86 protein-coding genes, 9 rRNA genes, 1 pseudogene and 3 riboswitches (1 of these 99 only partly in view) are annotated in these 115343 nt (G+C 45.8%); of the genes and pseudogenes, 85 read left to right on the forward strand and 11 right to left on the reverse strand.

The genetic code is table 11. The annotated features are described in order from the left end of the window. Positions 1-201 precede the first annotated feature (201 nt). Genes tsaE through tsaD form a run of 4 tightly spaced genes read left to right on the forward strand, consistent with a single transcriptional unit; the run spans position 202 to position 2838 of the window. Positions 202-654, forward strand: a complete 453-nt coding sequence (gene tsaE / locus FOF60_RS01350) for a tRNA (adenosine(37)-N6)-threonylcarbamoyltransferase complex ATPase subunit type 1 TsaE (RefSeq protein ID WP_192473103.1) — start codon at positions 202-204, stop codon at positions 652-654. Continuing rightward, entirely contained in the window at positions 655-1356 is a 702-nt protein-coding gene (tsaB, locus tag FOF60_RS01355; protein ID WP_192473104.1) for a tRNA (adenosine(37)-N6)-threonylcarbamoyltransferase complex dimerization subunit type 1 TsaB, read from the forward strand. It begins immediately after the preceding gene. A 13-nt stretch (positions 1357-1369) separates the two neighbouring features. Continuing rightward, the gene (rimI, locus tag FOF60_RS01360) at positions 1370-1819 is read left to right on the forward strand and encodes a ribosomal protein S18-alanine N-acetyltransferase (RefSeq protein ID WP_192473105.1); all 450 of its coding nucleotides are present in this window, start codon (positions 1370-1372) and stop codon (positions 1817-1819) included. Next, positions 1819-2838, forward strand: a complete 1020-nt coding sequence (gene tsaD, locus FOF60_RS01365; protein ID WP_192473106.1) for a tRNA (adenosine(37)-N6)-threonylcarbamoyltransferase complex transferase subunit TsaD — start codon at positions 1819-1821, stop codon at positions 2836-2838. The genes rimI and tsaD overlap by 1 nt, the downstream gene beginning before the upstream one ends. Positions 2839-3251: 413 nt before the next feature. Here tsaD and abc-f read toward each other — a convergent pair whose 3' ends face one another. Further along, positions 3252-5180 (reverse strand): ribosomal protection-like ABC-F family protein, encoded by a 1929-nt coding sequence (gene abc-f / locus FOF60_RS01370; protein WP_192473107.1) that lies wholly within the window; start codon positions 5178-5180, stop codon positions 3252-3254. A 180-nt stretch (positions 5181-5360) separates the two neighbouring features. On the opposite strand from abc-f, the gene moaC reads away from it, so the two are divergent. Further along, on the forward strand, positions 5361-5855 hold the full coding sequence (moaC, locus tag FOF60_RS01375) for a cyclic pyranopterin monophosphate synthase MoaC (protein ID WP_192473108.1): 495 nt from the start codon (positions 5361-5363) through the stop codon (positions 5853-5855). Between the two features lie 27 nt (positions 5856-5882). Further along, complete coding sequence (locus FOF60_RS01380; protein ID WP_192473109.1) at positions 5883-6548, forward strand: redox-sensing transcriptional repressor Rex; 666 nt, start codon at positions 5883-5885, stop codon at positions 6546-6548. Positions 6549-6574: 26 nt separating this feature from the next. Here FOF60_RS01380 and FOF60_RS01385 read toward each other — a convergent pair whose 3' ends face one another. Together FOF60_RS01385 and FOF60_RS01390 are read right to left on the reverse strand one after the other, a co-directional pair. Continuing rightward, positions 6575-6775, reverse strand: coding sequence for a YdiK family protein (locus FOF60_RS01385; RefSeq protein ID WP_192473110.1), 201 nt, complete (start codon positions 6773-6775; stop codon positions 6575-6577). Between the two features lie 3 nt (positions 6776-6778). Further along, complete coding sequence (locus FOF60_RS01390; RefSeq protein ID WP_192473111.1) at positions 6779-7510, reverse strand: CPBP family intramembrane glutamic endopeptidase; 732 nt, start codon at positions 7508-7510, stop codon at positions 6779-6781. Positions 7511-7893: 383 nt separating this feature from the next. Between FOF60_RS01390 and groES the strand changes: the two genes are divergently transcribed. The 20 genes and pseudogenes from groES (at position 7894) to FOF60_RS01490 (ending at position 28909) form a co-directional block, all read left to right on the forward strand. After that, positions 7894-8178 carry a co-chaperone GroES gene (groES, locus tag FOF60_RS01395; protein ID WP_192473112.1) on the forward strand — a complete coding sequence of 95 codons (285 nt, stop codon included), beginning with the start codon at positions 7894-7896 and terminating at the stop codon, positions 8176-8178. 57 nt (positions 8179-8235) lie between these two features. Beyond that, complete coding sequence (groL, locus tag FOF60_RS01400; RefSeq protein ID WP_192473113.1) at positions 8236-9864, forward strand: chaperonin GroEL; 1629 nt, start codon at positions 8236-8238, stop codon at positions 9862-9864. A 176-nt stretch (positions 9865-10040) separates the two neighbouring features. Further along, a pseudogene (locus FOF60_RS01405) lies at positions 10041-10685 on the forward strand (LytTR family DNA-binding domain-containing protein). A gap of 129 nt (positions 10686-10814) precedes the next feature. Then, positions 10815-12335: a succinyl-CoA:acetate CoA-transferase ScpC gene (locus FOF60_RS01410; protein ID WP_192473114.1), complete on the forward strand. Its 1521-nt coding sequence runs from the start codon at positions 10815-10817 to the stop codon at positions 12333-12335. Between the two features lie 772 nt (positions 12336-13107). After that, a complete protein-coding gene (locus FOF60_RS01415) occupies positions 13108-14442 on the forward strand; it encodes a VWA domain-containing protein (RefSeq protein ID WP_192473115.1) in 1335 nt (444 codons plus the stop codon). 21 nt (positions 14443-14463) lie between these two features. Then, the gene (locus FOF60_RS01420) at positions 14464-15207 is read left to right on the forward strand and encodes a hypothetical protein (protein ID WP_192473116.1); all 744 of its coding nucleotides are present in this window, start codon (positions 14464-14466) and stop codon (positions 15205-15207) included. Beyond that, positions 15204-16004 carry a Flp pilus assembly protein CpaB gene (locus FOF60_RS01425; RefSeq protein WP_192473117.1) on the forward strand — a complete coding sequence of 267 codons (801 nt, stop codon included), beginning with the start codon at positions 15204-15206 and terminating at the stop codon, positions 16002-16004. Before FOF60_RS01420 ends, FOF60_RS01425 begins: the two co-directional genes overlap by 4 nt. Positions 16005-16100: 96 nt before the next feature. Beyond that, entirely contained in the window at positions 16101-17228 is a 1128-nt protein-coding gene (locus tag FOF60_RS01430) for a CpaE/TadZ family protein (RefSeq protein ID WP_192473118.1), read from the forward strand. Positions 17229-17233: 5 nt separating this feature from the next. Then, positions 17234-18574: a TadA family conjugal transfer-associated ATPase gene (locus FOF60_RS01435; RefSeq protein WP_192473119.1), complete on the forward strand. Its 1341-nt coding sequence runs from the start codon at positions 17234-17236 to the stop codon at positions 18572-18574. Further along, entirely contained in the window at positions 18571-19503 is a 933-nt protein-coding gene (locus FOF60_RS01440) for a type II secretion system F family protein (protein ID WP_192473120.1), read from the forward strand. Before FOF60_RS01435 ends, FOF60_RS01440 begins: the two co-directional genes overlap by 4 nt. Positions 19504-19508: 5 nt before the next feature. Beyond that, positions 19509-20447 (forward strand): type II secretion system F family protein, encoded by a 939-nt coding sequence (locus FOF60_RS01445; protein WP_192473121.1) that lies wholly within the window; start codon positions 19509-19511, stop codon positions 20445-20447. 41 nt (positions 20448-20488) lie between these two features. Continuing rightward, complete coding sequence (locus FOF60_RS01450; protein ID WP_192473122.1) at positions 20489-20704, forward strand: hypothetical protein; 216 nt, start codon at positions 20489-20491, stop codon at positions 20702-20704. Between the two features lie 22 nt (positions 20705-20726). After that, entirely contained in the window at positions 20727-21113 is a 387-nt protein-coding gene (locus FOF60_RS01455) for a TadE/TadG family type IV pilus assembly protein (protein ID WP_192473123.1), read from the forward strand. After that, a complete protein-coding gene (locus FOF60_RS01460; RefSeq protein ID WP_192473124.1) occupies positions 21103-21840 on the forward strand; it encodes a pilus assembly protein TadG-related protein in 738 nt (245 codons plus the stop codon). Before FOF60_RS01455 ends, FOF60_RS01460 begins: the two co-directional genes overlap by 11 nt. Before the next feature lie 69 nt (positions 21841-21909). After that, complete coding sequence (locus FOF60_RS01465) at positions 21910-23487, forward strand: hypothetical protein (protein ID WP_192473125.1); 1578 nt, start codon at positions 21910-21912, stop codon at positions 23485-23487. 39 nt (positions 23488-23526) lie between these two features. Then, positions 23527-23814, forward strand: a complete 288-nt coding sequence (locus FOF60_RS01470) for a hypothetical protein (RefSeq protein WP_192473126.1) — start codon at positions 23527-23529, stop codon at positions 23812-23814. 309 nt (positions 23815-24123) lie between these two features. Continuing rightward, entirely contained in the window at positions 24124-25506 is a 1383-nt protein-coding gene (locus FOF60_RS01475) for a vWA domain-containing protein (protein ID WP_192473127.1), read from the forward strand. 95 nt (positions 25507-25601) lie between these two features. Then, on the forward strand, positions 25602-25970 hold the full coding sequence (locus tag FOF60_RS01480) for a hypothetical protein (protein WP_192473128.1): 369 nt from the start codon (positions 25602-25604) through the stop codon (positions 25968-25970). Positions 25971-26287: 317 nt separating this feature from the next. After that, the gene (locus FOF60_RS01485; RefSeq protein ID WP_192473129.1) at positions 26288-27991 is read left to right on the forward strand and encodes a transglutaminase-like domain-containing protein; all 1704 of its coding nucleotides are present in this window, start codon (positions 26288-26290) and stop codon (positions 27989-27991) included. Between the two features lie 213 nt (positions 27992-28204). Then, positions 28205-28909, forward strand: a complete 705-nt coding sequence (locus FOF60_RS01490) for a hypothetical protein (RefSeq protein WP_192473130.1) — start codon at positions 28205-28207, stop codon at positions 28907-28909. 348 nt (positions 28910-29257) lie between these two features. Here the strand turns inward: FOF60_RS01490 and FOF60_RS01495 are convergent, their stop codons facing one another. Beyond that, positions 29258-29782: an ECF transporter S component gene (locus tag FOF60_RS01495; RefSeq protein ID WP_192473131.1), complete on the reverse strand. Its 525-nt coding sequence runs from the start codon at positions 29780-29782 to the stop codon at positions 29258-29260. Positions 29783-29972: 190 nt separating this feature from the next. Here FOF60_RS01495 and FOF60_RS01500 point away from each other — a divergent pair, with 190 nt between their 5' ends. From FOF60_RS01500 to FOF60_RS01610, 23 genes are all read left to right on the forward strand, one after another. Then, a complete protein-coding gene (locus FOF60_RS01500) occupies positions 29973-31553 on the forward strand; it encodes a glycine betaine uptake BCCT transporter (RefSeq protein ID WP_319801559.1) in 1581 nt (526 codons plus the stop codon). A gap of 190 nt (positions 31554-31743) precedes the next feature. Next, positions 31744-32292 carry a sigma-70 family RNA polymerase sigma factor gene (locus tag FOF60_RS01505; RefSeq protein ID WP_192473132.1) on the forward strand — a complete coding sequence of 183 codons (549 nt, stop codon included), beginning with the start codon at positions 31744-31746 and terminating at the stop codon, positions 32290-32292. Continuing rightward, a complete protein-coding gene (locus FOF60_RS01510; protein ID WP_192473133.1) occupies positions 32285-33100 on the forward strand; it encodes a hypothetical protein in 816 nt (271 codons plus the stop codon). The genes FOF60_RS01505 and FOF60_RS01510 overlap by 8 nt, the downstream gene beginning before the upstream one ends. Positions 33101-33327: 227 nt before the next feature. Next, positions 33328-34323, forward strand: a complete 996-nt coding sequence (locus tag FOF60_RS01515) for an ABC transporter substrate-binding protein (RefSeq protein ID WP_192473134.1) — start codon at positions 33328-33330, stop codon at positions 34321-34323. A gap of 326 nt (positions 34324-34649) precedes the next feature. Then, the gene (locus tag FOF60_RS01520; protein ID WP_192473135.1) at positions 34650-36086 is read left to right on the forward strand and encodes a lipase family alpha/beta hydrolase; all 1437 of its coding nucleotides are present in this window, start codon (positions 34650-34652) and stop codon (positions 36084-36086) included. A 309-nt stretch (positions 36087-36395) separates the two neighbouring features. After that, a complete protein-coding gene (locus FOF60_RS01525; protein ID WP_192473136.1) occupies positions 36396-36770 on the forward strand; it encodes a hypothetical protein in 375 nt (124 codons plus the stop codon). 228 nt (positions 36771-36998) lie between these two features. After that, positions 36999-37940 (forward strand): AAA family ATPase, encoded by a 942-nt coding sequence (locus FOF60_RS01530; protein WP_192473144.1) that lies wholly within the window; start codon positions 36999-37001, stop codon positions 37938-37940. Position 37941: 1 nt separating this feature from the next. Further along, positions 37942-39159, forward strand: coding sequence for a DUF58 domain-containing protein (locus tag FOF60_RS01535; protein ID WP_192473137.1), 1218 nt, complete (start codon positions 37942-37944; stop codon positions 39157-39159). Continuing rightward, positions 39156-41372 (forward strand): transglutaminase TgpA family protein, encoded by a 2217-nt coding sequence (locus FOF60_RS01540; protein ID WP_192473138.1) that lies wholly within the window; start codon positions 39156-39158, stop codon positions 41370-41372. The genes FOF60_RS01535 and FOF60_RS01540 overlap by 4 nt, the downstream gene beginning before the upstream one ends. Before the next feature lie 31 nt (positions 41373-41403). Further along, positions 41404-41505: riboswitch (purine riboswitch) on the forward strand. A 185-nt stretch (positions 41506-41690) separates the two neighbouring features. Next, positions 41691-43238 (forward strand): glutamine-hydrolyzing GMP synthase, encoded by a 1548-nt coding sequence (gene guaA / locus FOF60_RS01545; protein ID WP_192473139.1) that lies wholly within the window; start codon positions 41691-41693, stop codon positions 43236-43238. A gap of 86 nt (positions 43239-43324) precedes the next feature. Then, positions 43325-43426, forward strand: a riboswitch (purine riboswitch). 128 nt (positions 43427-43554) lie between these two features. Then, a complete protein-coding gene (locus FOF60_RS01550) occupies positions 43555-44886 on the forward strand; it encodes an NCS2 family permease (RefSeq protein WP_192473140.1) in 1332 nt (443 codons plus the stop codon). A 135-nt stretch (positions 44887-45021) separates the two neighbouring features. Continuing rightward, complete coding sequence (gene glcT / locus FOF60_RS01555) at positions 45022-45864, forward strand: glucose PTS transporter transcription antiterminator GlcT (RefSeq protein ID WP_192473141.1); 843 nt, start codon at positions 45022-45024, stop codon at positions 45862-45864. Between the two features lie 180 nt (positions 45865-46044). Next, the gene (gene ptsG / locus FOF60_RS01560) at positions 46045-48120 is read left to right on the forward strand and encodes a glucose-specific PTS transporter subunit IIBC (protein WP_192473142.1); all 2076 of its coding nucleotides are present in this window, start codon (positions 46045-46047) and stop codon (positions 48118-48120) included. Positions 48121-48487: 367 nt separating this feature from the next. Continuing rightward, positions 48488-50037: ribosomal RNA gene (locus FOF60_RS01565) — 16S ribosomal RNA — on the forward strand. Between the two features lie 225 nt (positions 50038-50262). After that, a 23S ribosomal RNA gene (locus tag FOF60_RS01570) occupies positions 50263-53197 on the forward strand. Between the two features lie 75 nt (positions 53198-53272). Next, positions 53273-53388, forward strand: a 5S ribosomal RNA gene (rrf, locus tag FOF60_RS01575). Between the two features lie 315 nt (positions 53389-53703). After that, positions 53704-55253, forward strand: a 16S ribosomal RNA gene (locus tag FOF60_RS01580). 225 nt (positions 55254-55478) lie between these two features. Continuing rightward, positions 55479-58413: ribosomal RNA gene (locus tag FOF60_RS01585) — 23S ribosomal RNA — on the forward strand. 77 nt (positions 58414-58490) lie between these two features. Next, positions 58491-58606 (forward strand): 5S ribosomal RNA (rrf, locus tag FOF60_RS01590). A 315-nt stretch (positions 58607-58921) separates the two neighbouring features. Further along, positions 58922-60471 (forward strand): 16S ribosomal RNA (locus tag FOF60_RS01595). 225 nt (positions 60472-60696) lie between these two features. Next, positions 60697-63631: ribosomal RNA gene (locus tag FOF60_RS01600) — 23S ribosomal RNA — on the forward strand. Between the two features lie 77 nt (positions 63632-63708). Continuing rightward, positions 63709-63824 (forward strand): 5S ribosomal RNA (gene rrf / locus FOF60_RS01605). Together the 16S, 23S and 5S rRNA genes form the textbook arrangement of a ribosomal RNA operon. A 554-nt stretch (positions 63825-64378) precedes the next feature. Beyond that, positions 64379-66088: a methyl-accepting chemotaxis protein gene (locus tag FOF60_RS01610; RefSeq protein WP_192473831.1), complete on the forward strand. Its 1710-nt coding sequence runs from the start codon at positions 64379-64381 to the stop codon at positions 66086-66088. Between the two features lie 19 nt (positions 66089-66107). Here FOF60_RS01610 and FOF60_RS01615 read toward each other — a convergent pair whose 3' ends face one another. Further along, entirely contained in the window at positions 66108-66473 is a 366-nt protein-coding gene (locus FOF60_RS01615; protein ID WP_192473830.1) for an NIPSNAP family protein, read from the reverse strand. 642 nt (positions 66474-67115) lie between these two features. Here FOF60_RS01615 and FOF60_RS01620 point away from each other — a divergent pair. From FOF60_RS01620 to purD, 14 genes are all read left to right on the forward strand, one after another. Further along, positions 67116-67658 carry a DUF2179 domain-containing protein gene (locus FOF60_RS01620; RefSeq protein WP_102260923.1) on the forward strand — a complete coding sequence of 181 codons (543 nt, stop codon included), beginning with the start codon at positions 67116-67118 and terminating at the stop codon, positions 67656-67658. Beyond that, positions 67655-67861 carry an NETI motif-containing protein gene (locus FOF60_RS01625; RefSeq protein ID WP_192473561.1) on the forward strand — a complete coding sequence of 69 codons (207 nt, stop codon included), beginning with the start codon at positions 67655-67657 and terminating at the stop codon, positions 67859-67861. The genes FOF60_RS01620 and FOF60_RS01625 overlap by 4 nt, the downstream gene beginning before the upstream one ends. Before the next feature lie 112 nt (positions 67862-67973). Further along, positions 67974-68075, forward strand: a riboswitch (purine riboswitch). 135 nt (positions 68076-68210) lie between these two features. Further along, on the forward strand, positions 68211-68693 hold the full coding sequence (purE, locus tag FOF60_RS01630) for a 5-(carboxyamino)imidazole ribonucleotide mutase (protein ID WP_192473560.1): 483 nt from the start codon (positions 68211-68213) through the stop codon (positions 68691-68693). After that, positions 68680-69840 (forward strand): 5-(carboxyamino)imidazole ribonucleotide synthase, encoded by a 1161-nt coding sequence (gene purK / locus FOF60_RS01635; protein ID WP_192473559.1) that lies wholly within the window; start codon positions 68680-68682, stop codon positions 69838-69840. Before purE ends, purK begins: the two co-directional genes overlap by 14 nt. Then, complete coding sequence (purB, locus tag FOF60_RS01640) at positions 69837-71129, forward strand: adenylosuccinate lyase (RefSeq protein ID WP_192473558.1); 1293 nt, start codon at positions 69837-69839, stop codon at positions 71127-71129. Before purK ends, purB begins: the two co-directional genes overlap by 4 nt. A gap of 81 nt (positions 71130-71210) precedes the next feature. Next, a complete protein-coding gene (purC, locus tag FOF60_RS01645; protein ID WP_192473557.1) occupies positions 71211-71924 on the forward strand; it encodes a phosphoribosylaminoimidazolesuccinocarboxamide synthase in 714 nt (237 codons plus the stop codon). Beyond that, the gene (gene purS / locus FOF60_RS01650) at positions 71917-72171 is read left to right on the forward strand and encodes a phosphoribosylformylglycinamidine synthase subunit PurS (protein ID WP_192473556.1); all 255 of its coding nucleotides are present in this window, start codon (positions 71917-71919) and stop codon (positions 72169-72171) included. Before purC ends, purS begins: the two co-directional genes overlap by 8 nt. Beyond that, entirely contained in the window at positions 72168-72854 is a 687-nt protein-coding gene (gene purQ / locus FOF60_RS01655; RefSeq protein WP_192473555.1) for a phosphoribosylformylglycinamidine synthase subunit PurQ, read from the forward strand. The genes purS and purQ overlap by 4 nt, the downstream gene beginning before the upstream one ends. Next, on the forward strand, positions 72838-75054 hold the full coding sequence (purL, locus tag FOF60_RS01660) for a phosphoribosylformylglycinamidine synthase subunit PurL (RefSeq protein WP_192473554.1): 2217 nt from the start codon (positions 72838-72840) through the stop codon (positions 75052-75054). Before purQ ends, purL begins: the two co-directional genes overlap by 17 nt. After that, on the forward strand, positions 75039-76451 hold the full coding sequence (purF, locus tag FOF60_RS01665) for an amidophosphoribosyltransferase (protein WP_192473553.1): 1413 nt from the start codon (positions 75039-75041) through the stop codon (positions 76449-76451). The genes purL and purF overlap by 16 nt, the downstream gene beginning before the upstream one ends. Positions 76452-76508: 57 nt before the next feature. Continuing rightward, positions 76509-77552, forward strand: coding sequence for a phosphoribosylformylglycinamidine cyclo-ligase (purM, locus tag FOF60_RS01670; RefSeq protein ID WP_192473552.1), 1044 nt, complete (start codon positions 76509-76511; stop codon positions 77550-77552). After that, a complete protein-coding gene (gene purN, locus FOF60_RS01675; protein WP_264647627.1) occupies positions 77539-78150 on the forward strand; it encodes a phosphoribosylglycinamide formyltransferase in 612 nt (203 codons plus the stop codon). Before purM ends, purN begins: the two co-directional genes overlap by 14 nt. Next, positions 78129-79667, forward strand: coding sequence for a bifunctional phosphoribosylaminoimidazolecarboxamide formyltransferase/IMP cyclohydrolase (purH, locus tag FOF60_RS01680; protein WP_192473550.1), 1539 nt, complete (start codon positions 78129-78131; stop codon positions 79665-79667). The genes purN and purH overlap by 22 nt, the downstream gene beginning before the upstream one ends. A gap of 82 nt (positions 79668-79749) precedes the next feature. Further along, complete coding sequence (gene purD, locus FOF60_RS01685; RefSeq protein ID WP_192473549.1) at positions 79750-81012, forward strand: phosphoribosylamine--glycine ligase; 1263 nt, start codon at positions 79750-79752, stop codon at positions 81010-81012. Here purD and FOF60_RS24490 read toward each other — a convergent pair. Next, positions 80990-81103 carry an EYxxD motif small membrane protein gene (locus FOF60_RS24490; RefSeq protein ID WP_353056695.1) on the reverse strand — a complete coding sequence of 38 codons (114 nt, stop codon included), beginning with the start codon at positions 81101-81103 and terminating at the stop codon, positions 80990-80992. The genes purD and FOF60_RS24490 overlap by 23 nt on opposite strands. A 58-nt stretch (positions 81104-81161) precedes the next feature. Beyond that, entirely contained in the window at positions 81162-81434 is a 273-nt protein-coding gene (locus FOF60_RS01690) for a YgaP family membrane protein (RefSeq protein ID WP_192473548.1), read from the reverse strand. Positions 81435-81839: 405 nt separating this feature from the next. Here FOF60_RS01690 and FOF60_RS01695 point away from each other — a divergent pair, with 405 nt between their 5' ends. The 9 genes from FOF60_RS01695 (at position 81840) to FOF60_RS01735 (ending at position 94556) form a co-directional block, all read left to right on the forward strand. Next, complete coding sequence (locus tag FOF60_RS01695) at positions 81840-83579, forward strand: adenine deaminase C-terminal domain-containing protein (RefSeq protein WP_192473547.1); 1740 nt, start codon at positions 81840-81842, stop codon at positions 83577-83579. 64 nt (positions 83580-83643) lie between these two features. Further along, positions 83644-84681 carry a DUF3048 domain-containing protein gene (locus tag FOF60_RS01700; protein WP_192473546.1) on the forward strand — a complete coding sequence of 346 codons (1038 nt, stop codon included), beginning with the start codon at positions 83644-83646 and terminating at the stop codon, positions 84679-84681. A 28-nt stretch (positions 84682-84709) separates the two neighbouring features. Then, positions 84710-85024 carry a YerC/YecD family TrpR-related protein gene (locus FOF60_RS01705; RefSeq protein ID WP_023626236.1) on the forward strand — a complete coding sequence of 105 codons (315 nt, stop codon included), beginning with the start codon at positions 84710-84712 and terminating at the stop codon, positions 85022-85024. A 316-nt stretch (positions 85025-85340) separates the two neighbouring features. Continuing rightward, positions 85341-86378 (forward strand): DUF3231 family protein, encoded by a 1038-nt coding sequence (locus tag FOF60_RS01710; RefSeq protein ID WP_192473545.1) that lies wholly within the window; start codon positions 85341-85343, stop codon positions 86376-86378. Between the two features lie 230 nt (positions 86379-86608). Next, positions 86609-88036: a sodium:solute symporter family protein gene (locus tag FOF60_RS01715; RefSeq protein ID WP_192473544.1), complete on the forward strand. Its 1428-nt coding sequence runs from the start codon at positions 86609-86611 to the stop codon at positions 88034-88036. A gap of 114 nt (positions 88037-88150) precedes the next feature. After that, the gene (locus FOF60_RS01720) at positions 88151-88837 is read left to right on the forward strand and encodes a heptaprenylglyceryl phosphate synthase (RefSeq protein ID WP_192473543.1); all 687 of its coding nucleotides are present in this window, start codon (positions 88151-88153) and stop codon (positions 88835-88837) included. A 65-nt stretch (positions 88838-88902) separates the two neighbouring features. Continuing rightward, complete coding sequence (gene pcrA, locus FOF60_RS01725) at positions 88903-91155, forward strand: DNA helicase PcrA (protein WP_264647628.1); 2253 nt, start codon at positions 88903-88905, stop codon at positions 91153-91155. Positions 91156-91317: 162 nt separating this feature from the next. Then, positions 91318-93324, forward strand: coding sequence for an NAD-dependent DNA ligase LigA (gene ligA, locus FOF60_RS01730; protein WP_192473541.1), 2007 nt, complete (start codon positions 91318-91320; stop codon positions 93322-93324). A gap of 14 nt (positions 93325-93338) precedes the next feature. Then, entirely contained in the window at positions 93339-94556 is a 1218-nt protein-coding gene (locus FOF60_RS01735) for a CamS family sex pheromone protein (protein ID WP_192473540.1), read from the forward strand. A 32-nt stretch (positions 94557-94588) separates the two neighbouring features. On the opposite strand, the gene FOF60_RS01740 is transcribed toward FOF60_RS01735, so the two are convergent. Then, complete coding sequence (locus tag FOF60_RS01740) at positions 94589-95047, reverse strand: DinB family protein (protein ID WP_192473539.1); 459 nt, start codon at positions 95045-95047, stop codon at positions 94589-94591. 376 nt (positions 95048-95423) lie between these two features. Between FOF60_RS01740 and pruA the strand changes: the two genes are divergently transcribed. From pruA to FOF60_RS24360, 10 genes are all read left to right on the forward strand, one after another. Continuing rightward, the gene (gene pruA, locus FOF60_RS01745; RefSeq protein ID WP_192473538.1) at positions 95424-96971 is read left to right on the forward strand and encodes an L-glutamate gamma-semialdehyde dehydrogenase; all 1548 of its coding nucleotides are present in this window, start codon (positions 95424-95426) and stop codon (positions 96969-96971) included. Between the two features lie 837 nt (positions 96972-97808). Beyond that, positions 97809-99404 carry a malate synthase A gene (aceB, locus tag FOF60_RS01750; RefSeq protein WP_192473480.1) on the forward strand — a complete coding sequence of 532 codons (1596 nt, stop codon included), beginning with the start codon at positions 97809-97811 and terminating at the stop codon, positions 99402-99404. Positions 99405-99450: 46 nt separating this feature from the next. Next, positions 99451-100731 carry an isocitrate lyase gene (aceA, locus tag FOF60_RS01755; protein ID WP_192473481.1) on the forward strand — a complete coding sequence of 427 codons (1281 nt, stop codon included), beginning with the start codon at positions 99451-99453 and terminating at the stop codon, positions 100729-100731. Positions 100732-101210: 479 nt separating this feature from the next. Beyond that, positions 101211-101657 carry a YueI family protein gene (locus FOF60_RS01760; RefSeq protein ID WP_192473482.1) on the forward strand — a complete coding sequence of 149 codons (447 nt, stop codon included), beginning with the start codon at positions 101211-101213 and terminating at the stop codon, positions 101655-101657. Positions 101658-101818: 161 nt separating this feature from the next. Beyond that, positions 101819-103090 carry an MFS transporter gene (locus tag FOF60_RS01765; RefSeq protein ID WP_225650450.1) on the forward strand — a complete coding sequence of 424 codons (1272 nt, stop codon included), beginning with the start codon at positions 101819-101821 and terminating at the stop codon, positions 103088-103090. Continuing rightward, positions 103044-103682, forward strand: coding sequence for a TetR/AcrR family transcriptional regulator (locus FOF60_RS01770; RefSeq protein WP_192473483.1), 639 nt, complete (start codon positions 103044-103046; stop codon positions 103680-103682). Before FOF60_RS01765 ends, FOF60_RS01770 begins: the two co-directional genes overlap by 47 nt. Positions 103683-104206: 524 nt before the next feature. Next, positions 104207-104497: an Asp-tRNA(Asn)/Glu-tRNA(Gln) amidotransferase subunit GatC gene (gene gatC, locus FOF60_RS01775; RefSeq protein WP_192473484.1), complete on the forward strand. Its 291-nt coding sequence runs from the start codon at positions 104207-104209 to the stop codon at positions 104495-104497. 11 nt (positions 104498-104508) lie between these two features. Next, positions 104509-105966, forward strand: coding sequence for an Asp-tRNA(Asn)/Glu-tRNA(Gln) amidotransferase subunit GatA (gene gatA / locus FOF60_RS01780; RefSeq protein ID WP_192473485.1), 1458 nt, complete (start codon positions 104509-104511; stop codon positions 105964-105966). Between the two features lie 13 nt (positions 105967-105979). After that, complete coding sequence (gene gatB / locus FOF60_RS01785; RefSeq protein WP_192473502.1) at positions 105980-107407, forward strand: Asp-tRNA(Asn)/Glu-tRNA(Gln) amidotransferase subunit GatB; 1428 nt, start codon at positions 105980-105982, stop codon at positions 107405-107407. 1182 nt (positions 107408-108589) lie between these two features. After that, complete coding sequence (locus FOF60_RS24360) at positions 108590-108901, forward strand: hypothetical protein (RefSeq protein ID WP_192473503.1); 312 nt, start codon at positions 108590-108592, stop codon at positions 108899-108901. A gap of 118 nt (positions 108902-109019) precedes the next feature. Here the strand turns inward: FOF60_RS24360 and FOF60_RS01795 are convergent, their stop codons facing one another. The 3 genes from FOF60_RS01795 to plsY form a co-directional block, all read right to left on the reverse strand. Beyond that, positions 109020-109769 (reverse strand): hypothetical protein, encoded by a 750-nt coding sequence (locus FOF60_RS01795; protein WP_192473486.1) that lies wholly within the window; start codon positions 109767-109769, stop codon positions 109020-109022. Between the two features lie 117 nt (positions 109770-109886). Continuing rightward, positions 109887-111362 (reverse strand): sodium/proline symporter PutP, encoded by a 1476-nt coding sequence (gene putP / locus FOF60_RS01800; RefSeq protein WP_192473487.1) that lies wholly within the window; start codon positions 111360-111362, stop codon positions 109887-109889. A gap of 195 nt (positions 111363-111557) precedes the next feature. Further along, positions 111558-112178: a glycerol-3-phosphate 1-O-acyltransferase PlsY gene (gene plsY / locus FOF60_RS01805; RefSeq protein ID WP_192473488.1), complete on the reverse strand. Its 621-nt coding sequence runs from the start codon at positions 112176-112178 to the stop codon at positions 111558-111560. Positions 112179-112769: 591 nt separating this feature from the next. Between plsY and FOF60_RS01810 the strand changes: the two genes are divergently transcribed. The 3 genes from FOF60_RS01810 to FOF60_RS01820 form a co-directional block, all read left to right on the forward strand. Continuing rightward, positions 112770-113711, forward strand: a complete 942-nt coding sequence (locus tag FOF60_RS01810) for a diacylglycerol kinase (protein ID WP_192473489.1) — start codon at positions 112770-112772, stop codon at positions 113709-113711. A 261-nt stretch (positions 113712-113972) separates the two neighbouring features. Further along, entirely contained in the window at positions 113973-114524 is a 552-nt protein-coding gene (locus FOF60_RS01815) for a cysteine hydrolase family protein (protein ID WP_192473504.1), read from the forward strand. Positions 114525-114581: 57 nt separating this feature from the next. Further along, positions 114582-115343: the 5' portion of a nicotinate phosphoribosyltransferase gene (locus tag FOF60_RS01820; RefSeq protein ID WP_192473490.1), read on the forward strand. Its footprint extends 717 nt past the window's final position; 762 of the gene's 1479 nt are visible here — the first part of the coding sequence; its start codon is at positions 114582-114584; its stop codon lies beyond the right edge, outside the window.

Genomic DNA, 115343 nt, shown 5'->3' on the forward strand with positions numbered 1-115343 from the left:
GAAAAATTGCTGGTTTTTTTGCTCGTCCTTGATAAATCGTGTAAACTACATATAGAATCTTCATCCTTAGGAGGCTTCCTAAGGTTTTTTTATCTTTTAAAGGATGTTACTTAGATAAGTGTCTAGCCCCAACGCTAGTAGAGGCTGAACAAGGCGCTTGCGCTTTTTATAATAAAATTGACTGTTAGTTAGGTGATATATATGGCGACTTATCAATACATTTCAAAGCAGCCGGAAGACACAAAGGATTTTGCCAAGAGGCTGGCTGGTATTCTTCAAGCAGGAGATGTCATTGCCCTTGAAGGTGATTTAGGTGCAGGAAAGACGACTTTTACAAAAGGTCTTGCCGAAGGATTGGGAATCACCAGGAATGTGAACAGCCCGACGTTCACGATCATCAAGGAGTACCAGGGAAGGCTGCCGTTGTACCATATGGATGTCTACCGTGTTGAAGATGCGTTTGAAGATCTAGGTTTTGAAGAATACTTTGAAGGTAATGGTGTAACGGTTGTGGAATGGGCTCATTTGATCGAAGCCCAGCTGCCTGAGGAGCTATTGCTTCTTCAATTATATCTTGATGAAAACGGGGCTAGAAGAATCGTTGCTGAGCCAAAGGGCAGTCGGTATGAAGAATTGTGTAAGGAGATATTTTAAATGAAGGTATTATCGATTGATACGTCCAATTATGTTTTGGGTATTGGTTTGCTTGATGGCGAAACTGTTTTGGGCGAGTATATTTCCAATATAAAAAAGAATCATTCAGTAAGGGTTATGCCGGCAATCCAGACATTGATGGAAGAATGCAACATAAAGCCAGCAGATCTATCAAAGATTGTAGTCGCTGAAGGACCTGGATCGTACACGGGTGTTCGTATCGGCGTGACAATCGCGAAGACCATGGCCTGGACATTAAAGATCCCGTTATCTGGGGTTTCAAGCCTTCAGGTTGCTGCAGCATCAGCTGGACGCTATTTTAACGGTTATGTTTCTCCTTTCTTTGATGCAAGGAGAGGACAGATTTATACAGGTTTATATAAGTTTGAAGATCAAAAGCTGCAGATTGTAAAAAAGGATCAGCTTGTCATGTCAGCTGATTGGGTAAAAACATTGAATGAGTTGGACAGCAGGGTTTTGTTCACGAGTAATGATTTGAATCTCCATGAAGAGGTCATTAAGGAAGGGCTTGGTGACAAAGCTGTCTTGGCAGAGATTACGGAGTTGAACCCTAGACCGGCAGAGCTTGCATTATTGGGACGGGATAAAGAGGCTGTTGACCTTCATACATTTGTCCCTAATTATATCCGCCTGGCAGAAGCAGAGGCTAATTGGCTGAAAGCACAAGAGACTAAGAAATAAGTGGGAAGAGAAAATGAATAATACGATAACGTTCCGTAATATGACGGTTGATGATCTGGATGAAGTGATGGAGGTAGAGCTCAAATCCTTTACTGTTCCATGGAGTAAAGAAGCTTTTTTCAATGAGTTGACGAAGAACCAGTTTGCGCATTATCTAATAGTGGAAGTGGATCAAAGGGTAGTTGGTTACTGTGGAGTATGGATCATCATAGATGAAGCACATATCACAAATATTGCCTTACTTCCGGAATACAGGGGCATGAAGCTTGGAGAAGCTCTTATGGCAAAGGTGATGGAGCTGGCTCGTGAATTGGGCGCAATGAGGATGACTCTGGAAGTCAGGGTCAGTAATGAAAGGGCCCAGAATCTTTATGGCAAGTTCGGTTTTGAAGAAGGGGCTATAAGAAAACAATATTATACTGACAATATGGAAGACGCTATAGTAATGTGGGTGAATTTATAATGACAAAAGACCAATTAATAATGGGAATAGAGACAAGCTGTGATGAGACAGCAGTCGCGATTGTAAAAAATGGACGAGAAATCCTGGCTAATGTCGTTGCGTCGCAGATTGAGAGCCATAAGCGCTTCGGCGGTGTTGTACCTGAAATCGCATCCAGGCATCATGTTGAACAGGTGACGCTTGTGCTGGAGGAAGCGTTAACTCAGGCTAATGTGGATATTAAGGATTTGGATGCCATTGCGGTGACGGAAGGTCCTGGCCTGGTTGGCGCACTATTGATCGGAGTGAATGCTGCAAAAGCTTTGGCATTTGCGAATGGCATTCCTCTTGTTGGAGTCCATCATATCGCCGGCCATATCTATGCGAACCGGCTTGTGGCGGAGATGAACTTCCCGCTGCTTTCACTTGTCGTGTCGGGCGGACATACTGAGCTCATTTATATGAAGGAACACGGCCATTTCGAAGTGATTGGCGAGACTCGAGATGACGCAGCAGGCGAAGCCTATGACAAGGTTGCAAGGACATTGCACCTTCCATATCCGGGAGGCCCGCATATCGATCGGCTGGCTCATGAAGGAAAGGCAACAATCGATCTGCCTCGAGCATGGCTGGAGGAAGGTTCCTATGATTTCAGCTTCAGTGGATTGAAGTCAGCTGTGATCAACGTTGTGCATAATGCTCAGCAGCGTGGAGAGGAAATCGCACCCCAAGACCTTGCAGCCAGCTTCCAGGAGAGTGTGATTGATGTACTTGTTACAAAAACTCAAAAGGCTGTTAAGGAATACGGAGTAAAACAAGTACTGCTTGCTGGAGGAGTTGCAGCGAATAAAGGATTAAGAGAAAAACTATCCACAGAATTTACAGGTTCGGATGTGGAAATAGTCATTCCTCCATTGTCTTTATGCACAGACAATGCCGCAATGATTGCCGCTGCAGGAAGCGTTTTGTATGAAAAGGGACAGCGAGCCGATTTAACGTTGAATGGAAATCCAGGACTGGAGATAACTATCCACAACTAAAGTCTCAAGCGAAAAAATGTTGTCAGACTCTTCTGTGGATATGTTGATGTTTCTTAGGTGAAATTGTGTGCAATGTGGATAAAAACGGCTGTTTTTGTGGATAATGTGGAAAACTCTCTGGATAAGCTATAAATCAGTCTTTACTGTGTGAATAACTATGTGAACAAAAAGTCCCGGTTTTTAAATCGGGGCTTTTTTTCTGTGGAAAAGGTTAAAATCTGAAATTATACACTGGAAATTATATGTTTTTTTCCAGTTTGCGAATAAATAGAATGAATTTGCGAATAAATGCTCAGTTTTTGCTAATAAATATAGTTTTTTGCGAGCAATCAATAAATTTTTGCGAATAAAATGGACTTTGCACAACAGGAGAACAAAAAAACGGGCACAATTCATGCCCGTTTAGTCCATTCCTAAGCCAGCTCTGTCCACTCTTCCATCAGTTCATCGAGTTTCTCTTTTGCGGCTTCGATTTTGCTATTGATCTCTCCTGCTTTTTCGTGATCCTGGAAGACCTCGGGATCACAGAGCAACTCTTCGTATTCAGCTACTTCTAACTCCAGTTGTTCAATCTTCGCTTCTACTTCTTCCATGCGGCGTTTGCGCTGGCGTTCGAGTTTTTTCGCTTCTTTGTCTTGTTGATAGGAGGTTTTGTCTTGCTTAGAGTTATCCACAGCGTTTCCTGATGCTTTGGCGGCCTGTTCTGCCAATGCCTTCAATTCTTCCTGCTCAAGCTTTTTCTCGACGTAATAATCGTAATCGCCAAGGTATTCAGTTGAACCGGCACGGTCGAGCTCAAGCACCTTTGTCGCGATCCTGTTGATAAAATAGCGGTCATGTGAGACGAACAGGATGGTGCCTGGATAATCGATCAGGGCATTTTCGAGCACTTCCTTGCTGTCCAGGTCGAGGTGGTTTGTTGGCTCGTCCAGAATTAAGAAATTTGAATTCTGCAGCATCAGCTTGGCCAGTGCCAGACGGGCCTTTTCGCCACCGCTCAGGGTAGAGACGATTTTTAAGACATCGTCACCTGAGAAAAGAAAGTTCCCTAGTACCGTGCGGATTTCTTTTTCGGACTTCAGGGGGTATTCATCCCAAAGTTCGTTCAAGACCTTTTTATTCGAACTGAGTTCTGCCTGTTCCTGATCATAATAGCCAATCGAAACATTGGAACCGTATTGAATATTGCCAGTAATCGAAGGCAGTTTTTCAACGATTGTTTTTAATAAGGTTGATTTTCCGACACCATTTGGTCCAACCAGAGCAGTGCTGTCGCCGCGCGAAAGATTGAAGGAGATATTTTTAGATACGACTTCATTTTGATAGCCGACAGATAGTGTATTCACCTTCAGGACATCATTGCCGCTCTGCCGTTCGATTTGGAAGCTGAACGATGCCGACTTTTCATCACCCTTTGGCCTGTCCATCCGATCGATTTTTTCAAGCTGCTTCCTGCGGCTCTGGGCACGCTTAGTCGTTGATGCCCTGGCCAGGTTTCGCTGGATAAAGTCCTGCAGCTTGGAGATCTCATCCTGCTGCTTCTCATACAGCTTCAGGTCGCGTTCGTAATTCGCGGCTTTCTGCTCTAAATATGAACTGTAATTGCCAGGAAACTTCGACAGCTGATGGCGGGAGATTTCATATACTTGGTTCACGACCTTATCAAGGAAGTAACGGTCGTGGGAGACAATCAGGATGGCTCCGTTATAGCCCTGCAAATACTGCTCAAGCCAGGAAAGCGTATCAATATCCAGGTGGTTCGTCGGTTCATCCAGTATCAAAATATCCGGGCGGGTCAATAATAGCTTCGCCAATGCGAGTCTAGTTTTCTGTCCGCCGCTTAAAGTGGATATTTTTGTGGAATAATCAAAAGAATGGAAGTTCAGCCCGTGGAGGACGGAACGGATATCGGCTTCATATTGGTAGCCGCCTTTTTCCTTGAACTGGACCTGCAGCAAGTCATACTCTTTTAGGACTCTTTCATATTCTGTCTCGTTTGACAGGATGTCTGGATCCGACATTTTTTCCTCAAGTCTGCGCAAGTCTTTTTCCATGTTGTGCAGATGGTCAAAAACAGCCAGCATTTCATCCCAGATGCTTTTCTCGGACTCCAGACCGGTATTTTGGGCCAGATAGCCAATTGTTGTACCTTTTGGGCGGATGATTTCGCCGCCGTCATGTGATTCGTACCCGGCGATGATTTTTAGCAGGGTTGATTTTCCTGCCCCGTTCCGGCCGACAAGCGCTACTCGGTCATTGGTCTGTATTTCAAACTTTATATTCGATAAAATAAGATCAGCAGCAAAATATTTTGATAGCTGATTAACCTGTAATAAAATCATTATTTTTCACCTCTATTGCCTTAGAGATAGTGTAACCCATTAATATAGGCACGGCAATATGTGCGAACTGCGGTAGGTGGGACGGTATAAAAAAATTCCCTTTGTATTGTGAACATTGAAACAAAGTTCACACACAAGTTTGACAAAATAGTGTATCATTTGGTAGAAAGGAGCTTTTACATGGCAGAATTTACGCATTTTAACGAAGAGGGCAGAGCAAAGATGGTCGATGTGAGTGAAAAAGCGGAGACGGTTCGTACTGCAGTCGCCCATTCAAGCATAACCGTGAATGAAGATATATATGTGAGAATCACTGAAAATAAAATGAAAAAAGGGGATGTCCTTGCAGTGGCACAGGTAGCAGGCATCATGGCGGCGAAAAAAACGTCAGAAATCATCCCGATGTGCCACCCGATTCCATTAACAGGCATTGACCTTTCATTCGAATGGGAGCAAAATGGAAATGACTATATTTTAAATATCGCTGCATCTGTTAAAACAAAAGGGAATACGGGTGTAGAAATGGAAGCGTTAACAGCAGCTTCAGCTTGTGCGCTGACTGTTTATGATATGTGCAAGGCCGTTGATAAAGGCATGGTGATCGGCAAGACGTATCTTGTTGAAAAAACCGGCGGTAAAAACGGTGATTTCAAGAGAGAAGAAAAGTTGAGATAGAAATACGGACAGGGTGGAGGATGGAGAATGACGAATGATGCTATGAAGATTCCGCAGGCAACCGCAAAACGTTTGCCACTGTATTACCGGTTCTTATTGAACTTGCATTCTTCAGGTAAGCAAAGGGTGTCATCCGCGGAATTAAGTGAAGCGGTAAAAGTGGATTCAGCGACAATCCGGAGGGACTTTTCCTACTTTGGAGCTCTGGGTAAAAAGGGGTACGGCTACAATGTCAATTACCTGCTGACTTTTTTCCGAAAGACGCTTGACCAGGATGAACTGACGAAGGTAGCCTTGATTGGTGTCGGAAATCTGGGAACAGCATTTTTGAATTATAATTTTTCCAAGAACAATAATACGAAAATTGAGATCGCCTTTGATGTGGATCCAGGCAAGGTTGGCACGAAAATTGGTGACGTTGCAGTGTATCACATGGATGACCTTGACAAGGTTGTCGTCGAGGAAGGTATCCAGGTCGCAATCCTGACTGTTCCTTCAGCAGTAGCACAGTCGATAACAGACCGATTGGTGCAGGCGAATATCAAGGGAATCCTGAACTTTACACCAGCGAGACTGAATGTGCCGGCGTCCATCAGGATTCATCACATTGATTTGGCGGTTGAATTGCAGTCATTGATTTATTTCTTAAAGCATTATCCAACAGATACTGAAACAACAGAATCGGTAGAATAAAAAATAGCTCCTTCATGATGAAGGAGCTATTTTTTCTGTATATTCTTAAGTTTAAAATGGAACATGATCATCCTGATGCCGGACCCGAAGTCGAACGTGGCAAGGGCTACAAGCAGATAGCTAAAGAATCCCCAGCCTGTCTCATTTACATTCTGGATGGCGAAATAGGTGAATAAGCTGCCTAACAAGATGTAGACAACGCCTGAAAATAAAGGCGATTGCTTCATAACTTAAAATCCCCCAATAAAGCTTTGAATTTTCTCTGCTTCTTTTATCATTCTCTCAATGTCTTCCCTAAATACGGATTGAATCAGTACAACCATTGTATTCATTGTAACATGGGCAATGATTGGCACGATAATCCGCTTTGTTTTTACATAAAGGAAAGCAAAGGTGAATCCCATTGCTGAGTACAGGATCACATGCTCCGGCTCCATATGCGCAAGCGCGAATATGACAGAGCTTATGAGCGCTGAGAAAAAGAAATTCATTTTCTTATGCAGGCTGCCGAATATGATTTTTCGGAAGACGATTTCCTCTAATATAGGGCCAATAATCGAACTGACTAAAATGACAATCGGGAACATTTCGATCAGCTTGATGATTTCCTGTGTATTCTCCGAGCCCATTTCGATTCCAATCATATTCTCGATGCTTGCCGCAATCGATTGGGCGAACAGAGCAAGGAAGACACCAGCGAAAGCCCAGGCTGCTGAGCTTACCGGTGATGAAGCATCACGCAGGTCAGCACCTGTCCTGCGTTCCTTCCTTAGCAGCAGGAGCACAATCACAAGTGTCAGCGAAAAGCTGATCACGAGCCAGTAGGGAATCGAGAGTGTCTCCATTTCTTCCAGGCTTTTTCCCATTGCAGCTCCAATAAAGGCAACAATCGGGATGCCGATGAGGCTTGAAAGCTGCATGGCGATATAGGCGATAATGACGTACCAGTATTCCTTTTTCAATATGATAATCTCCTTCTATTCGGATCGGTCTATGTGTATGCCATAAAAGTTGTTATAAGAATGCTATCTATCCATTTTACTAGTAATCATCAGGAAAGTTCAAATATCAGGGTGTCTCGTGAACATTTTGGTTAAAATTCCGGTGAACTGGCATACTCTTTATGGTGGTCTTTTTTAGCCATGCTGCCGTGGAGTACGCGAAAAATAGTACTTGCTGTCGAAGGGCATGTAGGTAGATTTAGATGTTAATTTTTATAAAAAAAGTTAGGCTTCACGCTTGCAAAAAAAATAGAGATTCATTATTATATAAATTGTGTTAGCACTCTATTGAGGCGAGTGCTAATAAACAATAATCTACATATAATTTGAGGAGGTTGTTTCACTTGATCAAGCCACTAGGAGATCGCATTATTATCGAGCTTGTTGAGTCTGAAGAAAAAACTGCAAGCGGTATCGTTTTACCCGACACAGCGAAAGAAAAACCTCAAGAAGGTAAAGTCGTAGCTGTTGGAACTGGCCGAGTTCTTGAAAGCGGCGAGCGCGTTGCTCTTGAAGTTGCAGTCGGAGACCGCATTATCTTCTCAAAATACGCAGGCACAGAAGTAAAGTACCAGGGCAATGAGTACCTGATCCTACGTGAAAACGACATTCTAGCAGTTGTAGAATAATCACTGCGATTATAGACAGAACGTTAAAACATTAATAATCTGAGGAGGTTTTTTACAATGGCAAAAGAAATTAAGTTCAGTGAAGAAGCACGCCGCGCGATGCTTCGCGGGGTAGATTCTCTTGCAAATGCAGTAAAAGTAACTCTTGGACCAAAGGGACGCAACGTGGTTCTTGAGAAGAAATTCGGCTCACCTCTAATCACTAACGATGGTGTAACAATCGCAAAAGAAATCGAACTTGAAGATGCATTCGAAAACATGGGTGCTAAGCTTGTTGCTGAAGTAGCTAGCAAGACGAATGACGTTGCTGGTGACGGTACGACAACTGCAACAGTTCTTGCTCAAGCGATGATTCGCGAGGGTCTTAAGAACGTAACTGCCGGCGCTAACCCAATGGGAATCCGCAAAGGTATTGAAAAGGCTGTTATTACTGCTGTTGAAGAGTTAAAAGCTATTTCTAAACCAATCGAAAGCAAAGCTTCTATCGCACAGGTTGCGGCTATCTCTGCTGCTGACGAAGAAGTTGGCCAATTGATTGCAGAAGCGATGGAGCGCGTTGGCAACGACGGCGTTATCACAATCGAAGAATCGAAAGGCTTCACTACAGAATTGGACGTTGTTGAAGGTATGCAGTTCGACCGCGGATATGCATCTCCTTACATGGTAACTGATTCTGACAAAATGGAAGCTGTTCTTGAAAACCCATATATCCTGATCACTGACAAGAAGATCGGCAATATCCAAGAAATCCTTCCTGTCCTTGAGCAAGTTGTCCAACAAGGCAAGCCATTATTGATCGTTGCTGAAGATGTTGAAGGTGAAGCACTTGCTACATTAGTAGTCAACAAGCTTCGCGGAACATTCAATGCAGTAGCAGTTAAGGCTCCTGGCTTCGGTGACCGCCGTAAGGCTATGCTTGAAGACATCGCTGCATTGACTGGCGGTGAAGTGATCACTGAAGAGCTTGGCCGTGACCTTAAGTCTGCTACAATCACATCTCTTGGACGCGCTTCTAAAGTTGTTGTTACAAAAGAAAATACAACAGTCGTTGAAGGTGCTGGAGACAGTGCTCAAATCGAGAGCCGCGTAAACCAAATCCGTGTTCAAATGGAAGAAACAACTTCTGAATTTGACCGTGAAAAATTACAAGAGCGCCTTGCTAAGCTTGCTGGCGGCGTTGCAGTCATCAAGGTTGGTGCTGCTACTGAAACTGAATTGAAAGAACGTAAGCTTCGCATTGAAGATGCTCTTAACTCAACTCGCGCAGCAGTTGAAGAAGGTATCGTATCAGGCGGTGGCGTAGCGCTTCTTAACGTATACAACAAAGTGGCTGGAATCCAGGCTGAAGGCGACGAAGCAACTGGCATTAACATCGTCCTTCGCGCTATGGAAGAACCAGTTCGCCAGATCGCTCACAACGCAGGCCTTGAAGGTTCTGTTATCGTTGAGCGCTTGAAGCGCGAAGAAGTCGGAACAGGCTTCAACGCTGCAACTGGCGAGTGGGTAAACATGATCGAAGCTGGAATCGTTGACCCAACTAAAGTTACACGTTATGCACTTCAAAACGCAGCATCCGTTTCTGCAATGTTCTTGACTACTGAAGCTGTAGTTGCTGACATTCCAGAAGAAGGCGGAGGCGGCATGCCTGACATGAGCGGCATGGGCGGCATGGGCGGAATGATGTAATCTGCTATAAAGAAACTTTTAAAAGGATCTGTCCCTATGGGGGATGGATCCTTTTCTTTGTTCTTTTGCATTTTTAAGTATGAAACGTAATTTTAAATAACAGTCCTTCTTTTTCAGTGAGGTGAACAAGTCTCTCTTAAACAATAGTAGTATAATAACATCGAGGTGAGAAAAGGATGGAGGACATAACTTTAAGCTCGTTGCTGGATGTCATTGGGGAGTTGTTTTCTGATGAAATCTCAATTGCAGTTTCGAATACGAAGGAATACATTTATTAACGTCCCAGCAAGAGGGTCGATTTGAAGATTGCTGTTGGTGACCCTGTTAAGGAAGGGACGATTGCCTATAAAGCGCTGAATTCGAAGCAGAAGGTTTCCGAGTTTATCAACCGGGATGTTTTTGGCATTCCTTATCATGGGATGGCGGTTCCGTTTTTACATAATGGCGAGCTTGAGGGTTGTGTGACGGCGATCTATCCGGCGCTGACGGATGGGAAGTCGGTTGTGACTCTGAAAACACAGGATGGCTGGATTCCGATTCCTTTTTCAAAGGTGGTTTATATTGAAGCGAAGGATAAGAAGACGCATGTCTACACTGATGAGATATCGGGTACACATAAATACTCTCTGCAGGAGTTTGAATATTTGCTGCCGAAGGATTCCTTTATACGTTGTCATCGCTCGTTTATTGTGAATGTGAACCATATTAAGACGATTTATCCGGATACTCATTCTACCTTTCTGCTTTCGATGGATAATGGTGAACGGGTGCCGGTCAGCCAATCTTACTCCAGCTATTTTAGAAAGCTGCTGGGATTCTGATTTTTTCTGCTTTGGTGTTTAAATTCGCTGTTTTGTCGGAATCTTTTGTCTAGTATTCCAAAAACCATATCTTGATGGTGCTAATGGGTAAAATGATTGTAACTATTCATTAAGCGAGGGGATTCAGATATGGAACATCAATTAGAGCGAATTAGAGATCAGCGTCTGAAGGACAAAGTTGTGTCTCCTGAACAGGCAGCTTCTTTCATTGAAAACGGAATGACTTTGGGACTAAGTGGATTCACACGTGCCGGTGACGTGAAAGCGGTACCATTTGCCCTTGTTAATAGAGTTAAAGACGAGGAAAATTTTAAGGTGAATGTCTATACTGGTGCTTCACTGGGTTCAGATGTAGATAAGCTTTTCGCTGAAGCAGGCATCCTTGGCAAAAGATTGCCATTCCAGGCAGATGCAACAATGCGGCGCGGGATTAATCAGGGTGATTTTCTATTTGTAGACCAGCATTTATCGCACACGGCTGAACTAATCCGCGCTGATGTCATGGAAGTTGATGTCGCTATTTTGGAAGCGGTTGCAATTAGTGAAGACGGAATGGTCATCCCAACTACATCAGTTGGCAATTCGATGGCATTCGCCCGGAATGCGAAGTCGATTATTATTGAAATTAACACAGCCCAGTCAACAGAACTCGAAGGATTGCATGATTTATACGAACCTAGAAAACAGGGAGAAAGGCAGCCAATTCCACTCGTAAAACCAGATGACCGGATTGGAACAATCGGGATCCCGATCGATGTAGATAAGGTCAAAGGAATTGTTTTTACGAATCAGCTTGATTCACCATCGACGATTGTCCCTCCGGATGAAGAAACGGTGGTGATGGCTCAGCATTTAATTAATTTCCTGCGAAAAGAAGTGGAAACGGAAAGGCTAACTGAAAGCCTGGCTCCGTTACAATCAGGAATCGGTTCGGTTGCCAATGCTGTTCTCCATGGAATGCTGGATTCAGAGTTTGAGAATTTAGAAGTCTATTCCGAAGTTCTGCAGGATGCAGTGTTTGACCTGATCGACGCCGGAAAGGTCCAATTTGCTTCCTGCTGTTCCATCACACTTTCCGAAGAAAAAATGGAGCAGGTATTCTCCAGCTTTGAAAAATACCGCGACAAATTAATGATGCGCCCACAGGAGATCTCCAACCATCCTGAAATCATTCGCCGTCTCGGTTTGATCTCCATCAATACAGCTTTGGAATTGGACATCTACGGAAATGTGAATTCAACTCATGTCCTCGGCACTAAAATGATGAACGGCATCGGTGGATCGGGTGATTTTGCCAGAAATGCACGCCTGGCCATCTTTGTCACAAAGTCGATTGCCAAAGGCGGAAATATCTCGAGCATCGTACCTTTCGTCTCTCATGTAGACCACACTGAGCATGATGTAGATGTGATTGTCACTGAACAGGGATATGCCGACTTGAGGGGCCTTGCTCCAAGGGAAAGAGTTGAACTGATTATTGATAACTGCGCACATCCAATGTACCGCCGCCAGCTGCGTGCCTATTATCAAGAAGCGCTGGAAAGAGGCGGTCAGACGCCGCATGTTTTGGAAAAAGCCCTATCCTGGCATACCAATTTTGCCAGCAAGGGCACAATGCTTGAAGAGGCGCCAGAAACGATCACTCTATAACTCATTGTATTTCCAGTAGAGTTTAATCAAAAACAGGAAAATAATAAAGAAGATTATTTAAAGGCTTCCCTAGTCATAAGACTTGCGGGTAGCCTTTTTTCGTTGAGTTTTATAAGGTTTTCAGCAGCACAAAAACCTCTAAATACCCCATGGCTGGGACTAAGAGGGTCGAATTATCTTCTTAACGGTCTTTGTAAGGATTCTTTCTGCATGTCGGCTAGAAATTTATTACCCCATAATGTTTAAACGCATTAAGATTTTTTAAGGTGATAAAGAATATATGTTTTCTACTATCTCTAAATGAGTAAAAAGTCTGAAAACTTGATCGATGCTAAAACGTATAACTTATTAGAGGAAAGGAATGGAGGGAGCAGCAAGGTCTTCATGAAAATATTTCCTGATCACTGCTGAAAATAGATCTTTATACCTATAAAACTTAACATTTGAAATCAATCCGACAAAATGCAACAAAATTCAACAGCCGGAATATTCTTAATTAAAAATAAAAATATGAAAAAGTACCTATGAAATAATCTTAGGTTCAAGATGTTTCTGGGAATAAAATCACTGGAGATAGTGAGTTTGTCAAGGGTATTATTTGACGGTTTAGTGAACAAGTGATAGTAAATATATAGTGATAAAAATGAAAAGTTCCAAATAAATGGGTTTAATGAATCATAAAACTGGAAATAAAACAATAAATATTTCCATAATTTACATATTTAGAAAAGAGATAAAGTTTTAAGGTTGAGTAAAAGAAGGGGAGAAAGAGATGAAGAGGATTGCAGCACTAATTTTCGGCATTACTTTAGCGGCTCTATTTACTGGATGTTCAGATCAGGGTGCCGCAGAGAAAGAAAGCAGCGAGCCGGCAAAGCAGGAGGAAAAGAAAGAGAAAGAGGAAGCTGCAGAAAAGGTCAATTATCCTGAAGCGGCCATGACAGGTGAAGAAATCGTCAAACAGCCAGTTGGAGAAAAGATGGCAGAGGCAGTGGCCAAGGCTGGAAGTGCTGAAGAAGAATCTATAAGTGACATGGACAAATTGATGGAGGAGTTCCAAACGAAAGAGCAATCTAACCAGGAGATTTTCAATGGACTGGTTCACTGGTTTGGCATGGATTATACAGAAGTGTATCAAAACCTTGTAAACTATGAACCTGATTATGGTGAATATGACATCGCCGGCGAGAAACAAAAAACGAAGAATATAGCTATACATATCGATTCAAGCGGAAGTATGAACGGGCAGGTTTCAGGCGGAGTGAAAATGGATTTGGCCAAAAATGCCGTCAAAAAATTTGCTGCCGGTTTCCCGGATAATACGCCAATCACCTTGCGTACCTATGGGCATAAGGGCACAGGAAATGACAAAGACAAACAGCTGTCCTGTTCAAGTACGGAGGTCATGTATGAAACCAATACTTATAATGAACAAAACTTCAGCGCTGCTTTAAATAAGTTTAAGCCAAGCGGCTGGACGCCGATAGCAGCCTCCATAAAAGCCGGATATGACGACTTAAAAACAAAGGCAGCTGAAAATACAGAAAATATCCTCTATGTTGTGAGTGATGGAATTGAAACATGTGATGGAGACCCAGTTGAAGAAGCTAGGAAGCTCGCAAACTCTGATTTGAAGGTGAAGGTTAATATTATTGGATTCAACGTAGATGACGAAGGCCAGAGGCAGTTAAAGGCTGCTGCAGAAGCAGGGAATGGCCAATACTATACAGTCAACTCAAAGGTAGAGCTGGAAAACACACTAACCAAATTGATGGGTGAAGCAATGTCTTCCATTGAGAAGAATATTGCTAAGGCTACCAGCAAAACAGAGATCAACTTCCGGACTGCAGACTTAAAGCAGCAGGTCGGAGGAATCAGGAATGATTTCATGGATGTAGCGGATGCGGAAAGAATGCTGTTAGGAGATGCATTATCGGAACTGCAGAAGCAGGAAAAAATTAAACCCGAAGACAGAGACGCCATCTATGAATTGATTAAAACCCGATATGAGGAATTGAATAGCTTCAGTGAGTCCCTGATGGAACAAGCAAAAGAAAAAGTAGACAAAAGACGCCAGGAATTAATCGACCAGATTAATGCCAGCTGATGAGAGAAGAGAGGATTCAGAATGCATATTGTGGTGGATGAATCATTGGGTATCCCAAAGGATATTACGGGTTCTGCAACTATCCGGATTTCTAAATTGAAAAAAGCAGCTTCTTTACATGATTATATAACCTCAAAAAAGGGCGGCATCTTCCAAAGAAGCTTGCCGATCATCAAGCGCACACTTCAGGAGGAGCTTGAAGAAGTAGGGGCTTTACTGGAAACCCATCCCTCTGTTCTATATATCTATGATTCTTTTACAACTGATAGCGGAGTCATCAAACGGCTGAAAAACTGGTATTTTCCCAATGAAAAGCTTTATATTCTCGATGGTTCGGAAAATAAGGCACTAGCGGTATACCTCATTCTTGAGCAAGCCAATCTTGTTGATGCAGAGGATATCGTTCTTACAGGTAATTACAAGAGACTGACAATCACTAACAATCATAAATACCGCAAATCCTCAAACTATCTTGCATTGAAGGAAAGAAAATTCAAGCAGTACTTCTTATTCGAGCATAACGGCGAAAAGCCGATTGTTTCTGGATCAAAACAAGGGCTGTTGGATGAAATCGCCAAACATAATCCAGCCAATATGATGGTGATGGCATCCAGAACAAAGCTGGATGCCGATTATAAGGGATCAAGCTTTTACCAGCTTGAAGGCACAGGCTTGCCGATCCAATCAGATGTGGTGGATATCCTGATTGCTGATCAAAACGTACCGCTGTATGTGAAGAAAACTAATGGAGTGACAAGTGAATGATAGACTCTAAAAGAAAAGCGATCATATTCTTAACCATATCTTTTTTACTTGCTTTAGTGGCAGCGGGGGTCATCCTCGTCCAGGTCAATCAGGCACAGGAAAAACTCGGAAAGACGGTGGCTGTTGCGGCTGTGAAAAAAGATGTGAAATCATACTATGAGCTGGCTAAGAAAGATATTGAATGGATCCAGCTTCCAAGTGAAAGTGCCCAAAAAGGCTTTATTACGGATGAGAAGGATTTGGAGGATGTTATTACAGTAGTTGATTTAAAGAAGGGTGACCTATTAACAAGGAATCTTGTCAGAAAAAAGCTTGATATACCTGAAAACGAGCGTGTTGTATGGCTGAATGCAACTGAGATTGTTCTGGTCGACCAGAAGAACATTGCTCCAGGGGATCTAGTAGATATCATAGTTACAACTGGCAAGGAAGACAAAATGCAAACAAAACGCATCTTCCAAAATGTTTATGTTGTCGAGGTTGAAGAAGTGGATGAAGAACCTCCACGGGTGAGGATTTCCGTGCCGATTGAAGATGCGGAAAGCTTAATCCATTACCAGAACTCAGCTAAGCAAATCAGGGTGCTCAGGGTTAATCAGGCATCTTCAGGTAAGCAAGAGCTTAAGGAAGTGGAGGATTCACAACAAGGAGCAGACCAAAAGCAGCAGGAACAAAATAAAGCTGATGGGGAAGCTGGAGCAGCATCAAATTCAGACCAGCAGAAAACTCCAGCCGAGAAAACACCGGCTGCCAAGCCAGCTGATAAGCCTGAATCTAAGGAACAGTCTAAACCTTAGGATTTATAAAAATATAAATTTTGTTCACTGGGGGCATCACCCCGATAGGAACACCCTAATCATAAATATTTCATTGCTTTGGAAGGATGCGAAAGTGTGAGCATATATAAAGGTTTGCTGATTAGCAAGGATAGGAGCTGGAGTGAGGAACTGCTGCAGTTGGTCAGCGAGGAAAATATCGAAATATCCGTTGTGTCTGAATGGAAACGGACGTTTCGTGAGCAGCAGTCCTATCATTATATATTTGTTGATCTAGATACAATTGAGAACCCGCAACAAATTCCAATGTCTTCCTCGAGCATTGTCCTGGGTCTCACACGCAACTACGAATTTGAACAAGCGAGAACCTGGCTTGTAGCAGGAGCAAAGGATGTTATCGTCCTGCCTGATGAGAAAAACAGGCTTCAGGAAGCGTTGAAAGCTTCGAAAGAGCAATTTAAATTCCAGAAAGAAACAGAATCGGGTTATGGCAATGGGCTGGTTCATGCCTTTTATAGTGCGAAGGGCGGAAGCGGAAAGACATTGCTTGCCAGCTTGATGGCTCAATCTTTGAGTATTCATCATGGTTTTAAGGTTCTGCTTATTGATCTGAATGCTCAATTCGGGAATGCAGATGTTCTTTTTGGCATTCAGCCTGTCCGTTCTTATTTTGATTTGATTCCAGTTATGGATGAGATGGATATTCGTCATCTGCAAAACGTTTCAAACTATCATGAAGAAACAAAGGTAACGCTTTTGACTGGTCCAGCGAATCCGGCAAAGGCAGAATCCATTCCTGATGAATTAATCGGAAGGCTGATTCGTGTGGCGAAAAGCCATTATGACTACATCATTCTTGACTTGCCGCCTCACATCAACAATTCAACTTTTACAGGACTGAATGAATCCAATCACATTCATTACATTCTGACACCTGACAGCCTCGGGCTGAGAGCCTTTAAGTATTCTGAGGATTTGTTTGAGCGATTCCAGATTGGCAGAGGAGGAGAGGTATCAGTCCTGATTAATCGATACCATCCAAAGCTTGAATTAACCCTTAAGGATATGGAAAAAATCATTGGCCGTGAAGTGAATGGCAGCATTGAATCTGACTTTTTCTCAATCCAGCCATTCATTAATATGGGCGAAGGCTTTTATAAAAAGAAGAAGGATAAGGGCAGCAACAAAGTCTCGAAATCCATGAAAAAGTATGTGGATGAAATGCAAAATCGTACAAAGGGGTGATTTGAATGTCGTGGGTAGAGAAAGCATCCATTTTAAGTACACAAAAAATCACGCCGCAACGTGAATGGAATGTAGAACAATCCCAGGTCGACAGATGGGTGAGGCATTATAAATCCCGTCTGATAAAGGAAGCCAATCTTGAAAACATAACGACCTTATCACCTGTCGAACGAAAAAAGACGATCGAACGACTGATCATGCAAATGATCGATGAAGAAAAGGTCATTATTCCAAATGACCAGATTGAACAGATTATCCAGCAAATCATCAATGAGTCTGTGGGATATGGGCCATTGGAAGCTCTGTTAAGAGATGATTCGATTACAGAAATCATGGTGAATGGTGCTTACGAGGTGTTCATTGAGAAGCGGGGAAAGATAGAAAAAACGAATGTGCGGTTTAAGGACGATGAGCATGTCCGTCACATTATCGACCGGATCATAGCGCCGCTTGGCAGGAGAATCGACGAAAGTTCACCGATGGTAGATGCCCGTTTGCTCGATGGAAGCCGTGTAAATGCCGTCATCCCACCAATCAGTATCGATGGTCCATCGATTTCGATCAGGAAGTTCAAAAAGGACCCTTTTACGCTTGAAGATTTAATGGGCTTTGGCAGTTTTTCAAATGAAATGGCCATCTTTTTGCAAGCTGCAGTTGAAGCAAAAGCAAATATCCTGGTATCCGGAGGGACCGGTAGCGGTAAAACAACCCTTCTGAATGTCCTGTCAGCTTCGATTCCAAGAGGTGAAAGGATCGTCACAATTGAGGATATGGCAGAGCTTCGTTTCAATTATGACAACCTGGTCAGGCTTGAAGCAAGGCCGCCGAACATGGAAGGAAAAGGGGAAGTTACGATCAACCATCTGGTCAAGAACGCACTGAGGATGCGTCCCGACAGGATCATCGTCGGTGAGGTCCGTGGATCGGAAGCAATCGATATGCTTCAGGCAATGAATACAGGTCATGAGGGATCTTTGACGACTGTTCACGCCAACAGCCCGAAGGATGCCCTTGGCCGCTTGGAAGCAATGGTCATTATGTCAGGACTTCCGTTGACGGTTGAGGTAATCAGAGGATACTTCGTTGGAGCGCTGGATCTGATTGTCCAGACATCCCGTTTCTCTGATGGTAAAAGGAGAATCGTCAGCATCGCTGAACTGGTGGAGGAAGATGGGGAAATTATTGCGCGTGATATTTTCCGTTTCAACCGGGAAGCAACATTGGCTGATGGAACGATTGTCGGAAATTTCGCTGCGACAGGCTATGTGCCTAAGCTCTATCAGCGCTTTGTATCTTATGGAGTTGAATTTGCGAAAGATCATTTCCAGGCGGGTGCAGTGACATGACAACTGCCTTGCTGTTATTGACTGGCTGCATTTTCTTTTTCATCATTGGCATGTTTTATATTGTGCAGAGCCGTAATACAAGAGGGACGGTAAAAAGAGTTGATCAATGGTTCGATAAAAGCGATAGCCAGGAACGAAAAAGCTTCGTCTTGTTAATAGGTGACCGTTTTGACCGATCAGAACTCTCGGATGAATTGGAAAGGAAACTGTACCAGGGCAATATTCCGCTGAAACCCTCTGAATATATGGGAATCTATATTCTGCTGCTTGCGCTCTTGACCTTTATCAATCATTTTGTCCTAGGGCTTTATATCATCATGGCAATCATGTTTGCTTATTTAATCGTTTCATTGGGTTCTAAGTTTTATCTGAACTCTACTAAAAATAAACGGACAGAAATTTTCAACAAACAGCTTCCGGAAGTGTGCCGGATGATGTCCAACGGTATTAAGGCCGGGCAAACCATTCCGCAGGCAATCGAAATGGTTGGGCGAGATATGAAGGAGCCAAGCGGCCAGGAGTTTCAGAAGATGGATTACCAATTTAAACTCGGAGACAGCCTTGAGACGGTTATGAATGATTTCAGGGAGCGAGTACCGAGTAATGATATCAATATTTTTGTCAGTACAATCCTAATACAGCAGCGTGTAGGGGGAAACCTTGCTGAAGTTCTTTCTTCAATGGCTGAAACCCTGGAAGAACGCAGCCGTGTTCATAAGGAAATCCAGACCGTTACGGCAGAAAGCCGCTCGATCGCTTATATCCTGGTCGTGATGCCATTTCTGATGGCAATGATGATGAATCTTTTCATTAAAGGCTTTCTCAATGTTTTATTTACACCTTTTGGTTTGCTGTTATTTTTAGCTTTTTCGTCATTAGTCTTTTTTGCCTTCATTTTAATTAAGAGAATTACAAATATAAGGGTGTAGATAAGATGAAGTTAATTGGTTTTTTCTCAATGGTGATGTTTTCGCTCATACTGCTGACGCTCTTCATTGGGTTTGTCTATCTGTATCTGTTTATCGCAAAAAAAGAAAAGCTCCTGCTCTCCCAGGGGTATAACCCAAAGAATCGGAAGAAAAAGACCCCACTAAGGGAAAGACTATTGTCACCGATTATCCAATGGGGATTCAAGGCAGGCCCGGTCGGAATTAAATATCCGTTTTTTGCTGAGATCGATAAACACGACCGCATGCTAAAAGAGGCAGGAAACCCTTTAGGGATGCAAATCCAGGACTTCTATGGCTTCAGGTTTGTGCTTGGTTTGATCGGCCTTGGATTTGGCAGTTTCTACTCTATTCTAGGAATGCCATCAGGACTCCAGATTCTATTAATCTCCATTTTAGGCGGGTTTTTAGGACCAAGTCTTTGGCTTTATTTCAAAGCGAAATACAGACAGGAAACGATCAGCATCATGATGCCTGATTTTCTTGATACCGTTAGTGTTACCCTGCAGGCCGGGGTTAGTTTGGATTCAGCCCTGAAACAAGTAACAAAGCAATTTGAGGGGCCGCTCAGCGAGGAAATTGATCGCTTCAACAAGGAAGTCGAGCTAGGGGTTCAGAGGCTGACCGCTTATCAGAGTTTGATAGAAAGGAATTCTTCGAAGGAACTCCATTCACTGGTTAACGGGTTGATACAAGGGTCTTCACTTGGTGTTCCGGTATCCAGGACATTCAAACTCCAGGCGGATGATTTAAGGGCGACAAGAGGTTTCATTGCTAAAGAAAAGGCAGCCAAAGCAAGCCCGCAAATCACGCTGGTTACTACATTTTTCGTAGCTCCAGCGGTATTCGGTCTCATCATCGGTTTGCTTGCGTTAAATATTGTCTACAATCCTCAAGCATTTGGGTTGGACTCCTTCTTTAAGTAGAAGGATTAACTATAAAAAATATAAATCGGGAGATGAATAATATGTTAAAGAAAACTATGGTGAAGATGACTGGTGTATACAATCGTTATGTGAACAATGAGAGAGGAGCCCAGGCTCTTGAATGGGTAGCCTTAGGCCTTGTTGTCCTTGCGGTCATGGGCGCAATTGCTTCGGGTATCGGTGAGGATACTTCTCTTGGAAAAACAATCATGAGCAAGTTGAGTGAATTGGTAGGAAAGATTGGCGCAGGAGCATAATAAATATCCGGGGTTGTTAAATTTGAAAGGAAAAATAAAAAAACATCTAAATAATGAAAAGGGTTCACAGTCGATCGAATTCGTTGCGATGTTCCCGCTGGTTATTTTGGCTTTCCTGATCATCTGGCAGGTTGCGCTGATTGCCTTTTCGGTTGTAGTCGCAGAATCGGCTGCCCGCGATGGTGCCAGGGCAGCCTCTGTACATGATCCTGAATGGGAAAATGTCACAAAAAAGTCGGCTTATGGCGTAAAAATTATAAATATATCAGGTGGTCCTGGTTCTGATGAAGCCAGGGTTAAGGTGGAGGTCCAGGCGCCAATCGTGGCCCTTCCGCTGATTTCGGAAATGAAATTCTCCTTTGCGATGGATGCAGTGATGCCAATGGAGGAAGAACCGGATGACGATTAAGAATCTGAAAAACTATCTTAACAACGAGAGAGGCAGCGGCATGCTGATCATCATGGTCGGCATGCTAATAGCTGCTATTTTCATAGCTTTGATGTTCTTTGATTTCTCAAATGTATTCATTAATAAGCGGGTGACCCAAACAGGCGCTGACTCAGCGGCCTTGGCAGCGGCAAAGTCCTCCAAAGACACGATGAAGGAAACGCTGCAGGAGAAAACCCAGGAAGAGCTGGATGCATTAGGAGAAGCCTGGGAACAGTTCCTGGAGGATTCTGCAGATTCGGAGCCTCCTGCGGAAGGAGAGGATCCACCGCCGCCTCCTTCTGAAAGTGAACTATTAGCAGAGTTTGTGGAAATGATGGAAGACAATTACGATGGCCGAAATATGCCTGGCGATATGGTCAGCTGGATCCTGGATCATTCTGTCGAAGTCAAAGCAAAGACAGCCATGAAGTTCTTCTTTGATGATGATGGCGTAAGGGATATTGCCTGCAAGGCGGTCAGGGACAATTTGACGGAAGCCCGTAAGGAAGCAGAAAAGTTCGCGAAGGAAAACCAGAATGACAAAATAAAACAAATGACCTTTATCCCCGAGGATTTTCGCATCTATGTCGTGACAGAACGAAAGGGTCAATATACGACAGTCCCAGATGAAGGAGTCCCGGCAATTACCGCAGAATCATCTGCAAGGATCGGGAAGCCAGATGGCTTTGACATATTCTGTGACTAGTCTGCACAATGGTCCATTAACCCATGATTATTGGAGCATTCACTTCTTTTTTGAAGGGTGATAAAGTAAATGATAATAAGAAGTTCAAAAATAAGAATTGTATTAGCATTTATGGCTTTGTTTCTGCTCCAGTTTGCCATTCTAAGCCCTGTCTCGGCGGACTTGACAGAAGTCGAAACCAATAAGCAAGGTTTGAGTAAAACAGAACCAACCGATGCTTCGGGAGGAGAACCGGTTGATGGTGAAGATGGTCCCCTACCCTGGTGGAAAAAGGCATTAAATGAGCTCGGTGATATCGGTGACAGTCTGGTCGATGGCTGGAACAAGTTTAAAGACTGGACGGTTGATGAATGGAATGATGCCTGGGATATCGCACAAGACAAGTGGAACGATGCCTGGGATCTTGCACAAGACGTATGGGGTAACATTGAAGACTTCTTTAAAAGTATTGGAGACTGGTTTAGTGAAAATGAATGGGCACAGACGCTGCTCGGAGGAATTCTTGCTGCGGGCATAATCATCGGTGTCATTGCGCTCCTTGTTTTCTTTGGAGTAATCGCTATTCCTCTTGGAATTGTCGCAGGGTTAATCATTGTGGCAGGTGCGCTTATTGGCGGATTCACTTATCAATGGCTCGCGGGTGATAATTACAGCTTCTGGGGAGCGTTTAGTTTCGCTCTTGTTGGAGGAGTACTAGGGTATATTGGCTATGCCACCGGCGCATTCGCCGCAGCAATCGGCTGGATCAGGACAGTTGCCTGGCCTGCTGCCGCTAACTGGTGGAGAACGGCCGCATGGCCATGGCTTAGAGGACGCCCGGCTGCTATTTGGGGCTGGATGAAAGGACCTGCCTGGAATTGGCTTAAAGGCAGAGGGGTGGCGCTTAAAGGGTGGTTTACTGGAAGGGCTGTTCCATGGGCACAGGGATTATGGTCTAAAATAGTAACATATTATACTACTGGTTCGCTCTGGAATAGGTTATTTTATGGGCCTGTACTTGGTATGATTGGGGGAGCTACCAGTAATATAGTCGGGGTAATGATTACTGGTAAATTTGAAGTAGACAACTTACTTATTGATATGGCAATTGGTGGGTTTACAGGAGGCTTGCTGGGACCAATCGTGGCTTCCATGATGACTTATGGAAGGTTAAGTTGGAATGCAGTTTTTGGATTAAGTATCTATGGTGGAGCAGAAAACTATCTAGCTGATGGATTTAAAGAAGGTGCATGGACCAGTTTCGACAACTTCTTTTTTGGAATGGGAATGTCAGTGATTTCAATCAAGGTAATTGGTCTCTTAGTTGATAAGTATATAAAGGTTGAACCAATTGCAGAAATGACTAAGAAGACTGTGGAAGAACTGTTTAAATCAGGCGTAAAGGGTGAACTGTTTGGTAATGAAGAGCCCAAGAGCCATGTTGAAAAACAAACCGATTTACAGCCCAAGGAGCTTCCAGATAAAAGTGTAAAAACTGAAACAATCAAAGAACCTGGAAATGAAAGAATGCTTGATAGTAAAGAAGAGATTACAAATGAAAAGCCCTCTTCAAATGAAAGTATCCAAAAAGATCTAGAGAATAGCCAAAAAACAGAGAATAAGTCATTCAATCACAGTGACAAGAAACTGCATCCTAAATTTAATTAATTTTATACTTGAAGGCGGCTATATTAGGGGGGTGTGTTAATGCCAAAAAAATGGTTTAATATCATATCGAGATTTCTAATGGGAGGCACACTTGTTAGTTTTCTTATCTGGGTTTTCATGGCCCAAGACAACGGAACAATCTATTATGAAGGCAATGAAAGTGTTATTCATACTTTCTTAATTTTGTTTATATTAGCGGTAATTGCAGGTTCGATCGGTTTAAACACTATGGATGATAAAAGTGAAACTATTAGTAAGAAAAAAGTATTTTCCGGTATTGCTATAGCAGTTGTTTTCTTACTATGGAGATTATCAGTAACATTTTAGCTGGAAAAACTAATTTTTATTGGGTCCAGTCATAGGGTTTTAACAGTTTAATGTCAATGAGTGACGAGGGTAAAACGATAAGTAAGAAATAAGTGTTCGATTATAAGATGTTTAATTTAGATTAGCCTAGGCTAATCTCTTTTTTTAGCATCCTGTATCAGGTACGACATAGGGAGGATTCCAGTAGAAAATGTTGATGTGATCCAAATGGAAAAACCGTACCTTCATTTTGGATGCTTACCATTGCAATTTATGCATACTGTCAGAATGACCCCGTAGCTAAATACCTATTACTTGGAGGAAAAAGAAGTGAATTATAAACGACGAATCATCTTTCTTGTGTTCAGTATCTTTCTTATTACAGGATGTTCATCCGAACCAAAGGAAGATACAAAAGCCCAGGAAGTTGCGAAAAGTGAGCAGAAAGAAGAGGAAAGCTCAGAAAAAGCACAAGGAACCGATAAGACTAATGAAAAAGAAGAAGGTTTTGATTTCAACAGTTTACCAGTACCTAGCAATCTGGAGGAGATGATGGTATATCCAGTTGGGCCACTTGCTTCTGCGGAAGGTATTGGTGATGAAGGGGTCAAAAAGGCCCTGGAAGCCATTCCGGCTCTTTCCGAGGAGGCTTCAGACTCAGAATTAACCAGTTTATTTGAGCACTTGTATTCACTTTTTAAAAAGGAATATGAAGACCCAAAGGCAGTCATGATATCTGGAACTGTCAGCGCACCTGGTCAGGAAGCCACGTCTGAAGTAAAGGCGGAAACATTCAATATAGAAGTGATCCTCGATTCCAGCGGAAGCATGGCAAAACAAATGGATGGAAAAGCACGTATGGAACTGGCGAAGGCATCAATAAAAAAGTTCGCGTCCTCCCTCCCGAAAGAGGCAAATATCAGTTTGAGGGTGTATGGACATAAAGGGACCGGATCTGATAAGGATAAGAGTCTGTCATGCTCGTCCAATGAGCTCGTTTATCCTATGCAGCCTTATGACAAGGGTGGCCTAAGCCAAGCCCTAAGGGAATTTAAGCCTGCGGGCTGGACACCACTGGCGCAAGCTATCACTGAAGCGCAAAAGGATCTCAGTCAATATAAAGGGGATGAAAATAAGAACATTATCTACATCGTCAGTGATGGGATCGAAACATGCGGTGGGAACCCCGTGGCAGCAGCGAAAAGTTTAAAAGACTCCGGAATTGCTCCTGTAGTCAATATAATTGGGTTTGATGTGGCGGGCAAGGATCAGCAACAGCTTCAGGAAATCGCCAAAGCAGCAGGAGGCACCTATTCGAATGTAAAAAGCCAGCAACAGCTAAGAGATGAATTCTTTAAAACGGTTGAGGAGTCATTAAAGTGGCTGAACTGGAAGAATAACCAAGAGTTAGATACCTACGAGAAATATAATAACCAGTCTACGAATGTACGTGTGATAACTAATAATTGGCAGACGAATACCACCCTAGAGGAGAACAAAATAATGTTCTCGATTATAGATTTGAATAACAGGGGAAAAATCACGTCTGAACAGAAAAGCAAACTTTTGGATATGAACGAAAGTTATTATAAAACACAAAGGAACTCTATAGAAGAACTACAAACAGTTCTGATTAATGCAACAGATAAAGAAATGAATGAGACATTAGAGGAAATAGACAAGATTTACAAAGAAAATAATCCTGATAATTAGTTTTATGGGGGGGACCTGTGACCAAGGACCCTCACCAGTGGATCTTTGATAGTGTCCAACTTGTTATGTGTGCAATAGGAATTAGAGGTGATTTCATGTCAAAGAAGCTGCTAACCATAATAACGGGGATTATCATTGTCTGCACTTTAACTGGAGCTATCATCTGGGCTATTTCTGAAGCGGACGAAAATGGGAAGATATATCTTGAGGGGAATGAAAATATAGCTTATATCTTTTTAGGCTTATCTATCCTTGGCCTGATTACCGGCTCAATTTCATTAAGAGCGTCGAATGAAGAAGGTGACATTATTAGTAAAAAGTCGGTGCTTTCAGGGGTGGCACTGGCAACGATTTTTTTTCATATGGAGACTTTCGGTTGCATTATAGAAGGAAGCAACTCCAAAATGTCTAAGAAGGTGGATTTAATAGACATATCAGAGATGAAGCAACTCCAAAATGTCTAAGAAAGTGGATTTAATAGACATTTCAGAGATGAAGCAGTCCCAAAATGTCTAAGAAAGTGGGTTTAATGGACATTTCAGAGAGGAAGCAACTCCAAAATGTCTAAGAAAGCGGGTTTAATTGACATTTCTGAGATGCACTTTCATTTCAATCTAAGTGACAAGAAAATGTATCACTTAGTTTTTAATCAGGCTTATATAAGTCATATCCACTTAGGAATATTTGTAAATAGAGTCTTAAGTCCCAGGAACCTCCAAAGTTGTTATTCGTAAATAAAACATCGCTAAATTTTTGAGGATTAAAACCTAAGGAGGTAACAATGAACCGGAAGAAGAATCCTATATTATCAGTTTTGCTGCTTGTGATTAGCTCGCTCTTCATACTCTCAGGCTGCAGCGACGCGAGCCCGAGTGATGCGAAGGCAAAGGCTGAGAAGAAACAAGAGGATAAATATGAAAAGCTGGTGAAGGAAAAAAACAAGGAGCTTGAGCTTCAGCCGCTTGAGCTGGGTTCCTATAACGAGGAGATTGGCTCCACTTTTTCCAGTCCAGAGTATAAGGAATTCGCGGTCAACGGGAAGTTTGTCGTCGAAGGGGAGATTGACAAGTTTTCTTCTTTGAAGTCGGATTATGTACTGATCAAAGTATCGGCAGAGGAAGAAGGGCCTGCGGGACAGCAGCATGAGTACTACGCTAAGCTGAAAGATGGCAAGTACAAGCAGACAATTCGTTTTTTTAATGGGGAAGGCAAGTACCGTGTGAGTGTCCATATCCCGAGCAATGAAACGGAGAACTATTATTTTGAAGCAACCGCCTTTGAGGTCCACAATGTGAATCCGAATATCGAGCGGGATCTTGTTCTGACCCCGTTTGGCCAGGACGCAGAAGTGGCTCTTGGAGTTGATTCTGGCTATGTGAAAGAAAACGAGATTTTCAGATTGGAAGGAGAAGCTGGAAATCTGACAGATGAAGATACCGTCATGCTGAAGCTGACTAAGGATATGGAGAGCTGGAAGCATATTATGCCGATCAAGGATGGCAAATTCAGCTATGACGTGCCCTTATTTTACGGTAAAGGTGTCCATGAACTCGAGGTTCTCGTTCCGGATGAAGAACGTGAAAATTACTACCAGACGGCTACGACAATTTTAATTGATAATGAGTCTGACAAGACGATGCTGCCGATTGAGTATATGGATCAATACCTAGAGCGCGGCGTTACTCTCGAGTCCCCTGTATATGGCGGTGAAGAGACAGATGGCATGTACAGCATAAAGGGGAAAATTGATCCTAATGCCGTGTTTGGCCCTGAAACAACACATATCTATATCACGACTAAAAAGGGAGAAGATGAAGCGTTAGATGTCATACCGGTTAAGGACTTTACATTTGATGACTCCTTTTATCTGCGGTTCGGTCCCGGAACATATGAGGTTATACTTAGCGTACCAGAGATAAAAGAAGAAAATAGTGATTATTTCAGGTTTTACGGGTTTGCCCGCTTTGAGGTTGAATCCACCGGTGAAGATCAGCGTGACCTGCTGCCATCAAGGGGTGTTCAATCCGATTCAGAGCCGATCAGACAGCTGGCAAGTGAAATCACCGCAGGAAAGAGCACGGAGAGGGATAAGGCTAAAGCAATCTATGAGTATGTAGCCAAAACGGTTGCCTATGATGTTGAAAAGCTGGAGACAGATGATTTTGAATGGGATGATAGCGCGCTGAAAACACTGGATTTAAAAACAGGTGTCTGTCAGGACTATTCTTATCTGGCAATTGCTTTATTGAGAGCAAGCGATATTGAATCACGGTTCGTGGAAGGCATGGCCCGCGGCGGCTGGTGGCCATCAAGACATGCGTGGGTTGAAGCAAAAATTGACGATGAATGGATCACCATGGATCCGACCTGGGGTTCGGGGTATGTAGACGATGGAAAGTTTGTGGCAAAATATGATGAAAAGTATTTTGATCCCAATATGGCTGAGTTTGAAAAAACACATACAAGAACGGGAATATCGTATTGAGAAAAATCTCAGAGCTGAAAATGGCTCTGAGATTTTTTGCAACTAGACAGGGCTCAAGTTAAAAACAAACTCTAATTACAGCCGGCTTTCTGTGTCTCTTAAGAGTCAAGAACGATATAGGGATAGCGATATATCTGCTAAAATATAAATTTAGACGATATGACTCTTGCAAATATTGTTGAAACTCGTCATATTGTAGATAGGAGGTGCGATATGCGAAACGATATACAGCCGAATGAACAGGCATTCTCAACAAAAGAAGTGGCTGAGGAAGTAGGAATTGCTACTCCAACTGTCCGAAAGTATGGACAAATTCTGGAGCGTAACGGTTACGAGTTTTTGAAAGATGGCGACCGCCGAATCTTTGTCCAGTCTGATATAAAAGCGCTTATAGCGCTACGCGATACAGACAAGCCACTGGACGATACGGCTAAAGATCTTGTGGCCGGGCAAAAACAAAGGCTCGATGGGTCAAGCAGTACGGAGATTGCAATCAACGATACATATGGAAATAATTTACCGCAAGACCCAGATCAATTAAAAGAGGTTTTGCTTTTTGTGGTCAATGAACTGGCAGCCGCGCGTGAAATGAATATGCAGCTAAAAAACGATATGGTCCAGATGAAGACAAGTGTTTCCCAGCTTCAGCAAGATCATCATGTGATCAGTTCCAGCATTGGGAATTCAGCACAAAGAACAAATGCAAAGATTGAAAAAATCCTCGAGCAGCAAAATGCCCATTACGAAGACTTGCTGCAGCAGGAAAGAGAGAGAAGTGAGCTCCTGCAAAAAGAGATTAAGAAGATGCGGGAAGAGCAAAAGAATGAGTGGAACTCCCAAAGTGATTTCAATAAACGTTTAGAAGTAGAATTAAAGAATAGAAAATGGGGTTGGCTTTCCGCGATATTCCGGAAATAAGTTGCATGAAAGACCTTCAATAAATTGAATAATCTCGAAGAATAGAGCGTATTGCTGACCGATATGAACATGAGCACTGCTAAAAGTGAGTATTCATGTGCAGAAAAGCTTAACGATATATCGCCTGACGATACGCTATACGAAATACATTCAAGTGCCTCCGGACAGCAAAGCCAGGTGTCGATTACCCCGCCTTCAAAATTCAACAATTTCCCGAGAAATATCTACAATTTATGATTACGCGGTCGACAAAATATCAGCACTTCCATATTAACAGAACGCGGATCAATGAATACATAATAAAATCCCCAATGGATTATGCTCCATAGGGGATTTTTCTCGTTCATTTTATAACAACTTCTTCATCCGTCCTGCAAGTGGGATGACAACCAGACCTGCAAGGACAACTTGCATGATGTTTCCTGGGATTGAGCCGAATGGCTGAATCCAGTTTCCGTATAGGACCACTTCAGTAAAATAGTAGCCTACGATCTTAATGACAAGGGCAGCGACAACTGCCAGGGAGTAAACCAATACTTTCTTGCCAGGCATTTTTTCCGCAATCAATCCCGCTACATAGCCCATAGCGCCGACGATCACGAAAGTGAACGGTGCCCACAATGCCCAGCCGGAGATGATGTCGAACAAGCCCATACCGAAGGCTCCTGCTATTGCACCTGTTTTCCTGCCGTAAACGAAAGCGGCAATAAATAGAGGAATATTGCCCATATGGATCAGGCCTCCATTACCCATAATCGGCAGCCTGATGTTAATGAACATGGTTGCAACGACAGTCAATGCAATGAAAAGCGCATTGATGACTAAAACTTTTGTTTTAGTTGTTTCTTTGGTTGTTGAGTATGCTGCATTCATTTCGTAACCTCTTTCTCTTTTCAGGACTCTTTTCGTATGCCTCGAAACTTCCTTTTTACTTACTATCATACTCCTTATTGGTAAGTTAATAAATACATAAAAATATACACATGTACAGAATTTTGGGAATTTAAAGCTTTCCTCTTATGGCTAAAAACGAATTGATGCTTAATTTTCGGGAAACCTAACGATGTCTTGTATCGAAATCGATCATGGGGAGTTGGCAGAATTGAATAAGGTATCAAATGTGTTCTGGATTTCTCTCGTTCTTGCGAGTGGATTTGTGATTTGGGGCGTGGTTGCTCCGGTTCAATTAGGTGAGGTTATGGATCAAACCAAGGCATTCTTTTTAGATTCATTTGGCTGGTTTTATCAATTGGCAGCTTCTTTCTTCCTCCTGTTTGCGATATTTTTGATTTTTAGCAAGTATGGAAAAATAAAATTAGGTGCTGATGACGACAAACCAGACTTTAACAGAAAAACGTGGTTTGCCATGCTATTCAGTGCTGGTATGGGGATCGGGCTGCTATTCTTTGGAGTCTCGGAGCCTATCTCTCATTTTGCGAATCCGCCTATTGGTGAAGGGGGTACACCTGAGGCTGCAAAGGTTGCTTTGAGATATACGTATTTACATTGGGGCTTTCATGCTTGGGCTATTTACGCTGTCATTGCGCTTGTCCTTGCTTACTATAAATTCAGGAAAAAGAAACCCGGGCTGATGAGTATAACTCTTAGTCCTCTATTAGGGGAACGCTCAAAAGGAGCGATTGGAACCATCGTGGATGTAGTCGCGGTATTTGCGACAATTTTTGGTGTAGCAGCATCTTTAGGGTTAGGAGCTGCCCAGATCAATGGGGGGCTCAACTATGTAACGGGGATACCAAACAATTTCACGACTCAGCTCATTATTATTGCTATCGTAACCGTCCTCTTCCTGCTTTCTGCCAGCACTGGTCTGCAGAGGGGGATTAAGTATTTAAGCAATGCCAATTTAGTATTGGCCGTCATTCTGCTTTTTGCATTCTTGATTTTGGGACCAACAGGTTTTGTGCTTGACCTGTTTACCACTACGCTCGGGAGTTACGTTCAGAACCTTCCAGGCATGGGGTTGAGGCTTACTCCTTTTAACGAAGAACAAGCTAGCTGGATAAAGGATTGGACGATTTTTTACTGGGCATGGTGGATAGCCTGGGCACCTTTCGTTGGGACATTCATTGCGCGTGTTTCCAAGGGAAGGACGGTGAGGGAGTTCATGATTGCCGTTCTCGTTATACCTACTCTGGTCTGTGCTTTCTGGTTTGCAATTTTTGGCGGGACTGCTATTTACTTCGAGTACTTTGAAGGGGCCAACATAGCCGGACAAAACTTAGAAACAGCCCTGTTTTACGTATACGACCTTTTACCATTCTCGGGTGCATTGGTCGTTGTTACCTTGTTGCTGATTACTACATTCTTTGTCACTTCGGCAGATTCAGCCACTTTCGTCCTAGGGATGCAAACAGCAAAAGGAGATCTGAACCCTCCCAATGTGGTTAAAATAGTCTGGGGGCTTTTTCTATCAGCCTCTGCTATCGTATTAATGCTCTCCGGCGGGCTGAGTGCTATGCAAACAGCCATCATCGTCAGCGCCTTTCCATTGACCTTTGTTCTAATCGCTATGTCCTTCTCGATATTAAAAGACTTTAAATCAGAGGCCCTTGAAAAAAAGCCGAAAAAGGAAAAAGGGAAATTCGCAAAGAAAGAAGATAAGCCAGATCCGAGCCCGATTTAAATATTTTCAGGTAATACTAGATGGATCCGTCCCATTTTTGGGAGGGATCTTTTTCTTTGTGTACATGGAGAATGGGACGGAGCTTTATGGATGTGGTTTGTTAAGATGACTGATATGGAATCTAAAAAATTGAAACCTTTTATCGTACTTGTCGTCTAAAGGTTGATTTTTAACAGGAGGTGCAAATAAATTGCATCGATTTCACTTTTCCGGAGAAGAGGAATCAGCGTCGAAAGAAGAAATTCTGATAAAACTGATGGATTCCTATGGCGATATGGTTAAGAAATTGGCTTTTACATACGTAAAAGACATTAATCTGGCTGAGGATATTACGCAGGATGTGTTTATCAGCTGCTACAATAACCTTCATCTATTTAGGGAGAACTCATCTTATAAAACCTGGATATACAGGATCGCAATTAACCGTTCCAAAGATGTTGTGAAGAGTAATGCATATAAACGTATTTTGCCATTCAAAAAGTTTACAGTCACATCCAGGGAAAAAACACCTGATCTAAAGTTAATTGATAAAAATACACATACCACCGTGACAGAATCATTATTGAATCTGCCTTCGAAATATCGTGAGATTCTTTATTTCTTTTATTATGAGGAATTGAAGTTAAGAGAAATCAGTGAGATTACCAGTCTGAAGGAAGCAACAGTTAAAACGAGGTTGAGCCGTGGAAGGCAGCTGTTGAAAAAGGAGCTTGAAAGGAGGAGGTTTGAATATGAGTGAAAAGGATTTTTTCAATTTAAAAGAAAAACTGGATCATGAAGTGTACGGAAGGATTACTTTTTCACCAAAAGAAAAGGAGCGTGTATGGACGGAGTTGAGCTCTTCCGGAAATAGAAAGAGAGGATCTCTTTTTCAAAAAATAATGATAAATATGGGTGCGGCTGCCGTCTTTGTCGGGATGGGAACATTCGTAGTCCATGAGGTCATGACTAGTCAGGAATCACCATTAGAGCAAGCATCAGAGTTACAGGGGAAAAATATGAATCACGACCTGCCTCAAAAAACAGTGACTGCAAGTGAAGATACCAATCATGACAAAGCTTGGGAAGACCGTACAATCACGGATGGGTTGGGTCCCTATGACTCAAAGAACGTAAAGGAATTTATTGCCCTGAATGCCGAGTTGTACAGTGCCCCACTGCCTGAGCAGTACGCTGACGACCCTGAACACTACCATTGGATTGAAGCAACTGTACTTTTGGGAGGGTTAGAGCTTAATTATAAGGTAGAAGGAGCGGTCATTGAAAAAGATTTCCGTAACCTCAAGGAGCTTGCATCCATAGTGATGGAAGAGCATAAAAAGCGTTTTGAACACTTGAATTTAAAAAATGAAAATCCTTTTGATTATAAAGACCAATTCAAACCACCTAGCGATAGAATGAAAAAGGCACACAAGTATATCGTCGGCTTGCTGAACGATCTCCATATTGCAATCAACAAGGATGGAACGGGTGGTAACAATGGATATTCCCATATGCTTGATGGTAATAAAACGGAAAAATTGGAATCGTTTATACGTAACGAGTAGCAATGGCTTGGATCTATCCTATCTTGGGTGGATCCTTTTTAATTTCATTAAGGTTATTCTAAAATTCGATAAAAAAGCTCAAAATCTCCTATTGTCCCACTTTAGATACCATGTTAATATCAGAATATTAAAAATAGTATAAAAACACTAACAAAAGGGGGATAGAAAGCTGTCATCCACCAAGAAGATACATAACCATTTTGGAGAGAATTTGGGGAGGTCTTACGATGAGAAAGTCATTAGCAGTCATATTAAGCGGTGCGATGCTTCTGCTTGCTGCTTGCGGTGGCGGCGGTAATCAGGCGAGCGGAGAAAAGAAGGATGAGATGGTGAAAATCGGAATCACCCAGATTGTTGAACATCCTTCCCTTGATGCAGCGAGGGAAGGATTTATTGAAGCACTTAAGGATGCAGGTTATGAAGAAGGAAAGAATCTGAAGCTTGATTACCAGAATGCCCAGGGCGATATGAACAACAATGCATCGATTGCGCAAAAGTTCGTTTCAGATAAAAATGACCTTATTTTAGCGATTGCGACAGCAAGTGCCCAGGCAGCTGTCCAGGCAACAAAGGATATTCCGATTCTGTTCACGGCAATCACGGATCCTGTCGGTGCTGAGCTGGTTCAATCCATGGAGAAGCCAGGCGGAAATGCAACGGGTACAACAGATACACATCCTGATGCCATTAAGAATACAATCGAGGCAATCAAAAAGTTCATCCCTGGAGCGAAGAAGGTCGGGATTATCTACAACAATGGAGAACCTAACTCCGTCGTGAATGTGAAAAATGCAAAGGAAGCACTGGAAGCAGCGGGACTTGAGGCAGTTGAAACGACTATTTCAGCCAGCTCTGAAGTGAAGCAGGCAGCTGAGTCCATGGTCGGCCGTGTAGATGTCCTCTATATTCCAAAGGATAATACTGTGGTAGCTGCGCTCGAATCAGTGATCACAGTGGCGAATGATAAAGATATTCCAATGTTTGTCGGTGAAGGTGATTCAGTAAAACGTGGCGCGTTCGCATCCTATGGACTTGATTATCACGATCTTGGCTACACCACTGGTAAAATGGCAGTTGAAATCCTCGAGGGCAAAAAACCAGCTGACATTCCTGTTGGCTATCCGGAGAACCTCGAATTGGTAGTTAATAAAAAGGCTGCTGAAGAGGAAGGAATCACGCTGACTGAGGATATGCTCAAAGATGCCAAGATTGTTGGAGAATAATAGGGAGGAGCCTGCAGAATTTGTGCAGGCTCTTATTAATATCAAAAAAGTATAAATTTTACACCGAGAAATGTTCAGCTCCAGCGCCTAGCCCCTCGAGACGTTTCGGTCCCGCCAATGAAGTCAAAGAACGACTTCACTGTCAGGCCCTCCAACGCTTGTCGGGGCTGACCAAGGCGCTTTCGCATTTCTTATTCAGCTGACCAGATAATACTATTTTCCTAATCTAAATAAACCAAAATACCCTTCTAAATAAAACCAAAACATAATACTTTTTAACGATGTGAAAAAAAGGGGGTATGGGTTTGCGAAGGAGTAAGAGGATTATGTCATTATTGATGGTTTTATTGCTGATGGTGCCGGTTGCTACAAAGGCTGGAGATTTTGGCGGGGGTTCTTCCGGAACTCCGGGAACATGGTATGTAGGTTCTAACCCTTCATGGGTGGACCCGGCAAAAGCACCGATTGTCTTTATTCATGGTTACAACAGTTCGGCCTCGGTCTGGTGGGACGGAAATGATATGTATGAGACCGCTCTGGCCAATGGATATCAAACAGCATTCATCGACCTTTATCCGGAAAGGGATATGTGGGAAAATGGGGCAATGCTGGCTGGTAAGCTAAGACAAATTTATGAGTATTTCGGCTACAAGAAGCTGGTCGTTGTTGGCCACAGCAAAGGCGGAGTCGATACCCAGACCGCACTTGTCCATTACGGGGCGCACCAGTATGTATCGAATGTCATCACTCTTTCATCACCTCATCATGGCACACAGCTCTCGGACCTTGCCCACAGCAGCTCTGCCTGGTGGCTGGCAGCCTTGCTTGGAAACAATAATGATGCGACACGTTCGCTGCAGACAGGGAATATGAGATATTTCCGAAGCATTACCGATGGAAGGGCTGAGGCAAAATTGAACCGCTATTACACATTAGGCGGATACAAATGGGGTTCATTCGGCAGTGCCTTATATTGGGGAGGCCTTTATTTAAGCAGCTATGGTTCCAATGATGGTGTTGTCACTGTCACCAGCTCCCGCTTGCCTGGCGGAACAATCATTCGTGAAGGGGCATGGAACCATACGACCATTCGTGAAGGCTCGCATACTTTTTCGGTATTCAAGCCGTATACAATGTCAGAGCAGCCTGCCAGTTCAAATGCATTTTCAGCTGCCGAGAGCATGTCAGAGCCTGAGACAAACCAGATTGTAAAAGGCGGCAAAGCTGATAAAGCGATCAGTGAGAGTTTCGTGATCGAGGAAGGCGCAGAAAGCTTCCAAATGGCATTCCTCAGTGAAAAGAAGATGGCTTCGCTCAAACTGAAGGGGCCGGATGGCCAGGAGTATAAGGCGTCAAGAATCGAACAAGACGCTGGTGAATTTTTTAAAGGAGCATGGGTCCATACTTTTAAAATCGAAAAACCAGAGGCAGGGAGTTGGAAGGTATCAGGCCCAGCCGCCTCCTACCTGCTAGTGGTCGGCATTGACAGCCCGCTTGATGTTGAATTGAAAAAAGCAAAAAGTCAAAGTCTGAAAGCTTCATATAAATCAAAGTGGATCAAATATGACCATGATGGCAAAAAGAAGCTGAAGGAAGCAGGCAAAGGTTCGAAAGCTGGCAAAGTCCTCGACGGTGACCTCGCCGCGCCAGGTGTATACAACCTGACAACAGAAGTTACAGGAGTAGACGCTAAAGGGAAGCCGTTCGAAAGGACCATCATTGAATCCATCTATGTCGATGAAATTGGAAAGACTCACAGATAAAGGCAGAGGCGGCTGGTGGAAACCAGCTGCTACCTGAATGGCAGAAATGACGGAGCATTCTATCGAAGGTTATCCATAAGGAAGTACTTAGCCTTGAAATGTGTCCTTATGTAAGAGAAACGCCATGCATAAGGGTGCATTTATCCCTAGAATGGGCCCTTGCGCAATCATCCATCTTATATAGCCTGTTCTACCTACAATCAATTCCTGGCCCTAAGTCTTATTCACTAAATTATACATAAATGATGGAGTGGCAGGATTAACGTCCGATATAGAAATTAAGAGTTTTTACACCAGGAGGAGAAAGTAATGCATGTTTTGGATTTGGTTGCCAGAATCAACAATTGTGTCGAAGAACTCGATTTTGCTGCCGCAAGGATGTATATGGAGGAGAACATCGAGATCCTGAATGAGCATCGCAACCGTTTAAAATCAAATGCGAGGGAATTGCTCGAGTTTTTGACGAAAAGGATGGAGGCTGGACAGCAGCCGCTTACGAGGAAAGAAATGGCGGTCATCAATGCAGTGAACAGCTATGCTTCAAAGTTTGACTTGAGGGGCTTGAAGGTGATCATCAGGGACCACTCACTGTTATTTTTAAGGAATGATATTGAAGCCTACTTAAATACGGATGCGAAAATCATCCTTGAGGGCATGGGTGCGATTCCAAAGGCAGCAAGTTAAAGAGAGTTCATATAAGTGTTGGTGACGGCTTCTGGGGATGAGGCCGTTTTTTTTATTTTAATGAAACTTTCCTATTTAACATTCCGTCTATCACAAAGTGGAAATAATTTCACCCTGCATATTACAGGATTTTGCCAGAAAATAGCGAATATAGACTTATTGGAGTAAAAAAGTAATAGGTTAACTAGATAAATAGATTTTAAGGGGGAAGTTTCGGTGAGGAATCAGATGAATCCAACGGTTGAAAGAATATTAGAAAATATTGATAAGGTTATGACAGGTAAGAGGAATGTGGCGGAGCTCAGCTTGATTGCATTGCTTGCTGGCGGACATGTGCTGCTTGAGGACGTGCCCGGAGTGGGGAAGACGATGATGGTCCGTGCGCTTGCGAAGTCTGTCAGCGCCAAGTTCAGGAGAATCCAGTTCACGCCAGACCTGTTGCCTTCCGATGTGACAGGGGTTTCGATTTACAATCCAAAAGAGATGGAGTTTGAATTCAGGCCAGGCCCAATCATGGGAAATATCATTCTTGCCGATGAGATCAACAGAACATCTCCAAAGACACAGTCAGCTCTTTTAGAAGGAATGGAAGAGCACAGTGTGACGGTTGATGGTGTGACCCATATACTTGGCAAGCCGTTTTTCGTGATGGCGACTCAGAATCCAATTGATTATGAGGGTACCTATCCATTGCCGGAGGCACAGCTTGACCGATTCCTGTTAAAAATGAAGATGGGCTATCCTTCCCTGGACGAAGAAATGGAAGTTTTGCATCGGGCGCAGCGGAATCTTCCAATCGAAGACTTGCAGCCTGTTGTAACGCTTGAAGATCTGCGTGACCTGCAACAGAGCATTAAAGAAGTAGTGGTAGATGATACGATCAAGCGATATATCGTGGAACTGTCTAGCCGGACTCGCGGCCATTCAAGCGTATACCTTGGTGTCAGCCCTCGTGGTTCGATCGCCTTGATGAAGGCTGCCCAGGCATATGCATTTATTTACGGAAGAGATTATGTCATTCCAGATGATATTCAGTACCTTGCTCCTTATGTTTTCGCCCACAGGATCATTTTGAAATCAGAGGCCAGGTTCGAAGGGATCACAACTGAGGATGTCGTCAACAGAGTGTTGGCGAGAGTGCCTGTGCCGGTCCAAAGGCTCGTGAAGTAATATGAACAAATATTTCCAAAAGTTTAAAGAAGTTTGGAAGCTCATCGTTTTATTGTTTTTGATTTTGATTACCTTTTCCTATGCGATGTTCCAGGGCGGCTTTGTCAGCTGGTTCCTGTTTTACAGCTTCTTGCCATTCGCTCTTTACGCATTGGGCCTCGCTCTTTATTCAATAAAAGATATCAAGGCGGAAAGAGTGTATACGAAACAGGAATTTAACGCTGGAGAGAAGTTCAAAGCCAGCATTGTTCTTGAAAGGAATATGATTTTCCCGCTGTTTTATGCGATTGGCGAAGAAGCGGTCGGGAATACACTTTCGGGTCACCGGGATTTGCAAAAAGCGAGGACTATGCTGTTTCCGGGATTCAGCCGGGTATTCGGCTTTGATTACTCGATTGAAAACCTTCCTCGTGGTGAGCATACTTTACAGGGCATCAAGTTTAAAACGGGGGATCCGCTCGGATTAATTGAAAAAGAAAAGCTGCTGCCGGTTGAAAATAAGATTCTGGTTTATCCTGCGTATCAGGATATGGTTTACAGACCGGCAGCTCATCATTTCGACCAGGGGATGACCGCCTCGAAGGAGCGAGTCCAGCGTGATACGTCGATGGCAATCGGTGTTCGTGAATACCAGCCGGGAGACCGTTTCTCGTGGATTAACTGGAAGGCGACTGCAAGACGGAATGACATTATGACGAAGGAATTCGAGCAGAGGCAATCGCATGACGTGACCATTCTGATGGACTGTGCCCCTGAACCGCGCTTTGAAGTTGTTGTATCATTCACTGCTTCAGTCATCAGGGCGATTTTACGCAAAGGTGCACAGGTGGGCTTATTGACATTAAGTGCTGAGCGAAAGGCATTTCCTGCCCGTGGCGGTGAAGGTCACCAGCAACAGCTGCTCTACCATCTTGCTAAAATCCAGGATGAGTCCCCGGTTCCGTTTAACCGGGTCCTTGAGGCAGAGAGCTTCTTAGCGCAGCAGAATAATTCAATCATGTTGATAACCGCACAGTTGACTCAAGAGTTGATTGAAAAAGCTGCTTTTTATAATCAACGGAACGGATCGGTGAGCATTTTCCTGGTCAAGAACCGACAGGAATCCCCGACCAATACGGAGAAAAATTTAAGAGCCTCGGCCAATGCAAGAGGAATCCATCTTGTCATGGTACATGACGGACACTTCGCGGAAGCCTTCTCGGAGGTGAATAGAGGTTGAGGAACGATAATCCAAAAAAAGACTCCACTTTCTTTTTGCTGTATATTTTCAGCTTTTTGCTGCTCTGGGAGTGGCTTCGGCCATTGAAGGAACTGACAGATACCGGACACCTGAGTGTGTTTTTAGGTTTTGTGTTTATCTCTCTAATGATGGCCTACTTCAATATGCCAATTCTTCCGTCAGCTATCATAAAAATCATCATTATCTTATATTCCGTCCACTTTATGTACTATGAGGGCACTTTTTTCAGCCTGGAGTGGTTTGGCCAGCTGTTCAAGGAGGTAATCGCTAATTCAGGTATTATCATGAATGCAGAATGGACCGAAATTTCCAATTCGTTCAGGACGCTGCTGTTCTTCACCTTGCTTTGGCTGATGGCATACCTGATCCAATACTGGCTGATTAACAGGAAACAAATCTTCGTGTTTTTCTTCATGACGCTGGTATATATCACGGTACTTGATACGTTTACTCCATATGAAGCAGACTTGGCGATCGTCCGGACAGTGATTGCGGGTTTTGCTGTGATGGGGATGCTGGCGTATTACCGGATTGCAGATAAGGGAGCAGTGAATAAGAACCTGAAAAGTGCGAAAAGGTGGATGGTACCGCTAGTCGCCATGATTCTCCTGAGCGTGGGGATTGGCTATGCGGCTCCGAAGGCTGACCCAATCTGGCCGGACCCTGTTCCGTTTATCACCTCCTATAATGAGGATTCAGGCGAAGGCAGCGGAGGGGTTAAAAAAGTCGGCTACGGAACGGATGATTCTGCACTTGGCGGACCGTTCATCGGAGACGACCGGGTCGTTTTTACCGCAGAGGCCGATGGTCGTCATTACTGGCGGATTGAGACCAAAGACGTCTATACAGGTAAAGGGTGGGTTGCTGACAAGGGGACTGCCGTGCCTGTGGAATTTTCACCTGAACAGACCATCCCGATGCAGCCTTTTGAAGAGGAAGTTAAAACGGAACAGCGTACGAGCAGGGTCATCCCGAAGATCGGGTATCCTCACATTGTCTATCCGTTGGGGGTGACACAAGTGGGAGCTTCTGCGGGGAAATCTGTTCTCCAATTTAGCCTTGATCCAACAACAGAAAAAATCATGTCAATGGCGGATGGTCAAGCAGGCTCAATCGGACCATACTCACTGACCTTTAACCACCCGGTGTACAGTGTAGAAAAGCTTAAGGCTGCCGGACCTGAAGAACTGGAGGCAGAGTTTGCCTTTCTCTCAAAATACACACAGGTACCTGAAGAGCTCCCGGAGCGGGTAGTTGAGCTTGCTGAGGAAATAACAAAAGATAAAGAGACCTGGCTGGAAAAAGCGCAGGCGATAGAAAAGTATTTCCGGTCGAACGAATTTGTCTATGATCAAACGAATGTGGCAATCCCGGATGAAAATCAGGATTATGTCGACCAATTCCTGTTTGAAACACAGCGTGGCTACTGTGATAATTTCTCAACATCGATGGTTGTCATGATGCGCTCTGTTGGCATTCCAGCGCGATGGGTAAAGGGTTATACAGAAGGGGAGTATATCGATACACTAGAGAATGGCCGCCGACTTTATGAGGTCACTAATAACAATGCCCACTCATGGGTAGAGGGTTATTTCCCTGGTGTCGGCTGGGTGCCGTTTGAACCGACACAAGGATTTTCAAATAACGTTCAATTTGAGTATGACAATAATAATGACTCACAAAACCAGACGGGCCAAGAAGAAGAGGAAGATACAACACCTGCAGCTCCGGTGAAGCCTGAACTGCCAGAAGAGCAGGCACCCGCTGACAAGCCGAAGGTCTCTTTTTCAGAAGGCCTGAAAAATGCAGGAGCATTCCTGAAGGATAACCTGCAGAAGATTTTCCTCACATTGCTCGCAGTTGCCGTGTTCGCTGCAATCTTATATAGATGGAGAGGAAAATGGCTGCCTTTCGTGTATATCCTTCTCTATAAGTACAAAAGAGAAAACAAGTATTTGGAGAAAGCCTATATCGTTCTATTGAAAGAGCTCGGGAGATATGGCCTGAAGAGAGAGAGAGGCCAGACATTGCGCGACTATGCTAACTATGTGGATTCATTTTTCTCTACAAACGAGATGCGCTGGCTTACGGAAAAGTATGAAGAGTATCTTTACCGTGGCGATATGGATGAAGACATGTGGCAGAATGCGAAAAAGTATTGGGAGTTCATGATTCGGAAAGTTAGTGCTTGACCGATAAATTATTATACTGATACAATGTTGGCAACTATATAGAATCAACCTTCATATATCCTCGATAATATGGTTCGAAAGTATCTACCAAATCACCGGAAATGATTTGACTATGAAGGCAGGTTTCTTTTTGTTCGTAATGGGCTGGAATCCTGCTTTCCTATTATTTTTGGAGGCAGGATTCTGGCTTTTTTTATTGTCCAGCTTCTGCGCATGTGCTTATCTTTATGTACAAAAAACGCGGCGATAAACCATACTATCTACATAACCTTCTGCTTAAGGAAGTTTCCGCGTTCTATTTTATAATGAGGTGACTTTATGAAAACCGAGCTGCAAGACCAGGAAAAGATTATTGTATTAGATTTTGGCAGCCAGTATAACCAGCTGATCACGAGAAGGATCAGGGAATTTGGCGTCTACAGTGAGCTTCATCCACATACGATTACGGCAGCTGAAATCAAGGAGATGAATCCAAAGGGAATCATTTTCTCCGGAGGCCCGAACTCTGTCTATGATGAAGGGGCGTTCCGGTGTGATGAGGAAATATTTGAGCTAGGCTTGCCGATTTTGGGAATCTGCTACGGAATGCAGCTGATGACGATGCATTTCGGCGGCAAGGTCGAGAAGGCAAAGAACCGTGAATACGGAAAGGCTCTGTTGACTCTGCACAACCAGAATAGACTATTTGAAGGAACACCGGGCGAACAGGTTGTCTGGATGAGCCACGGAGACCTCGTGACGATGTCACCGCCGGGCTTTTCGGTGGATGGCATCAATCCATCCTGCCCAATAGCGGCAATGAGTGATGAGAGCCGCAAGCTTTACGCGGTACAATTCCATCCTGAGGTTCGACATTCCATCTACGGAAATGAACTTTTGAAAAACTTCGTGTTCAAGGTGTGCGAATGCGAAGGTAACTGGTCAATGGAAAACTTCATCGAAATTGAGATGGAAAAAATCCGCCAGCAGGTTGGTGACAAGAAAGTTCTTTGTGCACTTAGCGGTGGAGTGGATTCCTCGGTAGTAGCGGTGCTGATTCACAAAGCGATCGGTGACCAGCTGACTTGTATTTTCGTTGATCATGGTTTATTGCGTAAAGATGAAGCAGAAGGTGTCATGAAGACTTTTGCTGATGGCTTCAACATGAATGTCATCAAAGTCGATGCAAAGGACCGTTTCCTCAGCAAGCTGGAGGGAGTTTCCGATCCTGAGCAGAAACGTAAGATCATTGGCAATGAGTTCATCTATGTGTTTGATGATGAAGCTGAAAAACTGAAAGGCATCGAGTTCCTTGCGCAGGGAACATTGTATACTGATATTATCGAAAGTGGTACGGCGACTGCACAGACAATCAAGTCGCACCATAATGTTGGCGGACTGCCTGAAGATATGCAGTTCAAGTTGATCGAACCGTTGAATACCTTATTCAAGGATGAAGTACGTGCGCTCGGAACAGAGCTTGGCATTCCTGATGAAATCGTCTGGCGCCAGCCGTTCCCTGGACCAGGTCTAGGTATCCGTGTCCTTGGGGCTATTTCTGAAGAGAAGCTTGAGATTGTTCGGGAATCAGATGCCATCCTTCGTGACGAAATCAAGAAAGCCGGTCTAGACCGTGAAATCTGGCAGTACTTCACCGTGCTTCCTGACATCCGCAGCGTCGGAGTTATGGGCGATGCGAGAACCTATGATTACACGATCGGAATCCGTGCAGTAACGTCCATTGATGGAATGACATCAGACTGGGCAAGGATTCCTTGGGATGTCCTTGAAATCATCTCGACAAGAATCGTCAATGAAGTGGATCACGTGAACCGGGTCGTATATGACATTACCAGCAAACCGCCTGCGACTATTGAGTGGGAATAAAATACGAACGATTTTAAAAACGGACATGAAAATGTTCGTTTTTTTATTGACTCAGGACAAAAGCCCTGTTAGAATAAAACTGAACTTAATAATTTGTCATAATTCGTCGTATAATCTTGGGGATATGGCCCAAAAGTTTCTACCGAGCTACCGTAAATGGCTTGACTACGAGGTATATAAATCATGGCTGGCAATCTATCGAACTTATAATCTATTGCTGCCATCATTACTCTTATTACCTTCAGTCAACGCCCGGTATCCCGTGGCGTTTTCTTTTTGGCCTTATTTCCTGAATTCTATTCAGGGGGAAAGAAAAATGAAGAAGTATTTTGAATTTGAAAAGCTCGGCACGAACTATCGCCGCGAATTCATTGGAGGAATGACCACGTTCCTCGCCATGGCTTACATCCTGGTTGTTAATCCTAATATACTGACACTGGCAGACGTACCCGACCTGCCGGAAGCATTGAGGATGGATACAGGAGCTGTCTTTGTAGCGACAGCACTTGCTGCAGCAGTCGGCTCCATCATCATGGGCCTGATCGGTAAATACCCAATCGCCCTTGCTCCTGGAATGGGCTTGAACGCATTCTTTGCTTACACAGTTGTCTTAAGCCACGGAGCACCATGGCAGCATGCACTTGCGGCAGTGTTCATCTCAAGCGTGTTCTTCCTAATCCTGACGATTTCAGGCTGGCGGGAAAAATTGATTAATGCCATCCCGGTTGAACTAAAGCACGCAGTCGGAGCCGGTATCGGATTGTTCATCACATTTATCGGTTTGAAAAATGCGGGCATCATCGTCGATAATCCAGCAACCCTCGTCGGACTGGGCGACCTGACAAGCGCCAACACATTGCTAGCACTTTTTGGCTTATTGATAACAGTCATCATGCTGACAAGAGGCATCCATGGTGCAGTATTCTTCGGTATCATCATTAGCGTTGTTGTCGGAATGATTTTCAACCTTATTGAAACACCTGAAAAAGTAGTCGGAGCAGTACCAAGTGTTGCACCAACCTTTGGAGCAGTTTTCAGCGCTTTTGGTGATCCATCATTCTATACATCAACAATGCTCGGGATCATCCTGACATTCCTGTTCGTTGATTTCTTTGATAACGCCGGTACACTTGTGGCGGTTGCCAACCAGGCGGGGCTGATGAAGGAAAACAAGCTTCCGCGAGCTGGCCGCGCATTATTTGCAGATTCAATCGCGTCACTTGTTGGATCTATTTTCGGAACATCGACAACGACATCTTATATTGAATCATCTGCGGGTGTAGCATCAGGAGCCAGAAGCGGTTTCGCATCACTTGTAACAGCTGGATTCTTCCTGTTGTCACTGTTCTTTTTCCCGCTGCTCTCGGTCGTTACCTCAGCTGTAACAGCACCAGCATTGATTATCGTTGGAGTCCTGATGGTTTCTTCTCTTGGTAAAATTGAATGGGGCCGCTTTGAAATTGCGGTACCATCATTCCTGACTATGATTGCGATGCCATTGTCATCCAGCATTGCAACAGGGATCGCAGCAGGTTTCATCTTTTACCCAATCACAATGATTGTAAAAGGGAAGTCAAAAGATGTTCACCCAATCATGTATTTGTTCTTTGTGATTTTCGTTCTATATTTTATGTTTTTAACAGAATAGCAAGGAGGTCCAGCGGATGACGCTGGATCTTTTTTTGGCAAAAATTGAACTGTCCGTGTTAATTACTCCGGATTGACTTATAAATCTTCCTTTTATACGATATTCCCATAGAACAAGCTGAAACGGGGATCCGGCATGGACAATATCGAAGTAAAAAAAGGTTTGAATAATAATGTCTTGATTGCTGACCACCCAACCTTCGGGGAAGTCATCCTGATCGGCAAGGGCATTGGCTTCAATCGGAAAAAAGGAGACAGGCTTGAAGAGGGACAGGCTGAGAAGATGTTTGTCCTGAAGGATGAAAAGGAGCAGGCGAACTATATCAAACTTCTGCCTTTTGTTGAGAATGACCTTCATGAGGCTATCATTTCTTCTATTGAATTAATCAAGAAAAGGACAGACAGCCAGCTGAACGAACACATTCACGTTGCCCTGACAGATCACTTAATGTTTGCGGTAAACAGGATTGCGAAAGGTATGGAATTCAAAAACCCTTTTTTGGTGGAAACTAAAACACTGTACCCTACCGAATTTGAAATCGCGAAAGAGGTTGTACAGCTGATTAAAGAAAAGTCCGGGATTGAACTTCCTGATGGGGAGATCGGATTCGTTGCTCTCCATATCCACAGTGCGGTAATGAACCGAAATCTGTCTGATGTTAATAAACATTCGCAACTTGTGACAAAACTGGTACAAATAATTGAAGAAAATCTCAATATCATTATCGATAAAGAAGGCATAGACTACACAAGGCTTGTACGCCACATACGTTTCACGATTGAAAGGGTCAATAATGGTGAAACGGTAGAGGAACCAGAAAAGTTTGCAATCCTCTTGAAAGAAGAATATCCAGTGTGCTACAATCTTTCGTGGAAACTCATTAAAGTGATGCAGCAGACCTTGAAAAAACAAGTATGCGATGCTGAAGCTGTGTATCTGACGATGCATTTGCAAAGGCTTCAGAAAAAGGTTAAATAAAGCAATTATTTCTTACGTGTTACTGATTCGATCAGGCATGAGTAAAGAATGTAATTGAAATGGAGTTTTATGGGTAATATATCCGTATGCTTCTTTCGATACATCTTTCTCATGCCTTTTTTATTTGTTTTTTTAATGTTTGTAACCGCTTTAGGAGAAAAAATTTCAGGAGGTATTCCTATGTTTAAGAAAGCTTTTGGTGTTCTTCAAAAAGTAGGTAAAGCGCTCATGCTTCCAGTTGCATTGCTTCCAGCTGCAGGTATCTTGCTTGCTCTGGGTGCGGCGCTGAGAAACCCTGCTTTACTGGAGCTTGCTCCATTTTTAGATAACAGCGGCGTTGATATGGTTGCTGCTGTCATGCAGAATGCCGGGGACGTTGTCTTCGGGAACCTGCCGCTCTTGTTTGCGGTGGGTGTAGCTGTTGGTTTGGCTGGTGGTGAAGGTGTTGCCGGTCTGGCTGCGATTATCGGGTACCTGATTATGAATGTGACAATGGGTACTGTTCTTCAAATCACACCAGAGGATGTCAACGGTCTTAACTACCAGAGCATCCTTGGTATTCCAACCCTGCAAACGGGTGTATTCGGCGGTATCATCGTAGGTATTTTAGCCGCGGCTCTTTACAATAAGTTTTTTGAAATTGAGCTGCCGTCATATCTTGGATTCTTTGCTGGTAAGCGATTCGTGCCAATCATCACAGCAGGAACAGCAATTTTGCTTGGATTGGCAATGCTTGTCATCTGGCCGCCAATCCAAAATGGCTTGAATGCATTCTCGCAAAACATGGTTCACGCTAACTTGACACTATCAGCATTTATCTTTGGTGTAGTTGAACGTTCATTGATTCCATTTGGATTGCATCACATTTTCTATTCACCATTCTGGTTTGAGTTTGGTTCTTATACGACTGAGGCAGGCAATGTAGTCCGTGGTGACCAGCGTATTTTCATGGCTCAGATTGCGGACAATGTTCAGAACCTGACTGCTGGTACATTTATGACTGGTAAATTCCCGTTCATGATGTTCGGACTTCCAGCAGCAGCTTTGGCAATTTATCACGAAGCACGTCCGGAAAGAAAAGTAGTAGTCGGCGGTTTGATGGTATCTGCTGCTTTGACTTCATTCCTGACAGGTATCACAGAACCTCTTGAGTTCTCGTTCCTGTTCGTAGCTCCAGTACTATTCGGAGTTCACGCGATTTTCGCGGGTCTTTCATTTATGACGATGCATCTATTGGATGTAAAAATCGGTATGACTTTCTCTGGTGGTCTTATTGACTACATTCTATTTGGACTGATCAATCCGCAGACAAATGCTTGGATTGTCATTCCGGTAGGTTTAGTGTTCGCGGTTATCTACTACTTTGGTTTCCGTTTCGCGATCCGCAAGTTCAACCTGATGACTCCTGGCCGTGAAGCGGTTGAAGAAGATCAGGAAGAAGGCGGAGTAAAAGGCCAAGCTAGCGACCTTCCATATGAAGTTCTTGACGCAATGGGCGGTAAAGAAAACATCGCTCACCTTGATGCGTGTATCACTCGACTCCGTGTATCTGTAAATGACATTAACAATGTCGATAAAAATCGTCTGAAAAAGCTGGGTGCTGCCGGAGTACTTGAAGTCGGCAACAACATCCAGGCCATTTTCGGTCCGCGCTCAGAGACAATTAAAGGACAGATGAGAGATATCATGAATGGTAAAAGGCCTCGTCCGGTTGAAACAAACCAAGCTACAGAGGTTGAACAGCAAATTGAAGAAGTAAATCCAGAAGCATTGCAGACGCACCATGATGCGGATGCTAATGCAGATGTATTCGTTTCTCCTATTAAAGGTGAGATCCTGCCAATTACAGAAGTGCCTGACCAAGTATTCTCAGGCAAAATGATGGGCGACGGTTTTGCGATCGTACCTGCTGAAGGAACAATTGTATCTCCAGTAGATGGAAAGATCGTTAATCTGTTCCCGACAAAGCATGCGATTGGGATTCTGTCTGACTCTGGTCGGGAAATTCTTATCCATGTGGGCATAGACACAGTGAACCTGAAGGGACAAGGATTTGAAACCCTTGTTGCTGAAAATGACACTGTGACAAAAGGACAGCCATTGTTGAAGGTTGACCTTGATTACATCAAGGAAAACGCAACATCCATTATCACTCCAATCGTATTCACTAACCTTTCAGAAGGGGAAAGTATTGTCATCAACAAGAAAGGCAATGTGGATGTGAAAGACGAGAATATCATTACGATTTCTAAATAATATAGAAAACAGCCAGTCTCCTGAAAAGGGACTGGCTGTTATTATATATAGAAGAAAAACGTACGACTAATTTTTCCCAATTTTTTCAAGGGGTAAACATGTTGACTCTGGGCATCTCCGGTGATAGTATATAGAAACAGTCGCGAACAGGTTAACAACATTTTGATGATGAAAAAATAAATCAAAAAAGCTGTTGACATTCAACGCTGTGGTGTGATAAATTATTAAAGTCGCTTCTGAGCGGCGCACACAAATTGTTCTTTGAAAACTAAACAAACAAGCGTCAACAAACAATAAATGATCATGGCTTCTATATATAGAAGATCATGAGCCAACGTTTTAACTTATGAGCTAAACTCATAACTCTTTTTTGGAGAGTTTGATCCTGGCTCAGGACGAACGCTGGCGGCGTGCCTAATACATGCAAGTCGAGCGGATCTTCATTAGCTTGCTTTTGAAGATCAGCGGCGGACGGGTGAGTAACACGTGGGCAACCTGCCTGTAAGACTGGGATAACTTCGGGAAACCGGAGCTAATACCGGATAATCCTTTCCCTCACATGAGGGAAAGCTGAAAGACGGTTTCGGCTGTCACTTACAGATGGGCCCGCGGCGCATTAGCTAGTTGGTGAGGTAACGGCTCACCAAGGCAACGATGCGTAGCCGACCTGAGAGGGTGATCGGCCACACTGGGACTGAGACACGGCCCAGACTCCTACGGGAGGCAGCAGTAGGGAATCTTCCGCAATGGACGAAAGTCTGACGGAGCAACGCCGCGTGAACGATGAAGGCTTTCGGGTCGTAAAGTTCTGTTGTTAGGGAAGAACAAGTACCGGAGTAACTGCCGGTACCTTGACGGTACCTAACCAGAAAGCCACGGCTAACTACGTGCCAGCAGCCGCGGTAATACGTAGGTGGCAAGCGTTGTCCGGAATTATTGGGCGTAAAGCGCGCGCAGGCGGTTCCTTAAGTCTGATGTGAAAGCCCCCGGCTCAACCGGGGAGGGTCATTGGAAACTGGGGAACTTGAGTGCAGAAGAGGAGAGCGGAATTCCACGTGTAGCGGTGAAATGCGTAGAGATGTGGAGGAACACCAGTGGCGAAGGCGGCTCTCTGGTCTGTAACTGACGCTGAGGCGCGAAAGCGTGGGGAGCGAACAGGATTAGATACCCTGGTAGTCCACGCCGTAAACGATGAGTGCTAAGTGTTAGAGGGTTTCCGCCCTTTAGTGCTGCAGCAAACGCATTAAGCACTCCGCCTGGGGAGTACGGCCGCAAGGCTGAAACTCAAAGGAATTGACGGGGGCCCGCACAAGCGGTGGAGCATGTGGTTTAATTCGAAGCAACGCGAAGAACCTTACCAGGTCTTGACATCCTCTGACAACCCTAGAGATAGGGCGTTCCCCTTCGGGGGACAGAGTGACAGGTGGTGCATGGTTGTCGTCAGCTCGTGTCGTGAGATGTTGGGTTAAGTCCCGCAACGAGCGCAACCCTTGATCTTAGTTGCCAGCATTCAGTTGGGCACTCTAAGGTGACTGCCGGTGACAAACCGGAGGAAGGTGGGGATGACGTCAAATCATCATGCCCCTTATGACCTGGGCTACACACGTGCTACAATGGATGGAACAAAGGGCCGCAAAACCGCGAGGTCGAGCCAATCCCATAAATCCATTCTCAGTTCGGATTGCAGGCTGCAACTCGCCTGCATGAAGCCGGAATCGCTAGTAATCGCGGATCAGCATGCCGCGGTGAATACGTTCCCGGGCCTTGTACACACCGCCCGTCACACCACGAGAGTTTGTAACACCCGAAGTCGGTGGGGTAACCTTTTGGAGCCAGCCGCCTAAGGTGGGACAGATGATTGGGGTGAAGTCGTAACAAGGTAGCCGTATCGGAAGGTGCGGCTGGATCACCTCCTTTCTAAGGATATTGCCGTAAAGGCAATCGGAATGCGAATCTTTCGATTCGTACTGTGGATGTAATCCACATAGTTGTACGCTTGTTTGTTTAGTTTTGAGGGAGCAATTCTCTCAAAGCTTTTTTGTTCCTTGAAAACTAGATAATCGTAAGTAAGAAGAACCAAGAAAAAACCGAGTGATCGCCATTTTAGTTTTTCTCTCTATTTAATAGAGAAATGACCTTTTAGGTTAAGTTAGAAAGGGCGCACGGTGGATGCCTTGGCACTAGGAGCCGATGAAGGACGGGACTAACACCGATATGCTTCGGGGAGCTGTAAGTAAGCTTTGATCCGGAGATTTCCGAATGGGGAAACCCACTGTTCGTAATGGAACAGTATCTTTGCCTGAATACATAGGGCATTGAAGGCAGACCCGGGGAACTGAAACATCTAAGTACCCGGAGGAAGAGAAAGCAAACGCGATTCCCTGAGTAGCGGCGAGCGAAACGGGACATAGCCCAAACCAAGAGGCTTGCCTCTTGGGGTTGTAGGACACTCAACATGGAGTTACAAAGGAACGGGGTAGATGAAGTGGTCTGGAAAGGCCCGTCAGAGAAGGTAAAAACCCTGTAGTTGAAACTTCGTTCCCTCCTGAGTGGATCCTGAGTACGGCGGGACACGAGAAATCCCGTCGGAAGCTGGGAGGACCATCTCCCAAGGCTAAATACTCCCTAGTGACCGATAGTGAACCAGTACCGTGAGGGAAAGGTGAAAAGCACCCCGGAAGGGGAGTGAAAGAGATCCTGAAACCGTGTGCCTACAAGTAGTCAGAGCCCGTTCATGGGTGATGGCGTGCCTTTTGTAGAATGAACCGGCGAGTTACGATTACATGCAAGGTTAAGTTGATGAGACGGAGCCGCAGCGAAAGCGAGTCTGAATAGGGCGAATGAGTATGTGGTCGTAGACCCGAAACCAGGTGATCTACCCATGTCCAGGGTGAAGGTTGGGTAACACCAACTGGAGGCCCGAACCCACGCACGTTGAAAAGTGCGGGGATGAGGTGTGGGTAGCGGAGAAATTCCAATCGAACTTGGAGATAGCTGGTTCTCTCCGAAATAGCTTTAGGGCTAGCCTCACGTTGTAAGAGTCTTGGAGGTAGAGCACTGTTTGGACTAGGGGCCCTCATCGGGTTACCGAATTCAGACAAACTCCGAATGCCAAAGACTTATCCGTGGGAGTCAGACTGCGAGTGATAAGATCCGTAGTCAAAAGGGAAACAGCCCAGACCACCAGCTAAGGTCCCAAAGTATACGTTAAGTGGAAAAGGATGTGGAGTTGCTTAGACAACCAGGATGTTGGCTTAGAAGCAGCCACCATTTAAAGAGTGCGTAATAGCTCACTGGTCGAGTGACTCTGCGCCGAAAATGTACCGGGGCTAAACGTATCACCGAAGCTGTGGATTGACATCTTAGATGTCAGTGGTAGGAGAGCGTTCTAAGGGCGTTGAAGTCAGACCGTAAGGACTGGTGGAGCGCTTAGAAGTGAGAATGCCGGTATGAGTAGCGAAAGATGGGTGAGAATCCCATCCACCGAATGCCTAAGGTTTCCTGAGGAAGGCTCGTCCTCTCAGGGTTAGTCGGGACCTAAGCCGAGGCCGAAAGGCGTAGGCGATGGACAACAGGTTGATATTCCTGTACCACCTCTTTATCGTTTGAGCAATGGGGGGACGCAGGAGGATAGGGTAAGCGCGCTGTTGGATATGCGCGTCTAAGCAGTTAGGCTGCAAGTGAGGCAAATCCCGCTTGCGTGAAGGCTGAGCTGTGACAGCGAGGGAAATATAGTACCGAAGTTCCTGATTCCACACTGCCAAGAAAAGCCTCTAGCGAGATAAAAGGTGCCCGTACCGCAAACCGACACAGGTAGGCGAGGAGAGAATCCTAAGGTGAGCGAGAGAACTCTCGTTAAGGAACTCGGCAAAATGACCCCGTAACTTCGGGAGAAGGGGTGCTCATTTGGGTGAATAGCCCGGATGAGCCGCAGTGAATAGGCCCAGGCGACTGTTTAGCAAAAACACAGGTCTCTGCGAAGCCGCAAGGCGAAGTATAGGGGCTGACGCCTGCCCGGTGCTGGAAGGTTAAGAGGAGGGGTTAGCTCACGCGAAGCTCTGAATCGAAGCCCCAGTAAACGGCGGCCGTAACTATAACGGTCCTAAGGTAGCGAAATTCCTTGTCGGGTAAGTTCCGACCCGCACGAAAGGCGTAACGATCTGGGCACTGTCTCAACGAGAGACTCGGTGAAATTATAGTACCTGTGAAGATGCAGGTTACCCGCGACAGGACGGAAAGACCCCGTGGAGCTTTACTGTAGCCTGATATTGAATTTTGGTACAGCTTGTACAGGATAGGTAGGAGCCTGAGAAACCGGAGCGCCAGCTTCGGTGGAGGCGTCGGTGGGATACTACCCTGGCTGTATTGAAATTCTAACCCACGCCCCTGATCGGGGCGGGAGACAGTGTCAGGTGGGCAGTTTGACTGGGGCGGTCGCCTCCTAAAGAGTAACGGAGGCGCCCAAAGGTTCCCTCAGAATGGTTGGAAATCATTCGCAGAGTGTAAAGGCACAAGGGAGCTTGACTGCGAGACCTACAAGTCGAGCAGGGACGAAAGTCGGGCTTAGTGATCCGGTGGTTCCGCATGGAAGGGCCATCGCTCAACGGATAAAAGCTACCCCGGGGATAACAGGCTTATCTCCCCCAAGAGTCCACATCGACGGGGAGGTTTGGCACCTCGATGTCGGCTCATCGCATCCTGGGGCTGTAGTCGGTCCCAAGGGTTGGGCTGTTCGCCCATTAAAGCGGTACGCGAGCTGGGTTCAGAACGTCGTGAGACAGTTCGGTCCCTATCCGTCGTGGGCGCAGGAAATTTGAGAGGAGCTGTCCTTAGTACGAGAGGACCGGGATGGACGCACCGCTGGTGTACCAGTTGTCTTGCCAAAGGCATCGCTGGGTAGCTATGTGCGGACGGGATAAGTGCTGAAAGCATCTAAGCATGAAGCCCCCCTCAAGATGAGATTTCCCATAGCGCAAGCTAGTAAGAACCCTGAAAGATGATCAGGTTGATAGGTCAGAGGTGGAAGCGCGGTGACGTGTGGAGCTGACTGATACTAATCGTTCGAGGACTTAACCAAATTGATTACTCGTTCTTCTTGAATTCTTCTTACACATTATCTAGTTTTGAGGGAATAAAACCTCAAACCAAATAGTCTGGTGGCGATGGCGAGAAGGTCACACCCGTTCCCATACCGAACACGGAAGTTAAGCTTCTCAGCGCCGATGGTAGTTGGGGGTTTCCCCCTGTGAGAGTAGGACGCCGCCGGGCGAAAAGACAGAGATTTTGATCCCTGTCTTTTTTAATCCCTTTATCATGCTTTTCCAGTTATTGCTGGTTGTTAGGTAACACCTGAGGTGTTATTATAGTAACTCAGCCCCACTTGATTGATTGTTTAAAAGACTTTCAAAAAAGTATTGACGAGCTGGGTGGAAGATGATAAGATATAAAAGTTGTCATTTGAACGACAACAAATATTGTTCTTTGAAAACTAAACAAACAAGCGTCAACAAACAATAAATGATCATGTTTCTTCTATAAGAACATGAGCCAACGTTTTAACTTATGAGCTAAACTCATAACTCTTTTTTGGAGAGTTTGATCCTGGCTCAGGACGAACGCTGGCGGCGTGCCTAATACATGCAAGTCGAGCGGATCTTCATTAGCTTGCTTTTGAAGATCAGCGGCGGACGGGTGAGTAACACGTGGGCAACCTGCCTGTAAGACTGGGATAACTTCGGGAAACCGGAGCTAATACCGGATAATCCTTTCCCTCACATGAGGGAAAGCTGAAAGACGGTTTCGGCTGTCACTTACAGATGGGCCCGCGGCGCATTAGCTAGTTGGTGAGGTAACGGCTCACCAAGGCAACGATGCGTAGCCGACCTGAGAGGGTGATCGGCCACACTGGGACTGAGACACGGCCCAGACTCCTACGGGAGGCAGCAGTAGGGAATCTTCCGCAATGGACGAAAGTCTGACGGAGCAACGCCGCGTGAACGATGAAGGCTTTCGGGTCGTAAAGTTCTGTTGTTAGGGAAGAACAAGTACCGGAGTAACTGCCGGTACCTTGACGGTACCTAACCAGAAAGCCACGGCTAACTACGTGCCAGCAGCCGCGGTAATACGTAGGTGGCAAGCGTTGTCCGGAATTATTGGGCGTAAAGCGCGCGCAGGCGGTTCCTTAAGTCTGATGTGAAAGCCCCCGGCTCAACCGGGGAGGGTCATTGGAAACTGGGGAACTTGAGTGCAGAAGAGGAGAGCGGAATTCCACGTGTAGCGGTGAAATGCGTAGAGATGTGGAGGAACACCAGTGGCGAAGGCGGCTCTCTGGTCTGTAACTGACGCTGAGGCGCGAAAGCGTGGGGAGCGAACAGGATTAGATACCCTGGTAGTCCACGCCGTAAACGATGAGTGCTAAGTGTTAGAGGGTTTCCGCCCTTTAGTGCTGCAGCAAACGCATTAAGCACTCCGCCTGGGGAGTACGGCCGCAAGGCTGAAACTCAAAGGAATTGACGGGGGCCCGCACAAGCGGTGGAGCATGTGGTTTAATTCGAAGCAACGCGAAGAACCTTACCAGGTCTTGACATCCTCTGACAACCCTAGAGATAGGGCGTTCCCCTTCGGGGGACAGAGTGACAGGTGGTGCATGGTTGTCGTCAGCTCGTGTCGTGAGATGTTGGGTTAAGTCCCGCAACGAGCGCAACCCTTGATCTTAGTTGCCAGCATTCAGTTGGGCACTCTAAGGTGACTGCCGGTGACAAACCGGAGGAAGGTGGGGATGACGTCAAATCATCATGCCCCTTATGACCTGGGCTACACACGTGCTACAATGGATGGAACAAAGGGCCGCAAAACCGCGAGGTCGAGCCAATCCCATAAATCCATTCTCAGTTCGGATTGCAGGCTGCAACTCGCCTGCATGAAGCCGGAATCGCTAGTAATCGCGGATCAGCATGCCGCGGTGAATACGTTCCCGGGCCTTGTACACACCGCCCGTCACACCACGAGAGTTTGTAACACCCGAAGTCGGTGGGGTAACCTTTTGGAGCCAGCCGCCTAAGGTGGGACAGATGATTGGGGTGAAGTCGTAACAAGGTAGCCGTATCGGAAGGTGCGGCTGGATCACCTCCTTTCTAAGGATATTGCCGTAAAGGCAATCGGAATGCGAATCTTTCGATTCGTACTGTGGATGTAATCCACATAGTTGTACGCTTGTTTGTTTAGTTTTGAGGGAGCAATTCTCTCAAAGCTTTTTTGTTCCTTGAAAACTAGATAATCGTAAGTAAGAAGAACCAAGAAAAAACCGAGTGATCGCCATTTTAGTTTTTCTCTCTATTTAATAGAGAAATGACCTTTTAGGTTAAGTTAGAAAGGGCGCACGGTGGATGCCTTGGCACTAGGAGCCGATGAAGGACGGGACTAACACCGATATGCTTCGGGGAGCTGTAAGTAAGCTTTGATCCGGAGATTTCCGAATGGGGAAACCCACTGTTCGTAATGGAACAGTATCTTTGCCTGAATACATAGGGCATTGAAGGCAGACCCGGGGAACTGAAACATCTAAGTACCCGGAGGAAGAGAAAGCAAACGCGATTCCCTGAGTAGCGGCGAGCGAAACGGGACATAGCCCAAACCAAGAGGCTTGCCTCTTGGGGTTGTAGGACACTCAACATGGAGTTACAAAGGAACGGGGTAGATGAAGTGGTCTGGAAAGGCCCGTCAGAGAAGGTAAAAACCCTGTAGTTGAAACTTCGTTCCCTCCTGAGTGGATCCTGAGTACGGCGGGACACGAGAAATCCCGTCGGAAGCTGGGAGGACCATCTCCCAAGGCTAAATACTCCCTAGTGACCGATAGTGAACCAGTACCGTGAGGGAAAGGTGAAAAGCACCCCGGAAGGGGAGTGAAAGAGATCCTGAAACCGTGTGCCTACAAGTAGTCAGAGCCCGTTCATGGGTGATGGCGTGCCTTTTGTAGAATGAACCGGCGAGTTACGATTACATGCAAGGTTAAGTTGATGAGACGGAGCCGCAGCGAAAGCGAGTCTGAATAGGGCGAATGAGTATGTGGTCGTAGACCCGAAACCAGGTGATCTACCCATGTCCAGGGTGAAGGTTGGGTAACACCAACTGGAGGCCCGAACCCACGCACGTTGAAAAGTGCGGGGATGAGGTGTGGGTAGCGGAGAAATTCCAATCGAACTTGGAGATAGCTGGTTCTCTCCGAAATAGCTTTAGGGCTAGCCTCACGTTGTAAGAGTCTTGGAGGTAGAGCACTGTTTGGACTAGGGGCCCTCATCGGGTTACCGAATTCAGACAAACTCCGAATGCCAAAGACTTATCCGTGGGAGTCAGACTGCGAGTGATAAGATCCGTAGTCAAAAGGGAAACAGCCCAGACCACCAGCTAAGGTCCCAAAGTATACGTTAAGTGGAAAAGGATGTGGAGTTGCTTAGACAACCAGGATGTTGGCTTAGAAGCAGCCACCATTTAAAGAGTGCGTAATAGCTCACTGGTCGAGTGACTCTGCGCCGAAAATGTACCGGGGCTAAACGTATCACCGAAGCTGTGGATTGACATCTTAGATGTCAGTGGTAGGAGAGCGTTCTAAGGGCGTTGAAGTCAGACCGTAAGGACTGGTGGAGCGCTTAGAAGTGAGAATGCCGGTATGAGTAGCGAAAGATGGGTGAGAATCCCATCCACCGAATGCCTAAGGTTTCCTGAGGAAGGCTCGTCCTCTCAGGGTTAGTCGGGACCTAAGCCGAGGCCGAAAGGCGTAGGCGATGGACAACAGGTTGATATTCCTGTACCACCTCTTTATCGTTTGAGCAATGGGGGGACGCAGGAGGATAGGGTAAGCGCGCTGTTGGATATGCGCGTCTAAGCAGTTAGGCTGCAAGTGAGGCAAATCCCGCTTGCGTGAAGGCTGAGCTGTGACAGCGAGGGAAATATAGTACCGAAGTTCCTGATTCCACACTGCCAAGAAAAGCCTCTAGCGAGATAAAAGGTGCCCGTACCGCAAACCGACACAGGTAGGCGAGGAGAGAATCCTAAGGTGAGCGAGAGAACTCTCGTTAAGGAACTCGGCAAAATGACCCCGTAACTTCGGGAGAAGGGGTGCTCATTTGGGTGAATAGCCCGGATGAGCCGCAGTGAATAGGCCCAGGCGACTGTTTAGCAAAAACACAGGTCTCTGCGAAGCCGCAAGGCGAAGTATAGGGGCTGACGCCTGCCCGGTGCTGGAAGGTTAAGAGGAGGGGTTAGCTCACGCGAAGCTCTGAATCGAAGCCCCAGTAAACGGCGGCCGTAACTATAACGGTCCTAAGGTAGCGAAATTCCTTGTCGGGTAAGTTCCGACCCGCACGAAAGGCGTAACGATCTGGGCACTGTCTCAACGAGAGACTCGGTGAAATTATAGTACCTGTGAAGATGCAGGTTACCCGCGACAGGACGGAAAGACCCCGTGGAGCTTTACTGTAGCCTGATATTGAATTTTGGTACAGCTTGTACAGGATAGGTAGGAGCCTGAGAAACCGGAGCGCCAGCTTCGGTGGAGGCGTCGGTGGGATACTACCCTGGCTGTATTGAAATTCTAACCCACGCCCCTGATCGGGGCGGGAGACAGTGTCAGGTGGGCAGTTTGACTGGGGCGGTCGCCTCCTAAAGAGTAACGGAGGCGCCCAAAGGTTCCCTCAGAATGGTTGGAAATCATTCGCAGAGTGTAAAGGCACAAGGGAGCTTGACTGCGAGACCTACAAGTCGAGCAGGGACGAAAGTCGGGCTTAGTGATCCGGTGGTTCCGCATGGAAGGGCCATCGCTCAACGGATAAAAGCTACCCCGGGGATAACAGGCTTATCTCCCCCAAGAGTCCACATCGACGGGGAGGTTTGGCACCTCGATGTCGGCTCATCGCATCCTGGGGCTGTAGTCGGTCCCAAGGGTTGGGCTGTTCGCCCATTAAAGCGGTACGCGAGCTGGGTTCAGAACGTCGTGAGACAGTTCGGTCCCTATCCGTCGTGGGCGCAGGAAATTTGAGAGGAGCTGTCCTTAGTACGAGAGGACCGGGATGGACGCACCGCTGGTGTACCAGTTGTCTTGCCAAAGGCATCGCTGGGTAGCTATGTGCGGACGGGATAAGTGCTGAAAGCATCTAAGCATGAAGCCCCCCTCAAGATGAGATTTCCCATAGCGCAAGCTAGTAAGAACCCTGAAAGATGATCAGGTTGATAGGTCAGAGGTGGAAGCGCGGTGACGTGTGGAGCTGACTGATACTAATCGTTCGAGGACTTAACCAAATTGATTACTCGATCTTCTTGTTTTCTTCTTACAAACATTATCTAGTTTTGAGGGAATAAAACCTCAAACCAAATAGTCTGGTGGCGATGGCGAGAAGGTCACACCCGTTCCCATACCGAACACGGAAGTTAAGCTTCTCAGCGCCGATGGTAGTTGGGGGTTTCCCCCTGTGAGAGTAGGACGCCGCCGGGCGAAAAGACAGAGATTTTGATCCCTGTCTTTTTTAATCCCTTTATCATGCTTTTCCAGTTATTGCTGGTTGTTAGGTAACACCTGAGGTGTTATTATAGTAACTCAGCCCCACTTGATTGATTGTTTAAAAGACTTTCAAAAAAGTATTGACGAGCTGGGTGGAAGATGATAAGATATAAAAGTTGTCATTTGAACGACAACAAATATTGTTCTTTGAAAACTAAACAAACAAGCGTCAACAAACAATAAATGATCATGTTTCTTCTATAAGAACATGAGCCAACGTTTTAACTTATGAGCTAAACTCATAACTCTTTTTTGGAGAGTTTGATCCTGGCTCAGGACGAACGCTGGCGGCGTGCCTAATACATGCAAGTCGAGCGGATCTTCATTAGCTTGCTTTTGAAGATCAGCGGCGGACGGGTGAGTAACACGTGGGCAACCTGCCTGTAAGACTGGGATAACTTCGGGAAACCGGAGCTAATACCGGATAATCCTTTCCCTCACATGAGGGAAAGCTGAAAGACGGTTTCGGCTGTCACTTACAGATGGGCCCGCGGCGCATTAGCTAGTTGGTGAGGTAACGGCTCACCAAGGCAACGATGCGTAGCCGACCTGAGAGGGTGATCGGCCACACTGGGACTGAGACACGGCCCAGACTCCTACGGGAGGCAGCAGTAGGGAATCTTCCGCAATGGACGAAAGTCTGACGGAGCAACGCCGCGTGAACGATGAAGGCTTTCGGGTCGTAAAGTTCTGTTGTTAGGGAAGAACAAGTACCGGAGTAACTGCCGGTACCTTGACGGTACCTAACCAGAAAGCCACGGCTAACTACGTGCCAGCAGCCGCGGTAATACGTAGGTGGCAAGCGTTGTCCGGAATTATTGGGCGTAAAGCGCGCGCAGGCGGTTCCTTAAGTCTGATGTGAAAGCCCCCGGCTCAACCGGGGAGGGTCATTGGAAACTGGGGAACTTGAGTGCAGAAGAGGAGAGCGGAATTCCACGTGTAGCGGTGAAATGCGTAGAGATGTGGAGGAACACCAGTGGCGAAGGCGGCTCTCTGGTCTGTAACTGACGCTGAGGCGCGAAAGCGTGGGGAGCGAACAGGATTAGATACCCTGGTAGTCCACGCCGTAAACGATGAGTGCTAAGTGTTAGAGGGTTTCCGCCCTTTAGTGCTGCAGCAAACGCATTAAGCACTCCGCCTGGGGAGTACGGCCGCAAGGCTGAAACTCAAAGGAATTGACGGGGGCCCGCACAAGCGGTGGAGCATGTGGTTTAATTCGAAGCAACGCGAAGAACCTTACCAGGTCTTGACATCCTCTGACAACCCTAGAGATAGGGCGTTCCCCTTCGGGGGACAGAGTGACAGGTGGTGCATGGTTGTCGTCAGCTCGTGTCGTGAGATGTTGGGTTAAGTCCCGCAACGAGCGCAACCCTTGATCTTAGTTGCCAGCATTCAGTTGGGCACTCTAAGGTGACTGCCGGTGACAAACCGGAGGAAGGTGGGGATGACGTCAAATCATCATGCCCCTTATGACCTGGGCTACACACGTGCTACAATGGATGGAACAAAGGGCCGCAAAACCGCGAGGTCGAGCCAATCCCATAAATCCATTCTCAGTTCGGATTGCAGGCTGCAACTCGCCTGCATGAAGCCGGAATCGCTAGTAATCGCGGATCAGCATGCCGCGGTGAATACGTTCCCGGGCCTTGTACACACCGCCCGTCACACCACGAGAGTTTGTAACACCCGAAGTCGGTGGGGTAACCTTTTGGAGCCAGCCGCCTAAGGTGGGACAGATGATTGGGGTGAAGTCGTAACAAGGTAGCCGTATCGGAAGGTGCGGCTGGATCACCTCCTTTCTAAGGATATTGCCGTAAAGGCAATCGGAATGCGAATCTTTCGATTCGTACTGTGGATGTAATCCACATAGTTGTACGCTTGTTTGTTTAGTTTTGAGGGAGCAATTCTCTCAAAGCTTTTTTGTTCCTTGAAAACTAGATAATCGTAAGTAAGAAGAACCAAGAAAAAACCGAGTGATCGCCATTTTAGTTTTTCTCTCTATTTAATAGAGAAATGACCTTTTAGGTTAAGTTAGAAAGGGCGCACGGTGGATGCCTTGGCACTAGGAGCCGATGAAGGACGGGACTAACACCGATATGCTTCGGGGAGCTGTAAGTAAGCTTTGATCCGGAGATTTCCGAATGGGGAAACCCACTGTTCGTAATGGAACAGTATCTTTGCCTGAATACATAGGGCATTGAAGGCAGACCCGGGGAACTGAAACATCTAAGTACCCGGAGGAAGAGAAAGCAAACGCGATTCCCTGAGTAGCGGCGAGCGAAACGGGACATAGCCCAAACCAAGAGGCTTGCCTCTTGGGGTTGTAGGACACTCAACATGGAGTTACAAAGGAACGGGGTAGATGAAGTGGTCTGGAAAGGCCCGTCAGAGAAGGTAAAAACCCTGTAGTTGAAACTTCGTTCCCTCCTGAGTGGATCCTGAGTACGGCGGGACACGAGAAATCCCGTCGGAAGCTGGGAGGACCATCTCCCAAGGCTAAATACTCCCTAGTGACCGATAGTGAACCAGTACCGTGAGGGAAAGGTGAAAAGCACCCCGGAAGGGGAGTGAAAGAGATCCTGAAACCGTGTGCCTACAAGTAGTCAGAGCCCGTTCATGGGTGATGGCGTGCCTTTTGTAGAATGAACCGGCGAGTTACGATTACATGCAAGGTTAAGTTGAGAAGACGGAGCCGCAGCGAAAGCGAGTCTGAATAGGGCGAATGAGTATGTGGTCGTAGACCCGAAACCAGGTGATCTACCCATGTCCAGGGTGAAGGTTGGGTAACACCAACTGGAGGCCCGAACCCACGCACGTTGAAAAGTGCGGGGATGAGGTGTGGGTAGCGGAGAAATTCCAATCGAACTTGGAGATAGCTGGTTCTCTCCGAAATAGCTTTAGGGCTAGCCTCACGTTGTAAGAGTCTTGGAGGTAGAGCACTGTTTGGACTAGGGGCCCTCATCGGGTTACCGAATTCAGACAAACTCCGAATGCCAAAGACTTATCCGTGGGAGTCAGACTGCGAGTGATAAGATCCGTAGTCAAAAGGGAAACAGCCCAGACCACCAGCTAAGGTCCCAAAGTATACGTTAAGTGGAAAAGGATGTGGAGTTGCTTAGACAACCAGGATGTTGGCTTAGAAGCAGCCACCATTTAAAGAGTGCGTAATAGCTCACTGGTCGAGTGACTCTGCGCCGAAAATGTACCGGGGCTAAACGTATCACCGAAGCTGTGGATTGACATCTTAGATGTCAGTGGTAGGAGAGCGTTCTAAGGGCGTTGAAGTCAGACCGTAAGGACTGGTGGAGCGCTTAGAAGTGAGAATGCCGGTATGAGTAGCGAAAGATGGGTGAGAATCCCATCCACCGAATGCCTAAGGTTTCCTGAGGAAGGCTCGTCCTCTCAGGGTTAGTCGGGACCTAAGCCGAGGCCGAAAGGCGTAGGCGATGGACAACAGGTTGATATTCCTGTACCACCTCTTTATCGTTTGAGCAATGGGGGGACGCAGGAGGATAGGGTAAGCGCGCTGTTGGATATGCGCGTCTAAGCAGTTAGGCTGCAAGTGAGGCAAATCCCGCTTGCGTGAAGGCTGAGCTGTGACAGCGAGGGAAATATAGTACCGAAGTTCCTGATTCCACACTGCCAAGAAAAGCCTCTAGCGAGATAAAAGGTGCCCGTACCGCAAACCGACACAGGTAGGCGAGGAGAGAATCCTAAGGTGAGCGAGAGAACTCTCGTTAAGGAACTCGGCAAAATGACCCCGTAACTTCGGGAGAAGGGGTGCTCATTTGGGTGAATAGCCCGGATGAGCCGCAGTGAATAGGCCCAGGCGACTGTTTAGCAAAAACACAGGTCTCTGCGAAGCCGCAAGGCGAAGTATAGGGGCTGACGCCTGCCCGGTGCTGGAAGGTTAAGAGGAGGGGTTAGCTCACGCGAAGCTCTGAATCGAAGCCCCAGTAAACGGCGGCCGTAACTATAACGGTCCTAAGGTAGCGAAATTCCTTGTCGGGTAAGTTCCGACCCGCACGAAAGGCGTAACGATCTGGGCACTGTCTCAACGAGAGACTCGGTGAAATTATAGTACCTGTGAAGATGCAGGTTACCCGCGACAGGACGGAAAGACCCCGTGGAGCTTTACTGTAGCCTGATATTGAATTTTGGTACAGCTTGTACAGGATAGGTAGGAGCCTGAGAAACCGGAGCGCCAGCTTCGGTGGAGGCGTCGGTGGGATACTACCCTGGCTGTATTGAAATTCTAACCCACGCCCCTGATCGGGGCGGGAGACAGTGTCAGGTGGGCAGTTTGACTGGGGCGGTCGCCTCCTAAAGAGTAACGGAGGCGCCCAAAGGTTCCCTCAGAATGGTTGGAAATCATTCGCAGAGTGTAAAGGCACAAGGGAGCTTGACTGCGAGACCTACAAGTCGAGCAGGGACGAAAGTCGGGCTTAGTGATCCGGTGGTTCCGCATGGAAGGGCCATCGCTCAACGGATAAAAGCTACCCCGGGGATAACAGGCTTATCTCCCCCAAGAGTCCACATCGACGGGGAGGTTTGGCACCTCGATGTCGGCTCATCGCATCCTGGGGCTGTAGTCGGTCCCAAGGGTTGGGCTGTTCGCCCATTAAAGCGGTACGCGAGCTGGGTTCAGAACGTCGTGAGACAGTTCGGTCCCTATCCGTCGTGGGCGCAGGAAATTTGAGAGGAGCTGTCCTTAGTACGAGAGGACCGGGATGGACGCACCGCTGGTGTACCAGTTGTCTTGCCAAAGGCATCGCTGGGTAGCTATGTGCGGACGGGATAAGTGCTGAAAGCATCTAAGCATGAAGCCCCCCTCAAGATGAGATTTCCCATAGCGCAAGCTAGTAAGAACCCTGAAAGATGATCAGGTTGATAGGTCAGAGGTGGAAGCGCGGTGACGTGTGGAGCTGACTGATACTAATCGTTCGAGGACTTAACCAAAATGATTACTCGTTCTTCTTGTTTTCTTCTTACAAACATTATCTAGTTTTGAGGGAATAAAACCTCAAACCAAATAGTCTGGTGGCGATGGCGAGAAGGTCACACCCGTTCCCATACCGAACACGGAAGTTAAGCTTCTCAGCGCCGATGGTAGTTGGGGGTTTCCCCCTGTGAGAGTAGGACGCCGCCGGGCACACGAAAGAACAGCTGTAATGGCTGTTCTTTTTTTTGTATGCAAATTTATAAAAGGTGTTGGAAATGTAGCAGCAACTGATTATATTTGGCCTGACTTCGGACAAGTTTGCAGGTAATGAACGAAAAGATGTTTGAATCAGATGCAACTTCAGACAGGTTTGGAGGAAAAGATCGTAAAGTTGTCTGAACCTGGTGCAACTTCGGACAGGTTTGGAGGTGAAATACAAAAAGCTGTCTGAACCTGTTGCAACTTCAGACAGGTTTGAAGGTAAATCACGATAAAGTGTCAGAAGAAGCCCCAACTACAGAAAAATAGCTGTCAGAACAACAATACACAGTGCAACCTCAAAACACATTTAAGAACAGCAATAAACGCTGTTCTTAAATGTGTACGCAAAATCAAATGTCTATCCTTTAGTCTAACTTCAAATGTGTACATTTTATGAAAACCCCTAACGGATCATGAATATATGCTCTACTCTTCCGATATTACTCTAGCAAGTATCGCTAGGTTTGTATCTAAGTAGTGAATATCATCAAGGGGGAGCATGAATGGTGGGGAAAAGAAAAAAGGGTCTTGGCCTTAAATTAGGGACTAAAATTAATTTAATTGTACTAGGCACGGTTCTGTTGTTATCTGTGATTATTGGTGTAGTAGTAACCAGGGAAGTGACAAAGGGAATCAAGTCTTTTGCGGTGGAGAAGGCAAGGGGAGACCTTGCTCTTAGTGAGCGGTATATCAACAATAAGTTTCCGGGTGAATGGGAAATAAAAAATGGTCAGTTATATAAAGCTGATCAGCTCTTTAATGATTACCATGAGATTGTAGATACGATTGGTAATGATACAGGTGATACGGTAACGATTTTTCAGGGAGATACCCGGATAGCGACAAATGTAATGCTTGAAGGTAAGCGTGCTGTAGGAACGAAGGTTTCTGATGAAGTAGCTGATGTCGTCCTGAAGCAAGGGAAACCGTACTATGGTGAAGCGATAGTCGCGGGTTATTCCTATCAAACAGCTTATACGCCTATAAAGGATCAGAATGGTAAAGCAATTGGGATATTCTATGTGGGATCTTCAGAGAAGACGATTGAAGATATTCTATCATCTTTCATGACTAAATTTATCATCCAGGTGATCATTGTCGTCGTCATCGCTTCGATAGGGATCTATTTGTTTACGCGTGCCCTCAGAAGAAGGCTTGTGGCAGTATCGGAAGCAATGACTAGGGCTGGTGCGGGGGATTTTACCACAGAGATTGAGGATCATAGTGGAGATGAACTTAGCGATCTTGCTAATAGTTTCAATAAGATGAAATATAGTCTAAGCTCGATGCTGAAAGAGGTGTTGGAAACATCCGAACAGGTTGCTGCATCTTCAGAAGAGTTGAATGCAGGCGCTGAACAGACAAGCAGGGCGACTGAGCAGATAACAGAGGCGATTCAGCAAATTGCCGGCGGCTCGGAATCTCAAACACAGGGTATAGAGGAAAGTGCGAGTTCATTGGAGGAGCTGGCTAAGGGAGTCGCTAATATTGCGGAGACCTCCTCTTTGATTGCTGAAGCCAGTTTGGAAGCAAGTGATCATGCCAGACAGGGTGAGGAATTTGTCCAGCAGACAGCAAGCCAGATGGATTTGATTCATGCTTCTGTTAATGAAACTGGAGAAGTCATCCGCTTGCTGAATGAAAGGTCCAGACAGATTGGGAGTATATCAGAGGCTATTACCCAAATAGCTGATCAAACTAATTTACTCGCGCTTAACGCAGCCATTGAAGCGGCAAGAGCGGGAGACCATGGAAAAGGGTTTGCTGTGGTTGCAGCGGAAGTTAGGAAATTGGCAGAGCAGTCCCAGGTCTCGTCTTCACAGATTTCAGGTTTGATAAGGCATATCCAAATAGATATGGAGCATTCAAATGATTCGATGGAAACTGTCAAAAAAGAGGTGCTGAGTGGCCTTGAAATAGTTGAAGGCTCGCAAAGAAGCTTTCAGGAAATCCTTCGGTCTATGGAGAATCTGGGCGGACAAGTCGAAGGGATGGCTGCTACCGCAGAACAGATGTCTGCAAGTACAGAAGAAATATCAGCAACAGTCAATGGAATGGCCTCTATATCCAGGGATTCCTCACTGCATAGCCAGAATGTTGCCGCGTCGGCTGAGGAACAATTAGCCTCCATGGAAGAAATAACCGCCTCTGCAAACAATCTGTCGACAATGGCTGAAACGCTGAAGGATACAGTAACTGCTTTTAGAATATAAAACCTAAACATCAAGCCAATTATGAATGGCTTGATGTTTTCTTATCTATGGAGACGGTGGAAAGCAGCTTTTCATTCCTGGCTTCCAAAAAGTATTGTTTTTGAACATACTCCTTCCCGCCATGTTCATCGTACCAATTTCGAATTCGCTTAAGATGTTCTATATCGCTTCTGACATCTTTCTCTATTTCGAGATAGGCCTCATAGCTGTCGTATTCCCAAATAGCGAATATTTCTGTTGTATTATCATCATGGGGCAGCATCCACCTGCCGATTAGCCGTGCTCCATATTTTAATTGATTAGGCAGGTTAATGTCGTTGAATAAGCGATTGAATGGTAAAATGAATTCATTTTTTACTATGTAAAACTTGCGGCGAAAGAACAATATATACACTCCTTATTTTGCTGGTATACTCTTCCATATTATTCGGCATGAAACGGAGACAGTCAATCACTCATCATTTTTTATTTTAAAAAGTTTCAAAACATGAGGTTAAGGAAACCTTAAAATAAGAATCTTTTTAGTAATGGTTTAAAAAATAGTGTCTAGCTCCATCGCCTAGTCCCTCGAATCGCTTGTCTAGCTGCGACTCCTAACCCCTCGAGGCGTTTCGGTCCTGCCAATGAAGTCAAAGAGCGACTTCACTGTCAGGCCCTCCAACGCTTGTCGGAGTTGGGCAGTCGCCTCCGCTTTTCGAATTGTCTAGTTTCGCCTCCTAGAAACTCCGAAACTTCAACTCCGCCGGCAGAAGCAAAATGCGCTTCTTTGTCGGAGTCTCCAGTTTCTGCGTTTCTGGGCAGTCGGCTACACATTTCGATTTCGGTCCGCCCAATGAAGTCAAAGAGCGACCTCACTATTCGGCCCTCTGAGGCACAGGAAGTGCAGGCCTGCCAGCCACACAATGTGGAGTTTTAGGCGGGCAGCGCTTGTCGGGACTGACCATGGCGCTTGCGCTTTTCCCTTTACAAGTGATTTGATTAATGCGAACATTAAGGCTTATTATAAGAGATGTCTGGAGGGTTTTGAATGCTGGAGAATAGTTTTGTCATGGTGGCCATCATCTTAATCATCAATATTGTCTATGTTTCTTTTTTTACAATCAGGATGATCTTGACATTAAAGGGGCAGCGTTATTTGGCTGCTGGACTTAGCACGATTGAGGTCGTGATTTATGTTGTTGGACTTGGTCTGGTGCTTGAGAATTTAAATGAGATACAGAATCTCGTTGCATATGCTGTTGGATATGGCATTGGTGTCATTGTCGGGATGAAAATTGAAGAGAAGCTGGCACTTGGCTATATTACGATCAATGTGATTACGAAAGAATATGATGTGGATTTGCCGAAGGCCTTACGTGCTCTGGGTTATGGTGTGACGGACTGGGCTGCCCACGGGCTTGAGGGCGACCGGATGGCGATGCAAATTTTAACGCCGCGTAAGTATGAACTAAAGCTGTATGAGAAGATTAAGGAATTGGACCCGAAGGCATTTATCATCGCGTATGAGCCAAAGTCGATCCATGGAGGATTCTGGGTAAAATCAGTACGGAAAGGAAAGCTGTTTTCATGAGCAAGGGAAAAAAGAAGCAAATGTATGAAGTCGGTGAACATGAATCAATCGATGATTGTCTTAATAGAATGAAGAAGGATGGTTTCGCCCCTGTCCGCAGGATGGAAAAGCCAATTTTCAAAGAAGTAGAGAAGAATGGCACCATTGAATATGAGCCTGCTGGCAGGCAGATTCTTTTTGAAGCAAAGCTGATTGAAAGCTGACTTACGTTAGTAGTTTAAAGTCCTAAACACGAACATTACAAATTAGAAATTACCTAATGTTCGATTATTGATTGACAATAAGTCGAATTAGTTGTTAATATGTAAGTGTCGAAAGTGAAATTTAGTTTTCCCTCGTATAATAATGGGGATATGGCCCATGAGTCTCTACCCGGCAACCGTAAATCGCCGGACTATGAGGGAAAGTAGTTTTTAAGTGAAGGGAAAAGAAATCTGCGTTCACTTATGGATTTCTTTGCTTATGCACCCGGACAGACTACTTTCTCTTCTATCAAGAGGAAGAAGTCTATCCGGGTTTTTTGTTGTGATACTCCAAAGGGAGGTTAGAGAAATGACGGTTGCAGTCATAATGGGGAGCAAGTCAGATTGGGAAACGATGAAGCATGCATGTGACATACTTGATCAGCTGGAAGTTTCTTATATAAAGAAGGTCGTTTCAGCGCATCGGACGCCGGATTTAATGTTCGAGTTTGCCGAGAGTGCGAGAGAAGCGGGAATTAAAGTGATCATCGCTGGAGCTGGCGGAGCCGCACATCTGCCGGGAATGGTAGCAGCGAAGACCACACTTCCGGTTATCGGTGTGCCAGTGCAATCGAAGGCTCTAAACGGCTTGGATTCACTGTTATCGATTGTCCAGATGCCTGGCGGCGTGCCAGTTGCGACGGTCGCGATCGGAAAAGCGGGTGCAACGAACGCAGGTCTCCTTGCGGCACAGATTCTTGGGGCATTTGACAGTGATGTTGCTGAGAGATTAGAGCGATTGAGGGAAGAAACAAAAATGTCAGTGATGGAAAGCAGTGATGAGCTTGTCTAAATTGATTTTACCAGGAGAGGCAATCGGGATCATCGGCGGCGGTCAGCTTGGCAAGATGATGGCTCTGTCTGCTAAAGCGATGGGATTCAGAGTCATCGTCCTGGACCCGACAGAGGATTGCCCGTGCGGCCAGGTAGCTGACGAGCAGATTGTCGGCAGCTATGATGACCTTGAAAAAATAAAGCAGCTGTCTGATAGCAGTGATGTAATTACTTATGAGTTTGAGAATATAGATGCGGATGCGCTTGACTGGCTGAATAAACATGCCTATGTGCCGCAGGGAACGGAATTGCTGCGGGTCACTCAGGACAGGATAGAAGAGAAGCGCAATATCCAGGCGGCTGGCGTAAGGGTCGCTCCATATGCAGTTGTGACAAGAGTGGAGGATGTCAGGGCAGGTGTCGAGGAACTGGGAGTACCGGCAGTATTGAAAACAGCACGCGGCGGCTATGACGGCAAGGGCCAGCTGGTCATCAGATCTGTGGATGATATCCCATTGGCGGAAACATTGGTCAGCCAGGGTGCATGTGTACTGGAAAAGTGGATTCCTTTTGAAAAAGAAATTTCGGTGATCATCACTCGAGGTACGAATGGTGAAAGTGCCGTTTTTCCAGTAGCGGAAAATATCCATAAGGAAAACATCCTGCATCAGACCATCGTCCCGGCGAGAATCAGTTCCGCGGCTGAAGTAAAGGCTATGGAAGCAGCTGAGCAAATTGCGTCAGCATTAGGATTGGTTGGGACGCTGGCAGTGGAAATGTTTTTAGCTGAGAAAGATGAGCTTTACATAAATGAACTGGCACCGAGGCCGCATAACTCGGGGCACTATAGTATTGAAGCGTGCGAAACCTCGCAGTTCGAACAGCATATCCGGGCAGTTTGCGGCTGGCCATTGGGAAGCACGAATTTGCTGAAGCCGGCTGTGATGGTGAATATCCTGGGGCAGCACCAGCAGCCATTGCTGAATAAAATCACGGACTTGCAGGATTGGAAAATTCACTTATACAGTAAAAAGGAAGCCAAATATAAACGGAAAATGGGGCATGTGACCCTTTTGCGAGAGACAGTAGAGCAGGCGCTGACAGAAGCGGAGCAAAGCGGCATCTGGGAAGGCGCGACAGAAATGATCGGAGGACAAAAGAGATGATAGATCGTTATACAAGACCGGAAATGGGAGCAATCTGGACGGAAGAGAATCGCTTTAAGGCATGGCTTGAGGTTGAAATTCTTGCTTGTGAAGCATGGGCTGAGCTTGGCGAGATTCCTAAGGAAGACGTAAAGAAACTACGTGAGAACGCATCTTTTGATATTGATCGAATCAAGGAAATCGAAGAAGAGACGCGCCATGATGTGGTTGCTTTTACAAGAGCGGTGTCTGAAACGCTTGGCGAGGAGCGTAAATGGGTGCATTATGGCCTGACTTCTACAGATGTCGTAGATACGGCTTTATCCTATGTGCTTAAACAGGCAAATGAGATTTTGCTGAAGGATCTTGAAAACTTTGTGGAGATTCTGACTAATAAGGCCAAAGAACATAAATACACGGTCATGATGGGCCGCACGCACGGTGTTCATGCTGAGCCTACCACTTTTGGCTTGAAGCTGGCACTTTGGCTGGAGGAAATGAAGCGCAATCTGGAGCGATTCAAAATGGCTTCCCGCGACGTGGAGTTTGGCAAAATTTCCGGTGCGGTCGGTACATATGCGAATATCGATCCATTCGTTGAAGCTTATGTATGTGAAAAATTAGGGCTGCAGCCGGCACCGATTTCGACTCAGACTTTACAGCGTGACCGCCATGCTTTTTATATGTCGACGCTAGCATTGATTGCGACTTCGATTGAAAAGTTTGCGGTTGAAATTCGAGGCTTGCAAAAGAGTGAAACACGTGAGGTAGAGGAGTTTTTTGCCAAAGGGCAAAAGGGTTCATCGGCGATGCCGCATAAGCGCAACCCGATTGGTTCTGAGAATATGACTGGTATGGCGCGTGTCATCCGCGGCTATATGACGACTGCTTATGAGAATGTGCCTCTATGGCATGAGCGCGATATCTCGCATTCTTCTGCAGAGAGAATTATTTTACCAGACGCGACAATCGCATTGAACTATATGCTGAACCGCTTCGGCAATATCGTGAAGAACTTGACGGTATATCCGGAAAACATGAAACGCAATATGGACCGGACGCTTGGCTTGATCTACTCCCAGCGTGTGCTGCTTGCCTTGATTGACAAGGGCATGTCCCGCGAGGAAGCGTACGACACTGTTCAGCCGCGCGCGATGGAAGCATGGGAAAAGCAGGTGCAATTCCGGAGCCTGATCGAACAGGATGAAAAGATTGCCGGACTGCTGAGTGATGCGGAAATTGATGACTGCTTTGATTACAACTACCATATCAAGCATGTTGATATGATTTTTGAACGACTGGGGCTTTAATACGAACGGGCAAGGTTTCTTGCCCTTCTTTTATCAATAAGAGACTGAAGATTGTCAATTATCTCAATCGGAGGCGTTAAAATGGAAACTCTGTTATATGAAGGGAAAGCGAAACGGATTTACGCAACAGATGACGAGCAGGTAGTGAGGGTCCAATACAAGGACTCGGCTACGGCCTACAATGGCGAGAAAAAGGCAGAGATTGTCGGAAAGGGCAGGCTGAATAACGAGATTACAAGTCTATTATTCTTGAAGCTTAGCGACGCGGGGATCCAATCGCATTTTATCGAAAAAATTTCCGGAAATGAGCAGCTGGTGAAGCGGGTTTCCATCATTCCCCTTGAAGTGGTTGTCAGGAATTTCGCAGCCGGCAGCTTTTCTAAGCGTCTTGGTGTTGAAGAGGGCAAGAAGCTTTCCCGCCCGATTGTTGAGTTTTACCTGAAGGATGATGCTTTGGGAGATCCGCTGATTACGGATGAGCATGTTGATGTGCTGAGTTTGGCAACTTCAGAGGAAGTGGCTGAGCTGAAGGCCGCGGCTTTGAAAATCAATGATGTACTTGGCGGTTTTTTTGCAGAGATTGGCGTGAGATTAATAGATTTCAAGCTTGAGTTCGGCAAGGATGCAGACGGGAAGATTTTGCTGGCGGATGAGATTTCACCTGATACATGCCGTCTTTGGGACATGGAAACGCAGCAGAAGCTTGACAAGGACGTGTTCCGTCGTGATTTGGGAAATCTGACAGATGCTTACGAAACCATTTTAACGAGATTGGGAGGACGATTGCATGTATAAAGTAAAGGTGTATGTGACGTTAAGGGAAAGTGTTTTGGATCCACAGGGGACGGCTGTTAAAAATTCGCTGGCGACACACGGTTACGAAGGCATCCAGGAGGTCCGCATCGGGAAGTATATGGAGCTCACTTTGGATGAAACCGTGAAAGATGTAGACGGTGCAGTTAAGGAAATGTGCGAGCGCCTGCTGGCGAATCCGGTGATCGAGGACTATAGGTATGAAGTCGAGGAGGTTGTTGCACAGTGAAATTTGCGGTGATTGTTTTTCCGGGTTCGAACTGTGACATCGACATGTACCACGCGGTGAAAGATGAGCTTGGCGAAGAAGCGGAATATGTCTGGCATGATGCTGAAAGCCTTGAAGATTATGATGCTGTGCTTTTGCCTGGCGGTTTTTCGTATGGCGATTACTTAAGATCTGGCGCAATCGCGCAGTTCAGCAATGTTATGAAGGAAGTCGTGCAAGCGGCTGAAGCTGGCAAGCCTGTGTTAGGCGTCTGCAACGGATTTCAGATTCTGTTAGAAGCTGGCCTGCTTCCAGGGGCGATGAGACGCAATGACAGCCTGAAGTTCATCTGCAAGCATGTGGAACTGAAGGTGGAGAATAACGAAACAATGTTTTCAGCCGGCTATGAAAAAGGCGAGGTCATCACGGTTCCGGTTGCACATGGTGAGGGCAACTATTATTGCGATGAAGAAACACTTGCTCGTTTAAAGGCAAATAATCAAATCGTTTTCACATACAATGGCGAAAATCCGAACGGAAGCCTTGAAAATATCGCGGGAATCATCAACGAACGAGGAAATGTCCTTGGAATGATGCCGCATCCGGAGCGCGCGGTCGATGAGCTGCTTGGCGGCGCCGACGGACTGAAGCTTTTCAAATCGATCGTCAAACAATGGAGGGAAGCATATGCGCTTAATGCTTGAACCAAGTCCAGAACAGATTAAACAGGATAAGATTTATCAGGAAATGGGACTGTCAGACAGCGAGTTTGCTTCTGCTGAAAAGATCCTTGGGCGTACGCCTAACTATACAGAGACAGGTTTGTTCTCGGTCATGTGGTCAGAGCACTGCAGCTACAAGAACTCAAAGCCCGTTTTGAAAAAGTTCCCTGTCACCGGAGAGCGTGTTTTACAGGGGCCGGGTGAAGGCGCGGGAATCGTCGATATCGGCGATGGCCAGGCAGTCGTTTTCAAAATTGAAAGCCATAACCATCCGTCAGCCATCGAGCCATACCAGGGCGCTGCAACGGGTGTCGGCGGAATCATCCGCGATGTTTTTTCAATGGGAGCAAGGCCGATCGCGCTATTGAATTCCCTTCGTTTTGGCGAACTTGAGTCACCAAGGGTGAAATATTTGTTTGAACAGGTTGTTGCCGGGATTGCTGGATACGGAAACTGCATCGGAATCCCGACAGTTGGCGGAGAAGTCCAGTTTGACGCTGCTTATGAGGGCAATCCCTTAGTCAACGCAATGTGCGTCGGCTTGATTAACCATGAGGATATCAAGAAGGGCCAGGCGCATGGAGTTGGCAATACAGTGATGTATGTCGGCGCGAAGACGGGCCGTGATGGAATCCATGGGGCTACATTTGCGTCCGAGGAATTGAATGAGGCATCGGAAGAGAAGCGTCCGGCTGTACAGGTTGGCGACCCGTTCATGGAAAAATTGCTGCTGGAAGCTTGTCTGGAGTTAGTGAAAAATGATGCGCTTGTTGGCATCCAGGACATGGGCGCTGCTGGTTTAACGAGTTCATCTGCAGAGATGGCGAGCAAGGCTGGTTCAGGGATCGAGATGAATCTTGACCTTGTGCCCCAGCGTGAAACAGGCATGACGGCTTATGAGATGATGCTTTCCGAATCACAGGAACGCATGCTGATCGTTGTGGAAAAAGGCCGTGAGCAGGAAATCATCGATCTTTTTTCAAAATATGAGCTTGAAGCAGTTGCGATTGGAAAAGTAACGGACGACAAGATGCTTCGTCTTTTACATAATGGGGAAGTGGTGGCTGAGGTGCCGGCAGATGCACTGGCTGAAGAGGCTCCTGTCTATTACAAGCCTTCCAGTGAACCGGCTTATTTCCGTGAGTTCCAGAACATGGACAATGAGATACCAGAAGTTGAAAACTATGAAACTACTCTTTTGCAGCTGCTTCAGCAGCCAACGATTGCAAGCAAAGAGTGGGTGTATGATCAGTATGACCATATGGTGCGCACGAGCACGGTCGTTTCACCTGGTTCTGATGCAGCAGTTGTTAGGATTCGCGGCACAGAGAAGGGCCTCGCGATGACGACGGACTGCAATTCGCGCTATATCTATCTTGATCCGGAAACAGGCGGTAAGATTGCCGTAGCTGAGGCAGCGCGCAATATTGTCTGCTCTGGCGGCGAGCCATTGGCAATCACGGACTGCCTGAACTTCGGGAATCCAGAGAAGCCGGAGATTTTCTGGCAGTTTGAAAAAGCGGTCGATGGCATGAGTGAAGCGTGCCGGACATTGAGCACGCCTGTTATCGGCGGGAACGTAAGTCTGTATAACGAAACAAATGGAACAGCTGTCTACCCGACACCGGTTGTCGGCATGGTCGGTCTGGTTGAAAACTTAAAGCATGTTACGACGCAGCATTTTAAAAATGCCGGCGATCTGATTTATCTGCTAGGTGATACGAAGGATGAGTTTGGCGGCAGCGAGCTGCAAAAGCTTAAGTATGGCCGGATTTTCGGCAAGGCTCCTGAATTGGATTTAGAAGTGGAAGCAAGCTATCAAGCACAGATTTTAACAGCAATCAAAAATGGGCTTGTTGCTTCTGCCCATGATGTCGCAGAGGGCGGTGTGGCGGTTGCACTTGCTGAATCCGTTATTGGCAGCAAAGGGCTGGGAGCTAAGGTTACACTGGAAGGCAACGCTGTATCAGCCTTGTTCAGCGAATCGCAATCCCGTTTCATTTTATCGGTAAAACCAGAGCACCAGATCGAGTTTGAGAGTTTAACAGATGCAGTCTTGATTGGCAAAGTCGTTGAAACGCCAGTTTTAAAGATCAATATAGATGGAAGTAATGTGATTAATCATGATGCAGAGGGGCTGAAAAAGGCCTGGAAAGGAGCCATCCCATGCTTGCTGAACTAAAAGGCTTGAATGAGGAATGCGGCGTTTTTGGAATCTGGGGACATCCTGAGGCAGCACAAATCACCTATTACGGCCTTCACAGCCTGCAGCATCGCGGCCAGGAAGGTACGGGCATTGTTGTCAGTGATGGTCAGCAGCTGAAGGGCCGAAAAGGCGAAGGGCTTGTGACAGAAATTTTCACCGCAGATGCCATGGAAGACATCCAGGGTGTCGGTGCCATCGGCCATGTCCGCTATGCAACTGCGGGAGGAGGCGGCTACGAGAATGTCCAGCCGCTTCTGTTCCAATCGCAAAGCGGCGGCCTGGCCCTTGCGCACAATGGCAATCTTGTAAATGCGGATGCGCTCAGGAACCAGCTTGAAGCACAAGGGAGCATTTTTCAGACTAGTTCTGATACCGAAGTACTCGCGCATTTGATCAAGCGGGGCGGCTTCAGCCAGCTGAGGGATCGCGTGAAAAATGCTTTGCCGATGCTGAAGGGTGCTTATGCCTTTTTGATCATGACTGAGACAGAATTCATGGTCGCACTCGATCCGCACGGACTGCGCCCGCTCTCATTGGGCAGGCTGGGCGATGCTTATGTCGTCGCGTCTGAAACCTGTGCATTTGATATCGTCGGAGCAGAGTTTGTCAGGGACATCCTCCCAGGCGAATTGCTCGTGATCGATGCAGACGGCCTGCATTCCGAAATGTACTCCATGAATTCGACCACTGCTATCTGTACGATGGAATATATTTATTTTTCAAGACCCGACAGCAACATCCACGGAATCAACGTCCATGCAGCACGTAAAAATCTCGGAAAACAGCTGGCGAAGGAAGTGCCGATCGAGGCTGATGTGGTTACGGGTGTTCCTGATTCAAGTATCTCTGCGGCGATCGGGTATGCAGAGGAATCTGGCATTCCTTATGAGATGGGTTTGATCAAGAACCGTTATGTCGGCCGGACCTTCATCCAGCCATCGCAATCGTTGAGGGAGCAGGGTGTAAAGATGAAGCTTTCACCGGTCCGCGGAATTGTTGAGGGCAAGCGTGTCATCATGGTGGACGATTCGATTGTGCGCGGTACGACCAGCCGCCGGATCGTGAAGATGCTAAAAGAGGCAGGTGCGACCGAGGTGCATGTCGTAATCAGTTCTCCGCCGATCCAGAATCCGTGTTTTTACGGCATTGACACCTCAACTCGCGAGGAACTGATTGCTTCTGAACATTCAGTAGAAGAAATTCGCCAATTGATTGGTGCTGACACATTGACGTTTTTGAGTGTGGAGGGAATGCTCGAGGCGATTGGGCGCAATGATGGCGGGGAGACCCGCGGCCAGTGTCTGGCATGCTTTACCGGGAAGTATCCAACCGAAATCTATCCGCAGGCTGTGCCTGCCGGGCAGAAGTGTTGATTCAGATTTAAATTTCCCAAAATAAAGAAGAAAACAGCCAAATCGGAGGTAGTGAACATGGCAAATGCGTATAAGCAGGCTGGTGTGGATATTGAGGCCGGGTATGAAGCGGTCGAACGGATTAAAAAGCATGTGAATCGGACGGTCAGGCCTGGTGTAATGGGGGCGCTTGGCGGATTCGGCGGGATGTTCGACCTTTCCAGCCTGGGACTGAAGGAACCGGTGCTTGTTTCAGGTACGGATGGTGTCGGCACGAAGCTGATGCTTGCCTTTATGATGGACCGCCACGATACAATAGGCATCGACGCGGTCGCGATGTGTGTGAATGACATCGTCGTCCAGGGAGCGGAACCGTTATATTTCCTTGATTACATCGCCTGCGGCAAGGCCCAGCCTGAAAAAATCGAGGCGATTGTCAAAGGAATTGCCGATGGCTGCGAGCAGGCCGGGTGTGCGCTTGTCGGTGGTGAAACTGCCGAAATGCCGGGGATGTACTCTCCGGAAGAATATGATCTGGCTGGATTTGCGGTCGGAGCCTGTGAAAAAGCAGAGATTATCAACGGCCAAAAAATCAAGGAAGGCGATGTCCTGATCGGACTGGCGTCGAGCGGCATCCACAGTAATGGCTACTCGCTCGTGCGCAAGGTGTTTTTAGAGCAGGCTGGCTGGGAGCTTGACCGCCATGTCGAGGAGTTCGGCTGCACGCTTGGCGAAGAGCTGCTCAAGCCGACGCGCATTTATGTGAAATCGGTGCTTGCAGCGATGAAGCAGTTCGAGCTTAAAGGACTTGCCCACATCACTGGCGGCGGTTTTATTGAAAATATCCCAAGAATGCTTCCGGAAGGGCTTGGTGCTGAAATGGAGGAAGGCAGCTGGGAGATACCGCAGGTGTTTAAAACATTGGAATCTTTAGCACAACTTGATCGTACGGACATGTATAATACATTTAATATGGGCATTGGCATGGTAGCTGTTGTCGATCCTAAAATCGCCCATGAAGTTGCCGCGTTTTTTAACGAGCAGGGCGAGAAGGCTTCTATAATAGGCACTGTTACCGGTTCTGACGGAATCCAGGTGAAGATGGCTGGTGAGCAGGCATGAAAAAAATAGCTGTTTTGCATCGGGCAGCGGCAGCAATTTTCAGGCAATCGCAGTTGCGGCCCAGGCTGGCACATTGAACGCTGACATCAGTCTGCTTGTTTGCGACAAGCCGGGCGCTTTTGCCATCGATCGTGCTGAAATGCTTGGAATTCCTGCATTCGTCATCAGCCCGAAGAGCTATCCTTCCAAGGCTGCATATGAGGCAGAGATTTTACAAAAACTCGTTGGTCTTGATATCGACATGATAGTCCTTGCCGGCTACATGCGTCTGATCGGGCCGACATTGCTCGAGGCGTATGAAGGAAAAATCGTTAATATCCACCCGTCATTATTGCCTGCTTTCCCTGGAAAGGATGCGATTGGCCAGGCGCTGGCAGCAGGAGTGGAGAAAACTGGAGTGACCATTCATTACGTCGATGAAGGGATGGATACCGGACCGGCCATCGCAAGTGCGACAGTGAGAATCGCGCCAGGCGAGACGAGGGATACACTTCAAAAGAAAATACAGCGGATTGAACACAGCCTGTTTCCAGAGGTTTTGGAGCAGCTGTTGAACGGAGAAGAGGAGGCAGTACAATGGGAAAAAAGCGTGCACTGATCAGTGTTTCAAATAAGGAAGGAATTGTCGAATTAGCGAAAGAGCTTGTACAGCTTGGATTTGAGATCGTCTCGACAGGAGGGACAAAGCAGGCGCTTAAGGATGGCGGTGTCCCGGTCATCGGCATCAGCGATGTGACAGGTTTTTCAGAGATTCTTGAGGGGCGGGTGAAGACGCTTCATCCAAAAATTCATGGCGGCTTGCTTGCAAAGTATGATGATACAACCCACCAGGCACAGCTGTCTGAAAATGAAATTGAGAAAATTGAGCTTGTCTGCGTGAATTTGTATCCTTTTAAAGAAACAATCTCAAAACCTGGTGTTACGCCTGAGGATGCGATCGAAAACATCGACATCGGCGGCCCGGCGATGCTGCGTGCCTCTGCGAAAAACCATCAATACATAACAGTGCTTGTCGACCCTGCGGATTACCAGCAGGTGATTGAAGAGTACAAAAGCCAGAACGAAACCACCCTCGAAACCCGCCGGCGACTGGCTGCGAAGGTCTTCCGCCACACGGCTGCTTATGATGCGCTGATTGCAGAATACATGACAAATCTCGCTGGCGAGGAACAGCCGGAAAAAATGACGGTGACTTACGAATTGAAGCAAACTCTGCGCTACGGAGAAAATCCTCATCAAAAAGCAGCTTTTTACCAGAAGCCGCTTGGATCGGCATTTTCGGTAGCGGCAGCGGAAAAGCTTCACGGAAAAGAGCTTTCCTATAACAATATCAATGATGCGAATGCTGCTTTGCAGATTGTAAAAGAATTCTCCGAGCCGGCAGCGGTTGCAGTCAAGCATATGAACCCTTGCGGAGTTGGAACTGGAAAAGATAGTTTTGATGCTTTTGGAAAGGCTTTTGAAGCAGATCCTGTTTCGATATTTGGCGGCATTATCGCCCTGAACCGCGAAGTGGACGGAGAAACAGCACGAAAGCTATATGAAATATTCCTTGAAATTATCATTGCGCCTTCTTTTAGCGAAGAAGCTCTTGAAATTTTAACGGCCAAGAAAAACCTTCGTTTATTGAAGGTCTCATTTGACGGGGAAGCCTCAAAGGAAAACACATTGTCCTCGATTGAAGGCGGATTGCTTGTCCAGGAACAGGATGCTTTTGGCTTTGAGGAGGCAGAAATTTCTGTACCGACGAAACGTGAACCGACGGAAGCCGAGTGGGAAGCGTTAAAGCTAGGCTGGAAGGTTGTTAAGCATGTTAAGTCAAACGCAATCGTGGTGTCAGATAAAGATATGACATTAGGGATTGGAGCCGGACAAATGAACCGTGTCGGTGCCGCTAAAATTGCCCTGGAACAGGCTGGTTCTAAAGCAGATGGAGCAGCGCTTGCATCTGATGCGTTCTTCCCGATGGATGACACCGTCGAGGCAGCGGCGAAAGCCGGAATCACAGCGATCATCCAGCCAGGCGGATCAGTCCGTGATGCTGATTCAATCAAAAAGGCGGATGAGTATGGGATTGCGATGGTGTTTACAGGCGTAAGGCATTTTAGGCATTAATGGCAGGTCGAATGCAGATTCTGGTTTTAAAAAAAGGTAGTCAGTTTAAACAGCTATCCTGAAATTAACGGAGGTGCGTGTTATGAAGGTTCTTGTGGTTGGCAAAGGCGGCCGTGAGCATGCGATTTGCCGGAAGGTCAGTGAAAGTCCGCTTGTGTCAGAGGTTTTGGCAGCGCCGGGAAATCCAGGGATGGCAGACTGTGCGAAGCTGGTGGCGATCAATGAAACCGAACTGGATAGACTTGTTTCTTTTGCAAAGGAGGAGCAAGTCGGCCTGACAATCATCGGGCCTGAGGTTCCTCTGCTTGAGGGTCTGGCAGATCGTTTCATTGAGGAAGGGCTGAAGGTGTTCGGTCCGCGTAAAGCAGCGGCAATCATTGAGGGAAGCAAGTCGTTCGCGAAGGATTTGATGAAAAAGTACGGCATTCCTACAGCTGCATACGAAACATTTACTGATTATGCCGAGGCACGGAATTATCTCGGCCAGGTTGGAGCACCGATTGTCATCAAGGCGGACGGACTGGCTGCTGGCAAGGGTGTTGTCGTGGCGATGACAGTGCAGGAAGCAGAGCAGGCTTTGCAGGAAATGATGCTGGAGAGTAAATTCGGCGAGGCGTCTGCGAGCGTGGTGATGGAGCAATTTTTAACAGGGGAAGAGTTTTCACTGATGGCGTTTGTGAACGGGGATCGTGTGATTCCACTTGAAATCGCTCAGGACCATAAGCGTGCCTTTGATGGCGACAAAGGGCCGAATACCGGTGGCATGGGCGCGTATTCACCAGTGCCGCACATCAGAAAGGAATCAATACAGGTTGCTGTGGAGCAAATCCTTAAACCGGCAGCGATTGCGATGGAGATGGAAGGGCGCAGCTTTACCGGAATTCTGTATGCAGGGCTGATTGAAACAGTGGAAGGTCCTAAGGTGATTGAGTTCAACGCGCGCTTTGGCGATCCGGAAACACAGGTGATTTTGCCAAGGATGAAATCAGATCTGGTCGAGGTCATGCTAGAGGTGCTAGAGGGAAATAAGCCAGAGATTGAATGGCATGAGGAAGCAATGGTCGGCGTAGTTGTCGCGGCCAATGGCTATCCTGAGGAATATAAAAAAGGCGCTGTGCTGAATGGTCTTGAAAACATATCGCAGGTGTTTCATGCGGGGACGGCGAAAAACAGTGAGGGTGAGTTTGTGACCAATGGCGGCAGGGTGCTGCTTGTCGGGACCAAAGCTTCTTCATTAAAAGAAGCACAGCAAAAGGTATATGCTGAGCTTGAGAAACTGGACTGCCCGGAAACCTTTTACCGAAAGGACATAGGCAGCAAGGCTATCGGGCACGTCTCCTGCTAGAGCCCTTCGCGTAAACGAGCACAAGAGCGATGATGCTTCCGACCAATGCAATCCAGACGAAGCTGACATCCATTATATATTCCCAGAACATAGTATCATCTCCTTTATAGAAAGCCCCCAGGTTTTGGGGGCTTTTGTTTTGTTTAAAACTAACTCGGGTTATAAGGGATCCAGCCTTCAGAATCCCCATTTTCAGCGTTCCGGTCCTCCATCATGTCCTGGCCCTTTTCATATGCTGCAGTCAGCGGGCAATAACGGACGATTCCTTCTCCGACTTTCATTGCGCCCATCATCGCCATGAAAATATAGGAGTCGCGCCAAGGTCTTTTAACCATTTTTGAAGTGGACCAGGCTAGGACAGTCAAGCCAATTGTTATCCTGACAAGCGCGTTGATTATTCCGATATTCGGACGTACATTCATTATCCATCGCTCCTTTATTCCATTTTTACAGTTAATTTGAAATTCTTTAATGCGTTAAACAGTGAAATATGTTACGATAGTACAATAATGTAAGGGCTTTCTTTTTTTGAGTGAATTTCGATTTTAAACATATGGCTCTGTTAAATCCATGTTATATATAAACACTCTGTTGATTGAAGTAGAAGGCGCGTAGAATCCTCCGAAAATGCTAACGCATTTTCATCGTGCGTGGGCAGATTCACGGAAGCGTCTCAATGTCCTGCGGGATCAGCCGGCTGGGTGAGACCCCGCAGGAGCTTGCGACGAGGAGGCTCAGCGCCGGCCCCGCGGAAAGCGAAGCGTCTGGAACGAATATCAACAGCCATTTTTAACAGAGCCCTAACATAGAGAAAAGGGGAACATGGTATGGAACAACGTTATCGATGGAAAAACAAGCAATTGCGCGACCATGCTGCTGTTTTGGACGGCACCCTTTCACCGACGGTCTTATTGAAGAATGCGACATATTTGAACCAGACATTCCGCAAGTGGATGACTGCGAACATTTGGATTTACAATGACAGGATTGTGTATGTTGGTGAAAACCTGCCTGAAAATACAAAGCAATGTGAAATAGTGGATTGCACCGGGATGAAACTGGTGCCGGGCTATATTGAACCTCATGCCCATCCATTTCAACTTTATAATCCCCATTCTTTCGCTGCCTATGCATCGCAGACGGGGACCACGACACTGATCAATGACAATATGGTGCTGGCTTTACAATTAGGAAAAAAGAAAGCGTTTTCTTTTATTAATGAGCTGAATGATAATCCGGTAACGATGTATTGGTGGTGCCGTTTTGATGCGCAGACTGAAATCCAGCATGAGGAGGAGGTTTTCTCTAACAGCAATGTCAGGGCCTGGCTTGAGCATGAGAATATTGTTCAGGGGGGTGAACTGACGTGCTGGCCGAAGCTGATGAACGGCGACGACATGATTCTTCACTGGATGCAGGAAACGAAGCGCCATCACAAGAAAATCGAGGGACATTTCCCTGGTGCATCGGAAAAGACGCTGGCGAAGATGATGCTGTTTGGCGCGGATTGCGACCATGAGGCGATGACTGGCGAGGAAGTCCGCAGAAGGCTGATGCAAGGTTATATGGTGTCACTCCGACATTCATCGATCAGACCGGATTTGCCGAAGCTGCTGGATGAGATTCATGAACTGGATATCGCTGTGTACGACCGTTTTATGATGACAACGGATGGGGCATCGACTGCGTTTTACGAAAATGGCGTAATCGATGAATTGATCCGCATTGCCATCGATCGAGGCGTCCCTGTCATTGATGCTTATAATATGGCAAGCATCAACGTGGCACGTTATTATAATTTCGAGCATCTTCACGGCAATATTGCGACAGGCCGGGTTGCGAATATCAATATTTTGAGTGATGAAATGAATCCTACACCTGTGTCAGTCCTGGCAAAAGGCCAGTGGGTGAAGCGTGATGGAGAAGCGATTGATGCAGCAAAAGAACTGGACTGGACTCAAATGGGATTTGAGCCCCTAAAGATGGATTGGGACCTGACGATGGATGATATGCAATTCTCGATGCCTTTTGGAATTAAAATGGAGAATTCGGTCATTACAAAACCGTACTCAATTTCAATTGATGTGTCCGCTGAGGAATTGTCTTCAAATCATGATGAGTGCTTTTTCATGCTCATCGACCGCCATGGGAAATGGCGCATCAATACGATGCTGAAAGGGTTCGCGACCGACTTGCAGGGGCTGGCAAGCTCGTTTTCCAATACTGGAGACATCATTCTGATTGGTAAAAACAAGCAGGATATGATGGCTGCTTTTAACAGGATGAAGGAACTCGGCGGAGGAATTGTCGCCTGTGAAAATGGTCTGCCTGTGGGGGAGATTCCGTTGAGGCTTCAGGGCATCATGTCGAGCCATCCTGTAACTGAGCTGATGGCGGAGGAGAAGAATCTGCTTGGCTATTTAAAGGAAAAAGGCTATAAATTTGCCGATCCGATTTATTCGCTATTATTCTTCAGTTCAACGCATTTACCGTATATCCGTATCACGCAGGAGGGTATCTATGATGTGATGAAAAAAACGATACTCTTTCCAACGATAATGCGTTAAAATATAAAAGTGCATCTAGACAGAGACAGCCATGAACGAACTGGGAGTTCAAGGGGTGGCGAGAATGAAAAAATGGATCGCTGTGCTGGCAGCCATAATGATCATTACGGCGGGGTGCAGCAGTAAAGAGACAGAAAAAAAAGAAGCAACAGAACATAAAGAAAAAGAAATTGAAGTAGAAGAGACGGTTCCACCGGAGGAACTACCTTATCAATTCCCGCTGAGCGGATTGGGTACTGCAGAAGAGAGCTCCGACCGGGCAGTGGCCGTTGTAGTCAATAACCATCCAAAGGCTCGGCCGCAATCAGGTCTCGAGAAAGCTGATGTCGTCTACGAGGTTCTTGCTGAAGGAGACGTGACAAGGTTCATCGCGATTTTTCAAAGTGAACAGCCTGGAAAAATAGGGCCGGTCCGCAGCGCGAGGGAATACTTTATCGATCTGGCATCCGGATATGACAGCTTTTTTATCGCCCATGGATACAGTCCTGAAGCGAAAGATATGCTTGAACGCGGAGTGATCGATAACATCAACGGCATGCAGTATGATGGAACATTGTTCAAACGGGCCGATTTCCGAAAAGCACCTCATAATTCTTATATCACATATAAGAATATTGTGAAGGGAGCAGAAACGAAAGGCTACGAACTTGATGAAGCACCGGCTTCTGCAGTATTCTTGAGCAGTGAGGAAGCTGAAGGCTTGGAAGGTACTCCGGCTGAAGAATTCATGGTGAAGTACGGTTCGCCGTCATTCGATGCGATCTACGAATATGACGCGGAACAACAGAAGTACCACCGTTTTAACGGCAGTGAAGAAAGTGTGGACTTTGAATCGAAGGAACCACTCCTGATTGACAACATCCTTGTCGTGCAAATGGACCATAGCATTGTGGATGATGTGGGGCGCAGGGTCATTGACATGGCATCCGGCGGCAAGGGATATCTGTTCCAAAAAGGCAAAGTGAATGAGATACAATGGAAAAATGAAGCTGGCAGGATCGTCCCTTATAAGGATGGAGCAAAAGCTGGTTTCGTTCCCGGGAAAACATGGATCAACATTGTCCCATCAATCAGCGATGTCTCATTCGACTCTCAACAATAAAATTTGAGTGAAATAAGGGGTAGACTATATGCAAATTGATAAATTAAGAGGCAAGGAACTCGATCAATTATTCAAGGCAATTTTATCGCTGAAAGACCTCGATGAGGCATATCGCTTCTTCGACGATCTGGCGACAGTGAACGAAATCCAATCACTGGCACAGCGCCTTGAGGTTGCCCGCATGCTTCGCGAGGGCAAGACTTATCATAAAATCGAGACAGAAACAGGCGCGAGCACGGCAACCATTTCCCGTGTCAAGCGATGCTTGAACTATGGAAACGATGCATATGAAATGGCGCTCGAAAGATTGAAAGAACAGGAAAACGCAGAAAAAGCGAAATAGTTTTTGATGAAGGACGGAACCAGGTGTGGTTCCGTTCTTTTTTGTGCGCTGAGAAATTGGAAAAAATCACTGATAATTTCCAATTCGCTATAAAAATAATTTTTTCGCTATATAAATTCAAAAGTGTATTTCTGCAATAAAAAAGTGATTTTTTCATTATTGAAATAAAATTGAATTTTGCCGATGTTAAAAAATGAATTTCCGCTTAAGAGAAAGAAGAACTCGTGGATTCATCAGCTTGAATTAGCTTAATTCGCACGCATAAGCTGACCGATAAAGCAAAAAACTAATGGAAAATACGGGTAAGGGGTTAATTATGAAACAGTTAAAGCCGATTCAGTTCGATACAAGTAAAGTGAAGCCCACGGAAAAGTTCACCAGTGTGGAAATGGGAAAGCTTTGGGCGACATATGAGGGGAACAGCCTGTCAAATGTGATTATCAAGCATTTCCTTCAGCATGTGGAGGATGAGGATATCAAGACACTGCTTGAAAATGCCCTAAGTCTTACAGAGGATTTTATGGAGAAAATAAAAGAGTTTTTGGAGAAGGAAAATTTCCCTTTACCCCTAGGATATACGGAAAAGGACTTTCACTCAGAAGCACCGAGTTTATTTGAGGATGAGTTCTATGTCCATTACTTGAAATATGCGGCAAAAGCTGGATTGAGCATTTACGCGATTGCCCTTCCACTGGTGATGAGGCTCGATATCAGGGAGTTTTTTATCCAGTGTGGGATGGTAACGACGGAGCTTCTCGGGCAAATTAACGGCCTGCTGATGGCCAAAGGTTTTATCATCAAACCGCCTGTCCTTCCGACACCGGAGAAAGTTGATTTCATTGAAAATAAGAGTTACCTGGATGGATTTGGCCACAAACTGCGGCCGCTCCATGCCCTGGAAGTGACCCATCTGTATGACAACATTGAAAACAATGTCACCAGTAAAGCCTTGCTGATTGGGTTCAGCCAGGTAGCGAGGACACAGCAGGTGCGTGACTTTTTCATAAAGGGAATTGAATTGACTGATAAAATGGTGGAGCAGTTAAAAACAAAGCTTCATAAGGAAAATCTGCCGTCCCCGGCATTATTGGATCATTTAGTCACCGATTCTACGACTTCACCTTTTTCCGATAAACTGATGCTTAGCCATAAGGCGGACATGTTCGCGATGAAGGTTAGATCGATGGGGAACTCGATGGCGGTCAACGGACGGAAGGACATCGGCTTGTTATATGGAAAAGCCCTTATGAATGTCGCTTTATATGCGGAGGATGCGGCGGAAATCCTGATTGAGCACGGGTGGATGGAGCAGCCGCCCCATGCCGCAGACAGGAATAAACTGGCGTCAGAATAATATATTGCGCATAATTGTGCGATAACACTAGCCTGCAGATGCAGGCTTTTTTCATTTAGTGTTGTTTTTTTTATGGGGGGGAGAAAAATGGAAAAAAACACTGATAATTTCCAGTTCGCCATTAAAATTTGAAAATCGCCAATAAATCTGTGAACTCCGCCAATAAACCAGGTTAATAGCTCACTTTTAAGGGTAGGGGGTAGGTAAAATATACATTTTGGAGTGAGTTGATGGGGGCAAGTTTGACGGTTATTGCGATTGTAATCATTTATTTAGGCATTATGATCATGATTGGGTACATATCTTCTAAAAAGATCAATGATAATGAGGATTTCCTTGTAGCGGGCCGGAAGATGGGTCCGTGGCTGCTTGCGGGAAGCCTTGCTGCGACCGAGGTTGGCGGCGGTTCCTCGCTGGGGGTAGTCGAAAAAGCGTATGGAGACTGGGGGTTTTCGGCCGTCTGGTACGTCATCTCGATGGCGATTGCGTTCATCGTGCTGGCGTTCCTTGCGCCAATGCTGCGGGACGCTGCTGTAAAAACAGTGCCTGAGTATTTCCGCAGGCGATATGGCGAAGCGAATTCACTGGTAACATCGATTATCATGCTGCTGCCGATGGTCGGGCTGACGGCGGTTCAGTTCATCGCCTCGGCAACAATTCTTTCAGTGATGACCGGCTGGAGCTACACCGTTTCAGTCATCATTGTGACGGTGGTTGTTACGTTATACAGTGTCATGGGCGGGATGTACAGCGTTGTTTATACCGATGTCGTGCAGTGGATTTTCATCATCGTAGGGATGGCAATGATCATTCCATTCACGCTCCAGGCTGGGGGCGGGTTCGAGCAGGTGACGGCCAATATTCCGGAGGCAAAATGGAGCCTCGTTGACGGTGCCGGCTGGGGGACGATCATTGCGCTCGTCGTAATGTATATCGCATCCTTCACAGTTGGCCAGGAGGCGGTCCAGCGCTATTATTCTGCCAAAGACGGCAAGGCTGCTAAGCAAGCATCCTATATTACTTCTATTGTGTATGTGCTGTTCGCGTTCATCCCGGCGGTCATCGGTTTGTTCATGTATGGCATGGTCGAGAATGGCCAGATCGATGGGACGATGCTGATGGAAAGAGGCGCGCAGTACGCATTGCCGGTGCTGGCAATGGAGGTGCTGCCAGATGTGGTCACGGGCATCCTGTTCGCGGCGCTGATTTCAGCGACAATGTCCAGTGCTTCTAGTAATCTATTGGCAGCAGGGTCTATTTTTACAAATGATATATACCATCAGTATATCAACAAGAATGCAGCTGACGGAAAGCTTTTAAAAATGGTCCGCTATACAATGTATGTGGTTTCAGCATTCGCTTTGCTGACAGCAATCTGGAATGTCTCTGATATTATCACGCTATTGATGTTCTCCTTTACACTGAGAGCTGGCGGGGCCTTCATACCTTATGTGTTAGGGCACATTTGGGAAAAAGCGACCCCGGCAGGCAGCCTGGCATCCTTGTTCCTTGGAAGTCTGGCAGTCTATCTTGGCGAAAAAGAGTTCATCAGCTTCTTCGGACTTGATCCTATTTATCTGGCACTGATTGTGAGTGGCATCAGCTTCTATGTGTTTTCAAAATTGTTCACCGAGCAGTACGAACACCGAGATCTTTAAACAGCAAGAAAAGCGTTCCGGCCGGGACGCTTTTTTCATATGTTTCCTTTTTTATATATACACAACAAATGCTATAATGGTGGAATGGATAGATAGAATGGGGGCAATTCAAGGATGTACGATGTTCGCGAGTGGAGACATGTGTTCAAGCTCGATCCAAATAAAGAAATAACTGATGAAGAATTAGATAGAATTTGCGAGTCTGGAACCGACGCGATCATGGTGGGAGGGACGGATGGAGTCACTCTTGAAGGAGTCCTTGATTTGATGTCCCGTGTCCGCCGCTACACGGTACCATGCATTCTCGAGGTTTCGACGATTGAATCGATCACGCCGGGATTCGATTTTTATTATATCCCGACGGTGCTGAACAGCCGCAATCCACAGTTTATCACGGGCCTGCACCATGAAGCGGTCAAGGAGTATGGCGACCTGATGGATTGGGACGAGCTGAAAATGGAAGGCTATTGCATCCTGAATCCGGATTGCAAGGCGGCTAAACTGACTGATGCGAAGACAGACTTGTCGATTGACGATGTACGGGCCTACGCGATGATGGCGGAGAAAATGTATAGCCTGCCGATTTTCTATTTGGAATACAGCGGGGCATATGGCAATCCTGAGTATGTGGAAGCAGCCAAAGGCGTTCTCGAAAAAACGGTTCTCTTTTACGGCGGCGGAATCGAAACAGCGCAGCAGGCAGAAGAAATGGCCGGACATGCCGATGTCATTGTGGTCGGAAATGTCGTGTACAGCAACCTTGATGAGGCATTGAAGACCGTAGCTGCAGTAAAGAAATAACGAAGTTGTATATAAGGATTTTATGAGATAAAATAAGAACAAATGTTTGTATGGTGGTGAAGAGTGTGCAATTTTTAACGGATAAATTACTGAATGGCTTGAACCCGGAGCAGCAGAAGGCTGTCAAGACAGTGGACGGGCCTTTGCTATTGATGGCAGGGGCAGGCTCTGGTAAAACAAGAGTCCTGACACACAGAATTGCGTATTTAATGGTGGAAAAAGGGGTAAACCCTTATAACATCCTTGCGATTACGTTTACGAATAAAGCGGCGCGCGAAATGCGTGAGAGGATTCAGAAGATGATGGGCGGAGCGGCAGACGATATCTGGATTTCGACGTTCCACTCAATGTGTGTGCGCATTTTGCGCAGGGACATCGACCGTCTTGGCTATAACCGCAACTTCACGATCCTTGATTCGACCGACCAGCAGTCTGTCATCAAGTCGATTTTGAAGGACAAGAATATGGACCCGAAAAAATATGATCCTCGTGCGATCCTTGGGACAATCAGCTCGGCAAAGAACGAATTGATTACGCCGGAGGAATATGCGAAGACAGCGGGAGATTATTTTTCCCAGAAGGTCAGCGATGTGTATACGGAGTACCAGCGCAGGCTGCTAAAAAATAACGCGCTTGATTTCGACGATTTGATCATGACGACGATCACGCTGTTCATCCGCGTGCCGGAAGTGCTGGAGTACTACCAGCGCAAGTTCCAGTACATCCATGTCGATGAGTACCAGGATACGAACAGGGCACAATACATGCTGGTGAAATTGCTTGCGCAACGATTCCAGAACCTATGTGTTGTCGGTGACTCGGACCAGTCGATCTATCGCTGGCGCGGTGCGGATATCACGAATATCCTTTCTTTTGAAAAGGACTACCCGAGGGCAAGCGTGATTTTGCTTGAACAGAACTACCGCTCGACGAAAAAGATTTTACTGGCGGCGAATATGGTCATCCAGAACAATATGAACCGTAAGCCGAAAAACCTTTGGACAGAGAACCCAGAGGGCAACAAAATCATGTACTACCGCGCGGACAGTGAACAGGGCGAGGCGCAGTTTGTCATCGGCAAAATCCAGGAGCAGATTCGCAATGGCCGCAAGCTGTCTGATATCGCGATTCTCTACCGGACGAACGCTCAGTCCCGTGTGATCGAGGAATCTTTCCTGAAGTCGAACATCGATTACTCAATCGTCGGCGGCATCAAGTTCTATGACAGAAAAGAAATCAAGGATCTTCTTGCATACCTACGTCTGATTTCCAATCCTGATGATGATATCAGCTTGCAGAGGATCATCAATGTGCCAAAGCGCGCAATTGGTTCAACCTCAATCGATAAAATCGCCAATTTTGCGGCAATGCATGATCTGTCGATGTTCCAGGCGCTGGAGACGATTGAGATGATCGGCCTCAGCCCGAAAGCGGAAAAAGCAGCGGCTGAATTCCGCAACCTGGTCAGCAATTACACGCACCAGCAGGAATATCTGTCAGTGACTGAGCTGGTGGAGGAAGTCCTTGATAAAACAGGCTACCGTGATATGCTCAAGGCGGAAAAATCGCTGGAATCACAGAGCCGACTTGAAAACATAGATGAATTTTTAACCGTAACAAAAAGCTTTGAAGAAAGCAGTGAAGACAAGAGTCTGGTCGCATTCCTGACGGATTTGGCACTTGTTGCGGATATCGACCGCCTGGATGAGGACGGCGAGAAAAAAACTGATTTCGTCACATTGATGACACTGCACTCAGCCAAGGGACTAGAGTTCCCAGTTGTGTTCCTGATCGGAATGGAAGAGGGAGTATTCCCGCATAGCCGCTCCTTGATGGAAGAGGATGAGATGGAGGAAGAACGCCGTCTTGCCTATGTGGGCATCACTCGCGCCGAAGAAGAGCTTTTCATCACGAATGCGCAAATGCGTACCCTTTTCGGCCGTACGAATATGAATCCGGAATCACGGTTCATTAAGGAAATACCGGCTGATTTGGTTGAAGATGCCGTTCCAAAAGTGAGAAGGCCTGCACCAACAAGCGGCGGCAGACCTGCTGCAGCGAGTGGAGGCAGACCTGGGGCTTCAGCAAGACCGTCCATGCCAACTCGCGGAGCTGTTTCCCGTCCGGTCGCAGCTGCAAGCGGCGGCGAAGGCATCGATTGGAAGGTTGGCGACAAAGCACAGCATGGCAAGTGGGGAACAGGAACCGTTGTCAGCGTAAAAGGGTCAGGAGAAGGCACAGAGCTTGATATCGCCTTCCCAAGTCCAACAGGCATCAAACGTCTGCTGGCCAAGTTCGCACCGATTACAAAGGCTTAAACAAACTTTTTTTCTTATAGATTACTTTCTAGCTCCAGCGCTTTGTCCCTCAGGTCATAAGGCGGCCACCACTGTTTTCTAGCTATCCGTCTTATGCTCGTCGGGGCTGACCAAGGCGCTTGCGCTTTTCATTTTCATTTCATTTATGAAAGGGCTGGATTTATGGATTTTCAGAGCGCTGAGAGAAAAGCTAAGGATTTGCAAAATCTGCTTAATCAATATAGTTATGAATATCATGTTCTTGACCAGCCGTCGGTTCCGGATGCGGAGTATGACAGGCTTTTGAGGGAACTGATTGAAATCGAGGAGCAATTCCCTGAAATGCAGACTCCCGACTCTCCTACACAGCGTGTTGGCGGCGAGATTTTAACGATGTTCAACAAGGTGCAGCATGCGATTCCGATGCTGAGCCTGGGAAATGCCTTCGATGAGCAGGACCTGCGCGATTTTGACCGTCGTGTCCGCCAGGGTGTTGGCGAAGATATTGGGTATGTATGCGAACTGAAGATCGATGGTCTGGCAGTCTCGCTCATCTATGAAGATGGGCTGCTCGTGCGCGGTGCGACTCGCGGTGATGGAACGACTGGTGAGGATATTACGTCTAACCTGAAGACGATCCGTTCCTTGCCGATCCGCCTGAAGGAACCAGTTTCACTTGAAGTCCGCGGTGAAGCATTCATGCCGAAGAAATCATTCGAAGCTTTGAATAAAGCAAGAAAAGAACGTGAAGAAGAGCCATTTGCCAACCCGCGTAATGCGGCTGCTGGCTCCCTTCGACAGCTTGACCCGAAGATTGCTGCTTCAAGAAATCTGGATGTATTCCTCTATGGTATTGCAAATGTCGGTGATACGGGCATCCGCGCACATAGTGAGGGACTGGATTATCTGGAGAAGCTCGGATTCAAAACCAATAAAGAGCGCCGGAAAGTCGACAGTATTGAAGGTGTTATCGAGTATGTGAACAGCTGGGTCGAAAAGCGCCCAGACCTGCCATACGATATCGATGGCATCGTTATCAAGGTTGATTCACTCGACCAGCAGGCTGAGCTTGGAACGACGGCGAAGAGTCCGCGCTGGGCGGTTGCCTACAAGTTCCCTGCCGAAGAAGTCGTAACGACTTTGAAGGATATTGAGTTGAGCGTGGGCCGCACAGGTGTCGTCACACCGACTGCCATCCTTGAACCAGTCCAGGTAGCTGGTACTACCGTTGGACGTGCTTCCTTGCACAATGAAGACTTGATTCGGGAAAAAGATATTAAAATCGGTGATAAAGTCGTCATTAAAAAAGCAGGAGATATTATCCCGGAAGTTGTTAATGTCCTTGCTGAGCAGCGGACAGGGGATGAAGTCGAGTTCCACATGCCTACAGAATGCCCTGAATGCGGCAGCGAACTTGTCAGGATCGAAGGCGAAGTCGCGCTTCGCTGTATCAATCCAAAGTGCCCGGCACAAATCAGGGAAGGCCTGATCCACTTCGTTTCCCGTGATGCGATGAACATTGACGGACTTGGAGAGAGAGTGGTAAGCCAGCTGTTTGCACAAGAGCTGATTAAGGATGTAGCAGACATTTATAAGCTTACACGCGAGCAGCTTCTGGCTCTTGAGCGAATGGGCGAGAAGTCCGTCAACAATTTGCTGTCGGCAATCGAAGCCACGAAGGATAATTCACTGGAAAAGCTATTGTTCGGACTCGGTATCCGTCTAGTTGGGGCAAAAGCGGCAAAGACATTGGCTCAGGAATTTGGAACAATGGATCACCTGATGAAGGCAACGAAGGAAGAATTGACGGCTATCAATGAGATCGGCGACAAAATGGCCGACTCCATCGTCACTTATTTTGACAATGATGAAGTGAAGGAACTGGTTTCCGAGCTCAAGACTGTCGGCGTCAATATGGAATACAAAGGACCTAAGAAGGTTACCGCTGAAGAATCGGATTCGTTTTTTGCCGGTAAAACAATCGTGTTGACCGGCAAGCTCGAGCAAATGGGCCGAAATGAAGCAAAAGAAAAAATCGAGGCGCTCGGCGGCAATGTAGCCGGCAGTGTCAGCAAGAAAACGGATTTACTCATTGCCGGAGAAGACGCAGGTTCAAAGCTGACAAAAGCCGAAAGCCTGGGGATTGAAGTGTGGAACGAGGAGAGAATGCTTGAAGAATTAAATAAATAAGAGGTGTACACGCCATGAGGAAGCTCTCAATGGTCGCTCTATCTCTTGTCCTTTTGCTGACGGCCTGCGCCCCTAATTTTCAAAAGCAGGAAGAGGTCGTCCAGGAGAAGGATGATGAAACAAAGGAAAAAGCGATTATCCCGAAATATAAAATTTCGGACAAATACTACCGTACCATTATGCCGTTCGAGCCTGGGGAAGCTCGCGGAATGGTCGTCAACAATCTGAATACGCGCTATGACATCACCGAGTTCGAGACTGGGCTGATGAGGGTTGCCCAAAACTCTTTCCCAACAGACAAGTATGTCTTTAAAGAAGGCCAGTATCTCGACAGCAGTACCGTAGCATCCTGGCTGGAGCGGGAAATGACTCCGGCTCAGGTAGAGGCTAAGAAAAAAGAATTGCAGGCTAAGTATAAAAAAGAAAAAATTAATAAGAAGGTCGTAGTGAATAACCTAGGCCTGAATCCTGCTAATCCTGGCAAGGGCGATGCCCATGAACAGAATAAAAAGAATCCTATTTATCTAGCACATATCCTGGAGCATAATTATCTCGTCCAATCAGGAGAAAAGGATACGTACCAACTTGGCGGCATCGCCATTGGCCTGGCACTGAATTCCGTCCACTATTATCAAGAGGTTGAATTTGGGGCAGTATTTGAGAAAAATATTTCCCGCTCCGTTCTTGAAGCCGAAGGGAAGAAAATTGCCCAGGAAGTCGTCAACAGGTTAAGAGGAATTGACGAACTGAAAAATGTACCGATTACCATCGGATTGTTTGAACAGGAAAGCCGATCTTCTGTTGTTCCCGGCAACTTTTTCACCTATGCAGAAGTATCCCAGGGCAGCAACAATATCGGCAGCTGGAAGGATGTAAAAGAAGAATACATCCTGTTTCCGTCAGATAAAGCCGAGAAGGAACACCGGGATGACCTGACATTCTTCCAGAACTTCAAGCAGGATGTGGAGGAATATTTCCCTAACTTCAACGGCGTCATCGGCAAAGGCTTTTATCTGGATGGCCAGCTACAAGAGTTGAATATCGAGATTCCTATCCAGTTTTACGGCGAAGCTGAGGCGATTGGTTTCACACAGTATGTAACGGGACTGGTCATGGAGCACTTCCCTAACTACATTTCCGTTCAGGTCAGCGTATCATCCGTACTGGGACAGGAAGCCCTGATCGTGAAAAAGCCGGATCAGGATGAACCATTTGTGCATATTTATCAGTAAGGTGAAGCAAAGAGCCGCGTGCTCTTTGCTTTTTATATGCATTTTTTAATATCAAGGATTGTCTGTAAATGCATGCCTTCATGGAAAATCGTCCGTACCAGGACTTGTTCGATTGTATGCATGCCCATTTCGGTTGGAGGGAATTCCTCCTCGAGGCGCCCGCCATATAATTCTTTTATTCTTGCTGGCTGTGTTCTCAGCAATTCTTTTAACTCGCTAACGGAAGGGGTTTCCTCGGTAAAATTGGCCGGGGAGGTGCCGTAGTCGAACCAGGATTTGAACTCTTCAGGGATGTCTGCGGGTTCCTTGGTGACCGCCTGGATCCATAAATATTGATCAAGGTAAATATGCCCAAGGTTCCAGCGGATATTATTGTTGAAGCCTGCAGGAATCTTCTCCGCATCCTCCTCAGAAACTGTATCTGCCACACCTAAAATTTCGCTTCGATAGGATTCTAGCTGATTAAACAATATTTCATGCCGTTTTTTCATGTAAAATAGCCCCCTTCTTTGGATGATAGATAAATATTCGCTAGATTACGGGGATTCCCTGCAGATAATTAGTGTGATTTTATTGTGCTGATTATTTTATTGGCGAAAATATAAATAATTCGACCACATTTAGGAATAATTCGACCACATTTCTCATTATTTCGACCACTTTAAAGAATAATTCGACCACATTTACGGTTAATTCGACCAACTTCAAAAAAGTGTACAAAAATGACCAAATTATAATATTGCCATAATAAAAAATGTGAAAATTCTCAATCCAATACTTGCTAGTACGTTGACGTTGAACACTATGAGACTCTCATGATAGAATGGGAAAGGAATGAAAACGTTTTAATACATAGGAGGGGATAGAATGGTTCAGCCATACAAACACGAGCCTTTCACGAATTTTAAAGATGAGGAAAACCGTGAAGGATACCTTACAGGATTGAAGACAGTAGAAGGCTATCTTGGCCAGGATTATGACTTGGTGATTGGCGGAGAGAGAATCTCGACTGAAGACAAGATTGTATCTTACAACCCATCCAATAAAGAAGAAGTTATTGGACGCGTATCAAAGGCAAACCGCGATCTAGCTGAAAAAGCAATGCAGGCTGCTGTCGAAGCGTTCAAGACTTGGAAAAAAGTGAAGCCTGAGACACGTGCCGATGTATTATTCAAGGCTGCTGCAATCATTCGCCGCCGCAAGCATGAATTCTCGGCGCTTTTAACAAAAGAAGCTGGTAAGCCATGGAACGAGGCAGATGCTGATACTGCAGAAGCAATCGACTTCCTTGAGTACTATGCTCGCCAAATGCTAAGAATCAAAGAGGGCGTGAAAGTAGAAAGCCGTCCAAATGAATATAACCGTTATGATTACATTCCTCTTGGAGTGGGAGTCATCATTTCTCCATGGAACTTCCCGTTGGCAATCATGGCTGGTACAACTGTAGCAGCGATCGTAACAGGAAACACAGTTCTTTTAAAGCCAGCTTCAACTACTCCAGTTGTTGCGGCTAAGTTCGTTGAAGTTATGGAAGAAGCAGGTTTGCCTGCGGGTGTCCTTAACTTCGTACCAGGAAGCGGCGCAGAAGTGGGCGACTACCTTGTTGACCACAAAGACACTCGCTTCATCAGCTTTACAGGTTCACGTGACGTAGGTCTGCGCATTAACGAGCGGGCTTCTAAGCTGAACGAAGGCCAAATCTGGCTGAAGCGCGTAGTAGCTGAGATGGGCGGAAAAGACACAATGGTTGTCGACAAAGACGCTGATCTTGAATTGGCTGCGCAAGCGATCACTGCTTCAGCATTTGGCTTCTCTGGCCAGAAGTGCTCTGCATGTTCACGTGCTGTCATCGTTGAAGATGTTTATGATCAAGTTCTTAACCGTGTTGTAGAGCTTACAAACGAGCTTAAGCTTGATGATCCTACAGATCAAAGCACGTTCATGGGTCCAGTTAATGACCAGGGTGCGTTCGACAAGATCATGAGCTACATCGAAATCGGCAAGCAGGAAGGCCGATTGATGACTGGCGGCGAAGGAGACAGCTCTAAAGGCTATTTCATCAAGCCAACAGTATTCGCAGATGTGGATCCAAAAGCTCGCATCATGCAGGAAGAAATCTTTGGACCAGTTGTGGCATTCGCAAAAGCGAAGGACTTCGACCATGCGCTTGAAATCGCGAATAACACTGAATACGGCCTGACTGGTGCTGTTATCACACGCAATCGCGAAAACATCCAGAAGGCACGTGAAGATTTCCATGTCGGAAACCTTTACTTCAACCGCGGCTGCACAGGCGCAATCGTAGGTTACCAGCCATTCGGCGGCTTCAACATGTCAGGAACAGATTCAAAAGCTGGCGGACCAGACTATCTGCTTCTTCACATGCAAGCTAAGACTACTTCTGAAATGTACTAATATAGACTTGGAATCCCCTTCTCACTGAGAGGGGGATTTTTTGAGTTTGATTAATTTTGAATGATGTTACTTTGCCAATGCAGGGTGTTTTCTTTTACCGTTTTAGCAAGGGAACTGCAATTTGGGTAAAAGCAGGGTGTTTTCATTTACCGTTTTAGCAAGGAAACTGCAATTTGGGTAAAAGCAGAGTGTTTTCATTTACCGTTTTAGCAAGGGAACTGTAATTTGGGTAAAAGCAGAGTGTTTTCATTTACCGTTTTAGCACCAGAACCGCGTTTTGGGTAAAAGCAGGGTGTTTTCATTTACCGTTTTAGCAAGGAAACTGCAATTTGGGTAAAAGCAGAGTGTTTTCATTTACCGTTTTAGCAAGGGAACTGCAATTTGGGTAAAAGCAGAGTGTTTTCATTTACCGTTTTAGCAAGGGAACTGCAATTTGGGTAAAAGCAGAGTGTTTTCATCTACCGTTTTAGCAAGGGAACTACAATTTGGGTAAAAGCAGAGTGTTTTCATTTACCGTTTTACCACCAGAACCGCGTTTTGGGTAAATGCAGAAGCCCTCAAGATGACATTTGGATGCCATATCGTGTTCTCGGTAGAATTTTTCTACCTTAAAGATTCGGCTGTCCATGAAGAAGATAACTATACTCTAAACCTTGATCCACCAATCCTCTAGACTCTCTTTCTGCTCAAAAAGGATTCTTTTTTTATAGGGCATTTTCCTCATTTTAAAAATTTTTCAGAAAAATTTAACAAAATAGTTGCAATCTAAAATCTCTGTTATATAATACATATTAGAGTTATTGATACTGTACTATAACAAAGGGGTGAAGACAGTCAATGTCGACACAAACTACAGGAATTGAAATAGTGGGCAGCATGAAAAAAGGATACGAAGAAATTTTGACACCGGAGGCTCTTGATTTTGTAGAGCGGCTAGAAAGGCATTTTGGCGAGCGTCGGGTGGAATTGCTGGCAGCACGTGAAAAGCGCCAGGCGGAAATCAACGGAGGGAAGCTGCCGGATTTCTTGCCGGAAACAAAGCACATCCGTGAGAGCGAATGGACAATCGCGCCACTGCCAAGAGATCTGCAGGATCGCAGAGTCGAAATCACCGGTCCAACTGACAGGAAGATGGTCATCAATGCGCTCAATTCCGGGGCGAAGATTTTCATGGCAGACTGCGAGGATTCAACTTCGCCGACATGGGAAGCGATTGTTGAAGGGCAGATCAATCTTAGGGACGCCGTTAACAAAACGATCTCTTTTGAAAATGCAAATGGCAAAAAGTATCAACTGAATGAAAAAACAGCTGTTTTAATGGTTCGCCCAAGAGGCTGGCACCTAGAAGAAAAACATGTATTGCTCGATGGCAATCCAATTTCAGGCGGCTTATTCGATTTTGCGATGTACTTTTTCCATAATGCGAAAAAGCTGGTGGAGCAGAACACAGGCCCATACTTCTACCTTCCTAAGATGGAAAGCCACCTAGAAGCGCGCCTATGGAACGATGTGTTCGTTTATGCACAGAACCATCTCGGGATTCCACAGGGAACGATTAAAGCAACTGTTTTAATTGAAACGATCCTGGCTTCATTCGAAATGAATGAGATTCTATATGAACTGAAAGAGCACTCCGCTGGCTTGAACTGCGGACGATGGGATTATATTTTCAGCTATCTGAAAAAACTGCGTTCACAGGACGATGTGATTTTACCGGATCGATCACAGGTAACAATGACAGTTCCATTCATGAGGTCATACTCCTTGCTGACGATCCAGACCTGCCATCGCCGCAAAGCACCGGCAATGGGCGGCATGGCAGCACAAATCCCGATTAAAAATGACGAGGAAGCAAATGCTGAAGCATTCGCAAAGGTGCGCGCTGATAAAGAACGTGAAGCCCGCGACGGCCATGATGGCACATGGGTAGCACATCCAGGTCTTGTACCGGTAGCGCTTGAGGCGTTCAACAAGGAAATGCCAGAACCGAACCAGATTGAATCTGGCAAGCAAATGGATGTTGAAGTGAAAGCAGTTGACCTGCTTGCTGTACCAGAAGGGACTATAACAGAAGCCGGCGTGCGAATGAACATCAATGTGGGCATCCAGTACGTGGCTTCTTGGCTAAATGGCCGCGGCGCAGCTCCAATTCATAACCTGATGGAGGATGCGGCAACAGCAGAGATTTCTCGTGCTCAGCTATGGCAATGGATTCGCCATCCAAAAGGACTACTGGAAGATGGCCGCAAAGTGACAGTTGAAATGTACCATGAGCTGAAGGATGAGGAGCTTGAGAAAATCAAGCTGGAAGTCGGCGAAGCGGTATTTGAAAATGGGAAATTCGAGCAGGCAGCAGAAATGTTTGATGAATTAATTTTAAATGATGAGTTCGTTGAATTTTTAACATTGCCTGGCTATCAGGCTTTAGCTTAATAGATTGATAGATTCATATAAAAACAAACATTAGGAGGAATAAATAATGACTCAAGATCGTGTAAAGCAATTGCAGGAAAGCTGGGAAATGGATAGCAGATGGGCTGGAGTGGAAAGAACTTATACAGCGGAGGATGTCATCAAGCTTCGCGGTTCGATTGATATTGAACATACATTGGCTCGCCGCGGTGCAGAGAAGCTGTGGAAGCTTGTACATGAAGAGGATTTCGTTAATGCACTGGGTGCTTTAACTGGCAATCAGGCTGTCCAGCAGGTTAAAGCTGGCCTTAAGGCAATCTACTTGAGCGGCTGGCAGGTTGCAGCGGATGCTAACCTTTCCGGAAATATGTACCCTGACCAGAGTTTGTACCCGGCGAACAGCGTACCGGCAGTTGTTAAGCGCATCAACCAGGCGCTGCAGCGTGCTGACCAGATCACTCATGGAGAAGGAGACGATTCCATAGACTGGTTCGCACCAATCGTAGCGGATGCTGAAGCAGGATTTGGCGGCCAACTGAATGTATTCGAATTGATGAAGGGCATGATTGAAGCTGGTGCAGCTGGCGTTCACTTTGAGGATCAGCTTTCTTCTGAAAAGAAATGCGGACACCTTGGCGGAAAGGTACTGCTTCCAACACAGACAGCAGTCCGCAACCTGATTGCTGCCCGACTTGCAGCTGATGTCATGGGAACACCAACTTTGATTGTTGCCCGTACTGATGCGAATGCGGCAGATTTGATCACTAGCGATGTTGACCCATATGATGCGGCGTTCATCACAGGCGAGAGGACTCCTGAAGGATTCTTCCGTACGAAGGCTGGCCTTGACCAGGCAATTGCGCGCGGCTTGGCTTATGCTCCATATGCTGATTTAGTTTGGTGTGAAACATCTGAGCCGGACCTGGATGAAGCCCGCCGTTTTGCAGAAGCGATTCATGCAAAGTACCCTGGCAAGCTGCTTGCTTACAACTGCTCTCCATCATTCAACTGGAAAAAGAAGCTGGATGACGAAACCATCGCGAAATTCCAGATCGAGCTTGGTAAAATGGGTTACAAGTTCCAGTTCGTTACACTTGCAGGCTTCCACGCCTTGAACCACAGCATGTTCGAACTGGCTCGCGGCTACAAAGAGCGCGGAATGGCTGCATACTCAGAGCTTCAGCAAGCTGAATTCGATAGCGAACAATACGGCTACACAGCTACAAGACACCAGCGCGAAGTCGGGACAGGATACTTCGATGATGTATCAATGGTCATTTCCGGAGGAACATCTTCAACGACTGCACTAAAAGGATCTACTGAGGAAGCACAGTTTACGACTTCTTGATCACGGGTTTTCTCTTCGCCTGAGCCCTCCAACTCGGGCGAAGATTTACCATAATAGTTTTTGATTTTTTTACCTTGCATTCTCCTATTTGTGTCCTTCTCTTCGATGCGAAGAGAAGGTTTTTTTTGCTCAAAATAGGTTAACCTTAAACTAGCACAGACTATTGGGCGGGAACATACATAGTATTATTGGAAATAGTCATGACGGACAGAAACCGAAGGAAAATCGAGATTAGTGTCCGTCATCAAGGTCATGACGGACAAAAAATGAAGAAAATGCGTGTTTTTTGTCCATCATCAAGGCCATGACGGACAGAAACCGGAGGGAAATTCAAATTTTTGTCCATCATTAAGGTGATGTCCGTTAAAGAGATCTATAGCGAGCAAGGATTTGGCTCGAGTGGATCTGGAAGGGTAACATAAAAGAAATGAATAAGTGAATGAAAACAATGCAAGTGCAATAAGATGGGGGTGACAATTATGGGCAACAATAAAGTGGATGAATACTTACAGCAGGGAATCCATGGTGCTAAACAGACGAAGCCTGATGAGAGACGGCGTTTCCTTACGACAATCAGGGAGAGGGTGGTCATTGCCCTAACGCAAGGTGAGGTCATGAGGAAGGGTGTTGAACCTGAAGTCGAGCAGCTGATGGATGAAAACCGTGAAGCCCACCTCTTTTTAAATGGCAATATATCATATCCATATTTATCCGAGTACATTAAAGCGGCTAAAAAACGGGGCATTGAGTTCACGATCGTGACAAATAAGGATTACGATTCGGAGCTCGGACTCGTTTTAGCGCACGACCATGCGATTGATAAAGAGGAGATTTATCTTGGCAAAAAGAAACCCGTGATTCAAACTGCTGAACCTAAGAAGAAAAAAGGATTCTTATCTGGGTTTGGTAAGTTATTTAGGAAATAGAGCAGCCTTTTAGGTTAGCTCTTTTTTTATGTTTTTTTCTATAGAGTATAGGCTCTAGTACATAAAATCCAGAAGTTTACAAAAAAAGGTTGAATAACGACGTTGGTGTCGTTATAATGTAATTAGACAAAACGACAATAGTGTCGTTTTTAACTGGAGGGATGATGATGGGTGGTCTTTTGAAAAATAAGGCGTTTATCACATTAATGCTGGCACAGTTAATATCAAGTATTGGTGATTGGTTAAGTATTGTGGCAATCATCACGATGGTTGGATTGAAATGGGAGGCTTCTCCAATGGAAGTTTCCTTTATCATATTATGTTTGGCTGTTCCGATGGCATTGCTGGGACCATTCACCGGAACGATTGCTGACAGGATGAACAGAAAGGCGATCATGATCTTGTCAGACGTAGTCAGAGCGGGATTAATTCTGATTTTGGCATTTGCTGATACCTTATGGACTGTCTATATTTGCTTGTTCATAGTCGGAATACTCTCGGCTATATTTGTCCCGGCAAAGAATGGTAAGCTTAAAGAACTTATAGATCAGGAAAATATGAAAAGTGCCATGTCGATTACCTCGATGATTGATTCCGGGACGAAGGTTTTGGGGCCTTTATTGAGCGGTCTGCTGGTATCGGCTTTTGGGACTAAAATGGTATTCTTTATTGATTCAGGTACATTTGTTATTTCAGCGCTTCTGCTGATCACTTTACCACAGGCAGCAGCTTCTGTAAGAGTAGATTCAAATGAACAAGGAGGAGCTACGTTTAAGGAGGATTTCCTCGAAGGAATCAGGTTTATCAAAGGCAGTCGTTACTTAGTTGTTGGTATGGTTGTATTAGGGGTAAGCCTACTTATCTTACAATTGTCTGACTCGCAAATCATTGTTTTATTAAGGGAGCTACCGAATGCCTCTCCTGATTTGTTTGGTTATATTGTTACGGCATCAGGTGTTGGAATGTTTTTTACAGGATTGCTGTTGGCTAAAAAAACAGATTACAATGCGCTGTTTCTATTGTTCATTGGGGTTTGCGGGATTGGGATCAGCTTTAGTATGCTGGCTTTATTGACCTTATTGGATTTAGCACTGCCGGTGTTATGGGGCCCAGCTCTGGGATTGACGGCTGGATTTTCAGCAGGTTTGGTATTCATCCCTTTTCAGGCAGCAGTCCAAACCGAGACTCCTGTTCACATGACAGGCAGGGTTTTCGGCGTTTTGAACAGCGTGACCACCACGGCCACAATCATTGGGCCATTGGCCGGCGGATTGCTTGCCACTGTCCTGGGAGTCATACCGACATTTGTGATTACTGGTTTATTGTTGGTAGCAGTCTCGATTGTTGGGCTGGTTTTTAAGAGTAAAATAGAACGGGGGAGAGCAAATGTCTCCGAAAGTCAGTCAGGAGCACATGGAACAGCGTCGAGCTGAAATTTTGAAGGCGGCAGAGAAGGTTTTCATTGAATATGGATATGAGCGGGCCACGATGAAGCACATAATGGATGCTGCGAATGTCAGCAGAGGCGGGCTGTATCAATATTTTTCAAATAAAGAAGCAGTATTCGAAACGATACTGGAAGAAGGATTATCGCTGGAATTGGATGAGACAATGGAGATGTTAAAGGGAAATGCGACATCTTATTGGGATATGCTCATGAAAACCATCTTTGGCGAAGACGGAGAGCCTGATGATGAAATGGATCCTTTGGCGCCGGCAAAACTTGAGTTTTTTATAATCGGTAGAAATGATGAACATAGAAGAGAATACGGGTCCGTTCGATACAATAATGGCTTGAGCTTATATGCTCATATTATTGAACACGGACAAAGAAGCGGGGAATTCAGCACAAGATTTGATCTTGAAATCATTGCACGATCGATTATTACGTTCATCGACGGTTTAGCGGTAGAAGATGCCATGTTATCGAAGGAAGACTTAAAGATCAAAGAGCAATCCATACTATTTGTGGAATATTTAAAAATGGCGCTGGGAATCAGTGATCATAAGAAGGCTGGTCAATAACACAGGGTTCGCCAGCAAAAGAAGGGGATGGAGTTGAATTCTATCCCCTATTTCAATTGTTTGTCCAATAAACGCAAAAATTTTTCACGTGCTTCCGAATCACGGATCAATCTATTAACACGGAAGGAGCTTTGCAGATACGCCCTGACATGGCGGTTCACAAAAAATAAACGGCGGTACTTTTCATCCGTATATATGTCTTTGAACCAACTATGCTTGTTCAGTCGTGCAATATTCCGATCCACTTTCTGAGTGTTTATGGAACCGCTTTGTCCTGCACTTCCACATAGGTCGCTGATTAAATCAAAAATAAAGTGTAGAATGGAACATCCCGCCTCTGCATAGGGTACTTATTTTAAAATTTTATCATATGAAATTAAGTGCTAAAATGTCCTATATTTCTGCGATCATCCGCTGCATCTGTTAAAATAGTACAAACAGCAAGGCTTGTATTGCTTTAACGTGGAAAACTTTGCTATGATCATTATTATTATTGTCTGACGATTTATGATGGAGGTGCTTTTATGTCAAGGATTTCTGAGGAACAGGTGAAGCATGTCGCGCACCTGGCGAGATTGGCGATTACGGAAGATGAAGCGAAAATGCTGACGGACCAGCTGGATAAAATCATTACATATGCTGAGCAGCTGAATGAGCTGAATACGGATAATGTGGAACCAACTTCACATGTGCTTGAGATAAAGAATGTCATGCGTGAGGACCGTGCAAAAGAGGGTCTGCCGCGCGAGGAAGTTTTAAAGAATGCGCCTGAGCATCAGGATGGGCAGATTAAAGTACCTGGAATTATGGAGTAGGAGGACCGGCGATGAGTTTATTCGAACATAAGATATCGGAGCTTCATGAGTTTTTACATAAAAGAGAGCTAAGCGTTTCCGACCTGGTCGACGAGTCGTTCAAGCGGATTGGCGAGGTTGAAGGCAAGGTACAGGCGTTTTTAACATTGGATGAAGAAAACGCAAGAGCAGCGGCGAAGGCTTTGGATGATAAGGCAATCCAAAATGCGCCAACCAGTAAGTTATACGGGCTGCCGATTGGCATCAAGGACAATATCGTCACGAAAGGTTTGCGTACAACAGCTGCAAGCAAGATTCTCGAAAACTTTGATCCTGTTTATGATGCAACGGTCATCCAGAAGCTGCAACAGGCAGAAACGGTAACGATCGGCAAGTTGAACATGGACGAGTTCGCGATGGGATCCTCAAACGAAAACTCCGGCTTTAAAAAGACATTCAACCCATGGAATCTTGACCGTGTACCTGGTGGTTCTTCTGGCGGTTCAGCTGCATCGGTTGCAGCTGGAGAAGTGCTGTTTTCTTTAGGCTCTGATACAGGCGGGTCGATTCGCCAGCCGGCATCATTCTGCGGAGTGGTAGGCATGAAACCAACTTATGGACTTGTTTCCCGCTTCGGATTGATCGCATTTGCGTCTTCTTTGGACCAGATTGGACCAATCACACGGAATGTTGAGGACAATGCATTTTTGTTAAAAGCGATTGCGGGTCATGATGAAATGGATTCGACCTCCGCAAACGTCGACATCCCTGACTATATTGCTTCATTGACTGGCGATATCAAGGGCTTGAAAATCGGTGTGCCGAAGGAATACCTCGGTGAGGGCGTAAACGAAGAAGTCCGCAAATCAGTGATGGACGCGCTTGTGATCCTTGAACGCCAGGGTGCGACTTGGGAAGAGGTGTCTTTGCCGCACTCGAAGTATGCTTTGGCTACATACTATCTATTATCTTCATCAGAAGCGTCCGCAAACCTGGCGCGTTTTGATGGTGTGCGTTATGGATACAGAACGCCAAACGCTGAAAACTTGCTCAATATGTATAAGATGACCCGTGAAGAAGGCTTTGGCGAGGAAGTAAAGCGCCGGATCATGCTTGGTACATTTGCGCTGAGTGCAGGCTATTATGATGCCCACTATAAAAAAGCACAGAAGGTCCGCACACTGATCAAGCAGGACTTTGAAAAAGTGTTTGAACAGTACGATATTATCGTTGGCCCAACGACGCCAACGCCAGCATTCAAACTTGGCGAGAACACAAGAGACCCGATGACGATGTATGCGAATGATATTCTGACGATTCCGGTCAACCTTGCAGGCGTGCCAGCCATCTCAGTTCCGTGCGGCTTTGACAAAGGCCTGCCGCTTGGGCTCCAAATCATCGGACGTCATTTTGATGAAAGCACTGTATATAAGGTTGCCCATGCATTCGAGCAGGCAACAGATTTCCATAAACAACAACCTGAGCTGTAAAGGGGTGAAAATGATGAAGTTTGAAACGGTAATTGGCCTTGAGGTCCATGTAGAATTAAAAACAGAATCGAAAATCTTTTCGGCGAGCCCGAACCATTTTGGTGCCGAGCCAAATACGAATACAAGCGTGATTGACCTGGGTTACCCTGGTGTATTGCCAGTGGTGAATAAAAAAGCGGTTGAGTACGCGATGAAAGCCGCTATGGCTTTGAACTGCGATATCGCGGAACATACGAAATTTGACCGCAAGAACTATTTTTACCCGGATAATCCGAAAGCCTACCAGATTTCCCAGTTCGACAAGCCAATTGGCGAGAATGGATGGATTGAAATCGAGGTTAATGGTTATAAAAAGAAAATCGGCATCACGCGCATCCATATGGAAGAAGACGCAGGAAAGCTGACTCATGGAAATGGCTATTCCCTTGTTGACTACAACCGCCAGGGAACGCCGCTCGTTGAGATCGTATCGGAGCCCGATATACGCACGCCGGATGAGGCGTATGCCTACCTTGAAAAGTTAAAGTCCATCATCCAATATACGGGTGTATCGGATTGCAAAATGGAAGAGGGATCACTCCGCTGTGATGCGAACATCTCGATCAGGCCAGTTGGCCAGAAGGAATTCGGCACAAAAACCGAGCTGAAAAACCTGAACTCTTTCAACTTCGTTCGCAGAGGTCTTGAATACGAAGAAAAGCGTCAGGAGCAGGAAATCCTTGCTGGTCGTGAAATCCAGCAGGAGACAAGGCGATATGATGAAGCGACGAACACCACTCTTCTCATGCGTGTTAAAGAAGGCTCAGACGATTATCGATATTTCCCTGAACCAGATCTACCCGATCTTTATATCGATGAAGAATGGAAGGCAAGGGTTCGTGCGGAAATTCCAGAGCTTCCGGACGAGCGCAAGAAGCGATATGTCGTGGAGATGGGACTGCCAGCTTATGATGCAGAGGTTTTGACCGTATCGAAAGAGATGGCTGACTTCTTCGAATCTGTCGTTAAAACAGGAGCCGATCCGAAGCAGGCTTCCAACTGGCTGATGGGTGAGTTCTCAGCCTACCTGAAGGCTGAATCGAAAGAGCTGCATGAAACAGCATTGACTCCTGATGGGCTTGCGGGTTTGATCAAGTTGATTGAGAATGGCACGATTTCCTCCAAGATTGCCAAACAAGTCTTTAGGGAATTGGTTGAAAAGGGCGGCGACCCAGAAAAAATCGTCAAAGAGAAGGGGCTTGTCCAAATCTCTGACGAAGGTGAACTGCTTAAGATCATTACTGAGATAATCGATGCAAATCCTCAATCCGTTGAAGATTTCAAAGGCGGTAAGGACAAGGCTAAAGGCTTCCTTGTCGGCCAGATCATGAAAGCAACTAAAGGTCAGGCAAACCCGCCGCTTGTAAACAAATTGCTAGTTGAAGAATTGAATAAGAGATAATAGCGAAAGCTGACGATTTGTTCGTCAGCTTTTTTGTCGATATTTCCCGGGAAAGGGGGAATTGTACACTTAAAAATAGTTCTTTAAATACATATTCTTACATAGCTGCTGATGCTAATATAAGCATAAGGGGCTGACCTTTTTTTTTTACTTAGAGATATTTTAATTGGATTTGGCCTATATTGAATGAAAGATTTAATGAACCAGCAATCTCGATAGAACAGTAGTAATCGGGGCAGGAAAACACAGTGGCTGGTTAATAAATATAACGGTGGTGCAAAAATGGTCAAATTTTTGAAGGAAGGTAATGTAAGAATACGGATTGATGATGATGGCGAAGTATCAGTGAAAATTAATGAGGATAATATCAAGGAATCAATAGCCTATATTCAAGAACACCAGATTAATAATGTCGATCTATCTTATGAGCTGGATCAAGTAGATTTTTTAAGTGAATGTCCAGATATTGAGATGGTTTCTCTTGGGGGTGAAGACTTAAAAGATGTTTCAGGACTTTACCATTTAAAAAACCTAAAGTCACTGTCAATCAATGAAACCAGACCTTCTCTTGAGATCGACTTTGAAAGGATTCCTGCCCTTGAAGTGCTTTATGGGCAGCTTCCGCCTAAAGCAAAAGGGATAGGGACACTGGTGAGCTTAAAAGAAATGAGGCTCTGGAGCTACAAGCCAAAGACTAAAAACCTTGAACAATTTTCAGGACTTAAGAATCTGGAAACCCTGGAGCTGATCCAATCTAATATCACTTCATTATTGGGAGTGGAGGGTCTGGAAAGCCTGGAAAAGCTGGGTTTATTCTATTTAAGATCCTTTAATGATTTAAGGAATATTAAATATCTAACAAATAGCTTAAGAGTTTTAGAGATTGAGAACTGTAAAAAAATCGGTGATTTCACTCCTATTGCAGAATTAAAGGGTTTAGGAAAGTTATTTTTGATGGATTGCGGGGAACTAGCTTCAATCCAGTTTATCAATCAATTGCCTCAATTAAAGTTGCTTGCTTTTGGAGGGACCACTGTACTTGATGGGAATTTATATCCGTGTGAACGTATAGAGGAGGTTAATTTTACACAGAAAAAACATTACACACACCGGTTGAAGGAATACACCGCTGTAAGGAAAGAGAATATAGAAATTTTGTCAGTGCCACAATCGAATGGTCTAATGCCAACCGTTTTATGGAGAGAACGGATGGAGGAAGGAGACGATATGTTCAGCGAGGAGGCGATAGTCGCTTCAGAAAAAGCACTGCAGAAGTATGTCTCTTCTCTTAAGACTTTGAAGATCCCCACAGAAAAGGCCATCCTGAAGAAAGTAAAAGAAGTCGTAATCGAGTTTAACAGGCTCAACGAAGAATTCGATTATTTCATAGATACACTTGAACGCGAAGAATTATGTGAATACATCGACGAAAAAGCGCAGGAAGCCGGTCTGGAGCCTGACGAGGATATTACTGAAGAGTGGAGAGAATGGTAGGGGAATGAGGGGCTTGGCAGATCGTCAGACCTTCGATGTTTGTTCGAAATCCAGCCAGTGCGCAGGATCAATATTAGTTGATTAAACAAAAGGCCCTTTTATCAGGGCCTGGTTTGTATTATTGCCGGTCACCATAAGTCAGAATTCTAATTAAGGTTTCCTTATCATCGACCGTCTGCTGGAGATATTCTGTATTAAAGATCAAGTATATTGGTGGTGTATTAATTCGAATCTCTGGATGCGTCTTCTTCAATTCCTCCAAATCATCTGATATTTGGAAGGAGTCGAGCTTTTCCTTTACCTCATCCGGAATGTCAAACTTTTCTGACTCTCCACGTGGAACAATCGCTAGGACAGCAAGCTTTTCCGGATCCTTTGATAAAAAATCATATAGGGGCGGAAGTTCTTCGACATCGAGCTTCACAAAGGAAGTACTAAACTCCTTTCCCCATACGGCTTTTATCTTAAAATACGTTCTTTCCATATAAGGGTTCTTTGGAATGGAAATGCTGTTCCCTTTAACAGTCTTTTCTTCCTGGCCTGGTAAAGTATTAACCTGGCTGATCGTAATAGATTCAGGCTCTATTTCTGAAGGAAATGAGACCTCAAGTGTTTCTCTTTCCTTCACCCTGGATGGATTCATGCCAGCCATGGCTTTGAGCGGATCCATTTTCTCTGTTTTGGTGCCATGCCAATCATATTGGCCGAGAATGTGTGGAATCTCCTGTCCATTCACTGTTACGATTGGTACAGGCGGCTTTTCCTCTTTATATAATTTATAGCGGTCCATGGCAATCAATACGGTTAAAAGCAAAATGGTTGATGTTCCATAGTATAGCAGCTTTCTCTTCAGCTTTCTCTTCATCATTTTCCCCTCACGCTTAAGTGGTCACTATATGAATTCTATTAAGAATATGTAATTTCCTGTAAGATTTTATCGAAATGTAAAAATACCACAGAGGAAAAAATCTCTGTGGCATCGAGTTTAGGATTTTAAGTTTTCAACACTCATATCGAATTCTTTTTCAATCTCAGGGTTTGGTTTGTAAGTTACCAAGCTGACGACAACGGAAATAATCAAGTTGATAATGAACCCTGGGACGATTTCGTACATCACATCGCTCAGGCCGACATTGCTCCAGATGACGACGGTAGCGGCACCGGCGATCATACCAAGAATCGCACCCCAGTTGGTCATCTTCTTCCAATACAGGCTTAGGATGATGATTGGTCCGAACGCCGCCCCGAAGCCAGCCCATGCGTATGCAACCAGGCCAAGGATCGTGTCGTTCTGCACCCAGGCAAGAGATGCAGCGATAATCGCTACTACGAGTACCGCCATACGCCCGAAGAATACATATTGCTTATCTGATTTTTCTTTTTTGAAAATGATTTTGTATAAATCCTCAGTCAGTGCGCTGGATGTAACGATTAGCTGCGATGAAATCGTGCTCATGATTGCAGCAAGGACGGCTGCAAGCATAAGGCCGGCGAACAATGGATGGAAGAAAATTTGCCCGAGCACGATGAAGACTGCCTCAGGGTTATCCAGCTTCACATCTGGATTCTGTGTAAAATAAGCAAGACCAATCAAAGCTGTCAGCATTGCCCCCATCAAGGAGAAGATCATCCAGCCCATGCCGATTCTTCTCGCACTCTTTGTTTCTTTTATTGATGTGATGGCCATGAAGCGGGTAATGATATGAGGCTGGCCAAAGTAACCAAGTCCCCAAGCTGCAGTTGATATGATACCGAGTACGGTCGTGCCTTTGAATAAATCTAGCAATGCAGGGTCGATTGAACGTACGGTATCGAATGTTTCTGCCGGTCCCCCTGTTTTTGAGAAGCCGATAATCGGCACGAGCAGCAGGGCGAGAAGCATCATCATTCCCTGGATAAAATCTGTATAGCTTACTGCCAGAAAGCCGCCGAATAATGTGTAGGCAACGACGACTGCGGAGACCAGCAGCAAGCCGGTATGGTAGTCAAGGTCGAATGAATTCTCGAAGAAAACAGCTCCGGCGACCATTCCGGAAGAAACGTAGAAAGTAAAAAATAGAAGAATAACAATTCCGGATACAATTCTTAAAAGCTTTGTATCATCTTTAAAACGGTTTTCCAGGAAGCTTGGAATCGTGATGGAGTCATTCGCCACATGGGTGTATGAGCGAAGTCGAGGTGCCACATAAAGCCAGTTAAGATACGCGCCGACGGTCAATCCAATGGCAATCCATGCATTCGCTAAACCGCTTACATAAATTCCCCCAGGAAGACCCATCAAAAGCCAGCCGCTCATGTCAGCCGCACCGGCACTAAGTGCTGTGACTGCCGGACCGAGCGATCTGCCGCCAAGCATGTAGTCAGTCAGATTGCTTGTCTTTTTGTAGGAATACCAGCCGATATAGAGCATCGCGGCCATGTAGATCCCAATAGCAATGATTTGATACATTTCATTGGACATAATCTTTCCCCCTTTGTTATTGTGAAAAATTATTAAAAAAATATTGCTAATACAAATAATATTCTATCATTTCACATAAATGATTAACAATCTATTTTTTCTCTAAAATTACTATTACATAAATAGTAATTTGTTTTTCTAATATACTTATAGTGCAAAAGAATAACCATGGCTTATAGAAGCCATGGTTAAAGTTTACGTCTTAAGATCTTTTGGCGGCAGGCGGTCACCTTTCACCTTTTTATCATTGATTTTCGGTTCTTTTCTGTTAAAAAAGTTCTGCAGATTAGAACGATGGAGGAAAACTAAAAATATAATAAAAGCAGTAAAGATGTATGGCTCATGAATTTCCGGAGAGAAAAACGAATAAACGAGCATTGCGATTCCGACCGATATCGAACCCATGAACACATATTTGGTCAAGAAAATGACTGCAAAAAAGGTCAGATACACAGCCAGGAACATTCCGATATCAACAATCAGCAGTGCCCCTGCCGTCGTTGCGATTGCCTTGCCCCCGCGGAATCCGGCGAAAATCGGGAAGCAGTGCCCGATGACGGCAACCAGGCCGGCATACAGCGGTTCAACAGGAGAATCGAAGATCAGCGGAAGAGAAGCTGCCAGCATCCCTTTTGCGACATCCACAAGCAGCACGACAATCGCCGCCCGCTTGCCCATGACCCGTAATGTATTCGTCGCACCGGGGTTTTTGCTGCCATGATCCCTGATATCAACATGGAAAAAATATTTGCCAATCAATAAAGCAGTAGGAATTGAACCAACCAAATATGCTGCCAAAAGACAAATCCAAGTCATATAGCGTCACCCTTTTAATCTACTTAAAGAATTTTATTCTGAAATAGTCGCGGTCAGAAGGTTTTTTATTACCGTGCCAAAAGTATTTTTGATACTAAAACTGGTGTTGTGCAGGCAGATCACCTTCGGGAACCTTTATACCGTAATTAACGTCTGTAATACCAAATAGCCTTTTTTTATTGAAGCACTTACATGTGAAATCACGCATGGAAATAGAGTCGATCCAGACAATGGGTTCAAGTCCAATTGAGCAAATCAATAGACACAGCTTGTACTTTTGCCAGGAATGTAGATTGGGTAATAAACTTTGAATGGGCTATAAGTTTGCACCCTAAATCACGGGTAGGGGTTTCCAATTTATGTAACCACCCTCTTTGTATTGTAAAAAAGAAAGAGGATGAATGGAAGAGTTTTTCGAAAAATACGATAGTTAACACTTTGAAGGAATAGTGGGTTCTTTTTGGCAAATGGACAGAAATTAGTTTATGATATATCCGGTACCATCGATATTCGAGTAATTGCCTGGATAGTCGTAATGGGCTATGATGTAAAAGAATGGAATTTAAAACCATATTAAGTAGGATGATGGGTATGAAAAGAGCAAGAATCATTTATAATCCGACTTCGGGTCGTGAAATTTTTAAAAAGCATCTTGCTGAGGTCTTGGTGAAGCTGGAGAATGCCGGCTATGAGACTTCATGCCATGCAACGACAGGTGAGGGGGACGCGACGCAGGCAGCAAAGATTGCGGTCGAGCGGCGCTATGACCTGGTGATTGCTGCTGGCGGAGATGGCACGATCAATGAAGTAGTCAATGGTATAGCTGAACAGGAATATCGCCCGAAAATCGGTGTCATTCCGGTTGGCACAACAAATGACTTTGCACGCGCTCTCCATATCCCTAGGGATATTGATGCTGCGGTCGACATCATTGTTAAAGGCGAAACGATCCCGGTGGACGTAGGCCGGATCAACGATAAATATTTCATTAATATTGCAGGCGGCGGCAGACTGACCGAGCTGACATACGAAGTGCCGAGCAAGCTCAAGACCATGCTGGGCCAGCTTGCTTATTATCTAAAAGGAATCGAGATGCTGCCATCCATTCGTGCCTCTGAAGTAAGCATTGAGTATGATGGAAAGCTTTACGAAGGCGAAGTCATGATGTTCCTTGTCGGGCTGACGAATTCCGTCGGCGGCTTTGAACGCCTGGCTCCAAACTCATCCATCAATGATGGAATGTTTTCTTTATTAATTTTGAAAAAGACGAACCTTGCTGATTTCATCAGAATCGCCTCACTCGCAGTCCGTGGTGAGCACATAAATGATCCGGGTGTGATTTACACGCAGGCAAACCGCATCAAGGTGCAATCCAAGGAAACGGTCCAGTTGAACCTTGACGGTGAATACGGCGGCAATCTGCCAGCTGAATTTGAAAACCTGTTCAGGCACATCCAAGTCTATGTGCCGTTGGATGAGATCCGTCCTGAAGACCGTCCGGAAAACCTGGAATTAAATTTTAAAGCGGAATGATCGGAAACCACTCCCGGGTTTGGAGTGGTTTTTCTGTGCGCCGAGATAGGGTATAGGAGGATAACTGAATCAGGATAGCGTATTTACTATGACTTCGGACAAAGGCTGTGATTTTGTCTGAACCCAGTGTGACTTCAGACAAAACCATGGGGGAAGAGCAGAGATTTTATCCGGTGTTCATTTTTTGATATGAAAAATTTGCCTGCAAATCATATTTGGAAGAAAATAAAAGATAATAAGATAAAAGGATGTGGATACATGATGGGGAAGATGGCATTGATCAATATCGACTATACATATGACTTTGTTGCGGACGATGGGCGGCTGACTTGCGGAGAGCCGGGGCAGGCGATTGAAGAGAAGCTTGTCGGCGTGACGAAGGAGTTCATCGGAAATGGTGACTATGTTGTATTTGCCATTGATGTCCATGATGAAGGCGATGAATTCCATCCGGAGACAAAGCTGTATCCGCCGCACAATATCCGCGGTACGAAGGGCAGGGATTTGTACGGAAGCCTGCAGGAGGTTTATGAGGAAAATAAACATCTCGGCCATGTGCACTATATTGACAAGACCAGATATTCAGCGTTCGCGGGCACGGACCTTGAGATCAAGCTGCGCGAGCGCGGAATCACTGAAGTGCATCTCGTCGGCGTCTGCACAGATATTTGTGTCCTTCACACGGCAGTTGACGCTTATAACAAGGGATTTAAGGTTATTGTGTATAAAGATGCTGTTGCTTCCTTTGACCAAATCGGCCATGAGTGGTCGCTCCGTCATTTCGAGAGCTCGATTGGAGCCGAGGTCAAGTAATGCCCGCCGGCATACTAAAAGCAACCTATTGATGGCAGTAAATTTGGAGGTTTATTAATGAGCACTAAATTCAATGACGACAGCTTGATGCTGCATACGGACTTATATCAACTAAATATGATGGAAACGTACTGGCGCGATGGCGTGCATAATCGCCGTGCGGTGTTTGATTTATTTTTCCGGAAGCTTCCTTTTGGCAATGGCTATGCCGTTTTTGCCGGACTAGAAAAAATCATCAGCTACATAGAGAACTTTGGATTCACGGAAGATGATATTCAGTATTTGAGAGAAGAAGGAAAGTTCGATGAGGATTTTCTTGCTTTTTTAAAAGGTTTGCGTTTTACAGGATGTATCCGCGCGATGCAGGAGGGTGAGATCGTTTTTGCCAATGAGCCTCTGGTCAGGGTCGATGCACCCTTGGTACAAGCGCAATTGATTGAAACGGCGCTGCTTAATATTGTGAACTATCAGACACTGATTGCGACCAAGGCATCACGGATCAAACAGGTTGTAAAGAACGAAATCGCAATGGAGTTCGGCAGCCGCCGTGCGCATGAAATGGATGCAGCGCTTTGGGGGACACGCGCTGCGTATGTTGGAGGCTTTGATTCCACCAGTAATGTGCGTGCGGGCAAGCTGTTCGGAATCCCGATTTCCGGAACGCATGCACACTCGATGGTACAGGCGTACAGAGATGATTACACCGCTTTTAAAAAATACGCTGAGACGCACAGGGACTGCGTTTTCCTCGTCGATACGTATGATACGCTCAGGTCCGGAGTGCCAAATGCAATTAAAGTGGCGAAAGAATTCGGCGAT

It is taken from the genome of Mesobacillus jeotgali, assembly GCF_014856545.2.
In the GTDB taxonomy this organism is placed as follows: Bacteria; Bacillota; Bacilli; order Bacillales; family Cytobacillaceae; genus Mesobacillus.

Coding starts and splice junctions, on each gene's coding strand:
- tsaE (WP_192473103.1), top strand. CDS start 202: ATGGCGACTTATCAATACATTTCAAAGCAGCCGGAAGACACAAAGGAT.
- tsaB (WP_192473104.1), top strand. CDS start 655: ATGAAGGTATTATCGATTGATACGTCCAATTATGTTTTGGGTATTGGT.
- rimI (WP_192473105.1), top strand. CDS start 1,370: ATGAATAATACGATAACGTTCCGTAATATGACGGTTGATGATCTGGAT.
- tsaD (WP_192473106.1), top strand. CDS start 1,819: ATGACAAAAGACCAATTAATAATGGGAATAGAGACAAGCTGTGATGAG.
- abc-f (WP_192473107.1), bottom strand. CDS start 5,180: ATGATTTTATTACAGGTTAATCAGCTATCAAAATATTTTGCTGCTGAT.
- moaC (WP_192473108.1), top strand. CDS start 5,361: ATGGCAGAATTTACGCATTTTAACGAAGAGGGCAGAGCAAAGATGGTC.
- FOF60_RS01380 (WP_192473109.1), top strand. CDS start 5,883: ATGACGAATGATGCTATGAAGATTCCGCAGGCAACCGCAAAACGTTTG.
- FOF60_RS01385 (WP_192473110.1), bottom strand. CDS start 6,775: ATGAAGCAATCGCCTTTATTTTCAGGCGTTGTCTACATCTTGTTAGGC.
- groL (WP_192473113.1), top strand. CDS start 8,236: ATGGCAAAAGAAATTAAGTTCAGTGAAGAAGCACGCCGCGCGATGCTT.
- FOF60_RS01410 (WP_192473114.1), top strand. CDS start 10,815: ATGGAACATCAATTAGAGCGAATTAGAGATCAGCGTCTGAAGGACAAA.
- FOF60_RS01415 (WP_192473115.1), top strand. CDS start 13,108: ATGAAGAGGATTGCAGCACTAATTTTCGGCATTACTTTAGCGGCTCTA.
- FOF60_RS01420 (WP_192473116.1), top strand. CDS start 14,464: ATGCATATTGTGGTGGATGAATCATTGGGTATCCCAAAGGATATTACG.
- FOF60_RS01425 (WP_192473117.1), top strand. CDS start 15,204: ATGATAGACTCTAAAAGAAAAGCGATCATATTCTTAACCATATCTTTT.
- FOF60_RS01435 (WP_192473119.1), top strand. CDS start 17,234: ATGTCGTGGGTAGAGAAAGCATCCATTTTAAGTACACAAAAAATCACG.
- FOF60_RS01440 (WP_192473120.1), top strand. CDS start 18,571: ATGACAACTGCCTTGCTGTTATTGACTGGCTGCATTTTCTTTTTCATC.
- FOF60_RS01445 (WP_192473121.1), top strand. CDS start 19,509: ATGAAGTTAATTGGTTTTTTCTCAATGGTGATGTTTTCGCTCATACTG.
- FOF60_RS01450 (WP_192473122.1), top strand. CDS start 20,489: ATGTTAAAGAAAACTATGGTGAAGATGACTGGTGTATACAATCGTTAT.
- FOF60_RS01460 (WP_192473124.1), top strand. CDS start 21,103: ATGACGATTAAGAATCTGAAAAACTATCTTAACAACGAGAGAGGCAGC.
- FOF60_RS01465 (WP_192473125.1), top strand. CDS start 21,910: ATGATAATAAGAAGTTCAAAAATAAGAATTGTATTAGCATTTATGGCT.
- FOF60_RS01470 (WP_192473126.1), top strand. CDS start 23,527: ATGCCAAAAAAATGGTTTAATATCATATCGAGATTTCTAATGGGAGGC.
- FOF60_RS01480 (WP_192473128.1), top strand. CDS start 25,602: ATGTCAAAGAAGCTGCTAACCATAATAACGGGGATTATCATTGTCTGC.
- FOF60_RS01485 (WP_192473129.1), top strand. CDS start 26,288: ATGAACCGGAAGAAGAATCCTATATTATCAGTTTTGCTGCTTGTGATT.
- FOF60_RS01490 (WP_192473130.1), top strand. CDS start 28,205: ATGCGAAACGATATACAGCCGAATGAACAGGCATTCTCAACAAAAGAA.
- FOF60_RS01495 (WP_192473131.1), bottom strand. CDS start 29,782: ATGAATGCAGCATACTCAACAACCAAAGAAACAACTAAAACAAAAGTT.
- FOF60_RS01500 (WP_319801559.1), top strand. CDS start 29,973: ATGTCTTGTATCGAAATCGATCATGGGGAGTTGGCAGAATTGAATAAG.
- FOF60_RS01510 (WP_192473133.1), top strand. CDS start 32,285: ATGAGTGAAAAGGATTTTTTCAATTTAAAAGAAAAACTGGATCATGAA.
- FOF60_RS01515 (WP_192473134.1), top strand. CDS start 33,328: ATGAGAAAGTCATTAGCAGTCATATTAAGCGGTGCGATGCTTCTGCTT.
- FOF60_RS01520 (WP_192473135.1), top strand. CDS start 34,650: ATGTCATTATTGATGGTTTTATTGCTGATGGTGCCGGTTGCTACAAAG.
- FOF60_RS01525 (WP_192473136.1), top strand. CDS start 36,396: ATGCATGTTTTGGATTTGGTTGCCAGAATCAACAATTGTGTCGAAGAA.
- FOF60_RS01530 (WP_192473144.1), top strand. CDS start 36,999: ATGAATCCAACGGTTGAAAGAATATTAGAAAATATTGATAAGGTTATG.
- FOF60_RS01535 (WP_192473137.1), top strand. CDS start 37,942: ATGAACAAATATTTCCAAAAGTTTAAAGAAGTTTGGAAGCTCATCGTT.
- guaA (WP_192473139.1), top strand. CDS start 41,691: ATGAAAACCGAGCTGCAAGACCAGGAAAAGATTATTGTATTAGATTTT.
- FOF60_RS01550 (WP_192473140.1), top strand. CDS start 43,555: ATGAAGAAGTATTTTGAATTTGAAAAGCTCGGCACGAACTATCGCCGC.
- glcT (WP_192473141.1), top strand. CDS start 45,022: ATGGACAATATCGAAGTAAAAAAAGGTTTGAATAATAATGTCTTGATT.
- ptsG (WP_192473142.1), top strand. CDS start 46,045: ATGTTTAAGAAAGCTTTTGGTGTTCTTCAAAAAGTAGGTAAAGCGCTC.
- FOF60_RS01610 (WP_192473831.1), top strand. CDS start 64,379: ATGGTGGGGAAAAGAAAAAAGGGTCTTGGCCTTAAATTAGGGACTAAA.
- FOF60_RS01620 (WP_102260923.1), top strand. CDS start 67,116: ATGCTGGAGAATAGTTTTGTCATGGTGGCCATCATCTTAATCATCAAT.
- FOF60_RS01625 (WP_192473561.1), top strand. CDS start 67,655: ATGAGCAAGGGAAAAAAGAAGCAAATGTATGAAGTCGGTGAACATGAA.
- purE (WP_192473560.1), top strand. CDS start 68,211: ATGACGGTTGCAGTCATAATGGGGAGCAAGTCAGATTGGGAAACGATG.
- purK (WP_192473559.1), top strand. CDS start 68,680: ATGAGCTTGTCTAAATTGATTTTACCAGGAGAGGCAATCGGGATCATC.
- purB (WP_192473558.1), top strand. CDS start 69,837: ATGATAGATCGTTATACAAGACCGGAAATGGGAGCAATCTGGACGGAA.
- purC (WP_192473557.1), top strand. CDS start 71,211: ATGGAAACTCTGTTATATGAAGGGAAAGCGAAACGGATTTACGCAACA.
- purS (WP_192473556.1), top strand. CDS start 71,917: ATGTATAAAGTAAAGGTGTATGTGACGTTAAGGGAAAGTGTTTTGGAT.
- purL (WP_192473554.1), top strand. CDS start 72,838: ATGCGCTTAATGCTTGAACCAAGTCCAGAACAGATTAAACAGGATAAG.
- purF (WP_192473553.1), top strand. CDS start 75,039: ATGCTTGCTGAACTAAAAGGCTTGAATGAGGAATGCGGCGTTTTTGGA.
- purM (WP_192473552.1), top strand. CDS start 76,509: ATGGCAAATGCGTATAAGCAGGCTGGTGTGGATATTGAGGCCGGGTAT.
- purH (WP_192473550.1), top strand. CDS start 78,129: ATGGGAAAAAAGCGTGCACTGATCAGTGTTTCAAATAAGGAAGGAATT.
- purD (WP_192473549.1), top strand. CDS start 79,750: ATGAAGGTTCTTGTGGTTGGCAAAGGCGGCCGTGAGCATGCGATTTGC.
- FOF60_RS24490 (WP_353056695.1), bottom strand. CDS start 81,103: ATGTTCTGGGAATATATAATGGATGTCAGCTTCGTCTGGATTGCATTG.
- FOF60_RS01690 (WP_192473548.1), bottom strand. CDS start 81,434: ATGAATGTACGTCCGAATATCGGAATAATCAACGCGCTTGTCAGGATA.
- FOF60_RS01695 (WP_192473547.1), top strand. CDS start 81,840: ATGGAACAACGTTATCGATGGAAAAACAAGCAATTGCGCGACCATGCT.
- FOF60_RS01700 (WP_192473546.1), top strand. CDS start 83,644: ATGAAAAAATGGATCGCTGTGCTGGCAGCCATAATGATCATTACGGCG.
- FOF60_RS01705 (WP_023626236.1), top strand. CDS start 84,710: ATGCAAATTGATAAATTAAGAGGCAAGGAACTCGATCAATTATTCAAG.
- FOF60_RS01710 (WP_192473545.1), top strand. CDS start 85,341: ATGAAACAGTTAAAGCCGATTCAGTTCGATACAAGTAAAGTGAAGCCC.
- FOF60_RS01715 (WP_192473544.1), top strand. CDS start 86,609: ATGGGGGCAAGTTTGACGGTTATTGCGATTGTAATCATTTATTTAGGC.
- FOF60_RS01720 (WP_192473543.1), top strand. CDS start 88,151: ATGTACGATGTTCGCGAGTGGAGACATGTGTTCAAGCTCGATCCAAAT.
- ligA (WP_192473541.1), top strand. CDS start 91,318: ATGGATTTTCAGAGCGCTGAGAGAAAAGCTAAGGATTTGCAAAATCTG.
- FOF60_RS01735 (WP_192473540.1), top strand. CDS start 93,339: ATGAGGAAGCTCTCAATGGTCGCTCTATCTCTTGTCCTTTTGCTGACG.
- FOF60_RS01740 (WP_192473539.1), bottom strand. CDS start 95,047: ATGAAAAAACGGCATGAAATATTGTTTAATCAGCTAGAATCCTATCGA.
- pruA (WP_192473538.1), top strand. CDS start 95,424: ATGGTTCAGCCATACAAACACGAGCCTTTCACGAATTTTAAAGATGAG.
- aceB (WP_192473480.1), top strand. CDS start 97,809: ATGTCGACACAAACTACAGGAATTGAAATAGTGGGCAGCATGAAAAAA.
- aceA (WP_192473481.1), top strand. CDS start 99,451: ATGACTCAAGATCGTGTAAAGCAATTGCAGGAAAGCTGGGAAATGGAT.
- FOF60_RS01760 (WP_192473482.1), top strand. CDS start 101,211: ATGGGCAACAATAAAGTGGATGAATACTTACAGCAGGGAATCCATGGT.
- FOF60_RS01765 (WP_225650450.1), top strand. CDS start 101,819: ATGATGATGGGTGGTCTTTTGAAAAATAAGGCGTTTATCACATTAATG.
- FOF60_RS01770 (WP_192473483.1), top strand. CDS start 103,044: ATGTCTCCGAAAGTCAGTCAGGAGCACATGGAACAGCGTCGAGCTGAA.
- gatC (WP_192473484.1), top strand. CDS start 104,207: ATGTCAAGGATTTCTGAGGAACAGGTGAAGCATGTCGCGCACCTGGCG.
- gatA (WP_192473485.1), top strand. CDS start 104,509: ATGAGTTTATTCGAACATAAGATATCGGAGCTTCATGAGTTTTTACAT.
- gatB (WP_192473502.1), top strand. CDS start 105,980: ATGAAGTTTGAAACGGTAATTGGCCTTGAGGTCCATGTAGAATTAAAA.
- FOF60_RS24360 (WP_192473503.1), top strand. CDS start 108,590: ATGCCAACCGTTTTATGGAGAGAACGGATGGAGGAAGGAGACGATATG.
- FOF60_RS01795 (WP_192473486.1), bottom strand. CDS start 109,769: ATGATGAAGAGAAAGCTGAAGAGAAAGCTGCTATACTATGGAACATCA.
- putP (WP_192473487.1), bottom strand. CDS start 111,362: ATGTCCAATGAAATGTATCAAATCATTGCTATTGGGATCTACATGGCC.
- plsY (WP_192473488.1), bottom strand. CDS start 112,178: ATGACTTGGATTTGTCTTTTGGCAGCATATTTGGTTGGTTCAATTCCT.
- FOF60_RS01810 (WP_192473489.1), top strand. CDS start 112,770: ATGAAAAGAGCAAGAATCATTTATAATCCGACTTCGGGTCGTGAAATT.
- FOF60_RS01815 (WP_192473504.1), top strand. CDS start 113,973: ATGGGGAAGATGGCATTGATCAATATCGACTATACATATGACTTTGTT.